General features: G+C 41.9%; 106 protein-coding genes, 2 tRNA genes and 1 other annotated feature (1 of these 109 cut by a window edge). Of the genes, 63 read left to right on the top strand and 45 right to left on the bottom strand.

Annotated elements, in window-relative coordinates; genetic code table 11:
• The 21 genes from AACQ38_RS05830 to AACQ38_RS05730 all read left to right on the top strand — a co-directional run.
• Positions 1-5,214: part of a non-ribosomal peptide synthetase coding region (locus AACQ38_RS05830; protein WP_165577654.1), annotated on the top strand (this coding region is incomplete at its 5' end). Its footprint begins 3,167 nt before the window's first position; the window shows 5,214 of its 8,381 annotated nt.
• Positions 5,215-5,591: 377 nt separating this feature from the next.
• On the top strand, positions 5,592-7,520 hold the full coding sequence (thrS, locus tag AACQ38_RS05825) for a threonine--tRNA ligase (RefSeq protein WP_011146891.1): 1,929 nt from the start codon (positions 5,592-5,594) through the stop codon (positions 7,518-7,520).
• A gap of 3 nt (positions 7,521-7,523) precedes the next feature.
• Positions 7,524-8,063, top strand: coding sequence for a translation initiation factor IF-3 (gene infC, locus AACQ38_RS05820; RefSeq protein ID WP_071824118.1), 540 nt, complete (start codon positions 7,524-7,526; stop codon positions 8,061-8,063).
• A 97-nt stretch (positions 8,064-8,160) separates the two neighbouring features.
• Positions 8,161-8,358 carry a 50S ribosomal protein L35 gene (gene rpmI / locus AACQ38_RS05815; protein ID WP_011146889.1) on the top strand — a complete coding sequence of 66 codons (198 nt, stop codon included), beginning with the start codon at positions 8,161-8,163 and terminating at the stop codon, positions 8,356-8,358.
• Between the two features lie 41 nt (positions 8,359-8,399).
• Positions 8,400-8,756, top strand: coding sequence for a 50S ribosomal protein L20 (rplT, locus tag AACQ38_RS05810; RefSeq protein WP_058588404.1), 357 nt, complete (start codon positions 8,400-8,402; stop codon positions 8,754-8,756).
• A 103-nt stretch (positions 8,757-8,859) separates the two neighbouring features.
• Positions 8,860-8,984, top strand: a sequence feature (Phe leader region).
• 83 nt (positions 8,985-9,067) lie between these two features.
• Complete coding sequence (gene pheS, locus AACQ38_RS05805) at positions 9,068-10,051, top strand: phenylalanine--tRNA ligase subunit alpha (RefSeq protein WP_058588405.1); 984 nt, start codon at positions 9,068-9,070, stop codon at positions 10,049-10,051.
• Positions 10,052-10,065: 14 nt separating this feature from the next.
• Entirely contained in the window at positions 10,066-12,453 is a 2,388-nt protein-coding gene (pheT, locus tag AACQ38_RS05800; RefSeq protein WP_165577653.1) for a phenylalanine--tRNA ligase subunit beta, read from the top strand.
• A gap of 4 nt (positions 12,454-12,457) precedes the next feature.
• Positions 12,458-12,754, top strand: a complete 297-nt coding sequence (gene ihfA / locus AACQ38_RS05795) for an integration host factor subunit alpha (protein WP_011146885.1) — start codon at positions 12,458-12,460, stop codon at positions 12,752-12,754.
• Between the two features lie 65 nt (positions 12,755-12,819).
• Positions 12,820-13,827, top strand: coding sequence for a vitamin B12 ABC transporter permease BtuC (gene btuC / locus AACQ38_RS05790; protein WP_058588407.1), 1,008 nt, complete (start codon positions 12,820-12,822; stop codon positions 13,825-13,827).
• Between the two features lie 34 nt (positions 13,828-13,861).
• Positions 13,862-14,608 (top strand): vitamin B12 ABC transporter ATP-binding protein BtuD, encoded by a 747-nt coding sequence (gene btuD, locus AACQ38_RS05785; protein ID WP_058588430.1) that lies wholly within the window; start codon positions 13,862-13,864, stop codon positions 14,606-14,608.
• A gap of 160 nt (positions 14,609-14,768) precedes the next feature.
• Positions 14,769-15,914: a UDP-4-amino-4-deoxy-L-arabinose aminotransferase gene (arnB, locus tag AACQ38_RS05780; protein ID WP_165577652.1), complete on the top strand. Its 1,146-nt coding sequence runs from the start codon at positions 14,769-14,771 to the stop codon at positions 15,912-15,914.
• Positions 15,915-16,892: an undecaprenyl-phosphate 4-deoxy-4-formamido-L-arabinose transferase gene (gene arnC / locus AACQ38_RS05775; protein ID WP_058588409.1), complete on the top strand. Its 978-nt coding sequence runs from the start codon at positions 15,915-15,917 to the stop codon at positions 16,890-16,892.
• Positions 16,893-18,875 (top strand): bifunctional UDP-4-amino-4-deoxy-L-arabinose formyltransferase/UDP-glucuronic acid oxidase ArnA, encoded by a 1,983-nt coding sequence (gene arnA, locus AACQ38_RS05770; protein ID WP_165577651.1) that lies wholly within the window; start codon positions 16,893-16,895, stop codon positions 18,873-18,875.
• Entirely contained in the window at positions 18,875-19,768 is an 894-nt protein-coding gene (arnD, locus tag AACQ38_RS05765) for a 4-deoxy-4-formamido-L-arabinose-phosphoundecaprenol deformylase (RefSeq protein WP_058588411.1), read from the top strand. The genes arnA and arnD overlap by 1 nt, the downstream gene beginning before the upstream one ends.
• 7 nt (positions 19,769-19,775) lie before the next feature.
• Complete coding sequence (gene arnT, locus AACQ38_RS05760) at positions 19,776-21,437, top strand: lipid IV(A) 4-amino-4-deoxy-L-arabinosyltransferase (RefSeq protein ID WP_058588412.1); 1,662 nt, start codon at positions 19,776-19,778, stop codon at positions 21,435-21,437.
• A complete protein-coding gene (gene arnE / locus AACQ38_RS05755) occupies positions 21,434-21,775 on the top strand; it encodes a 4-amino-4-deoxy-L-arabinose-phosphoundecaprenol flippase subunit ArnE (RefSeq protein WP_058588413.1) in 342 nt (113 codons plus the stop codon). Before arnT ends, arnE begins: the two co-directional genes overlap by 4 nt.
• Positions 21,772-22,152, top strand: coding sequence for a 4-amino-4-deoxy-L-arabinose-phosphoundecaprenol flippase subunit ArnF (gene arnF, locus AACQ38_RS05750; RefSeq protein ID WP_058588414.1), 381 nt, complete (start codon positions 21,772-21,774; stop codon positions 22,150-22,152). The genes arnE and arnF overlap by 4 nt, the downstream gene beginning before the upstream one ends.
• A gap of 105 nt (positions 22,153-22,257) precedes the next feature.
• The gene (locus AACQ38_RS05745; protein ID WP_165577650.1) at positions 22,258-22,743 is read left to right on the top strand and encodes a C40 family peptidase; all 486 of its coding nucleotides are present in this window, start codon (positions 22,258-22,260) and stop codon (positions 22,741-22,743) included.
• Between the two features lie 396 nt (positions 22,744-23,139).
• Positions 23,140-24,165, top strand: a complete 1,026-nt coding sequence (locus AACQ38_RS05740; RefSeq protein WP_165577649.1) for an IS630-like element ISPlu3 family transposase — start codon at positions 23,140-23,142, stop codon at positions 24,163-24,165.
• Between the two features lie 504 nt (positions 24,166-24,669).
• Complete coding sequence (locus tag AACQ38_RS05735; RefSeq protein ID WP_165577648.1) at positions 24,670-25,599, top strand: sialate O-acetylesterase; 930 nt, start codon at positions 24,670-24,672, stop codon at positions 25,597-25,599.
• Between the two features lie 179 nt (positions 25,600-25,778).
• Complete coding sequence (locus AACQ38_RS05730) at positions 25,779-26,072, top strand: type II toxin-antitoxin system TacA family antitoxin (RefSeq protein WP_058588417.1); 294 nt, start codon at positions 25,779-25,781, stop codon at positions 26,070-26,072.
• Between the two features lie 100 nt (positions 26,073-26,172).
• On the opposite strand, the gene AACQ38_RS05725 is transcribed toward AACQ38_RS05730, so the two are convergent.
• Positions 26,173-26,589, bottom strand: coding sequence for a flagellar protein FlhE (locus AACQ38_RS05725; protein ID WP_242685527.1), 417 nt, complete (start codon positions 26,587-26,589; stop codon positions 26,173-26,175).
• Between the two features lie 316 nt (positions 26,590-26,905).
• On the opposite strand from AACQ38_RS05725, the gene AACQ38_RS05720 reads away from it, so the two are divergent.
• Genes AACQ38_RS05720 through AACQ38_RS05705 form a run of 4 tightly spaced genes read left to right on the top strand, consistent with a single transcriptional unit; the run spans position 26,906 to position 31,597 of the window.
• Positions 26,906-27,649 (top strand): ABC transporter ATP-binding protein, encoded by a 744-nt coding sequence (locus tag AACQ38_RS05720; RefSeq protein WP_242685526.1) that lies wholly within the window; start codon positions 26,906-26,908, stop codon positions 27,647-27,649.
• On the top strand, positions 27,642-28,856 hold the full coding sequence (locus AACQ38_RS05715; protein WP_165577645.1) for an ABC transporter permease: 1,215 nt from the start codon (positions 27,642-27,644) through the stop codon (positions 28,854-28,856). The genes AACQ38_RS05720 and AACQ38_RS05715 overlap by 8 nt, the downstream gene beginning before the upstream one ends.
• Positions 28,849-30,327 (top strand): TolC family protein, encoded by a 1,479-nt coding sequence (locus tag AACQ38_RS05710; RefSeq protein WP_058588420.1) that lies wholly within the window; start codon positions 28,849-28,851, stop codon positions 30,325-30,327. The genes AACQ38_RS05715 and AACQ38_RS05710 overlap by 8 nt, the downstream gene beginning before the upstream one ends.
• Positions 30,311-31,597: an efflux RND transporter periplasmic adaptor subunit gene (locus AACQ38_RS05705; protein ID WP_082302851.1), complete on the top strand. Its 1,287-nt coding sequence runs from the start codon at positions 30,311-30,313 to the stop codon at positions 31,595-31,597. The genes AACQ38_RS05710 and AACQ38_RS05705 overlap by 17 nt, the downstream gene beginning before the upstream one ends.
• Before the next feature lie 84 nt (positions 31,598-31,681).
• Here the strand turns inward: AACQ38_RS05705 and AACQ38_RS05700 are convergent, their stop codons facing one another.
• The 3 genes from AACQ38_RS05700 to AACQ38_RS05690 all read right to left on the bottom strand — a co-directional run bounded on the left by AACQ38_RS05700 (position 31,682) and on the right by AACQ38_RS05690 (position 37,585).
• Positions 31,682-33,481, bottom strand: coding sequence for a formyltransferase family protein (locus AACQ38_RS05700; protein WP_165577644.1), 1,800 nt, complete (start codon positions 33,479-33,481; stop codon positions 31,682-31,684).
• Between the two features lie 109 nt (positions 33,482-33,590).
• Positions 33,591-34,790, bottom strand: coding sequence for an MFS transporter (locus tag AACQ38_RS05695; protein WP_165577643.1), 1,200 nt, complete (start codon positions 34,788-34,790; stop codon positions 33,591-33,593).
• A 44-nt stretch (positions 34,791-34,834) separates the two neighbouring features.
• On the bottom strand, positions 34,835-37,585 hold the full coding sequence (locus tag AACQ38_RS05690) for an amino acid adenylation domain-containing protein (protein WP_165577642.1): 2,751 nt from the start codon (positions 37,583-37,585) through the stop codon (positions 34,835-34,837).
• Between the two features lie 428 nt (positions 37,586-38,013).
• Between AACQ38_RS05690 and AACQ38_RS05685 the strand changes: the two genes are divergently transcribed.
• Positions 38,014-38,901: a LysR family transcriptional regulator gene (locus tag AACQ38_RS05685; protein ID WP_165577641.1), complete on the top strand. Its 888-nt coding sequence runs from the start codon at positions 38,014-38,016 to the stop codon at positions 38,899-38,901.
• 156 nt (positions 38,902-39,057) lie between these two features.
• Complete coding sequence (locus AACQ38_RS05680; protein WP_011146862.1) at positions 39,058-39,513, top strand: hypothetical protein; 456 nt, start codon at positions 39,058-39,060, stop codon at positions 39,511-39,513.
• Positions 39,514-39,524: 11 nt separating this feature from the next.
• On the opposite strand, the gene AACQ38_RS05675 is transcribed toward AACQ38_RS05680, so the two are convergent.
• Positions 39,525-39,683, bottom strand: coding sequence for a hypothetical protein (locus tag AACQ38_RS05675; protein WP_165577640.1), 159 nt, complete (start codon positions 39,681-39,683; stop codon positions 39,525-39,527).
• Positions 39,684-40,320: 637 nt separating this feature from the next.
• Between AACQ38_RS05675 and AACQ38_RS05670 the strand changes: the two genes are divergently transcribed.
• Positions 40,321-40,794 (top strand): hypothetical protein, encoded by a 474-nt coding sequence (locus AACQ38_RS05670; RefSeq protein WP_165577639.1) that lies wholly within the window; start codon positions 40,321-40,323, stop codon positions 40,792-40,794.
• A gap of 818 nt (positions 40,795-41,612) precedes the next feature.
• On the opposite strand, the gene AACQ38_RS05665 is transcribed toward AACQ38_RS05670, so the two are convergent.
• Positions 41,613-41,978: a helix-turn-helix domain-containing protein gene (locus AACQ38_RS05665; protein WP_011146860.1), complete on the bottom strand. Its 366-nt coding sequence runs from the start codon at positions 41,976-41,978 to the stop codon at positions 41,613-41,615.
• 263 nt (positions 41,979-42,241) lie between these two features.
• Here AACQ38_RS05665 and AACQ38_RS05660 point away from each other — a divergent pair, with 263 nt between their 5' ends.
• Positions 42,242-42,856, top strand: a complete 615-nt coding sequence (locus AACQ38_RS05660) for a hypothetical protein (RefSeq protein ID WP_011146859.1) — start codon at positions 42,242-42,244, stop codon at positions 42,854-42,856.
• A gap of 49 nt (positions 42,857-42,905) precedes the next feature.
• Here the strand turns inward: AACQ38_RS05660 and AACQ38_RS05655 are convergent, their stop codons facing one another.
• The 9 genes from AACQ38_RS05655 to AACQ38_RS05615 all read right to left on the bottom strand — a co-directional run bounded on the left by AACQ38_RS05655 (position 42,906) and on the right by AACQ38_RS05615 (position 51,370).
• Positions 42,906-43,700, bottom strand: coding sequence for a heme ABC transporter ATP-binding protein (locus AACQ38_RS05655; protein ID WP_011146858.1), 795 nt, complete (start codon positions 43,698-43,700; stop codon positions 42,906-42,908).
• Positions 43,700-44,701 carry a FecCD family ABC transporter permease gene (locus AACQ38_RS05650; protein ID WP_011146857.1) on the bottom strand — a complete coding sequence of 334 codons (1,002 nt, stop codon included), beginning with the start codon at positions 44,699-44,701 and terminating at the stop codon, positions 43,700-43,702. The genes AACQ38_RS05655 and AACQ38_RS05650 overlap by 1 nt, the downstream gene beginning before the upstream one ends.
• Positions 44,698-45,516: a heme/hemin ABC transporter substrate-binding protein gene (locus tag AACQ38_RS05645; RefSeq protein ID WP_165577638.1), complete on the bottom strand. Its 819-nt coding sequence runs from the start codon at positions 45,514-45,516 to the stop codon at positions 44,698-44,700. The genes AACQ38_RS05650 and AACQ38_RS05645 overlap by 4 nt, the downstream gene beginning before the upstream one ends.
• Positions 45,513-46,586, bottom strand: coding sequence for a hemin-degrading factor (locus tag AACQ38_RS05640; protein WP_011146855.1), 1,074 nt, complete (start codon positions 46,584-46,586; stop codon positions 45,513-45,515). The genes AACQ38_RS05645 and AACQ38_RS05640 overlap by 4 nt, the downstream gene beginning before the upstream one ends.
• 30 nt (positions 46,587-46,616) lie before the next feature.
• Positions 46,617-48,638 carry a TonB-dependent hemoglobin/transferrin/lactoferrin family receptor gene (locus AACQ38_RS05635; RefSeq protein WP_011146854.1) on the bottom strand — a complete coding sequence of 674 codons (2,022 nt, stop codon included), beginning with the start codon at positions 48,636-48,638 and terminating at the stop codon, positions 46,617-46,619.
• 89 nt (positions 48,639-48,727) lie between these two features.
• On the bottom strand, positions 48,728-48,925 hold the full coding sequence (gene hemP, locus AACQ38_RS05630) for a hemin uptake protein HemP (protein ID WP_011146853.1): 198 nt from the start codon (positions 48,923-48,925) through the stop codon (positions 48,728-48,730).
• 172 nt (positions 48,926-49,097) lie between these two features.
• On the bottom strand, positions 49,098-50,144 hold the full coding sequence (locus tag AACQ38_RS05625) for a 3-deoxy-7-phosphoheptulonate synthase (protein ID WP_011146852.1): 1,047 nt from the start codon (positions 50,142-50,144) through the stop codon (positions 49,098-49,100).
• A 141-nt stretch (positions 50,145-50,285) separates the two neighbouring features.
• Positions 50,286-51,167 (bottom strand): posphoenolpyruvate synthetase regulatory kinase/phosphorylase PpsR, encoded by an 882-nt coding sequence (gene ppsR / locus AACQ38_RS05620; protein ID WP_165577637.1) that lies wholly within the window; start codon positions 51,165-51,167, stop codon positions 50,286-50,288.
• 38 nt (positions 51,168-51,205) lie between these two features.
• Positions 51,206-51,370 (bottom strand): hypothetical protein, encoded by a 165-nt coding sequence (locus AACQ38_RS05615; protein ID WP_165577636.1) that lies wholly within the window; start codon positions 51,368-51,370, stop codon positions 51,206-51,208.
• Between the two features lie 134 nt (positions 51,371-51,504).
• On the opposite strand from AACQ38_RS05615, the gene ppsA reads away from it, so the two are divergent.
• Positions 51,505-53,883: a phosphoenolpyruvate synthase gene (gene ppsA / locus AACQ38_RS05610; RefSeq protein ID WP_165577635.1), complete on the top strand. Its 2,379-nt coding sequence runs from the start codon at positions 51,505-51,507 to the stop codon at positions 53,881-53,883.
• A 444-nt stretch (positions 53,884-54,327) separates the two neighbouring features.
• On the opposite strand, the gene ydiK is transcribed toward ppsA, so the two are convergent.
• Complete coding sequence (ydiK, locus tag AACQ38_RS05600; protein WP_165577634.1) at positions 54,328-55,437, bottom strand: AI-2E family transporter YdiK; 1,110 nt, start codon at positions 55,435-55,437, stop codon at positions 54,328-54,330.
• Positions 55,438-55,793: 356 nt separating this feature from the next.
• Between ydiK and ydiJ the strand changes: the two genes are divergently transcribed.
• The 4 genes from ydiJ to AACQ38_RS05580 all read left to right on the top strand — a co-directional run bounded on the left by ydiJ (position 55,794) and on the right by AACQ38_RS05580 (position 61,134).
• Entirely contained in the window at positions 55,794-58,853 is a 3,060-nt protein-coding gene (ydiJ, locus tag AACQ38_RS05595) for a D-2-hydroxyglutarate dehydrogenase YdiJ (protein WP_011146848.1), read from the top strand.
• Complete coding sequence (menI, locus tag AACQ38_RS05590; protein WP_011146847.1) at positions 58,850-59,266, top strand: 1,4-dihydroxy-2-naphthoyl-CoA hydrolase; 417 nt, start codon at positions 58,850-58,852, stop codon at positions 59,264-59,266. Before ydiJ ends, menI begins: the two co-directional genes overlap by 4 nt.
• 180 nt (positions 59,267-59,446) lie before the next feature.
• Positions 59,447-60,055 (top strand): hypothetical protein, encoded by a 609-nt coding sequence (locus tag AACQ38_RS05585; RefSeq protein WP_445260616.1) that lies wholly within the window; start codon positions 59,447-59,449, stop codon positions 60,053-60,055.
• Positions 60,052-61,134 (top strand): DUF262 domain-containing protein, encoded by a 1,083-nt coding sequence (locus AACQ38_RS05580; protein ID WP_165577632.1) that lies wholly within the window; start codon positions 60,052-60,054, stop codon positions 61,132-61,134. Before AACQ38_RS05585 ends, AACQ38_RS05580 begins: the two co-directional genes overlap by 4 nt.
• A gap of 378 nt (positions 61,135-61,512) precedes the next feature.
• Here the strand turns inward: AACQ38_RS05580 and AACQ38_RS05575 are convergent, their stop codons facing one another.
• The 4 genes from AACQ38_RS05575 to AACQ38_RS05560 form a co-directional block, all read right to left on the bottom strand.
• A complete protein-coding gene (locus AACQ38_RS05575) occupies positions 61,513-61,665 on the bottom strand; it encodes a hypothetical protein (protein ID WP_158538198.1) in 153 nt (50 codons plus the stop codon).
• Between the two features lie 124 nt (positions 61,666-61,789).
• Positions 61,790-61,948 (bottom strand): Hok/Gef family protein, encoded by a 159-nt coding sequence (locus AACQ38_RS05570; RefSeq protein ID WP_071824117.1) that lies wholly within the window; start codon positions 61,946-61,948, stop codon positions 61,790-61,792.
• Between the two features lie 546 nt (positions 61,949-62,494).
• Complete coding sequence (locus tag AACQ38_RS05565; RefSeq protein ID WP_071824117.1) at positions 62,495-62,653, bottom strand: Hok/Gef family protein; 159 nt, start codon at positions 62,651-62,653, stop codon at positions 62,495-62,497.
• Positions 62,654-63,181: 528 nt separating this feature from the next.
• A complete protein-coding gene (locus tag AACQ38_RS05560) occupies positions 63,182-63,340 on the bottom strand; it encodes a Hok/Gef family protein (protein WP_071824117.1) in 159 nt (52 codons plus the stop codon).
• A gap of 884 nt (positions 63,341-64,224) precedes the next feature.
• Between AACQ38_RS05560 and sufA the strand changes: the two genes are divergently transcribed.
• The 7 genes from sufA (at position 64,225) to AACQ38_RS05525 (ending at position 71,087) form a co-directional block, all read left to right on the top strand.
• On the top strand, positions 64,225-64,593 hold the full coding sequence (sufA, locus tag AACQ38_RS05555) for a Fe-S cluster assembly scaffold SufA (RefSeq protein WP_011146844.1): 369 nt from the start codon (positions 64,225-64,227) through the stop codon (positions 64,591-64,593).
• A gap of 12 nt (positions 64,594-64,605) precedes the next feature.
• Positions 64,606-66,102 (top strand): Fe-S cluster assembly protein SufB, encoded by a 1,497-nt coding sequence (sufB, locus tag AACQ38_RS05550; RefSeq protein ID WP_165577631.1) that lies wholly within the window; start codon positions 64,606-64,608, stop codon positions 66,100-66,102.
• 57 nt (positions 66,103-66,159) lie between these two features.
• Positions 66,160-66,906, top strand: a complete 747-nt coding sequence (gene sufC, locus AACQ38_RS05545) for a Fe-S cluster assembly ATPase SufC (protein ID WP_165577630.1) — start codon at positions 66,160-66,162, stop codon at positions 66,904-66,906.
• Positions 66,881-68,194, top strand: coding sequence for a Fe-S cluster assembly protein SufD (gene sufD, locus AACQ38_RS05540; protein WP_165577629.1), 1,314 nt, complete (start codon positions 66,881-66,883; stop codon positions 68,192-68,194). Before sufC ends, sufD begins: the two co-directional genes overlap by 26 nt.
• Entirely contained in the window at positions 68,191-69,429 is a 1,239-nt protein-coding gene (sufS, locus tag AACQ38_RS05535) for a cysteine desulfurase SufS (RefSeq protein ID WP_058588583.1), read from the top strand. The genes sufD and sufS overlap by 4 nt, the downstream gene beginning before the upstream one ends.
• Positions 69,430-69,466: 37 nt before the next feature.
• Entirely contained in the window at positions 69,467-69,883 is a 417-nt protein-coding gene (sufE, locus tag AACQ38_RS05530) for a cysteine desulfuration protein SufE (protein WP_011146839.1), read from the top strand.
• A 121-nt stretch (positions 69,884-70,004) separates the two neighbouring features.
• Complete coding sequence (locus AACQ38_RS05525; protein ID WP_011146838.1) at positions 70,005-71,087, top strand: L,D-transpeptidase family protein; 1,083 nt, start codon at positions 70,005-70,007, stop codon at positions 71,085-71,087.
• Positions 71,088-71,197: 110 nt separating this feature from the next.
• On the opposite strand, the gene AACQ38_RS05520 is transcribed toward AACQ38_RS05525, so the two are convergent.
• Positions 71,198-71,434: a major outer membrane lipoprotein gene (locus AACQ38_RS05520; protein WP_011146837.1), complete on the bottom strand. Its 237-nt coding sequence runs from the start codon at positions 71,432-71,434 to the stop codon at positions 71,198-71,200.
• A 441-nt stretch (positions 71,435-71,875) separates the two neighbouring features.
• Between AACQ38_RS05520 and AACQ38_RS05515 the strand changes: the two genes are divergently transcribed.
• On the top strand, positions 71,876-72,727 hold the full coding sequence (locus AACQ38_RS05515) for an enoyl-CoA hydratase-related protein (RefSeq protein ID WP_011146836.1): 852 nt from the start codon (positions 71,876-71,878) through the stop codon (positions 72,725-72,727).
• A 252-nt stretch (positions 72,728-72,979) separates the two neighbouring features.
• On the opposite strand, the gene pykF is transcribed toward AACQ38_RS05515, so the two are convergent.
• The 5 genes from pykF to AACQ38_RS05490 form a co-directional block, all read right to left on the bottom strand.
• On the bottom strand, positions 72,980-74,389 hold the full coding sequence (pykF, locus tag AACQ38_RS05510) for a pyruvate kinase PykF (RefSeq protein ID WP_165577628.1): 1,410 nt from the start codon (positions 74,387-74,389) through the stop codon (positions 72,980-72,982).
• Positions 74,390-74,395: 6 nt separating this feature from the next.
• Complete coding sequence (locus AACQ38_RS05505; RefSeq protein ID WP_165577627.1) at positions 74,396-74,617, bottom strand: hypothetical protein; 222 nt, start codon at positions 74,615-74,617, stop codon at positions 74,396-74,398.
• Between the two features lie 347 nt (positions 74,618-74,964).
• A tRNA-Val gene (locus tag AACQ38_RS05500) sits at positions 74,965-75,041 on the bottom strand.
• A 48-nt stretch (positions 75,042-75,089) separates the two neighbouring features.
• A tRNA-Val gene (locus AACQ38_RS05495) sits at positions 75,090-75,166 on the bottom strand.
• 171 nt (positions 75,167-75,337) lie between these two features.
• On the bottom strand, positions 75,338-76,711 hold the full coding sequence (locus AACQ38_RS05490; RefSeq protein ID WP_165577626.1) for an MATE family efflux transporter: 1,374 nt from the start codon (positions 76,709-76,711) through the stop codon (positions 75,338-75,340).
• A gap of 226 nt (positions 76,712-76,937) precedes the next feature.
• Here AACQ38_RS05490 and AACQ38_RS05485 point away from each other — a divergent pair, with 226 nt between their 5' ends.
• Positions 76,938-77,615: a riboflavin synthase gene (locus AACQ38_RS05485; RefSeq protein WP_011146832.1), complete on the top strand. Its 678-nt coding sequence runs from the start codon at positions 76,938-76,940 to the stop codon at positions 77,613-77,615.
• Between the two features lie 406 nt (positions 77,616-78,021).
• Entirely contained in the window at positions 78,022-78,999 is a 978-nt protein-coding gene (locus AACQ38_RS05480; protein ID WP_011146831.1) for a hypothetical protein, read from the top strand.
• A 97-nt stretch (positions 79,000-79,096) separates the two neighbouring features.
• Here AACQ38_RS05480 and cfa read toward each other — a convergent pair whose 3' ends face one another.
• Positions 79,097-80,248 (bottom strand): cyclopropane fatty acyl phospholipid synthase, encoded by a 1,152-nt coding sequence (cfa, locus tag AACQ38_RS05475; protein ID WP_165577625.1) that lies wholly within the window; start codon positions 80,246-80,248, stop codon positions 79,097-79,099.
• Between the two features lie 246 nt (positions 80,249-80,494).
• Between cfa and AACQ38_RS05470 the strand changes: the two genes are divergently transcribed.
• A complete protein-coding gene (locus tag AACQ38_RS05470; RefSeq protein ID WP_255562980.1) occupies positions 80,495-80,626 on the top strand; it encodes a hypothetical protein in 132 nt (43 codons plus the stop codon).
• Positions 80,627-80,669: 43 nt separating this feature from the next.
• Here the strand turns inward: AACQ38_RS05470 and punC are convergent, their stop codons facing one another.
• Positions 80,670-81,866: a purine nucleoside transporter PunC gene (gene punC / locus AACQ38_RS05465; RefSeq protein WP_165577658.1), complete on the bottom strand. Its 1,197-nt coding sequence runs from the start codon at positions 81,864-81,866 to the stop codon at positions 80,670-80,672.
• A 271-nt stretch (positions 81,867-82,137) separates the two neighbouring features.
• Here punC and punR point away from each other — a divergent pair, with 271 nt between their 5' ends.
• Positions 82,138-83,046 carry a DNA-binding transcriptional activator PunR gene (punR, locus tag AACQ38_RS05460; RefSeq protein WP_011146828.1) on the top strand — a complete coding sequence of 303 codons (909 nt, stop codon included), beginning with the start codon at positions 82,138-82,140 and terminating at the stop codon, positions 83,044-83,046.
• A 6-nt stretch (positions 83,047-83,052) separates the two neighbouring features.
• Here the strand turns inward: punR and purR are convergent, their stop codons facing one another.
• Complete coding sequence (gene purR / locus AACQ38_RS05455; RefSeq protein WP_011146827.1) at positions 83,053-84,078, bottom strand: HTH-type transcriptional repressor PurR; 1,026 nt, start codon at positions 84,076-84,078, stop codon at positions 83,053-83,055.
• Between the two features lie 582 nt (positions 84,079-84,660).
• On the opposite strand from purR, the gene AACQ38_RS05450 reads away from it, so the two are divergent.
• Positions 84,661-85,011 carry a Grx4 family monothiol glutaredoxin gene (locus AACQ38_RS05450; protein WP_011146826.1) on the top strand — a complete coding sequence of 117 codons (351 nt, stop codon included), beginning with the start codon at positions 84,661-84,663 and terminating at the stop codon, positions 85,009-85,011.
• A gap of 226 nt (positions 85,012-85,237) precedes the next feature.
• Here AACQ38_RS05450 and rnt read toward each other — a convergent pair whose 3' ends face one another.
• Positions 85,238-85,891, bottom strand: a complete 654-nt coding sequence (gene rnt / locus AACQ38_RS05445; protein WP_011146825.1) for a ribonuclease T — start codon at positions 85,889-85,891, stop codon at positions 85,238-85,240.
• Complete coding sequence (gene gloA, locus AACQ38_RS05440) at positions 85,891-86,304, bottom strand: lactoylglutathione lyase (RefSeq protein ID WP_165577624.1); 414 nt, start codon at positions 86,302-86,304, stop codon at positions 85,891-85,893. Before gloA ends, rnt begins: the two co-directional genes overlap by 1 nt.
• A 172-nt stretch (positions 86,305-86,476) precedes the next feature.
• Between gloA and AACQ38_RS05435 the strand changes: the two genes are divergently transcribed.
• Positions 86,477-86,716 carry a DUF1289 domain-containing protein gene (locus tag AACQ38_RS05435; RefSeq protein WP_041380104.1) on the top strand — a complete coding sequence of 80 codons (240 nt, stop codon included), beginning with the start codon at positions 86,477-86,479 and terminating at the stop codon, positions 86,714-86,716.
• Positions 86,717-87,276: 560 nt separating this feature from the next.
• Complete coding sequence (gene slyA / locus AACQ38_RS05430) at positions 87,277-87,708, top strand: transcriptional regulator SlyA (RefSeq protein WP_011146822.1); 432 nt, start codon at positions 87,277-87,279, stop codon at positions 87,706-87,708.
• 79 nt (positions 87,709-87,787) lie between these two features.
• Here slyA and AACQ38_RS05425 read toward each other — a convergent pair whose 3' ends face one another.
• Positions 87,788-88,258, bottom strand: a complete 471-nt coding sequence (locus AACQ38_RS05425; RefSeq protein WP_011146821.1) for an outer membrane lipoprotein — start codon at positions 88,256-88,258, stop codon at positions 87,788-87,790.
• A 347-nt stretch (positions 88,259-88,605) separates the two neighbouring features.
• Here AACQ38_RS05425 and anmK point away from each other — a divergent pair, with 347 nt between their 5' ends.
• From anmK to pdxY, 5 genes are all read left to right on the top strand, one after another.
• Positions 88,606-89,718: an anhydro-N-acetylmuramic acid kinase gene (anmK, locus tag AACQ38_RS05420; RefSeq protein ID WP_165577657.1), complete on the top strand. Its 1,113-nt coding sequence runs from the start codon at positions 88,606-88,608 to the stop codon at positions 89,716-89,718.
• A gap of 49 nt (positions 89,719-89,767) precedes the next feature.
• Entirely contained in the window at positions 89,768-90,421 is a 654-nt protein-coding gene (pdxH, locus tag AACQ38_RS05415; RefSeq protein ID WP_011146819.1) for a pyridoxamine 5'-phosphate oxidase, read from the top strand.
• 245 nt (positions 90,422-90,666) lie between these two features.
• On the top strand, positions 90,667-91,941 hold the full coding sequence (gene tyrS / locus AACQ38_RS05410; RefSeq protein ID WP_165577623.1) for a tyrosine--tRNA ligase: 1,275 nt from the start codon (positions 90,667-90,669) through the stop codon (positions 91,939-91,941).
• Between the two features lie 76 nt (positions 91,942-92,017).
• Positions 92,018-92,221 (top strand): hypothetical protein, encoded by a 204-nt coding sequence (locus AACQ38_RS05405; RefSeq protein WP_207631790.1) that lies wholly within the window; start codon positions 92,018-92,020, stop codon positions 92,219-92,221.
• A 33-nt stretch (positions 92,222-92,254) separates the two neighbouring features.
• Positions 92,255-93,118 carry a pyridoxal kinase PdxY gene (pdxY, locus tag AACQ38_RS05400; RefSeq protein WP_011146817.1) on the top strand — a complete coding sequence of 288 codons (864 nt, stop codon included), beginning with the start codon at positions 92,255-92,257 and terminating at the stop codon, positions 93,116-93,118.
• Between the two features lie 96 nt (positions 93,119-93,214).
• On the opposite strand, the gene gstA is transcribed toward pdxY, so the two are convergent.
• Positions 93,215-93,820, bottom strand: a complete 606-nt coding sequence (gstA, locus tag AACQ38_RS05395) for a glutathione transferase GstA (RefSeq protein WP_113025450.1) — start codon at positions 93,818-93,820, stop codon at positions 93,215-93,217.
• A gap of 279 nt (positions 93,821-94,099) precedes the next feature.
• Between gstA and AACQ38_RS05390 the strand changes: the two genes are divergently transcribed.
• Positions 94,100-94,273 (top strand): hypothetical protein, encoded by a 174-nt coding sequence (locus tag AACQ38_RS05390; RefSeq protein WP_162265273.1) that lies wholly within the window; start codon positions 94,100-94,102, stop codon positions 94,271-94,273.
• Between the two features lie 40 nt (positions 94,274-94,313).
• Here the strand turns inward: AACQ38_RS05390 and AACQ38_RS05385 are convergent, their stop codons facing one another.
• From AACQ38_RS05385 to pspF, 8 genes are all read right to left on the bottom strand, one after another.
• The gene (locus tag AACQ38_RS05385) at positions 94,314-95,072 is read right to left on the bottom strand and encodes a hypothetical protein (RefSeq protein ID WP_011146815.1); all 759 of its coding nucleotides are present in this window, start codon (positions 95,070-95,072) and stop codon (positions 94,314-94,316) included.
• A gap of 559 nt (positions 95,073-95,631) precedes the next feature.
• Complete coding sequence (fabI, locus tag AACQ38_RS05380; RefSeq protein ID WP_058588574.1) at positions 95,632-96,420, bottom strand: enoyl-ACP reductase FabI; 789 nt, start codon at positions 96,418-96,420, stop codon at positions 95,632-95,634.
• A 174-nt stretch (positions 96,421-96,594) separates the two neighbouring features.
• Positions 96,595-97,404, bottom strand: coding sequence for a putrescine export ABC transporter ATP-binding protein SapF (gene sapF, locus AACQ38_RS05375; RefSeq protein ID WP_058588573.1), 810 nt, complete (start codon positions 97,402-97,404; stop codon positions 96,595-96,597).
• Positions 97,405-98,397, bottom strand: a complete 993-nt coding sequence (gene sapD, locus AACQ38_RS05370; protein WP_011146812.1) for a putrescine export ABC transporter ATP-binding protein SapD — start codon at positions 98,395-98,397, stop codon at positions 97,405-97,407.
• Positions 98,397-99,287, bottom strand: coding sequence for a putrescine export ABC transporter permease SapC (gene sapC, locus AACQ38_RS05365; protein ID WP_011146811.1), 891 nt, complete (start codon positions 99,285-99,287; stop codon positions 98,397-98,399). Before sapC ends, sapD begins: the two co-directional genes overlap by 1 nt.
• Positions 99,274-100,239 carry a putrescine export ABC transporter permease SapB gene (gene sapB / locus AACQ38_RS05360; RefSeq protein ID WP_011146810.1) on the bottom strand — a complete coding sequence of 322 codons (966 nt, stop codon included), beginning with the start codon at positions 100,237-100,239 and terminating at the stop codon, positions 99,274-99,276. The genes sapC and sapB overlap by 14 nt, the downstream gene beginning before the upstream one ends.
• Positions 100,236-101,900 (bottom strand): ABC transporter substrate-binding protein SapA, encoded by a 1,665-nt coding sequence (gene sapA / locus AACQ38_RS05355; protein ID WP_165577621.1) that lies wholly within the window; start codon positions 101,898-101,900, stop codon positions 100,236-100,238. Before sapA ends, sapB begins: the two co-directional genes overlap by 4 nt.
• 257 nt (positions 101,901-102,157) lie before the next feature.
• On the bottom strand, positions 102,158-103,162 hold the full coding sequence (gene pspF, locus AACQ38_RS05350; protein ID WP_011146808.1) for a phage shock protein operon transcriptional activator: 1,005 nt from the start codon (positions 103,160-103,162) through the stop codon (positions 102,158-102,160).
• A gap of 181 nt (positions 103,163-103,343) precedes the next feature.
• Between pspF and pspA the strand changes: the two genes are divergently transcribed.
• The 6 genes from pspA (at position 103,344) to tyrR (ending at position 108,991) form a co-directional block, all read left to right on the top strand.
• The gene (gene pspA, locus AACQ38_RS05345; RefSeq protein WP_011146807.1) at positions 103,344-104,018 is read left to right on the top strand and encodes a phage shock protein PspA; all 675 of its coding nucleotides are present in this window, start codon (positions 103,344-103,346) and stop codon (positions 104,016-104,018) included.
• Positions 104,019-104,054: 36 nt separating this feature from the next.
• Positions 104,055-104,273, top strand: a complete 219-nt coding sequence (gene pspB / locus AACQ38_RS05340) for an envelope stress response membrane protein PspB (RefSeq protein ID WP_011146806.1) — start codon at positions 104,055-104,057, stop codon at positions 104,271-104,273.
• Positions 104,273-104,626 (top strand): envelope stress response membrane protein PspC, encoded by a 354-nt coding sequence (gene pspC / locus AACQ38_RS05335; protein WP_011146805.1) that lies wholly within the window; start codon positions 104,273-104,275, stop codon positions 104,624-104,626. Before pspB ends, pspC begins: the two co-directional genes overlap by 1 nt.
• 66 nt (positions 104,627-104,692) lie before the next feature.
• Positions 104,693-106,090 carry a YcjX family protein gene (locus AACQ38_RS05330; RefSeq protein ID WP_165577620.1) on the top strand — a complete coding sequence of 466 codons (1,398 nt, stop codon included), beginning with the start codon at positions 104,693-104,695 and terminating at the stop codon, positions 106,088-106,090.
• Positions 106,087-107,151, top strand: a complete 1,065-nt coding sequence (locus tag AACQ38_RS05325) for a YcjF family protein (protein ID WP_165577619.1) — start codon at positions 106,087-106,089, stop codon at positions 107,149-107,151. The genes AACQ38_RS05330 and AACQ38_RS05325 overlap by 4 nt, the downstream gene beginning before the upstream one ends.
• A gap of 256 nt (positions 107,152-107,407) precedes the next feature.
• Entirely contained in the window at positions 107,408-108,991 is a 1,584-nt protein-coding gene (tyrR, locus tag AACQ38_RS05320) for a transcriptional regulator TyrR (protein WP_011146802.1), read from the top strand.
• A 37-nt stretch (positions 108,992-109,028) separates the two neighbouring features.
• Here tyrR and tpx read toward each other — a convergent pair whose 3' ends face one another.
• The gene (gene tpx / locus AACQ38_RS05315; RefSeq protein ID WP_011146801.1) at positions 109,029-109,532 is read right to left on the bottom strand and encodes a thiol peroxidase; all 504 of its coding nucleotides are present in this window, start codon (positions 109,530-109,532) and stop codon (positions 109,029-109,031) included.
• 173 nt (positions 109,533-109,705) lie between these two features.
• On the opposite strand from tpx, the gene AACQ38_RS05310 reads away from it, so the two are divergent.
• Both AACQ38_RS05310 and zntB read left to right on the top strand, forming a co-directional pair.
• Complete coding sequence (locus tag AACQ38_RS05310) at positions 109,706-111,328, top strand: peptide ABC transporter substrate-binding protein (protein ID WP_165577618.1); 1,623 nt, start codon at positions 109,706-109,708, stop codon at positions 111,326-111,328.
• A gap of 16 nt (positions 111,329-111,344) precedes the next feature.
• Positions 111,345-112,328 (top strand): zinc transporter ZntB, encoded by a 984-nt coding sequence (gene zntB, locus AACQ38_RS05305; protein WP_109791611.1) that lies wholly within the window; start codon positions 111,345-111,347, stop codon positions 112,326-112,328.
• Between the two features lie 511 nt (positions 112,329-112,839).
• Here zntB and ttcA read toward each other — a convergent pair.
• The 3 genes from ttcA to AACQ38_RS05290 all read right to left on the bottom strand — a co-directional run.
• Positions 112,840-113,760: a tRNA 2-thiocytidine(32) synthetase TtcA gene (ttcA, locus tag AACQ38_RS05300; protein WP_011146797.1), complete on the bottom strand. Its 921-nt coding sequence runs from the start codon at positions 113,758-113,760 to the stop codon at positions 112,840-112,842.
• 603 nt (positions 113,761-114,363) lie between these two features.
• Positions 114,364-114,663, bottom strand: a complete 300-nt coding sequence (locus AACQ38_RS05295; RefSeq protein WP_242685525.1) for a hypothetical protein — start codon at positions 114,661-114,663, stop codon at positions 114,364-114,366.
• A gap of 314 nt (positions 114,664-114,977) precedes the next feature.
• On the bottom strand, positions 114,978-115,343 hold a 366-nt coding region (locus AACQ38_RS05290), incomplete at its 5' end, for a hypothetical protein (protein ID WP_165577656.1).

Below are 115,343 nucleotides of genomic sequence, written 5' to 3'. Positions count from 1 at the left end.
GGTGCGCTAGTGGTGATTGATCACGCCACATTGCTGACGCCGAAAGAGTTTGTTCAGGCATTACAGACTTATCGCATTACCGTACTGTGGCTGAGTGTTGGGCTGTTTAACCGACTGGCGACAGCGTTGTCCCCGGTGTTGCCACAAATCAAAACCCTGATTGTTGGCGGTGATATTCTTGATCCACATGTCATTGCCCAGGTTCTGCGTGATGGCCCGCCTCAACAATTATTGAATGGTTATGGACCGAGTGAGGGTACCACCTTCACTACCACCTACCGCATTACGGCATTATCACCGGAAGTGAGCCGGATCCCCATTGGTCGACCGATAGCTAATACGCAGGTTTATCTGTTGGATACCTATGGTCAATTGGTACCGCAGGGGGTAACCGGTGAGATTTATATCGGTGGGGATGGGGTTGCCTGTGGCTATCTCAATCGCCCCGAACTGACCGCGGAACGTTTTCTGCTAGATCCGTTTAGTGATAAGCCGGATGCCCGCTTGTACCGCACCGGGGATTTGGCCCGTTACCTGCCAGACGGTAATCTGGAATTCCTAGGCCGTAATGACCAGCAAGTGAAAATCCGTGGTTTCCGTATTGAGCCGGGGGAAATCGAAGTCCGGCTGATGGAACATCCGGCGGTGAGTGAAGCTGTTGTGTTGGCACAGGGTGACAGCCAGGACAAACGATTGGTAGCTTATGTAGCAGCAGAAGCGAATGAAGAGTTGGTTAACCATCTGCGTACTCATCTAAGCGCTATTTTGCCGGATTATATGGTACCGGCAGCGTTTGTACGCCTGGATTCCTTCCCCTTGACACCAAACGGCAAGCTGGACCGTCGGGCGTTACCGGCACCGGGGGAAGAAGCTTTTGCTCGGCAGGTTTATGCAGCGCCGCAAGGGGTGACAGAAACCACACTGGCTGCTATCTGGAGCGAGTTGTTAGGCGTTGAGCAGGTCAGTCGGCATGATAGCTTCTTTGCGTTGGGGGGGCATTCATTGTTGGCGGTGCGGATGATTGAGCGCCTGCGTAACGCGGGGCTAATACTAGCGGTACGTGATCTGTTCCAATCCCCGGTGTTATCCGCATTTGCGCAAACAGTAGGGCTGTCCCGGGCAGTGGTAGTACCGGCGAATGTCATCACCCCGGCGACCACGGTACTTACACCTGAGATGTTGCCGCTGATTGAGTTGGCCCAGCCTGAGATTGACCATATTGTGGAACAAGTGCCGGGAGGGATGGCCAATATTCAGGATATCTATGCCCTGTCTCCGTTGCAGGACGGTATTCTGTTCCACCATTTACTGGCGAACAAAGGCGATCCGTATCTGTTGGCTTATCCTATAGCCTTTGCTGATCGTTCATTGCTAGATCGTTATCTGGCGGCAGTGCAACAGGTGATTAATCGCCATGACATCCTGCGTACTGCCTTTGTTTGGCAAGGATTATCAGTTCCGGCTCAGGTAGTCTGGCGTCAAGCGTCGTTATCAGTGACTGAATTGACGTTGGATCCCGCAGATGGGCCAGTTTATGAACAATTGTCTCAACGTTTTGACCCGCGTCAGCATCGTCTTGATTTAGGACAGGCACCACTATTACGTTTTGTTATTGCACAAGAGACGGATGGTCGTTGGATCGTATTGCAATTGCAGCATCATTTGATTGGCGACCATACCGCAATGGATGTGATGAACCGTGAAGTTCAGGCGTACCTTGCCGGGCAGGGGGACAGCTTGCCTGTTCCGATTCCTTTCCGCAATCTGGTGGCTCAGGCTCGGCTGGGGATGAGTCAGGCCGAGCATACCCGCTTCTTCACCGATATGTTGGCAGAGGTGGATCAACCGACGTTACCATTCGGGTTGACGGAGGTACATCGGGATGGTTCACAGGTGGCCCAATCACACCGGATGTTGCCTGCCATGTTGAATGACCGTTTACGTCATCAGGCTCGGCGTCTGGGCGTTAGTTTGGCTGCGTTGTGTCATTTGGCTTGGGCACAGGTGCTGTCACGTACCAGCGGACAGGAGAAAGTGGTGTTTGGTACCGTGCTGTTTGGGCGGATGCAGGCAGGGGAAGGTGGTGACAGCGGCATGGGATTGTTTATTAATACATTGCCATTAAGGCTGGATATGGATGATACCCCGGTGCAGGAGAGTGTACAGGCTGCACATACTCGGCTGGCTGGATTATTGGAACATGAGCACGCTTCACTGGCATTGGCTCAACGTTGCAGCGGGGTACAAAATGGAATTCCACTCTTTAGTGCTTTGTTGAACTACCGGCATAATGCGCCCGTGATTGTCACGGATGAAGTTACCAATGGCATTGAATTTCAGGGTGAGCAAGAGCGCACTAATTACCCGTTTGTTTTGTCGGTGGAGGATTTTAGTAATGCACTTGGGCTGACGACGCAAATCGTTCAACCGATTGATCCGGAGCGGATATGTGATTATATGCAACAGGCACTGGAAAGCTTGGCAGATGCGCTTGAACAGAAGTCGGAGACACCGATACGGTTGCTGAATATCTTGCCGGAAGCTGAGAAGAAGCTGTTGCTGGAGAGCTGGAATGCAACCCAAGCGTTGTATCCTGACCAATGTTGCATGCACCGGCTGTTTGAACAACAGGCAGAAAAAACCCCTGATGCGATAGCGCTGATGTATGGAGAATACATTCTCAACTATGCGGAATTAAATGCTCGTGCTAACCGGCTGGCTCGCCGGTTAATCGGGCTTGGGATTAGGTCGGATGATCGCGTGGCTGTACTGTTAGAGCGTTCTGTTGAACTGGTGATAGCTCAGTTGGCTATCCTCAAGGCCGGGGCTGTTTATGTGCCACTCGATCTCCGTATACCGGACGAACGGCTGCATTGGCTGATAAGCGATTGTTCAGCCAAATTGTTGCTTACGGATATTCCAGTTGACCTGGATATTCCCCTGTATTGCTTTGCCGATGAGGTAGACGATATTGAGGAAGAAGGTTACCTCAATCTTGATTTACCTCGTTCCAGTACCGATCTGGCTTATATCATGTATACCTCTGGCTCGACTGGCACACCAAAAGGGGTAATGGTGCCGCATCGGGCCGTGGTCCGACTGGTGATTAATAATGGCTACGCTGAAATCGGGCCGGATGATCGGGTGGCTTTTGAGGCTAATCCGGCTTTCGATGCTAGTACCTTTGAAGTTTGGGCTCCATTGCTTAATGGTGGAACACTAGTGGTAATTGATCACACTACTGTATTGACGCCGCAGGAGTTTGTCCAAACATTACAGGCTTATCGAGTCACTGTTATGTGGTTGAGTGTCGGGTTGTTTAACCGATTAGCGGCAGAGTTGTCCACGGTTCTTCCGCAGCTCAAAATCCTGATTGTCGGCGGCGATGTGCTGGATCCGCATGCGATAGCGCAGGTTCTGCGTGATGGCCCGCCTCAACAGTTATTGAATGGTTACGGGCCAAGTGAGGGCACTACCTTTACCACCACCTACCGCATCACGGCATTATCACCGGGAATGACCCAGATCCCTATTGGTCGACCAATAGCTAATACGCGGGTTTATCTGCTGGATATCTATGGCCAGCCAGTGCCGCAGGGGGTAACCGGTGAGATTTATATCGGTGGGGATGGGGTTGCCTGTGGCTATCTCAATCGTCCTGAGTTAACGGCTGAACGCTTCCTTGTTGATCCATTTAGTGATTTACCTGATGCCCGCATGTACCGAACAGGAGATTTAGCCCGTTACCTGCCAGACGGTAATTTGGAGTTCTTGGGCCGTAACGATCAGCAAATTAAAATCCGAGGTTTCCGTATTGAGCCGGGTGAAATTGAGGCACGGTTGGTGGAATATCCAACTGTACAAGAGGCCATTGTGTTGGTGCTAGGTGATGGACAGGACAAACGTTTGGTCGCTTATGTGGTGGCACAGGAGGATGAAGGACTGGCTAATAGCTTGCATACTTACCTGAGTGCCATTTTACCGGATTACATGGTGCCGTCGGTTTTTGTGCGTGTGGATGATTTTCCGTTGACTCCCAACGGTAAATTGGATCGTCATGCGTTACCAGCTCCAGGCAATGAAGCGTTTGCCCGGCAGGTCTATGAAGCGCCACAAGGAGAAATGGAAACCGTATTGGTGGCTATTTGGTGTGAATTACTGGCGATTGAGCAGGTAAGCCGGTATGACAATTTCTTCGCCTTGGGTGGTCACTCACTGTTGGCTATGCGGATGATAAATCTTGCAGCTAATCATGGACTTATTTGTACATTGAATGATCTGTTTCAATTCCCTGTTCTGTCTGAACTGGCCGCGAAAATGACATCAGATAAGCTGTCTCAACCGAGAAATAGCGCAATATCGGTGCGATCTGATGGAACAGGTTTACCGTTATTCTTTGTGCCCAGTGGGATGGGTGATTATTCCTATGTGTTCGGGTTGTCTCAACAGCTTCATCTAGGCTACCCGATTTATGCACTGCCTTGGCCGTCCATCAGTGAAGAACCAATGTCGACAATGGAAGAGCAAGCGACAAGAATGATCAACTTTATGAAAGCGGTTCAACCGGAAGGTCCATATCGGATATGTGGTTATTCTTCCGGTGGCATATTGGCTTACGCGATTGCCCAACAACTTCTGTATTCCAGTGAGGTGGTTAATTTCCTCGGTCTGATAGATACGCCTGCTCCTCATTATTACAGGCAACGGATAACGCCACCAAAACTTCAATTTTTTATTGAATTGGCGAGGCAGGCAGAGGACGGATATATTGAAGAAATGGCGGCACTGTACCGGCGAATTGATGAGTTAAATTTGGTGCAGTTTATCGAAACGGCGCAGAAATTGGCATTATACCCGGCGAATCTGCGTGCCGATTTAATCGCAAAACGTTGGGAGCAGATAGCAAATTATGCACAAATAGTTAGAGACTATGAGCCGCAAGTATCAGCGATAACGCTGCATCAATTCTATGCAATGGAATCTTCTCCATCTGTTCCTGTTGTTATAGATACTAAAATTATGGATATTGAACCACAGCCTTTAAACATGGGTTCGTCGTTAGGTTGGGCGCAGGTATTACCCGATTCTTCGCTTCGGTTAATTCCGATTTCGGGTAACCATTTTAGTCTGTTGGAGAATAATGAGGATAAAGTTGCTTTAGTTCAGGCTTTAAATATGGCGTTGGCAGTGGGTTGGAACGAAGAGGTTCAGTAATGGCTTAAAGAGACTAAAACGATCCTGTATCCGTATAATAATCCGGCATATATAAATTATGCCGGGTTTTCTATATGTGTTTTGAAGAGAATTGTTATCTGTTTTTCCTCAACCCTATTATTTCATTAGATGGATTCGACTAATAAATGCAAATGATTTTACCCATACTAAACATCGCCGTGACCTGACTGGTTGTTGGTGGTATATTTTCGCGGTGTTTCGGTATTGAAGGTAGTCACTTTTTACATTGTGTACCAATTTTAGTACCAAACTTTAATGGATTGACGAGATAATAATTTAAATCGTTATTTTAGTTGAATATCAAACTCCTTCAAGTGACCTTTCGTGTGGGTCACCACTGTAGATAAGGATTTTAAATGCCTGTTGTTACTCTTCCTGACGGTAGCCAACGCCAGTTTGACCATGCCGTTTCTGTAATGGATGTTGCCTGTGATATTGGTCCTGGTTTAGCGAAAGCATGCATTGCTGGCCGCGTAAATGGTGAGCTAGTGGATGCTTGTGAATTAATCGATTCAGATGCAAATCTTGCCATCATCACGAGTAAAGATGATGCAGGGCTGGAAATTATCCGCCATTCATGCGCTCATCTGCTGGGCCATGCGATTAAACAATTATGGCCAGATACGAAAATGGCTATTGGTCCGATTATTGATAATGGTTTTTACTATGATGTTGATCTTGGCCGTGCCCTGACGCAGGAAGATATTGAACTGCTTGAAAAGCGCATGTTGGAACTTGCCAAAAAAGACTATGACGTCATCAAGAAAAAAGTGAACTGGCAAGAAGCTCGTGATACCTTCGTTGCTCGTGGTGAGGATTATAAAGTACAAATTTTGGATGAAAACATCAGTCGAGATGATCGTCCTGGTCTCTATAATCATGAAGAATATATTGACATGTGCCGTGGCCCACATGTGCCAAATATGCGTTTCTGCCATCATTTTAAATTGCAGAAAGTTGCAGGGGCATATTGGCGTGGGGATAGCAACAATAAAATGTTGCAACGAATATACGGTACCGCGTGGGCTGATAAGAAACAGCTCAATACTTATCTGCAACGTTTGGAAGAAGCGGCTAAACGTGACCATCGTAAGATTGGTAAACAATTAGATCTATACCACATGCAGGAAGAAGCTCCAGGTATGGCATTCTGGCATAATGATGGTTGGACTATTTTCCGTGAGCTGGAAACTTTTGTCCGGACCAAACTGAAAGAATACCAATATCAGGAAGTTAAAGGTCCGTTTATGATGGACCGTGTTATGTGGGAAAGAACGGGTCACTGGGAAAACTACGGTGAACATATGTTTACCACTTCTTCAGAGAACCGAGAATATTGCGTTAAACCGATGAACTGCCCGGGGCATATTCAGATTTTTAACCAAGGGTTAAAATCCTATCGTGATTTGCCGTTACGTATGGCTGAATTTGGTAGTTGTCACCGTAATGAACCATCAGGGGCATTACATGGCTTGATGCGGGTTCGGGGTTTTACTCAGGATGATGCTCATATCTTCTGTACAGAAGAGCAAATTCACCGGGAAGTCAGTAGTTGCATTAAGATGGTGTATGACGTTTACAGCACTTTTGGTTTTGAAAAAATCGTGGTTAAGCTGTCAACCCGCCCGGAAAAGCGCATTGGTACTGAGGAACAATGGAATCAAGCGGAAGAATCTCTGGCGGCAGCACTACAAGAAAATGGTGTTCAATTTGAATATCAGCCAGGTGAAGGTGCCTTCTACGGACCGAAAATTGAATTTACTTTGCATGATTGTTTGGATCGTGCGTGGCAATGTGGTACTGTGCAGCTCGACTTTTCACTACCAGGTCGTTTGAGTGCGTCCTACGTAGGTGAAAATAATGAACGTAAAGTTCCTGTAATGATTCACCGAGCGGTTCTGGGTTCACTGGAACGGTTTATCGGCATCCTAACTGAGGAGTATGCGGGTTTCTTCCCAACATGGATTGCCCCACAGCAGGTAGTGGTGATGAATATCACCGATAGCCAAGCTGATTATGTACAGGAATTAGTAAAAAAACTTCAAGATGCTGGCATTCGTGCAAAAGCAGACTTGAGAAACGAGAAGATTGGCTTTAAAATCCGTGAACACACTCTACGTCGTGTGCCCTACATGCTTGTCTGTGGTGAAAAAGAGGTCGAATCAGGGAAAGTTTCTGTTCGTACCCGCCGTGGTAAAGATTTGGGCAGCATTGATGTTAACGGGTTCATCGAAAAACTGCTGATAGAAATACGCAGTCGCAATCTTCATCAATTGGAGGAATAAGGTATTAAAGGCGGAAAAAGAATTCAACCAGCGCGTCCTAATCGTATTAATGAAGAGATTCGCGCTACTGAAGTTCGTTTAACAGGTTCAGATGGCGAACAGATTGGCATTGTCAGTCTGGGAAAAGCGCTTGAAAAAGCTAAGGAAGAGGGTGTTGATTTAGTTGAAATCAGCCCGAATGCTGAGCCGCCGGTTTGCCGTCTTATGGATTACGGCAAGTTCCTGTATGAGAAGAGTAAGTCAACCAAAGAACAGAAGAAAAAACAAAAGGTTACTAAGGTTAAGGAAGTTAAATTCCGTCCTGGTACAGAGGAAGGCGACTATCAGGTAAAAATAGGCAACCTGAAGCGTTTTCTGGAGAATAGCGATAAAGCCAAAGTTACCCTGCGTTTCCGTGGGCGTGAAATGGCGCACCAACAGATTGGTATCGAAATGCTTGACAAAGTTCGCAACGATCTGGATGGACTGGCGGTAGTCGAATCCTTCCCTTCGAAGATTGAAGGCCGTCAGATGGTAATGGTGCTCGCTCCTAAGAAGAAATAGTTAGGCAATCAAGTAATAAGCTCCTGTCGGTTCATCTGATTGGGGCTTGTTCGCCTGACTAATTCGTTATAATTTACAATGCAAAGTGGAAATTAAAATGCCAAAGATTAAGACAGTACGCGGCGCCGCTAAACGCTTTAAAAAAACCGCAAGTGGTGGTTTTAAGCGTAAGCGTGCTAACCTTCGTCACATTCTGACTAAGAAATCAACCAAGCGTAAACGTCATTTACGTCCAAAGGGCATGGTCTCCAAAGGTGATCTGGGCCTGGTTGTTGCTTGTTTGCCGTACGCATAAGCAATTTTTAGATTAGAACTCAAAGACGATAGGAGAAGTATATGGCTCGCGTAAAACGTGGTGTTGTCGCCCGTGCACGTCACAAGAAAATTTTAAAGCAAGCGAAAGGTTACTATGGTGCCCGTTCGCGTGTTTACCGTGTTGCCTTCCAGGCAGTAATCAAAGCAGGGCAGTACGCTTACCGTGACCGCCGTCAGCGTAAACGTCAGTTCCGTCAACTGTGGATTGCACGTATCAACGCTGCTGCACGTCAGAATGGTTTGTCTTACAGCCGTTTCATCAATGGTCTGAAAAAGGCTTCTATTGAAATCGACCGTAAGATCCTGGCTGACATCGCTGTGTTTGACAACGTGGCATTTGCTGCTTTAGTTGAAAAAGCGAAGAGCGCTCTGGCATAAGTTAGAGTAGTAAAAGAGGGGGCATGCTCCCTCTTTTACTTTGTTGTCAGATGTAGCTTACGAGAGTATCGTTGCCAAAAGAGAGTTTTATTCCGAGAGAATCAACATTATGTCTTTAGCTTTTTTTCGCATCTTTTCTTACTTTAGTGCCTGAATTCAGGGGGCTTTGCGCGTAAGAAACGAAACGAAAAGTAGCGCCTGAGCCTCCGTTGTGGAGGCTTTTTTGTTTTTATGACAAAAAGCAGAAAAGGCATATAAAGTCATTAACGATCATTACTAGCAGGCCGTTAGGCCGAAGGAAGAGGAAAACGATGCCACATCTCGCTGAACTGGTTGCAAAAGCAAGAGCAGCCGTAGAAGATGCCCAGGATGTTGCTGCGTTGGATTTGGTGCGTGTTGAATATTTAGGCAAAAAAGGCCATTTAACTCTCCAAATGTCATCGCTGCGTGATCTGCCGGCCGAAGAGCGCCCAGCAGCAGGGGCGGTTATTAATCAGGCGAAGCAAGAAGTCTTGGAAATTCTGAGTATCCGTAAAGAAAAACTGGAAACTGATCTTCTGAACTTCCGTTTAGCCGCGGAAAAGATAGATGTATCATTGCCTGGCCGCCGTATGGAAAATGGTGGGCTACATCCGGTTAACCGCACAATAGAGCGTATTGAAGCTTTCTTTGGTGAATTAGGATTTTCTGTAGAATCAGGCCCTGAGATTGAAGATGATTATCATAATTTCGATGCGCTGAATATTCCCGCCCATCATCCTGCACGTGCTGATCATGATACTTTCTGGTTTGATGCCAAACGTCTGTTGCGGACTCAGACTTCCGGTGTTCAAGTTCGAACTATGCACAATCAAAAACCACCCATTCGCGTCATTGCACCGGGTCGTGTATATCGTAATGACTACGACCAGACACACACACCTATGTTCCATCAGGTGGAAGGTTTGATTATTGATCGTGATATCAGTTTTACCAACCTGAAAGGAACGTTGCACGATTTCCTGACTAACTTTTTTGAAGAAGATTTACAAGTTCGTTTCCGACCTTCCTACTTTCCATTTACAGAACCTTCGGCGGAAGTTGATGTCATGGGTAAAAACGGCAAATGGCTGGAAGTGTTGGGTTGCGGTATGGTTCATCCTAATGTACTGCATAATGTTGGCCTTGATCCTGAAATTTATTCTGGTTTTGCTTTCGGCATGGGGGTGGAGCGCTTGACAATGTTACGTTACGGTGTAACTGATTTGCGTGCGTTCTTCGAAAATGATCTGCGTTTTCTCAAACAGTTTAAATAAGGCGGGAATATCTCATGAAATTCAGTGAACTCTGGTTACGCGAATGGGTAAATCCAGCCATCAGTAGTGAAGCATTATCTGATCAAATTACCATGATAGGTCTGGAAGTTGATGGCGTTGAAGTCGTTGCCGGTCAATTTCATGGTGTGGTGGTTGGTGAAGTTGTTCAATGTGCCCAGCATCCAAATGCGGATAAGCTACGGGTAACAAAAGTGAACGTAGGTGGTGAACGACTACTGGACATTGTTTGTGGTGCACCAAATTGCCGTTTGGGGCTGAAAGTTGCAGTAGCAACCGTGGGTGCTGTATTACCGGGTGATTTCAAAATCAAGGCGGCAAAACTGCGTGGCGAGCCTTCTGAAGGGATGCTATGTTCTTTTTCTGAACTGGGTATCTCTGAGGACCACGACGGCATTATTGAATTGCCAATGGATGCTCCTTTAGGTGTTGATCTGCGTGAATATCTGAAGCTGGATGATAAGGTTGTTGAAATCAGCATTACACCTAATCGTGCTGACTGCCTGAGTATTATAGGTGTTGCGCGTGATGTGGCTGTCGCTAATAAAATGCCATTATCTGATCCACAAATTGAAGCAGTAAAACCGACAACAGATGCTGTTTTCCCTATTCGTGTTGAAGCAACAGAAGCTTGCCCACGTTACCTGGGACGGGTAATTAAAAATATTAATGTGAAAGCGGCAACGCCACTGTGGATGCGTGAAAAATTACGTCGTGGTGGTATCCGTTCTATTGACCCGATCGTCGATGTGACTAACTATGTATTGCTTGAATTAGGCCAACCATTGCATGCGTTTGATTTGGAGCGCTTGAATGGCTCAATCACTGTGCGCATGGCGAAGCAGGATGAAAAATTGGTGCTGCTGGATGGTACAGAAGCCAATCTTTCTGCTGATACGCTAGTTATTTCTGATGAAAAACAAGCTGTTGCAATGGCGGGTATTTTTGGCGGTGAACATTCAGGTGTGAATGAAGAAACGCAAAATATTTTACTTGAGTGCGCATTTTTTGCTCCTTTAGCGATTGCTGGCCGTGCTCGTCGTTATGGTTTACATACCGATGCTTCTCACCGCTATGAACGTGGTGTTGATCCTCAGTTACAACACAAAGCAATAGAGAGAACAACTCAACTGTTGATTGATATTTGTGGTGGTGAAGTCGGCCCGATTATTGATGTTACTGATGAATCTCAATTACCTCAATCTGCGACAATCACATTGCGTCGTGAAAAACTGGAGCGTTTGATTGGTCACTATATACCTGATGAACAGGTTGGTGACATTCTGACCCGCTTAGGTTGCAAAGTCACTATTCAGGAAAATTGTTGGCAAGCGATTGCGCCAAGCTGGCGTTTTGATGTGGAGATTGAAGAAGATCTGGTGGAAGAGGTTGCCCGTATCTACGGTTACAACAATATTCCAGATGTACCAATGCGTGCAGATCTTATGATGAAAAAACATCATGAAGCGGATCTTTCCCTGCAACGTGTTAAAACTATACTGGTTGACAGAGGTTATCAAGAAGCGATTACTTATAGCTTTGTTGATCCCAAAATTCAGGCACTGTTACATCCACAGCAACAAACGTTGATGTTGCCTAATCCCATTTCGGCGGATATGTCAGCAATGCGTTTATCTCTACTGACGGGTTTGCTAACAACAGTGGTATATAACCAAAACCGTCAACAAAACCGTGTGCGCTTGTTTGAAACTGGCTTACGTTTTGTTCCTGATGAAAATGCCGATCAGGGTATTCGTCAGGAGCTGATGCTTGGGGGGGTTATTACAGGAAATCGCTTTGAAGAGCATTGGTCACTGGCAAAACAGTCCGTTGATTTCTTCGATATGAAAGGCGATTTGGAAGCTATTCTGGAGTTAACTGGAAAATTATCTAAGATTTCTTTTAGAGCAGATGTAAATCCGGCGTTGCACCCCGGTCAAAGCGCCGGGATTTATTTAGAAAATGAATACATCGGATATATTGGTGTGGTTCACCCAGAATTGGAAAGCAAACTTGACTTAAATGGCCGCACCGTGGTATTCGAAGTGCTCTGGAGCAAGCTGACAAGCCGCGTGGTTCCTGACGCGAAAGAGATTTCACGTTTCCCATCAAACCGTCGTGATATTGCGATCGTGGTGCCTGAAAATGTTGCTGTAGAAGATGTTTTGGCTGAATGCAAGAAAGTTGGCGTAAATCATATAGTTGGCATAAACTTGTTTGACGTGTATTGTGGTAAAGGTGTAGCAGAGGGTCATAAGAGCCTTGCTATAAGTTTTATCTTGCAGGATACCGCGCGTACACTGGAAGAAGAAGAGATTGCTGCGACAATTAATAAATGTGTTGCAGTGCTGAAACAGCGATTCCAAGCATCCTTGAGGGACTGAACTTATGGCGCTTACTAAAGCTGAAATGTCAGAAAATCTGTTTGAGAAACTGGGAATTAGCAAGCGTGATGCTAAAGATCTGGTTGAATTATTCTTTGAAGAAGTGCGTCGTTCTTTGGAGAATGGTGAGCAGGTAAAATTGTCTGGATTTGGCAACTTTGATTTACGGGATAAAAACCAACGTCCGGGACGTAACCCTAAGACTGGTGAGGACATTCCGATTACAGCTCGCCGAGTAGTGACATTCCGTCCTGGTCAGAAGTTAAAAAGCAGGGTTGAGAAAGCCACACCTAAAGAATAATCAAAAAGGCCGCATCAATAGCGGCCTTTTTCTTAAATGATCCGCCCTCATGAGCTTGATTTACCATGCAACCCACTCATTCCATCACTGAATTAGTGACCCGTCAGAAAAGGCATGATTATCGTTTTCTGGCAATTCTCACGTGTTTATTTTTACTCGTTTTTTTTCTCTCGCTTTGTGCTGGGGAAAATTGGATCTGGCCTAATAAATGGTTTTCTGAAACAGGTCAATTGTTTGTGTGGCAGTTACGTTTTCCTCGTGTATTAGCTGTCGTTGCTGTAGGTGCGAGCCTGACTGTGGCGGGTGCAGTAATGCAGGCACTGTTTGAAAATCCGTTGGCGGAACCTGGGCTATTGGGGGTCAGTAATGGTGCTGGCGTAGTGGTGGTGTTTTTGGTGTTGATGTTTCATGGCATTGCGCCGTTCTGGTTATTAAGTATTGGCGCTGTGCTCGGTGCGCTGACCATCACAATGATATTACTGACCTTTTCAAGAAATCGTTATCTGAATAATGCCCGTTTGTTGTTGGTGGGGGTTGCTTTTGGTGTTGTCTCTGGTGCGTTAATGACCTGGATGGTTTATTTTAGTACTAGCCTGGACTTGCGTCAGCTAATGTATTGGATGATGGGGAGTTTCAGTGGAATAGATTGGCGGCAGCAATGGTTGGTAGTCGCTCTGTTTCCTTTGATTATTTGGTTGAGCAGACAAGGAAAAGTACTTAATTTTCTTTCTCTGGGAGAAACACAGGCCCAACAGTTAGGTATCTCACTTTATTATTGGCGTAATTTATTTGTCTTTGCCGTTGGGTTGTTGGTAGGGCTAAGTGTTGCACTTGCTGGAACAATTAGCTTTATTGGTTTGGTTATTCCACATATTTTGCGTTTATGTGGCCTGACAGATTATAAAACTCTACTGCCTGCCTGTGTTCTATCCGGCGGTTATGGGTTATTGCTGGCTGATCTGCTATCTCGTCTTAGCTTGAATAATGCAGAAGTACCGATTGGCGTTGTGACTGCAACATTGGGTGCGCCAATCTTCATTTGGTTATTATTGAGAGCCAGAGACTGGGGTTAAAAAAGTGAATAATGCGCAAGCGACCAATCAGTTGATGGCTCTCAATCAGGTATCGGTACGAAACCGATTAATGCCGCTGACAGCGTTGGTACAACAAGGTGAACAGATACATCTCATTGGGCCGAATGGTTCAGGAAAAAGTACGCTATTGGCCTGTATGGCCGGTATTTTACCCTATAGTGGTGCTATTGATTTGCAACAAAAATGCCTTAGTCAATATAGTCACTGCCAATTAGCACGGTACAGAGCATGGCTTAGCCAGCAAATTTCTTCTGTGCCAATAATGCCGGTTTTTCAATATTTGCAACTGCATTTAGCTGCCCATCTTGTTAATTGTGACGATGTGTTGTCAGAACTCTGTTCCTTTTTTAAGTTGGGAAAGTTTCTAGAGACACCTATAAGCAATCTATCTGGTGGTGAATGGCAAAGGGTGCGATTAACCGGAGTTTTTTTACAAGTCTGGCCATCAATCAATTCGGAAGGCAAATTATTGCTCTTGGATGAGCCTACAAATAATCTTGATATCACTCAGGTAGCAGCACTTGATCTGTTGATAAAGAAATTCTGTGAACTCGGTGGAACCGTAGTCATGAGTGGTCATGATCTCAATCACAGCTATGATAAAGCTGATCGGATCTGGTTGCTTGCTAATGGATCACTGGTTGCGAATGGAAAGCCGGATGAGGTAATGAAAGAAAATACGCTCTCCAGAGTTTTTGCCGCTGATATCAAATGTGTGCCAGAAAAGACAGATAAATATTGGCGGGTTTTCTTACCATAATTACAGTCCAGGCTTATGTATGTGCCTGCCGTGAATCTGTACGTATCGTGGATCGATAGTAATTTCCACTTAATTTGCTAAATCATACCTGTGTTTACGATTCGTTCAAATATAGTCATCTAATATATCGTTATATTATGAATGAATTGGACTGTGTTTTATGGGTAGTTTTCTTCCATTTTCTCGTCCTGCGATGGGTGATGAAGAAATTCAGGCAGTAGAGAAGGTTCTTCGTTCGGGGTGGATTACAACAGGCCCGCAAAATCATCAATTGGAACAGGACTTTTGCCGTATGTTTGGCTGCAAATATGCGGTTGCTTTGGCCTCTGCAACGGCGGGTATGCATCTGACACTCATGGCACTGGGAATTGGTCCTGGTGACGAAGTGATTACACCGTCTCAAACTTGGGTTTCCACAATAAATATGATCTGTTTGCTTGGTGCTGAACCCATCATGATTGATGTTGATCGTCATACTTTAATGATCGACGCGCAGACAGTGAAAAAGGCGATTACATCCAGAACCAAAGCGATTATTCCTGTTCATTATGCTGGTGCTCCTTGTGACTTAGATGCATTGCGTGAGATTGCTCAGGAGGCGGGTATTCCATTGATTGAAGACGCAGCTCATGCATTAGGAACCCGTTATAAGAATGAATGGATTGGTGAGCATGGCACCGCGATTTTCTCTTTTCATGCCATAAAAAATGCCACTTGTGCGGAAGGTGGTTTAATTGCTACTGATAATAATGAACTTATTGAACGAATTCGTTGTCTAAAGTTTCATGGATTGGGTATTGATGCTTTTGACCGTCAGATTCAAGGCAGGAGAGCACAGGCAGAAGTTATAGAACCGGGTTACAAATATAATTTATCTGATATTCATGCTGCGATTGCTGTTGTGCAATTAAGTAAATTGGAATCAATGAATATTCGCCGTCGGCAAATTGTTGCCCGTTATTCAGCGGCATTAAAAGATTCGCCATTGCAGATGTTAAGTGTGCCTGATTATGAACATATTCATGCACATCACCTATTTATGGTGCGGGTTAATAAGGATGTTTGTGGCATTGATCGCGATACATTAATGGAACGTTTGAAAAACAAGAATATTGGCACAGGTTTGCATTTCAGAGCTGCACATACACAAAAATATTATCGGGATCGGTATCCGCAGTTGTCATTACCTGAATCAGAATGGAATTCAGTAACACTGTGTTCATTGCCACTCTTTCCTGATATGAGTGATGACGATGTAGATCGTGTCACTGATGCTTTACAAGAAATTATTCCGGAGCACAAATAAGTGTCATTTGAAAAAATTAAAAAAGTTTCTGTTGTTATTCCAATTTACAACGAAGAAGAAAGTTTGCCTCTTTTATTGGAAAGAACCTTAGCAGCCTGTAAACAATTGACTCAGGAATATGAGCTTATTCTGGTTGATGATGGTAGTAGTGATAAATCTGCGGAAATTCTGATTCAGGCTGCGGAACAATCTGAAAATCATATTATTGCTATTTTACTTAATCGTAATTATGGTCAGCATTCAGCGATTATGGCGGGGTTTAATCAGGTCAATGGTGATTTAGTTATTACGCTTGATGCTGATTTACAGAATCCACCAGAAGAGATCCCCCGTCTTGTTAAAACAGCTGAACAAGGTTATGACGTTGTGGGTACTCGCCGGGCTAATCGCCAGGATTCTCTATTTCGTAAAACAGCTTCAAAAATCATCAATGCTATGATTACTAAAGCAACAGGCCGTTCTATGGGCGATTATGGTTGTATGCTCCGAGCCTATCGTCGCCATATTGTTGAAGCCATGTTGCAGTGCCATGAGCGCAGCACCTTTATTCCTATCTTGGCAAACACTTTTGCCCGTAAAACCATTGAGATTGATGTCGCTCATGCAGAGCGTGAATTTGGTGATTCTAAATATAGCTTCATGAAGCTGATTAATCTGATGTATGACTTGCTAACCTGCCTGACAACAGCACCTTTGCGTTTGCTGAGTGTGGTAGGCAGTGTGATTGCCGTTTCTGGTTTTTTGCTGGCTGTATTATTGATGGTTTTACGTCTGATTTTCGGTGCCATATGGGCAGCAGAAGGGGTATTTACTCTGTTTGCTCTCCTTTTCATATTTATTGGCGCACAGTTCGTCGCGATGGGCTTATTAGGTGAATACATCGGCCGTATCTATAACGATGTTCGTGCACGCCCACGTTATTTTATTCAAAAAGTGGTCGGAGATAAAAAGACCAACGACAACCAGGAAGAGTACTAAATGAAAGCAATCGTATTTGCCTATCATGATATCGGCTGTGTCGGGATCAATGCTTTAACTAAAGCGGGTTTTGATATTCAGGCGGTATTTACCCATACAGATGATCCTAATGAAAACCATTTTTTCTCTTCTGTTGCCCGTTTAAGTGCAGATTTGGCGCTGCCGGTTTTTGCGCCAGAAAACGTTAACCATCCACTTTGGATTGAACGTATTCGGGAACTGAAACCTGATGTGATTTTCTCTTTTTATTACCGAAATATGTTGAGCGAAGATATTTTATCGCTGGCGAGCACAGGTGCATTTAATTTGCACGGTTCACTGTTGCCAAAATACCGTGGTCGTGCCCCGATTAACTGGGCGATTTTAAATGGTGAAGTGGAAACAGGAGTAACCCTGCATAAAATGGTGTTGAAACCTGATGCAGGGGATATTATTGCTCAGCATAAGGTTGTTATTGCAGAAACAGATACCGCGTTGACTTTGCATGGTAAAATTCGCGAAGCAGCGGAAAAACTGTTTGATCACGTATTACCGCAGATCAAAGCGGGAATTTATCCGGCCATACCTCAAGATGAAAGTCAGGCAACTTACTTTGGGCGTCGTACTGCTGCGGATGGCGAGATTGACTGGCACAAATCAGCCACTGAAATTAACAATCTTATCAGGGCAGTCACTGAGCCATATCCTGGGGCATTTACTTTCTTAGGTGAGCGTAAGATTACTATCTGGCGTGCTTCCCCGTTGAATGAGATGCATGACAAACCGCCGGGAACAGTATTATCGGTAGATCCGTTAATTATTGCCTGTGGAAAAGGCACGTTAGAAATTATCAATGGGCAAAGTGAATCGGGTTTGTATGTTCAGGGCCACCGTCTGGCAGTAGATATGAGCATTGTGACTGATATACGTGTTGGCCCAAAGGCAACCACTCAAATTAACCACCGGAAACGTGTATTAATTCTCGGTGTGAATGGCTTTATCGGTAATCATCTGACAGAACGTCTATTACGTGATGGCAACTATGATATTTATGGTATGGATATCGGTTCTTCCGCCATTGAGCGTTTTATTGGTAATCCGCGTTTTCACTTCATTGAAGGTGATGTCAATATCCATACTGAATGGATCGAATATCACATTAAAAAGTGTGATGTCGTTTTGCCATTGGTCGCCATTGCGACTCCAATTGAATATACCCGTAATCCGCTGCGAGTATTTGAATTGGATTTTGAAGAGAATTTAAAGATTGTCCGTTATTGCGTTAAATACAATAAACGAATTATATTCCCGTCCACATCAGAAGTTTATGGCATGTGTGATGATAAAGAATTTGATGAAGATGACTCTCGTCTAATTGTTGGCCCGATCAACAAACAACGTTGGATCTATTCTGTATCAAAACAATTGCTGGATCGTGTTATCTGGGCATATGGTGAGAAAGAGGGGCTTAAATTCACGCTATTTCGGCCATTTAACTGGATGGGGCCACGTTTGGATAATTTGAACTCGGCACGTATTGGCAGTTCCAGAGCGATCACACAATTAATATTGAACTTAGTTGAGGGTTCACCGATCAAACTGGTGGATGGTGGTGAGCAGAAACGCTGCTTTACCGATATTAATGATGGTATTGAGGCGCTGTTTCGTATTATTGAAAACCGAGATGAGTTATGTGACGGTCAAATTATCAATATTGGCAATCCAACTAATGAAGCCAGTATTCGCCAATTGGCGGAAATATTACTTGATAGCTTTGAAAACCATGAATTGAGAGATAATTTTCCTCCGTTTGCTGGATTTAAAAAGATTGAAAGTGGCAGTTACTACGGTAAAGGTTATCAGGATGTTGAACACCGTAAGCCAAGTATTAAAAATGCGGAGCGGTTACTCGATTGGAAACCAACCATTGATATGAAACAGACGATAAATGAAACACTGGATTTCTTCTTGCGTGGTGCAGTGGAAGAATTAGGGAAAAATTAATGAAACAAATTGGCTTGAGAGTTGATGTGGATACCTATCGAGGAACCGTTGAAGGAGTGCCGCAATTGCTCAAAATTTTGGCAAAACATCAGATTCAGGCCAGTTTTTTCTTTAGTGTTGGGCCGGATAATATGGGGCGTCATTTGTGGCGTCTTTTGCGGCCAAAATTCTTATGGAAAATGTTGAGGTCAAATGCAGCGTCTCTGTATGGTCTTGATATTTTACTGGCGGGAACTGCATGGCCGGGTAAGAAGATTGCTAAAGATTTGGGCTACTTGATGAAGCAAACTCTGAATGCAGGCCATGAAGTGGGTCTGCATGCTTGGGATCATCAGCGTTGGCAGGCGAAAGTGGGTCGTTGGTCTGAAGCTCAGTTAACAGAGCAGGTTAAACTGGGAGTGGATGCATTGGTACAGGCAATTGGCCAACGGGTCACGTGTTCTGCTGTTGCGGGTTGGCGGGCTGATGAACGCGTACTCGCGGTAAAGCAACAGTTTGGTTTTGATTACAACAGCGATTGTCGGGGAACTCATCCATTCAGGCCCATCCTGCCTGATGGTACTCTTGGTACCGTGCAAATTCCGGTGACGTTGCCAACTTATGACGAAGTGATAGGAACTCAGGTTAAAGATGAAGATTTTAACCAGTTTATCCTTGCTAAGATAAAAAACAGCCAGGGAGTTCCGGTATATACCATCCATACGGAAGTTGAAGGGATGTCCAAGTCCACAGAATTTGCAACATTGTTGGAAATGGTTCATCAGGAAAACATACAATTTTGTGCATTGAGTCATCTGCTGCCTGAAAATATACAGCGACTTCCTGTCGGGAGAATTGTTCGTTCTGAATTTCCCGGCAGGGAAGGGTGGTTAGGATGCCAACAAGAGGCTTAACTTATATATGTTAAATAACCGGGCGTGTAAGGTGGGGGCTTTTTTGATGGCTCTTTTTTTTGTCCTTACTTATTTATTACCCCTGAATGGCCGCCTATTATGGCAGCCTGATGAAACCCGTTATGCAGAAATCAGCCGTGAAATGCTGCAACGGGGAGATTGGATTGTTCCGTATTTACTGGATATTCGTTATTTTGAAAAGCCTGTAGCGGGTTATTGGATTAATAATATTAGCCAATGGATTTTTGGTGATAATAATTTTGCTGTTCGTTTTGGATCGGTTTTCTGTATTTTTATCAGCGCAATTTTATTATATCGACTTGCTATGATGATGTGGCATAACCGGCATATTGCTTTTGCCACTAGCCTTATCTACATCTCAATGTTTCTGGTATTTGCCATTGGCACTTATAGCGTACTCGATCCGATGTTTTCTTTGTGGGTAACGGCGGCCATGATGTGTAGCTTCTGGGGGTTAAAAACAGACTGTACCAGACGGCGAATAATGGCATATTTGGTGCTTGGTTTGTGCTGTGGTATGGGTTTTATGACTAAAGGGTTTCTGGCATTGGCTGTTCCAGTCATGGCGATGTTACCCATTGTCATTTATCAGAAGCGGGTCCTGCAAATAGTCTACTTTGGCCCACTTGCCATTATTTCGGCGATAGCAATCAGTTTACCGTGGGTGATTGCAATTGCCTTACGTGAGCCTGATTACTGGCACTATTTCTTCTGGATTGAACATATTAAGCGTTTTTCTTCCGATGATGCACAGCATATTGCACCGTTCTGGTATTATATACCCATTCTTATTCTTGGTGTGATCCCTTGGTTGGGATTATTACCTGGGGCGGTGATGAAAAGTTGGAAAGAAAGAAAATCCAATCCTGAAATGTTTTTTCTACTTTGTTGGTTTGTCGTGCCATTATTGTTTTTCAGTATTGCGAAGGGAAAATTGCCAACTTATATCCTGCCCTGTATGGCGCCATTGGCAATGATGATGGCTAAATTTGGTGTCGATTGCGTCAAAAATGGCAAGATGAAGTTACTTAAGATCAATGGAATGGTTAATGTATTTCTTGGTCTGCTGGCGGTAATGGTTCTGTTTGCTATGGAAGCAGTGACAAAACACGCTTTATATCAGCCATCAGAATGGTTTAAATGGGTTTTAGCGATTGTTGCTTTTGGTATTTGGGGAATTATCGGTTATCTGTGTTTTGCGTTGAATGGGAAATATTGGTTATGGACAGCATTTTGCTCCATTGTTGTCAGTTTAGTGATAGGTAATGCTTTGCCTGAAAATACCGTTAATTCCAAATTACCGCAGAACTTTATTAAGTTACACCATCAGGAGCTTGCAGACAGTCGGTACATTCTATCGGAAAGCGTTGGTCTTGCAACCACTGTGGCTTGGGAGATGAAGCGTAGTGATATTTATATGCTTGAGAATTGGGGTGAATTGGAATATGGGTTGAATTATCCAGATAGCCAATATCGATATATCAGCTATAAAGATTTTCCGCAGTGGTTAGAGAAAGCGCGTAAAGAAGGGCGGGTGTCAGTACTTTTTCATTTATATAAAAATGAAAAATTGCCTGATTTACCAAAAGCAGATCAAATTAGTCGCAATTATCGCTTTGCTATTTTGGTTTATGAGAAGCGACCATGATAAGTTTCGCTTTATTGTTACTGATTAGCTTGCTGACATGTGCTGGTCAGTTATGTCAGAAACAGGCTGTGATGAGTTGGCACAGTGATGTTTATCCGCGGGAAGCTGCGCTGAAATGGTTAATAGGCGCTGTGATTCTATTGGCTGTTGGCATGTTATTTTGGCTTCGTTTATTGCAGATATTGCCGTTAGGAATTGCTTATCCCATGTTGAGTATAAATTTTATTATGGTCACTTTGGCGGGGAAATTTTTCTATCAGGAAAAAGCGGGCAGAAAACATTGGAGTGGGGTTGTGTTTATCATGTTAGGAATTTTGCTGATGAGCTTGAATGAATGAAAGGTTATATTTGGGGATTGGTTAGCGTATTACTGGTGACAATAGCCCAGTTATTACTGAAATGGGGTGTTGTCAATTTGCCAGCATTGAACTTTGGTTTGCATTGGTTTGATATTGAGTGGCTGTGGCGTTATCGCCATTCTCTGGTGGTGGTAATGGCGGGTCTGGCTGGATATCTATTATCTATGCTGTGTTGGTTATTTACGCTAAAATATTTACCATTAAATAAAGCCTATCCGTTAATAAGCTTAAGTTATGTTTTTGTCTATTTAATGGCGGCTTTATTGCCTTGGTTTAATGAAACCATCACATTATTGAAAACTGCGGGTGTGATTTTTATTTTGTATGGTGTCTGGTTGATTAGCCGTCCAGAATGAAAAAGAGAATAACTATTTAACTATTTTATTTAAAATACAGACTTGTTTTTTTATTGAGTGCCGGATAGAGTTAGCATGTTTTGCTGATTTTATGAGGAGGGGTTAATGATAATAAGAATAAAAGAGTTACTCTTATTGTGCAGTCTGTTACTTATTGGCTGTTCCAGTCATGTCCCTAGGACTCCGGCTCCGGCGTTAAAGACGGCGCTTTCTGATCCAATCATGGTGATTGCTCAGCTTAGGGAGCAGCTTAATCAATGGCGTGGTACACCATATCATTATGGTGGAATGGATCGTCAGGGGGTAGATTGTTCTGGTTTTGTTTACCGTACTTTCAGTGACCGGTTTGATATTCAATTACCTCGTACGACCGGTGGGCAAATAAAATTAGGGGCCCGTATTGATAAAAGCGATTTAATGCCGGGTGATTTGGTCTTTTTCAGAACAGGTAGTGGCGAACAAGGGTTACATGTTGGTATTTATGATGCCAATAACCAGTTTATTCATGCGTCAACCCATAAAGGTGTTACTCGTTCATCTATGAATAATGTTTACTGGAAAAAAGCTTTTTGGCAAGCCCGGAGAATTTAAATCCGCTTTTATTCGAGAATTGTAAAAATTCTTATTATTAAGATGGCAGTTTTATTTAAATCTCAGTAATTAATGTCAGTAATTTTAATTTTATTAATTGCATTTTAACTATCTAAAAATAATTATTTTATGACAGTAAATTAATTATCCATATTGCATTTAACATGGTAAGGTAATATCTGATTTTGATTTAAGTTATATTATTTAAAAAAGTTTAAAAATAGATAACCAGTTCCTTAATATATAAGGAGCTGGTTGGGATGTTTATTGTTTCGTTATTTATTTATTTATTTATTTATTTATTGCATGAATTACTGGATTAATATTTTTATAGTTTATACCCGTAATCATTGAAGATGCTTGATTTTATCCGAAATGGAGATCATTATCCTCGCTATGAAAATATTTATTACATCAGAACAAAAAATCAAACTTGAACGCCTTCACGACACCACTCGCGATGGTCAGGTACGAGACAGAATAAAAGCTATCCTTCTGGCTTCTGAAGGGTGGAGTTCTGTAATGATAGCCCAGGCATTGCGACTCCATCAGACCACCGTTGACCGCCATATCAGTGATTACCTTAATCAAGGTAAACTTAAATCTGACAATGGAGGGTCTGATAGTTTGCTTTCCCGAGAACAAACTGATTTTTTAATCAATCACTTATCTCAACATCTTTTCCATCACACCCATGAAATCGTGGCCTATGTTGCTCAGCTCTGGAAGATTACCTTTAGCATTCCCGGCATGAATAAATGGCTACACCGTCAGGGTTTTTCTTATAAAAAACCTTGTGGCGTCCCTCATAAATTCGACGCAGAAAAACAGCGACAATTTATTGAATATTATGAGAATCTTAAAGTCACAGCGAAAGACGAACCCATCCTTTTTCTTGACGCTGTTCACCCGACTCAAGGCACCAAACTCGGTTATGGTTGGATGCGAAAAGGCGAGAAAAAAACAGTCAAAACAACAGGAAGCCGGACTCGCCTGAATATATTGGGCGCGCTCAACCTGAATGCCATTGGTCGTACGGTGTTCCAGGAATATCAAACCATCAATGACTACAATATTTGCTGTTTTTTCAATGAAATAAGAAAGTCTTATCCTGACTATCATCAAAAAATTCATCTTATTGTGGATGGAGCGGGTTACAACAAAGCTCATCTTGTTAAGGAGTGGGCTTATGTTAGCAATATTGAGTTACATTACCTTCCTCCCTATAGCCCAAATTTAAACCCAATAGAGCGATTATGGAAGGTCATGAATGAACAGGTTCGAAATAACCGTTATTTCGCGGATAAACATGAATTTCGAGACAACGTCTTCAAATTTTTCACCACAACGCTACCGGATATAGCGGACTCGCTGATGTCTAGAATTAACGACCATTTTCAGGTGCTAAAAACTGCATCTTGAAGTTTCTTGGGTATATAACTATATTTTTAAATGTAGCAATATATTATTTACATATTTGCAATGAAAAAATTTTCATTTTATGACGGAAAACTTAAATATTATTTATTAATCTGGCTTGTTTTTATGAGTTGTATTTTTATTTGCTCGATTAGATTAATAGGTGTATTTTTCATGAGGCGTAGGTCAGTTGTTATATTTCAGCATTTTTTTTGCCAAAGGGGAATACATTGTGAAGTATAAATAATTAACCTATGAAGAACGATATTAGATTTATATTTTTAAGAAAACAAGTAAGAACATAATAATCTGATATCAATAATAGCTAATCAGAGTGGTATTTGTCTTACTTAGAGTGAAAAATATTAAATTAATATTTAAAATAGTTCTATATTCTCGCACCATAAATATGATTGATTAACTAAATAATTTTTATCTTCTAAAGTTAATTATATTTTCCCGAAGAGAATAGACATAATAACTTAAATCATATCAAGAGGAAAACTGATGACAAATAAACAAGATTATTCTCCAGAAATAAAATATTCTCCGTGGGAACCTAATGATGCTCCATTATTTATCATACTTGGACAATCAAATAGTTATGGTCATGGAACGCAATTACCACAAGATGAAGAAATTACACAAGGTTTAAAAAATATATTCACATTATCTCTATCAGAAGTTTACAGCGTTGACTTTCCCGCAATCAACTGGACGGGGCTGACTAGCTTTGGTGATGCCAATATTGGCGCTCCTGTCGGTTTATCTCGTGGCAATCAGGATCACTCAGTCAATGCCGCCAACCGTTTTGCCAAACTCTGGCAAGACCATATTAACCGGGGTAATGCACTTAATTTACCTGATCTTTATGTCATTTTAATGGGGTGGGGCGGTCAGGGCATGTATCTGGATAATCCGCCGGATAACCGCTGGGCTCCTGAACGAGATCCTTGCGATGTGGAATCGCTCTATCCGCGTGCGATCAGAACCTTGCGCATGGCAGTTGAATCACTGCGTAAACTAGGAAAAAATCCTTGCATTTTGGCTGTTCATTGGAACCAGTGGGAAGCAGAGACCGAGAGTTTATTGGCGGCACAGGCATCAGAGCGGAATTTTACCCGCATCATTACGGGTATCAGTGATGCTTTGGGTTCTCGCAGTATACCGTGGAGATTGTATTATCCACTTTCGGTTGCGTTTGATCCCATCAACACCCGTTATGTGCTTGAGGCACTCAATAATGTTATCGCTGATGATCCGCAATACCGAACGCTGATTGATGCACGGAATTCTCCGAACTATACCGGAAAGGCGACTGAGTTTGGCGTTTTTCTGCCTGATAGTCTGCATTATGATGGCAAAACCCAGACATGGTTTGCTCAGCAGGAATGGGAATTGATTTTATCTGGTTATAAAGGGGTTGAACTACCATAGGGTTAATCATCCAAGAGATACCAAGATGGCGGCTAAGGTCGTCATCTATTATCAGGCAAAAATAATACATTCTTGGATGTTCATGTATGCCTTTTCGGCATACATATTGATAAATGTTTATTTTGTTTGTATGCCATAATGACACCATGTTTATATAGACTAAAAATGCAGATAAAATCATGGCTATTAATACAGAACGTAAAGAGATCCATTTAGTTGCAAGAACTTCCACAGAGATTCAAGCGATCATACAAAGGGCGGCTGATTACTCAGGTGCAACACTTTCACAGTTTCTTATTGAATCAGCAATGGAGCGTGCGCGTAACGTGATTGAACGAACTGAAACCTTACACTTTTCGATGGAGGGGGCTGATGCTTTGTTGGCAGCTTTGGAAAATCCGCCAAAAGCAAACTCTAAACTACTTAAAGCCGCGAAGCACTATAAGGATACGGTGAATGTCCGTAATCATTGAAGAGATCATCTAGCAACTTTCTTAGATCCGACAATATTCAAAGCAAATCAGAATTGCCGCCTATAATATTAGCGGCAATCTTTGGAGAGTTATTGAAATGTTATTGCCAACTGACAGTAATTTCTCCGGTTTGACCTGCTATTGGCATAACATTACCGTTTCCAACCTTTAAGGCGAAAAGGAACTGCTGTGCTGGGCTTCTATTATCAAATGCGGCTGTCGACATTCTTCGCGTGCGTGATATATCTATGCAACTGCTGGTATCTCCCTGACAAAGATAAACCGATAAATTCTGAGGCCATCCAACAACATTCCAAGTCCAAGATACATTGTTAATCTTTCCTGTTGCAGGGGGAGAACCGACAATAGGAACATTAACAGTTTCTAAGAAATTTTTGGAATACAGTGTGGGCAAAACAACTGAAGAGTGATAGCTGCCACTTGCCGCTGGTACTGCCTGTGAGAATATAGTTAACAATAAAGCGCTACCAATACCAAATATTTTTTTTAATTTCATAGCCATTACCCCAATATCTGATAATTTTCTATTGCGAGAACTTAGGTATACATTTTGATCTCGCGCCCTGTATCTTCTGAATTTTTATAAAAGTATGTACGCAATGCCAAAGTAGGCAGGAGTAATTTGGGTGGATTAACCCCAAAAAGCAATGGGTGATTTGAAATTATGTTAAGTAAATCTAATATATTTTTGCTGTTCGATGTTTTTGCCTGTTACTTAGACCGTAATCTTTTACAAGAAGATCTTCCCATGATATAAAATCGGCTAAACAACCAAATGGAGTCAGTGATACGTTTAATGGATGTCAAAAACGATGAATAAATCAGCCATGACAGTCATAACTTCCCCATGCCAAGAAGCCCTGATTTGCATGGAAAATATTTGTCGATCTTATCGTATGGGGGAAAAATATTACCCAGTACTTGATAAAATATCATTCACTATCATGCGTGGGCAAAGTTGTGCAATTGTCGGCGCTTCTGGTTCGGGTAAAAGTACTCTACTCAATATTCTTGGTTTACTGGATCAACCCTCCTCTGGATATTTTCAGTTTAGTGGCGTTAATATAACAAATGTTACTCCTAATGAACGGGCGAGAATAAGAAATCAGGAAATTGGTTTCGTATTTCAGAGTTTTAATTTACTTCCCAGAATGCAGGCATTAGATAATGTGGCGCTACCATTGTTATATCGTGGATATTCTCGTTCTCTCGCTCGGCAAGAAGCGAAATACCAACTTGAATTGGTTGGTTTGGCTGGTCGTATTTACCATCGTCCGGCTGATCTCTCCGGGGGACAGCGGCAACGTGTTGCTATTGCCAGAGCTTTGGTCGGTAAGCCTTCCCTGATTCTGGCGGATGAACCGACAGGCAATCTCGATAGCGCTACAGCGCGTGATATTATGGCACTTCTTCTGTCATTGAACCGTGAGCAAGGCGTGACGCTCGTCATGGTTACACATGATGAAGAAATAGCCAAAAATATGCAGCGCTGTCTCTATGTTAATGATGGGCGGCTTTCCGAAACCGATCTGTGGTTGGATAGCCTCGATGCTTAATGTGAATTCTGGTCGCTACGGTTTTTCCTTCGCGCAGGCCCTGCGTGAATCACTGGGTAGTCTGCGTCTGCTAGGAAGGCGCTCTTTGCTTGCTTTACTTGGTATTGCCGTGGGATGTGCTTCTGTCATTGCACTTTTAAACATCGGTCATAATGCTGTTAATGAAGCGATCAGCACTTTTAAAAGTATGGGAAGCAATATCTTGGTTGCTCATTTTAGTTTTATTCCAGGTGCCGATGTCAAACCCGCGCCATCTACGCTGGATACTCAGGCGCTGACGCGTACAATACCGACTATCACACATGCTGCGCCCATCACATTATACTCAACCCGCATACGCTTCCAAGGGAAAGGGATCGATACGAATATTACCGGTACATCCTCTGATCTGGCGGCGGTGTTGGATTTACAAATCGAGCAGGGGCGTTTTCTATCGGACTATGATCGCCAAACGACCTATGCCGTGCTCGGAGCGAATATTGCCAAACAATTAAAAGTCGCTAATCAACCTATTCGGATAGGTAGTCAATTGCAGATTGGGGAATATCTGTTTGAAGTTATAGGCATTCTCGCTGTTCAGGGACCGAACCCTTTACTCCCCGGTTCTATTGATGATTCCGTCATACTGCCTATCGAAGCAATGCGGCGGTTGCGGCCTGCACCAGAAATTGGCAGCGTTATTGCCAGAGCACGTGACACAACAACGCTAAACAGTGATGCGGTGTTGTTACGTGACTACCTTGTTTCATTATCAAAAGGTCGTCAGGTTGAAGTTGAGATCCCGAAACAATTGCTTGATGGATTGACGCGTCAGGCAAAGACATTTTCTTATTTGCTCGCGGGCTTAGGGGGAATTTCCTTGCTGGTGGGAGGTGTTGGCGTGATGAATGTCATGCTGATGAATGTTTCGGAACGCAGGCGTGAAATTGGTGTTCGTATGGCTTTGGGAGCTCGGCCTATGGATATTGGTATACTGTTTATGTTGGAGGCTGCCATTCTGGCAATTGCCGGTGCAATGGTTGGTTCATTATTGGGGATTACGGCGGGATACCTATTTGTAAAATTTTCGGGCTGGGTATTTACGTTATCCCTATTCTCTTTGCCTCTGGGTATCGCCAGTTCATTAGTGATTGGTCTGTTTTTCGGTATCAATCCGGCATTAGCGGCTGCCAGATTACAACCTGTAGAGGCACTTCGTGATGATTAGCCAAATTTTTCAACGTGTTATTGGCATCATCATTGCCTTGATAATAGCTGTATTTGTCAAACAAGCGTTAGCGGAGCAGTTGAATCCATCACAGGCAACCATGCCTGCAACGAATACAATTTCACTTAATCAGCAAACTATTGGTCTGACACTCAGTGATGCAATCTATTTAGGGTTACGAAACAATCGTTCGATTCGCAGTGCTTATCTGGATCGAATTGCACAGAAATTCGATTTACGCGTTGCTGAAGATCGCTTTACGCCAAAGTTACTGATTAATAGCCGTTATATTGCCGCTCGTAATCAAAGTGATCGCTATCGCCAGAGTGAGATTACACCCACCTCTACGCTGTTTGGAGAATATGGTACTCGATTCAGTCTGTCTTGGACGAATCGGACGACATGGGCAGACAATGCAGGTCGTAGCCGTAATGATGGTGTTTCATTCTCAGTTATTCAGCCTTTGTTGCGTGGTGCCGGCAAAGATGTGGCGACAGCACCTGTGCGTCTTGCTCAATTGATGGAGCAGACAAATCGTTTGAACCTAAAAGCGACGGTATCCCAGACTATCACGCAAGTTATTATGGCTTATCGTGGATTGTTGCGTGCTCAAGAACAATTACAAATCGCACGTGATGCTCTTGAGCGTTCGCGTCAACTGCTGGAGGTTAACAAGGCTATGATTTCCGCAGGTAGAATGGCAGCTTTTGAGATTGTCCAGACGGAGGCTGATGTTGCAATGCAGGAGCTGGCTGCGGAGGAAGCGGCTAATCAATTGGATACCAGTCGTTTAGAATTGCTGCGATTACTCGCCTTAGACTTACAAACTCAGATAAAGGCTACTGACAGATTGGAAGCTAAGCGTGTAGATATTAACCTGCTGCAAGCGCAACATTTAGCACAAGAGCAACAGCCATCGTACCTCACTCAATTGATTACGGCGGAGCAGGCGGCAATTAACCTGACAGTTGCCCGTAACGAACGTTTATGGGATGTCTCTTTAGTGGGGGGGGCCAGTCAGGTCCGTGATCGAACAGGGTCAAGCCGTTCTCGTAATTGGGAAAATTACGCTGGTGTTCAGGTAGAGATACCCATTGGCGATTTGAGTCAGCGTCAGGCGGAAGTGCGGGCGCGGGTTGATGTTCAGAACCAAGACATTCGCCTTGCTGAGGCAAAACAGTCACTAGAACGTAATGTGGGTAATGCGGTACGCGATATTGGTACGCGTTGGCGTCAATATGAGATTGCACAGCGTGCCAGGGATCTATCTCTGCGCAAGCTGGAGATTGAACGTGAAAAATTGACAGTGGGCCGCTCCAGTAACTTTCAAGTTTTGAGTTTTGAAACCGATTTGCGTAATGCAGAGAATGTTCGTCTCAATGCGTTGATCACTTACTTAAATGCACAAGCGGATTTGGACGAAACATTGGGTACTACGTTAGGGAGTTGGGATATTGCACTTAACGACTAAGATCAGGGGACTTGCCCGTTTCAGATATAAGACTCGTTGGCTCGTGACACTTGCTGTTGCATTAGTCATTGGGGCTACCATTGCTTATGTTTTCCTTTCTTCTTCAACTGATACATCATCATCGCAACGGTGGCTGCATGTTGAACCTCAACGGCTCGAAAATCGTCTTGGGTTGGTTGGTCGTATTCAGGCTGCAACCAGTTTGACGATTGCCGCGCCATTTGATGGTGTTATTGCTGAAGTGATGGTAACTGAAGGCCAGCGCGTTAAGCGTGGGCAATCCCTGTTGAGCCTTGATACGACACAGTTAGACATTCAGTTGCGGCAGGCGCTTGCGGAACTGTTGAAAGCCCAAAAAACCGTACAAGATTTGGTGGGATGGGAGAACAGTCAGGATGTTGCTAGGGTACGTAGAGCTTTAACGAATGCTCAGTTAAGTTTGAGTGATACCGAACGTAAGCTAACCGATACCCGGGTTTTGTTCGAGCGTGGCATTGTTCCCCGTATGGAGGTTGATACCCTGGAGCAGCAGGTCAGAGTTCAACAGCTCGATCTTGCCGCCGCTAAGGCGGAACTGAGTGTTGCTCTCGACAAAGGTACAGGGGAGAATCGCCAGATTGCTGATATGGAATTAGCGAATGCTCAATCGCGTTATCAGGCGCTTCAGGCCCAGCAAGCCCAACGTGAATTGATTTCTCCTTTTGATGGCATTGTTATTCGCCCACAGGTATCGGAATCAGATAAGGCGTTATTTATTCAAAAGGGGACACGTGTCACTCAGGGAACACCTCTGTTAGGGGTAATCAATTTGGAGCAAATTCAGGCGGTAGCGCGTATTGAAGAGGCTGACCTTTATCAGGTGTATGAAGGAATGCCGGTTGAGATCACCGGCGATGGTTTTGCTGGGCTATCTCTACGGGGGCAGATTAAGACAATTGGTGTACAAGGGAGTTCAAAGGAGATGCAGGGAGCGGGTGTAACCTATGATCTATTAGTGGCGATTGATCCTCTTACTCCTGAACAGCGGCAGCGTATCCGGCTGAGTATGAGTGCGAAACTGGCTATTGTCACCTATCGCAATGAGCGTGGATTGGCCTTGCCAGCCGAGGCATTACATACTGGTCCTGATGGACGAACTTTCGTCACTTATCGCCGCGAATTAAACGCACAAACCCAGCAGATTGTCGTGACACCGGGGCATGCCGTTCTTCAAGGTGTGGAGGTGATGGGGTTGGAGGCTGGTTATGTTGAAGTTCCTGTGCAGAAATAACTGACTCAACCTCATTGATCTTTTGCGGCACCCTCGCATTGGCCGAGGGTTTACGGCCGTTTTTTCTAATTTTGGGGCAATATCTCACCGTGAAAATTCGTATATTGGAAGTTCATTTGCAACAATATTTAAATTTTTCGAGTCTGCAATGACATTTGAAAATAGCGCCAGATCAGATGCCACATGTTCAATATTATTTACTGCAACTAATTTGCTGTTATATATGAAGCGGAAATTTCCTTTATTTTTATCAATCTGTAATGTCATTATTTCTCCGACAATGGCATGTTCCTGTATGGCATTTTTGTTCGTTATATCTTCACTGTAATCAGCGATGACAGAAATACCAATCGGCCACGGACGGTTGTTATGTAATGGATTGATTGCGCGTAATACTGGCTGTCTGGAGACCATATCGCAGGGATAAACTCTATTTTTTTCAAGTAATTGCTGTTCAGACGATATTGAATTTAAAATCTCTGTAAGACGTTGCTGTAAATCGATATGGATCTCCATTGGGATGATCATGGCGAAAAAGGAGGGCCATTTTGAAGAATGAACAGCATCTTCTGCTTGCGCCCATCCGACTTGAAATTGAGTATCATTTGATGTGTGAGCCAAATAGATAAACCAAGCGCATATAATATGTTGAACGAGCTCAGTTGAAATAAGAGAGCTATGATTGAGTACTCTTTTCCATTCAGACATATGCCAATCCGGTATTTTATCTATCGTTGCCCGCAACCTAAAAGGCAGCATTGGTGTTGAAAAACGCGCTAGTCTTTTTTGCCAAAATAGCTCTTGTTCGGTAAGTTGTTCATGTATATCTGTTAACGTCTTAATATCTGATCTTGCAATTGTGGGGAGTTGATCACCAATTTCAAGTTTGCATTGATTGGCTAAGATGAGTGCATTTATTGGGTTGCCACGGCTATTAACAAACGAAATACGTATATCTTCACTACTTGTAGTCATTAGCCAATGGTCCTCGCTAATACCTAACAATGTACCTGGTTTGTGATCGGAACGTGTATACATCACCTGTAGTGTACCTATCGCTACCAGGCGATCTCTCAGCAGAACTTTAGGTAATGTTAATGGGTTAGGATAGTAAACTCCGAAAGTTAAAGATCTGACCAAAGATGACAATTCCTGAGCTTTTTTATTCCACAATAGACAACCAGCAGCGTCTGGTCGGCGACGTCTTGAGAAAAAACTGCGGTTATCAGGATCTTGCTGTCGGCGGGGTATGTCACCATTCTCTAGGTTGTTTAATAGTTCGGTAAATCCTTCGATAGCAGCTTGGTAACATTTAAGATTTAGTGAAAGTGCAGTGTCGGTATTTTTAATATCAACATGACGCTGTACAACAATATCGCCACTGTCGACCATAGATCCAATTAAATGCCAGGTAATAGCATATTGAGACTCACCAGCAAGGATAGCCCAAGAAGTGGCATGAGTGCCGGCATAGTGTGGTAGAGGTGCGTCGTGGTAGTTGAAAGCACCTTGAGAGAATTGATTGATTAATAGAGCAGGGAGAATAACTGGATTGACTATGGAAAAAAGCCAGCATATTGATTGAGTTTTGGAGAGCGTCAAGAGATCTTCTCGTGCTTCAACACAGTGTATATTTTGAGAAGTTGCCCATTCGGAAAACAGAGATTCCGTGGGAAAAATGGCCACAATTATGTATCCGGCCGCTTGAAGTTGTTGAGTACAACGTATCGCAAGTGTTGTACCACCGATGACGACACAAGATCGAGCTTCTCCAGTGGGGGGGTTTACAATTTTGCACTTTTTAACTTTTAGTGTGTTATTGGTTAGTGTGTTATCGGTGCTATTTTTTTTCTCTTGTGTTGAAGATGTGAATTCGCCGGGCATGTTATCCCCTTTATCATTATTGAGTGGAGGGATTTGTTTGAGAGTAAGTAAAGTTCATAGGCTTATTTGCCTTGAACTGCATTTAAACACAGACAAACCCCGATATTGTTCACTTACCTTTGATTCCTTTATGAGGGAAGCCATAGTTGCCTGAATTCCAGACGATCAATAAAGCTAGTACTAATAGAACAAGTAAGGTCCACGGAAACGAGCTGGCACCAAGTGTTTCAAGTAATATCCCGCCAATAATGCCCCCGGCTGCAATGGCTAAATTCCATAAGGTAACAAGAATCGACTGAGCAACGTCTGCACCTTCTCCGGCAGATTCGGCCAAGGCGGTTTGAAGTAGGGCGGCAGCACCGCCGAAGGTTATCCCCCATAAGATCACGGCAAGAAAAACAAAGACAGGAAGAGTACTGATAACACCAAGTATAAGAGAGGCGAATGTAAATAGGGCAAGACTTATCAGTACCAACGAACGTAACATTTTGTCAATTAACAGCCCTGTTATCCATATTCCAAGCAACGACGCTACACCAAAGGCTAACAACACAAGATCAATCCTGGTAGCAAGCCCTGCCTGTGTCACAAACGGCAATACATAGGTATAAAGAATACTGTGAGCCAGTACCCAACAAACAAGAACGCTTAATACCGGTCGTACTCCTGGAATAATGATAACTTTTTTGATTGGTATACGTTTTTCGGCAGCCCGTCCTGGGTAGTCAGGGACTTTCAACATGACCCATGCGATAACGACCAATGTTAGAATAGACATCAAACCAAACGTTGTTCGCCAGCCAACAATTCCACCAATGAATGTTCCTAATGGCACGCCAAGAGAGAGTGCCAGTGGTGCCCCGACACCGGCTACAGCCAATGCACGTCCTTTTAAATGATCGGGTACCATCCGTCGGGCATAGCCGACCAACATTCCCCAGATTAAGCCGCCTGCCATGCCTGAAAGAAGTCTGGCCACAAGTGCCACTATATAGTTAGACGTTAACGCGGTGAGCGTATTAAAGACTAACAAGCCAGTAAGTGCCATCAAGAGTAATCGGCGACGGTGCCAACCTTGTGTTGCTGTCGTCAGTGGAATCGCTGCGACAAGTGAGCCAATTGCGTAGAGTGTAACGAATTGACCCGCTAATGCTTCAGAAACGGCCAAGCTGTTACTTATTTGGGATAGAATGCCCGCCGGGAATGTCTCTGTGAGAAGTGCAAGGAATCCCGTCATTGCTAACGCGAGTAGAGCAACGAGAGGAAAATTGGTACTGCTCGCATGAGTGGCAGTTTTTTCTTTAATCATGGAACCCCCTTAAATAATTTTCATTGTGTTGTTTGCAGAAGCAATCAACTCAAGAATCGAGCTAATTCGTTAACACCTAATTCCTTAAGTACCTCGAAATGATCAACGTTAAGGTTGATGTTTTCTGGGGGATGTTTTAGATATGGTGTTGCTTCTTCGATAAAAGAAACGGCATCATCACGTGCATTAAACACTGTAATTGGTGCCTTAATGATTCGTTCTTGCAGTTCTGTTGCTGAATATTTCTGTCCATAGGTTTGAATAACTATCCTGGCAATTCGAACAATTAACGTAGGGTCCAGATTTGGGTAGTGCTTATGAACAAAAGAGACAAAGCTTTGCTCATCGATAACGTTAGCCAGGCATTCATTCAAAGCTGAACTGTGAGAAGTACCCGCAAATACAGAGAATAATAGTGATATCAACTCACTGTTCTGGTAAGTAGACCTGTTTTCTGTTCCCGTGGAATTAACGTGATATTTTATCTTCGAGAGCCCTGGCGCGATTAGAACAACCTTTTCGACACGTTCTCCGGCTCGTTCTAATTGGTAAGCCGCTTCGAAAGCCAATACAGAGCCAAAAGAGTATCCCCATAGCGTGTATGGGCCAGTAGGTTGTAATTTTTTGATTTCTGTTATGTCTTGAATCACCATTTCGGCTAGGGTGGAGTATGGAATCTCTCCTTCATTAATTCCGTAAGCTTGGATGCCATAAAATGATCGATCAGTGCAGATCTGTGTAGCCAGCAGGTGTAAATTCATTGGGTATCCCCCCAATCCTGGCCAGCAAAAGATAGGTAATCCAGCATCTTTTTCCTGTAAACAGGCCAATCGTGAAGATAATCTGGTTACTTCACCTTCAATGATTTTTGCCAATTGTTTAACCGTTGCGGCTTCAAATAGAGTATGGAGAGGTAGCGATAACGCAAATTCTTCATTTAAACGTTGTATCAGATGGACGGCTATCAGAGAATTGCCACCTAAAGCAAAGAAGTCATCTTCGGTAGATATGCTTTCTCGCGTTAGTACTTCTTCCCATATCTTTACGATCCGTGTTTCTGTCGAGGTGCTTGGGAGTACCTGTGGACTGTGTGATACTGTGCTGACCAGTACTTGCAATGTGTCGAAATCGATTTTTCCACTGGAAGTTAGCGGCATGGTATCCAGGAACAAAAATCTGTCAGGTAACATATAGTCCGGTAATGTTTTGCTGAGTTCACCCCGCAGAATTGAAGTGATGTCATACTTTGCTTGCTGGCGTATTGTTTCATCTGCTAATTCAATACAGGCGGTTAATTGTGTCGAACGGTGTTGAGGGTCTTTTTCTGCCAAAATTGCGGCGTGTTTCACTTGATCGATAACCTCTATTGCATTTTTTATTTCTTCTAATTCGACCCGCATCCCTCTCACCTTAATTTGATTATCTTTCCGGCCAGCAAAGTGGGCATTACCATCTTTATCCCAATAGGCTAGATCTCCGGTTCTATAAAGCCGGATTTTTTGCGTATTTGGTGGTATCGCAATTTCAAGAAAGTGCTCTTCTGTGAGATCCTGACGATTCAGATATCCTCTTGCGACTTGAGTACCTGCAATATAAATCTCTCCAATTTCATATTCTGAGGCGGGCTGATAGTGGTGATCGAGAATAAAAAATTCCGTATTGGATACTGGCTTACCAATAGGGACTGAATTAATCTCGTCAGATATTGGGGAGTGATTAACAAAGAAGGCTGAAGCATTAATTGTACATTCCGCCGGGCCATACATATTAATCAGTAGACAGTTTGGCAGTGTATGGAGACATTGAGTGGCGAGTTTTCTTGATAGGCTCTCTGCTCCGATGAATATTTGCCGAAGGGCGTGGCATTCCCGGAATTTGTGATTATCGATCAATGCTTGTAATAGCGTGGGAACACACTGTAACGTGGTCACATTGTGGCGAATAATCAGGTCAATGAGTTGGGGAATATTCCTGTGTGTTCCAGATGAGCTAATAACAACCCGACTACCACAACTGACTGATAATATTTCCCATTGAGCGGCATCAAAGCTGATAGGCGTTTTCTGAATAATGGTTTTTTCAATGTTTAAATCGCATTTTTCATTTAACCAGCACATTTGGTTAACGATACTGTGGTGCTCAATCATTACACCTTTCGGTTTCCCTGTACTTCCAGAGGTATAAATGACATAAGCCAAGCTATCCGGGCTAAGGTAGTCATGGAGGATGTTGCAGGTAATGGCACTGGATTCTAATGATTTATCTACGTCTTCAAGAGTCACGATATGGATATTTTCTGCAACCAACCTGACCAATTTTTCCTTTAATTTTTCTTGGGTAAATATAATTTTCAGATTGCTATCGTGGATCATGTAACGAAGTCGTTCCTCTGGATAATCATGAGACAATGGCAGATACGCACCACCGGCAAAAAGAGTTCCCCAAGCTCCGATCATCTGCTCAATCGACGGTTCAACAAATATGCCGACGCAATCACCCGCTAAACATCCCAAGTTTTGCAGATAGCAGGCCAGATGCACACTGCCAATTGCCATTTCCAAATAACTGAGTTGCTCTTCACCGTGGATGACTGCTGTAGCCCAAGGAGTTGACCGGACGTGTGAAAAGAGTAATCCCGGTAGGCACTCTTTTCGTTGAAAACTCGCTGGTAACTTAATGTTATTTAACGTGGTCCAATTTTCAGTTTCCGGTTGAGTACTGGAGATATCGTATTTTCGATACTGTCCTGTTTGTAATATATTGCGCCATTTGATTATTGGGAGAGTTGATTGCATCTTATTTTTATACCTTTATTTAAGGAGAGAAGCCAAAAGGGGAGCGTATCGGCTTCTTCTTTAACTAGCTGATATTTCTGTGGAATAAAATTAAAATATTCCAACTTAGAAAAATCATTTCCTGGTCTTATAAATCCTTCCTTTAGGAAGGGGCTATTCAATAAATTGCGGTAATTCAATATTATTAACTATCATGTTTGCTCTTTTTCCACTCTGACGTTTATTTATTAAATACCTGGGATAAATTATCTCTATCGACTTGATGATTCTTGTATTTAGCAAACCTGAGTTATCTGTTTTTTTTATTAATAAATATGTAGATATAAGATAATTTCTCCTAACGCCTATACTACTTGCTACCATAGACTAGTGAACAGTAGGATGATGTTCAAAACACTTATGACCAATCTGTCAGCAATGGGGGAAATATGGATAGTTTGGGATCATTGAACGTGTTCGTTCGGGCTGCGGATGCCCGTAGCTTCACAGTTGCAGGTCAACAACTTGGCATCTCTTCGTCGGCGGTTAGTAAGGCTATTGTTCGGTTAGAAGAGCGTCTGGGAATACGCCTTTTCCATCGATCTACGCGAACCATCACATTAACGCTTGAAGGGACATTATTCTTTGAGCGGTGCAAGCGAATCCTTGATGAGGTTGAGGCTGCTGAAACTGAACTATCCCAGATGCAGAAAATGCCAAGTGGAAAGCTAAAAATTAGCCTACCGTCAGTTGGTATGCTGTTTATGCCGAAATTTGCTGCTTTTACTCGCCTTTATCCAGAGATTAAACTTGATATAAGTTGTTCCGATCGAATAGTGGATGTTATTGAAGAGGGATTTGATGCTGTACTCCGAACCGGTGATCCACGTGATTCTAGATTAATGTCTAGGATGCTTGGTTCTTACCGTCAGGTTATTGTCGGCTCTCCTGCCTATTTTGCGGCCGCAGGTTTTCCAGAAGAGCCCGAAGATCTTGTTAGCCATCCGTGCTTATTATATCGCTTTCCAACAAATGGGAAATTAAACGTATGGCCTTTGAATCGTGATGGTAAGAAAATTGAGCTTAACTTACCGTGTAATATGGTAACGGATAGTTTAGAACCGCAAGTCTGTTTTGCCGAGCATGGTCTTGGGATAGCTTGTGTGCCGAATATCGCTGTTTACCGACAGTTGAAAGAAGGTTCTTTGGTCACTATTTTGGACAAATATAACGAAAGTTCCACAATTTTTCGTATACTTTGGCCATCAAGCCGTCATTTATCCCCTAAGGTCAGGGTATTTGTAGATTTTATGGCGGAGAACCTCTTACCTTCTTAAATAAATTCTGCAAAGTGGTCTATATTATAGAGACATAAAGTGGAAATTTACTTTATGAGGTTGAGCATATATTGTACGTAAAAATAAATTATAGAAAAAAAAGTTGTATTAAAACGCAGTAAGCCATCCTAAATAACATAAAGGAGAGTATCTAACATGTTAGTACGTAAATCGTTGTTGGCCCTGTTTGCAACTACTTCCCTAACTGCCGCGGGTATCGCTTATGCAGGTCCGCCTGTAACGGTTACATTTAAGCATCTTGGTGCGTCTGGTAGCGCAGATGCTGTTTATACCATCATTACTAATAATGAATCCGGTACCTATGCCAATGCAACACCTAAACCTAGTGCAAGTGTAGCGCCAGGAGGAGTCAATAGTTATCAGGTTCAAAGCCCGCTTTCACCTGACGTAAATTATGCAATGGTGCGATATAAAATAGGGGGTAAAACCTGCGAATTTATGACCACTTTTGTGAACGGATATGTTAATGGCGTTAAAATTCCGAAATGGAATAAAGGAGCAACGCCGAGTGGTGGTGCTGTTTGTAATGCAACCATCACCTATACTAATTATTTTACCTACGCATGGTCAGTTGAATTTACGATGAAGTAGTGAACACTGAGTCAGATTATTCTATACCCGTTATCTTTCAAGTTGCCTCTTTGTTGGCTGCACTCACTCACCCCGGTCACATCGTTACCTATGCTCCCGGGGATTCGCTCCCTTGTCGTCGCGGTGTATCTTGAAATCCATAGGGTATATAAGAGATAGATCTGGCTCATCTTGTTTTTTATCATTTTTTTCTGATGTAGTGATTGTAATTCAACTGGCTATTGTGATTTTTAATGGCCGATCGGATTTCAATGCGAAATAGAATTCCCTCGTTATCTATTGTATCGGCTATATAATCGCAGATATCACGTTGCTTTTAAGTAAACATCTCATGACTAATTCTGTCTAGTGAATTGATATTCAATTAAATACTATATGCATTGCATATGAATTTTAGATTATCTGTCCGTTATATTTTTTGTCTTGAATTTTCTGTTGATTATATAATTACTAACCACTACTATTAGGCTGGTTTTTTATTTATTGTATGTTTGGTGTAAATAACACAATATATGCAACATGTTAGCACTAGGTTAAAAATAAAAAAACATACGGTAATTTAATTTATTATTATAAATTAATGCTGAATGTTTATTTTTTTTAGTTTTGATTTTCTTTGGTCTTTTATTGACGCACTATTGGTTCTACACTATTTTTAAAGTTGGAAAGTGTTTTAATTTTTTATAAGTTTATGGATTATGATAGTTGAATATGGATGTTCAGTAAATTAGTTGAGTTTTTCGGTATAATGTGAATTTCTATGTTTATAATTTGGTGTGAATTTAACCTTGTAAGGAATAATATATTATGATTGATCAAAACAATTCTAATAATATAGTTACCCCTAATGTAACGATTTCTGATGTAACTGTGTCCTCCATTCAAATTGCTCCAGAGATAGCCAGAAACAATGTTCATGTAATCATTGTTGATGACAAAGGTGCTCCACGGGATTTTCTTTTAGATAACTCTGATGGTGGTTATCAAGGGAGTGGTAGTTTAATAGCTTTGATTCTTGCACATCTTAATTCAAAAAAAGTCACTATTAGAACTACCGGATATGAATATAATAAACATGGATATATCAACGGCGTATTAATTAAGGAGGATAAGGGAGGTGGTGGAACAGGTGGCGGAACAGGTGGCGGAACAGGTGGTGGAACAGGTGGTGGAACAGGCGGTGGAACAGGAGGCGGTGCAGGAGGTAGTACAGGAGGTGGAACAGGAGGTGGAACAGGAGGCGGTGCAAAAGGTAGTGCAGGAGGTGGAAGCGGGGGATGATAAGGACGGTAGAAATTAGGAATGAGAATTCTTATAGAAAATATTATTCGCTATTATTTATGTTAAAGGTATTAAAAGTTTATCCCATTATGTTATTTTATTTGCTATTTTAAATTTTGGTAGTGTTCAAGATTTTTGTAAAATAACGTCTATTAGGTAAGTAGTGAATTGTAATTAATTATAAATGAAAACCCTGATATTTAATTTTCAGGGTTTTTACTTTTTAATGACTGAATATACACTAAATTTTAGGAGCAGTGTTTTAATATTTCTGATCGGATTTTTTAGTGTTTTTTATTTACTTGTTGACAGTGAAAATGATCCTGATGATTGAATAAAGAATACTATATATTATAGTTATGATTTATATGAGAATATTTTTGTTTTTTAATTATATTAATCAGTTTGTTTATCGTGCGTTAATGTAATTTAATGGGTTTTATTGTCATTTAATAAAGTTATTATCCGAAATCACTTATTCTGGTATATGTGGTAATTGTTCTAGAAGACTTATGGGGATTTGTTCTTTATTTTTAGTAAATAAAACGAGGCTAGCCAATAGTTATCTGGAAAATTCTTATTTGGTTTTTTGATCTATACCCTATGGATTTCAAGATGTATCGCGACGGCAAGGGAGTGAATCCGCGGGAGCATAGCAAACTATGTGACCGGGGTGAGCGAGTGCAGCCAACAAAGAGGCAACTTGAAAGATAACAGGTATATTAGGATGTTAGCGAATTAAAATAGTATAAGAGTTAAATGGTCAATAAAATATTGACCATTAGGGAATACCATCAATAAGGTTATTAGGAACTCGGTTATTGCTTATGCCCTAAGAAGTACTTTAATTCAGGTAGATTACCATTTTCTCTAAATCTAGCAGGCGTGGTATCAAAGTGTTTTTTGAAGATCCGGGTAAATGTTGCCTGAGAACTGAAACCATACTGTAAGGCGATATCAAGGATTGGTAGGTTTTCTTCACACAGAGATCTTGCTGCTTCGTGTAAACGCCGCTTACGAACATATTCACCCAAGGTATAGCCTTTCACTTCTTTAAACACTCTTTGTAGATGCCACTTTGAATAACCGCTTCTGTCAGCAATGGTCGCTATTTTTATACCTTCGTTACGTTGAAGCTGAGTTTCGAGCCATCTGACAATATCATTTACTACACTTTCTGACATTTTCACCTCCCACTGATGGTGGGCTAGTTGCTAAAATATTAGATTTCGTTAGTTATTTTCATAAAGATAATAACGGTAGTTATTAATGAGTGTATTTTAAAATAAATCCGGGATATCTATAGGCAAAAAATGCTATTTATAATTGATAATTATTATCATTTATGCAAATTTCCTTTGTTTTAATAATAAGTAGCATCAAATGATCTTCACTAATTTACTTAAAACAGTATCATCGTTCGTCGTTTAATTTAATGGAGGTTGTAATGCAATCGGACTTGGCTTTTTTAACTAAAAAGTTGGCATTTTTTGTACTTTATGCTCTGATTTTAGCCACGGTTATAGGTTTACTCTTTATTGATGTTATCTATTTGCAGAATGCAGTGAAGGAGAACTCATTAACTGAAATTGCTCAGGAGAGTATACTGTTTGTTATTTCTGCTGTATTTCTGCTGGAAGCAAAAAAGAATAGTCAATTACGTCCTGCATTAGTCTTGATATCAGGTTTTTTTGCTTGTTTATTGATAAGAGAGCTGGATGCTATATTTGATGAAATATTTCATGGTGCTTGGGCGTGGATTGCTATTCCGTTAGCACTAATTTGTATTTTTTATTCTGCTTATAAAGGCAGGGATACGTTGGCTGGGCTTGTTCATTTTACGCGCCATCAAAGTTACAGCATGATGGTTGCAGGTATTTTATGTGTACTCGTTTTTTCCCGTTTGTTTGGTATGGGAGAATTATGGAAAGGTTTGATGCTCGAACATTTTGATCGAACAGCAAAAAATATGGTTGAGGAAGGGTGTGAACTTCTGGGTTATTGCTTGTGCCTGATTTCAACTTTTTGGTATTTGCCTGATGCAATAAAACTTCGTAAGTAAAGAGTAAGACAGGCAAGCGATTGAAATAATTTGCCTGTCAAATTTACTGTTACTGCCTCAAATAAATCTGAGGCTGTTGAGTCTCAGGATGGCGGGTAATGCCAAGATCTGCTTGATACCATTTTCTCAGAGTATGATCATTCAGTACTTCTTCTGGTGTACCCGCAGCGACTAACTTCCCTTTATGTAATAGAAAGATTTTATCTGCATAGAGAGCAGCAAGATTTAAATCATGTAGAACGCAACACATAGCCATAGGTTGCTCCCGTGTCAGTCGGTAAAGCAGACGCAAAGTGTGTTGCTGATGATAGAGATCCAAGGCTGATGTGGGTTCGTCAAGAAACAAACAGCATTCTATTGGTGTTGGATGCCAAAGTTGGGCAAGGACACGAGCGAGTTGTACTCTTTGCTGCTCACCACCGGAGAGTTGCCGGTAGTCGCGGTGACGTAACGCTTGGCAATCCGTTTGTTCAATAACGGTATCAATTGCTGTTTGTTTATGATGAATACCATGAGGAGAGCGCCCCATAGCGACCACTTCTTCCACACTGAAAGGGAAGGAGAGTGAGCTATGTTGACGCATGACGGCACGAGTGCGGGCTAATTGTTCAGCAGGCCATTGCTCAATAGGTGTGCCGTGTAAATCACATTGCCCATGCTCAGGTTTTATATATCCCGTTAATAGCCGCAATAATGTGGATTTCCCCGCGCCATTTGGCCCAATAATGGCGACAATCTCACCTTTATTTACCGAGAGCGAAACATTATCAATAATTTTCTGGTTGCCAATTGAATAGCTTAAATTCTGCGCTTGCAGAGAAATATTATTTTTTATGGCATTCATTATGTGCGGCTCCCTGGTTGTTTGAGTATCAACCATAGAAAATATGGACCGCCGATTAAACCAGTAATTAGGCCAACGGGTATTTCTGCTGGTGAGACTAATGTTCTTGCCAGTGTATCTGCGGTAAGCAGGAGAGAAGCTCCGCCTAAAGCCGCGCCGGGAAGTAGCCAATTATGATCACCACCAAATCGCATTCTGATCAAATGTGGGACAACTAGCCCAATAAATCCAATAACACCGCTTAATGCAACAGCGCTGCCAATCAGCAGGGCGCTGAGTAGTAATAACTGGAATTTAGTACGTTGGACATTTATACCAAGATAGTGGGCTTCTTCATCTCCTAATTGCAGCAGATTCAGTTTACGGGCTTGGCTGAACGTTAGGATAATAGTGGGAATAATTAAAGAAGCTGTAATTGCCAACGTCGGCCACTCTATCTGGCTGAGTGAACCCATCATCCATAAGGAGAATTGTCGTAACTGTTGATCGTCACTGATATAGCTCAGGAGACCAATAGCAGACATACAAAGGGCATTGATAGCAATCCCGGCGAGTAATAAGCGGGCCAGATTTCCGTAGTTATATTTATTGAGTGAAAAAATCAGTAATGAAATTAACAGGCTGCCAATAAAAGCGGCGATAATATGTCCGTACACAGTAATGACAGATGGCAGGCTAACGGGCAGAACAATTGCCATTGCCACCATCAATGCAGCTCCACTGCTAATACCGAGTAGGCCAGGATCAGCGAGTGGATTGCGAAATAACCCTTGCATTACAGCCCCGGAAGTCGCTAAAGCACAGCCAACCAGTATGGCTAATAGCACCCTTGGTAATCTGATATTCAGCCAGATTTGCCACTGGGGTTCACTAATGGAAGATTCCCATAATGTCTTGAAAGATAATGATAATGCGCCAAGATTAGCAGAACCAATAGCCAACCCGGACAGTAACAAACAAAGAAACGCCAAGCCCAAACCCGGAGACTTCATACGGCTCATTGAGTCTTCTCCGCCGCCTGTCTGAGTTGTTTCATCACTGAGGGGGTTTCGAGGCCAAAACCGAGTAGCCCCATATCATCTACAATTAAAACCCGTTGTTTTTGGCCGGCAGGGGTGTGTTTCAATCCGGGTAATTGCCAGATTTTATCCAAACCGCCCATTGATTTAATACCATCCTCCGTCACCAATAACAGATCGGGTGCGCTGGCAATAACACCTTCCTGGGAAAGTGGGCGGTAATTGTTGAAACCTTGCATGGCATTAGTGGCACCAACAGCGCGAATCACTTTGTCCGCTGCGGTTTTTTGGCCGGCAGCCATTGGCATGATACCGCCGTGACTCATCACAAACAGAATACGGGTCGGCAAGGTGGTTGTTGGTATTTCTGCCAGTGCTTTTTGATATTGTTGAATCAGTTGTGCACCACGTTCAGCCTGATTGACCGCCTTAGCGACGGTCTTAATTTTTTCAGGGACGGCTTCTAACGCTGCTTTTCCGGTTATCTGAATCACTTCTACACCAGAATCCTGGAGCTGCTTAAGTGCCAGTGAAGGCTTTGCCAATTCACTGGTTAGCACCAGTGTCGGATTCATAGAGAGAATACCTTCAGGGTTAAGCATTCTCATATAGCCGACATCGGGTAAGGTAAGCAATTCGGTTGGTTTCTGGCTGGTGCTGTCTCTGGCGACAACTTTATCACCTTCACCAAGTGCAAAAACAATTTCAGATACATCGCCACCGATAGTGACGATCCGTTCGGTGGAGAAAGCACTGAACGATACCGCAAGGGCAAATGTTAGAAGCCATTGTTTCATGCTACACGCTCTTCCTGTATTGATTGCAGTTTTGGCAGAGCAGCCACTTGCTCACGCCACTGAGTTTGTTCAGGAGTGCCTTCTGTACGCTGACCAAACAGTTGCGCAATTTGATCGCCATTAGCATCAAATAGCTCAAGGCTGGTGACAAAACCATCCTCTGTTGGTTTACGGGTTACCCAGCTTTCAGCAATAGCACTCTCTATTAAATGTAGTGTGAAATTGCGGTTAAAGATATTAATCCATTTCTGATCTGAGTTTTCTTCCTGATGGGGCATCAGGCGTTCCAGCTTTCCGGTGAAAATTTGTACGCAACCATGATTGCTGACGAAGATCATGATTTCATTCTGATCGTTATAAGCGGTGTTGATAAGTTCATTCAGTGCAGAATTTTCCACCTTGTAAGCCAGATCATCATGTACCGCGTTGAAAACCTGTTGACGGCTCAGATTATGGTTTTTAAGTAACGTGAAGAATTGATGAACGTTAGTCATTGCTCGCCATTCTTCATCAAGCTGTGCTTTCAGTTCATTTGTTAGAGTTGAATAGGTGATTTCTTCTATAGGTTTGATGACCAGTGCGGGGTTGTCTTCTGTCTGATATTTTTCGATCAGTGCTTCCCAGGCTGTCATATCAGTATTACCTGTTGCATAAACTTTATGCAATGCGTCACCCTGATGATCAAAAAATTGAATGCTGTGGCGCATACCATTTTTTGCGGGTTCAACCAGATAAAATACACTACTCCAGTGTCCAAAGAATATCCGCAAGTCGAGTTCACGAGGGTTCAAGACCAGCCCTGCGTGGCTGCTGAAATGGGTATTTACATACCGGCCAATATGTTCATGAACAGCAAAATCATTGCGGGTGATCGCTTTAATTTCACCAACAACAGCTAACTCTTCCAGTAAAGTTGGGGCGTCAACATTGAGGCGTTTGGCATCGATACCAACGCGGCTATGTAATAATTCGCCTTCACTGACATTCAGATAGGCTGCCAGATCACGGGCATATTTGGCTTTGTTATCAGATTTGGCTTGTAGATAACGTTCATAAAGTGAAGAATTCACAATTTAACTCCTTGAAATACATTTATTTAATTACCACTGGTAACTGACGAACAGTTTGGCATTGCGGCCATCCTGCGGTGTTCCCTGTGGTGAGTAGTATTCTTTATCAAAAGCATTACCTAAAACTGCCGTAGTAGTCACACCTTTGAGCATTCCTTCACCTTGATAGCTGACATAGAAATCATTAACGCCATAACCTGCCTGTTGTTTAGGATCTCTACCTCTAGCATCTTTACCTTTGAAGTCAGTATGATTGGTGAATTGACCTACCCAGCCGACAGAGAAACCGGTTTGTGCAATAGGGATTTCCAGTATGCTAGTGATAGTATCTGGGCTGAGGTTATCAAGAGATCCACCGCTTTTTTCATCTTTACCTTCTGTGCGGTTGTAAGCCAGTTCCCAAGAGAACAGATTGGATTCATAGTTTATGGAAGCATCCCATCCCCAGATCTTGGCGCTGGATATATTAACAGATGTTGTGTTCCTTCCTCGGTTGACTATATCTGACTTAATATAATCTTTGGCTTTAGTATCAAAGTAACTCGCTTTAAATTTCAGCTCGTCGTTATCTGCTAGTAGATCATTGAAACGTAATCCAAAACCAGACTCCCACGTTTCGTTGCTTTCTGGGCGGAGATTTGGATTAGGGGTCCAGAAGTTTCCAGGATAGTGCATAGAATCGTTATACATTTCTCCCATTGTCGGTGCACGGAAAGCTTGAGCGTAAGAGGTAAACAGCATCGACCAGTCAGTTGGTGTGATACTGATAGCCCCTTTGGAAGACCATTTATCGGCGCTGACAGCCTCATCTTTAGAATTGTTTCCTTTATAGTTGTCATAGCGCGTACCCGCGACAATAGAGACTGGCAGGTCGCGCAGCGTTATCTCATCTTGTAACCAGCCGGAATAAAAGCGGATATCCGCGTCAGGAAAGCTATCTGTATTACCATCTGGGGTCTGTTTCTGTTTGTAAGTTTCACCACCGTAAGTAAATTGATGTGCCAGCGGGCTGTCTGTCCACAGGCGGGAGCGGTTTTCCAATTTTACGCCATAGGTTTTCTGTTTACGGCCTTCGAAACCCTTCGCCTTAGTACGAGCATTAATAGTGATATCGGAATAATAGAGGTCAGTTTTGGCATTTAACCAATCATATTCTGCTGGATTTAATTGGTAGCTGAGTTGGGCATCACGTTGAGTTGTCGTGCGGTCAGTCCAAGTGCTAGGATTTTTATTTTTTCCGGTGAGTGTTTGTGGATTTTTAGGTTGATTAGCCTCATTACGGTAATAGCGTAATTGACTGCTCAGGGACTGGTTGTCATCAATTTTCCAACTGCCTTTTGCCATTAAGTTACTGATAAATTCATCATTATCGCCAACCACACCACCACCGTGACGGATGTTACCTGAATCACGGGTACTGAAGGCAAATACACCATCCAAGGATTCCGATTTTGCAAAAGTTGCACCACCAAAACCCATACTATGGTCACCTGTTGCACCGCGAGCAAAAACGCGGAATCCGTGATCTTGACCCGCTTGCAAAAGGTCTGCGGCATCGACAGTTTGATAAGCGATCACACCGCCTAAGGCACCACTGCCGTAGAGTAGGGCAGAAGGGCCGCGTACAACTTCGACTTGTTTAATGAGTGCTGGGTCCAGGAACGTACCATTGATATGGCCGGTATCGGTACCTTGGCGAATACCGTCAATCAACGTCAAAACACCTTTTGGACCGTAACCACGCAGACTAACATCTTGCCCATTAGCACGGTTTATACCGGCTATATTAATGCCGGGTATTTTTTTGATGAGATCGTTAGCATTACCGGCTGTCTGACTTTGTGGTGACTGACTATTTATCACCGTTACCATCATGGGAGCTTCGAAACTGTCCCTTTCATTGCCTGTGGCATAAACCGTTATCACCTCGCGGGATGATTTATCACTGTTAGCATCGGGCGATTTTGTTGCTGCATAAACAGCCGGAATGTTACTGATAATTGCCAAGCTTAATGCTGATAATTTGAGTGTTGATCTTGCAGATTGAGACATCAGGCGAATCTCCATAATAATATTTTATGAGTTATGGATATAGCTGGCTGCCCCGATACGTGATCTGGGTGGCTGGCTGAGTTATTATTTTATTTAGTTAGTATCAGCTTACCGGCTTTAGTTTGGCGCAATTGGTAGAATTCTCCTTGGTGAAGAATTCTGGTAATTCCTAGCTCACCTAATAGTTGTTTACTGTCAATGTAGTCAATTTCTACAATTTCAGCAGGATAAGTGTTGCATTGTTTTTTAAGTGCAATGCAAGAATGTTGGTGACATATTTTAGTCATAAAACCACTTTGCGAATACTAACTATTATCATAGTGAGAATTATTATCGTTATATAAAGAGGTGACTTCAAGCAATATTTTTGGTGGTCAGGAGCAACACATTAATAAAATTTAATTAATGTGTTGTCAGTTAGCCTCTTATGAATGAAAAAGGCTAACTCGGAATAAGGATTCAGAAACGGTAACTTACTGCTTCGGCGAGAATGTCAATAAGCTGTTCTGTATCTTGCCAGTTTAGACAAGGATCGGTGATCGATTGACCGTAATTTAGCGGTTGTCCCTGAATGACTTGCTGGGTGCCTTCAACCAGAAAACTTTCAACCATTACACCGACAATAGCGGTAGAACCCTCTTGAATCTGGTGACCCACCTCTTTTGCTATAGTCAGTTGGCGTTTATGAATTTTTTGACAATTACCATGACTGAAATCGATAACTAAATGTTCTGGTAAATTAAATTCACGTAGTTGAGTACAAGCTGTAGCAATATCTTTGGCACTGTAATTAGGCTGTTTGCCTCCACGCATAATAATGTGGCCGTATGGGTTGCCTTCGGTTTGATAGATGGTCATCTGACCGCGCTTATCCGGCGAGAGGAATGTGTGACAGACCCCGGCTGCGCGGATTGCATCTATGGCGATACGGATGTTGCCATCCGTTCCATTTTTAAAGCCAACTGGACAGGAGAGGGCAGATGCCATTTCTCGGTGAATCTGGCTTTCTGTTGTTCTGGCTCCGATCGCGCCCCAACTGATCAGATCGGCAATATATTGGCCGGTCACCATATCCAGAAATTCGGTTGCTGTGGGTAAACCCAACTCATTGACATCAACCAATAATTTCCGGGCCAAAGTAATACCCCGATTTACCTGGCAAGAACCGTCGAGATAGGGGTCTGAAATTAAACCTTTCCAGCCCACCACTGTGCGTGGTTTCTCAAAATAGGTGCGCATAATAATTTCCAGTCTGTGCTGGTATTTTTCACGTAATCTGTTCAGTCGCTGAGCATAATCTAAAGCAGCATCAATATCATGAATAGAACAAGGACCGATGATTACCATAAGCCGTGGATCATTCCCGCTGAGAATATCGGCAATACGTTTCCGTGACGCTGTCACATTATTGACGATTTTTTCGGATACAGGAAATTGAATTGCAAGAGTTTGAGGTGTGACTAAACTATCGACACGGTGAGTCCTTAAACCATCTGTTTTGTACATATATTTTCTCAAAGTTCGTTTCACATTAGCAGGCATATCTATAGATAATGGAAATTACAATAAACGAAAACGGCTAAGTTAAACAAATGATATAATTAGTCATATGATAAATTTTTTTCCATTATTCCTATTGATATATTTTTAAAACATTCGGCGGTTTAGCTTCATCATGTCGATTATTTTGGTTGAGATTTCTTCAACAGAATAATTGGTGGTGTTAAGATAATTAATCTTATTCTTACGGAATAAAGCTTCAACTTCGGAAATTTCTATTCTACATTGCCTCAATGATGCATAACGGCTATTTTCTCGACGTTCTTCCCTAATAGCTGCCAGCCGTTCAGGGCTTATAGTTAAACCGAATAACTTATGTTGAAATTGTTTTAATGTCGCAGGTAATTGTAAATTGTCCATATCATCCGCAGTAAAAGGATAATTTGCAGCCTGAATACCAAATTGCATGGCTAAATAGAGGCTGGTGGGTGTTTTCCCACAGCGGGATACGCCCAATAAGATAACCTGTGCCTGGTCAAGGTTACGTAAAGAGATACCATCATCATGTGCCAGGGCATAATCAATAGCTGCTATACGCGCATCGTACTGGCTGAGATTCTTTTCAGTCAGACCGTGAGTGCGATTAAGTTCGGGTTTTGGCTCTAACCCGGTTTCTTGCTGTAATGGGGCGACCAGTGTTTGTACAATGTCCTGACAAAATCCTTCGCTACTGGTAATAATATTTTTCACTCCAGAAGAGATAATAGAATAGAAAACTAAAGGTCTTATCCGCGTATCCTGATATATCTGATTTATTTGTTGCTTTATTTCTTCTGCGCGGGTTTCACTGGCAACGAAAGGAAGAGTATAAGAAGTTATTTTGATGGGAAATTGTGATAAGACAGCATGGCCCAATACTTCTGCGGTAATTGCCGTACCATCTGAAATAAAAAAGACAGTGCGTTCAATGCCTTCAACACTATTACGACCATTACGTTCTGCTGATGTTTCTAATCTGAATTTTGCCATGATATTTACAGTGACCTTTTATCTTTCCAATCGTTTAGTTAAATGAAACCGAGAGTCGATTTTCTGCAAAGTATACCTAAGAAAAAAATAATGTGTTGGGTTGATCGATTCACCTTTCTATGTGTGCGAAAACATTGTGTTAGTCTATACCCGTCATCTTTCAAGTTGCCTCTTTGTTGGCTGCACTCACTCACCCCGGTCACATAGTTATCTATGCTCCCGGGGATTCGCTCCCTTGCCGTCGCGATGCATCTTGAAATCCATAAGGTATATTTGTGACTGCTCTATGCAGTGCTAATTTCCCGATTTGTACCCAAATGCTAAAAGGATTGTTTTAATGCCCAATAATGACCTCACCCCGCGTAATGTGCTTTGGTATAACCAATTAGGTATGCATGATATTGACCGGGTTGGTGGTAAAAACGCCTCCTTGGGAGAAATGATCACTCACCTGTCAGAGTTGGGGGTTTCTGTCCCGAATGGTTTCGCCACGACAGCACAGGCATTTAATGATTTCTTGGAACAAAGTGGTGTCAATCAGCGTATTTATGACTTGCTGGATGAAACGGATGTTGATGATGTCAATCAACTGGCTAAAGCAGGTGCACAAATTCGCCAATGGGTGATTGATACGCCATTTACGTCACAACTGGAAAAAGATATTCAGGATGCTTATCAACAGTTGTCTGAAGGAGAGCCTGAAGCCTCTTTTGCTGTACGTTCTTCGGCAACGGCTGAAGATATGCCTGATGCCTCTTTTGCCGGGCAGCAGGAAACTTTTCTAAACGTGCAAGGCATTGATGCTGTGATGGTTGCCATCAAGCATGTGTTTGCTTCATTGTTTAATGATCGCGCTATTTCCTATCGTGTCCATCAGGGATATGACCATCGAGGAGTTGCACTATCAGCGGGTGTACAACGTATGGTGCGTTCTGATCTCGCTTCTTCCGGTGTGATGTTCACTATTGATACTGAATCAGGGTTTGATCAGGTTGTTTTTATTACCTCTGCTTACGGATTGGGCGAGATGGTTGTTCAGGGCGCGGTGAATCCGGATGAGTTCTATGTTCATAAATCAACTCTGAATAAGGGTAAACCAGCAATCGTGCGACGCAATCTGGGTTCTAAAAAACTGCATATGATCTATGCTGACAATAAAGAACATGGCAAGCAGGTACGTATCGAAGATGTACCAGCATCACAACGCAATCGTTTCTCTTTAGCTGATGAAGAAGTTGAGGCATTGGCGCGTCAGGCGTTATTAATTGAAAAACATTATGGCCGACCAATGGATATTGAATGGGCTAAAGATGGTCATAATGGCAAGTTATACATTGTTCAGGCGCGTCCTGAGACTGTCCGCTCAAACCAGCAGGTTATGGAGCGTTACCAACTGAATGAACAAGGTCAGGTATTGGTGGAAGGACGTGCCATAGGCCATCGTATTGGTGCAGGTCGAGTAAAAGTTATTCACAACTTGAATGAAATGGATCGCATCCAACCGGGTGATGTTTTGGTCACTGATATGACTGATCCGGATTGGGAGCCTATTATGAAAAAAGCGGCTGCGATTGTAACTAATCGCGGTGGCCGGACCTGTCACGCAGCGATTATTGCCCGTGAATTGGGCATTCCCGCGGTTGTTGGATGCGGTGATGCAACGGAACGTTTGCAAGAGAATCAGTCGGTGACAGTTTCCTGTGCGGAAGGTGATACGGGTTTTGTTTATCAGAATCAACTGAATTTTACTGTACAAAGTTCCCAAGTCGATCAGTTACCGGAACTTGATGTAAAAATTATGCTCAACGTCGGTAATCCAGATCGTGCATTTGATTTTGCCCGTTTGCCGAATGATGGCGTAGGTCTTGCTCGTTTGGAGTTTATTATTAATCGGATGATTGGTGTACATCCCCGTGCATTACTGGAGTTTGATCAGCAAACTCCTGAGTTGCAGCAAGAGATAAAATCGCTGATGGCTGGTTATGACAACCCGGTTGAGTTCTATGTTGGGCGTTTGACGGAGGGGATTGCCACTCTGGCGGCTGCATTCTGGCCGAAACGGGTGATTGTCCGTTTGTCTGATTTTAAATCCAATGAATATGCCAATCTGGTGGGGGGTGACATTTATGAACCTGATGAAGAGAACCCTATGCTAGGTTTCCGTGGTGCAGGGCGTTATGTTTCTGACAGTTTCCGTCGCTGTTTTGCATTAGAGTGCGAAGCCGTTAAACGTGTACGTAATGATATGGGGTTGACCAACGTTGAAATTATGATCCCGTTCGTTCGTACGGTAGCGCAGGCTGAAGCAGTGATTGCCGAACTGGCATCCCAAGGGTTGAAGCGCGGTGAAAACGGATTGAAAGTCATTATGATGTGCGAGATTCCGTCCAACGCAATTCTGGCAGAACAGTTCCTTGAACATTTTGATGGTTTCTCTATTGGTTCTAATGATATGACTCAACTGACGCTCGGTTTGGATCGGGATTCTGGGGTGGTATCTGAACTATTTGATGAACGTAATGATGCGGTCAAAGCTCTGCTCTCATTGGCTATCCAAGCGGCTAAGCGTCAAAACAAGTATGTAGGAATTTGTGGTCAGGGGCCTTCAGACCATCAGGATTTTGCTCATTGGTTGATGGAAGAAGGGATTGATAGCCTGTCATTAAATCCAGATACCGTTGTAAAAACTTGGTTAGGATTAGCGAAAGTGAGTTAATTGAGAATAATACTCGATTGAAACTAAAGGCTCGTCAAAATAATGGCGGGCTTTTTAACAACTTGAGTCGTTAATTATAGTTCTACGGGAAAGTATAAAAATAGCGAAAAAAAAAGCCTATCATGGGCGTGATAGGCAAGGACTACACACAGCAATATAGGCGTTTCTAACAAGTAGAACCATCAAAAGGAGAAATAAACGTCTCGTTCATAGCCCACTTATATTAATTTAGTTAAATAGTTTATTCATTAAGAATTGTCCTAATTTCAGTATTATTTACGGCTAAAATGAGCCAAATTTAACGATTTTTTAACAATTTATTCACAATAATGATATTTAATAAATCAGCACCTCAGAAAAGTGAGAAGTTTTATTAAAATTATGCTTTAGCGAAAGAGCTAACACTCTTTCGCTATATAAGTCAGAATTCATTATCATAAAAATTTATTCTGAAAATTTCTGTTCCAGATATTTTTCAGTTTCGGCTAAATCATTTTCAGGTTCTGGGACTTCATTCATCCATGCGATTAATAAACGGTAAGCAACGGCTAATACAACGGGGCCGATAAATAAGCCAATCATGCCAAATGAGAGTATTCCACCAATAACGCCTATTAATATCAGCGCCATAGGTAAATCTGCGCCCAGACGGATTAAAAATGGGCGAAGAAATCCATCCATTGTCGTTACGATACAGCTCCAGACCAGTAGCACGGTTCCCCAGGTTGTATCACCTGTCCAATAAAGCCAGGCAACAGCGGGAACTAAAATCAGTAATGGGCCGAGTTGAGCGACGCAACAGACAAACATGAGTACTGTCAACAACGTAGCATAAGGAATGCCCGAAACAGCCAAGCCAAGACCACCGATAATGGCTTGGACCAATGCGGTAACCACCACGCCGAGCGCGACGGCACGGATGGATTGTGCTGCCAACAGGATGGCGGCATCTCCGCGTTTATTTGCCAGGCGAATGGCAAAATGGCGAATACTCATCGTCACCTGTTCGCCTTTTAGATATAAGAGCACGCTGAATAGCACCATCAAACAGAGATGGAATACAAAACGCCCGGCATTTGCCGCTTGAGTAAAGAACCAGGTTGCTGCTTCTCCAACATAAGGCTGGACTTTAGCTATCAGAACATTGCCACCGTCAGTAATAAGTGAGTTCCAAGCGCTGTAAAGTTTATCGCCAACCAGAGGGATACTATTCAGCCAGGTCATTGTCGGTATTTGAAAATGAGAGGGGGATTTAGTCCACTGGATTAATGGCGCGCTGTTTTCCAATAAGCTACTAACCAGTAATGCGATAGGGATCACGAATAATAGAATTAGCAGTAGCGTCATGATGGAGACCGCAATCCAGCGTTTACCCCACAAACTGTCCTGTAGTTTTTCTAATAATGGCCAGGTGGCGATAACAACCATGCTGGCCCAGACAAAACCGAAGATAAAGGGTTTTATCACCCAAAAGCTGGTAACAATTAACAGTGACAGGAAAATTAAAGTAAATAATAGTTTTGGCAGGTCATAATACGGTTGAGATTTGTCCATAAGTTAATTTCTCTCAGGGAGTTAGTGGCGCTAAGGTGCTAAAGATAATGAATAAATAGGATGTTATCTATACCTGTTATCTTTCAAGTTGCCTCTTTGTTGGCTGCACTCGCTCACCCCGGTCACATCGTTTGCTATGCTCCCGGGGATTCACTCCCTTGCCGTCGCGATGCATCTTGAAATCCATAGGGTATATAGGTTACTCAAAATAGGTGAATATTATGATAAGGTAAACGCTTGCCTTATCAGACAAATCAGTTAACGGTAGTAAATGGTTACGGCTGATTAAGGCATTGATTCAAAGATAGTATAAATGGAGCAATGTGGACACTCATTTTAAAAGGGTCAAAACGATAATGATCCCACGCATATCACAAGCACCGCACGTCAGTGAGGTGGCGCAGAAGTTCTTGGATACATTGAAGGAACAAGGATTTACCGGAGATGTTGCCAGTAGTTATGCCGATCGTCTGACAATGGCGACAGATAACAGTATCTATCAACTCTTACCACAGGCTATCGTTTTCCCTCGATCCAGTGCAGATGTGGTTTTACTGGCTCGTGTCGCAGGTGAAAAAGAGTATCAGAATTTGACATTTACGCCACGCGGTGGCGGTACAGGCACAAACGGCCAGGCGCTTAATGACGGCATTGTGGTGGATATGTCCCGTTATATGAATCGCATTCTTGAGATTAACCCGGCGCAAGGTTGGGTCAGAGTTGAGGCGGGGGTGATTAAAGACCAACTGAATCAATATTTGCGTCCATATGGTTATTTCTTTTCACCGGAGCTTTCAACCAGTAACCGTGCAACATTGGGCGGCATGATTAATACTGACGCATCCGGTCAGGGTTCATTAGTTTATGGTAAAACTTCTGATCATGTTCTTAGCCTACGGGCAGTTCTATTAGGGGGGGAATTACTTGACACCCGCGCTATGGATATAGTCCAGGCGGAATCGATTGCGCAAGAGGATTCGGTTACCGGTCGCATTTATAACACGGTGCTTAGCCGCTGCCGTGAACAACGTGAACTTATCGTTGAAAAATTCCCCAAACTTAATCGCTTTTTGACCGGTTATGATTTGCGCCATGTGTTCAGTGATGACATGCGGAAATTTGATTTAGGTCGTATCTTAACTGGTTCAGAAGGAACGCTAGCTTTTATTACCGAAGCGGTTTTGGATATTACCCCGTTGCCAAAAGTCAGGCGATTGGTGAATGTGAAATATGATTCATTTGATTCTGCACTGCGTAATGCTCCTTTTATGGTGGAGGCAAAGGCATTATCGGTTGAGACCGTGGATTCCAAAGTGCTGAATTTGGCGCGTGAGGATATCGTCTGGCACTCAGTTAAGGAATTGATAACGGATATTCCTAACAAAGATATGCAGGGGTTGAATATTGTTGAATTCAGTGGCGATGATCAGCCTTTGATAGACCGGCAAGTAGAAACACTTTGCCAGCGCCTTGATGAACTGATGGATGGCAATCAAGCTGGGATTATTGGTTATCAAATTTGCCGAGAGTTAGCTGATATTGAGCGTATTTATGCAATGCGCAAGAAAGCAGTTGGCTTGTTGGGTAACAGTAAAGGTGCGGCGAAACCCATTCCTTTTGTAGAAGATACGTGTGTACCGCCACAGTATCTCGCTGATTATATTGTGGAATTCCGGCAGCTATTGGATAGCCATCATCTTAATTACGGTATGTTTGGTCATGTGGATGCGGGGGTGCTGCATGTTCGGCCGGCGCTGGATATGTGTGATCCTCAGCAAGAGATACTGATGAAACAGATTTCTGATGAAATTGTCAGTCTCACCGCACGTTATGGTGGTTTGTTGTGGGGAGAGCATGGTAAAGGATTTCGAGCTGAATACAGCCCGGCATTTTTCGGTAGCATCTTGTATGAAGAATTACGCCGAATTAAGGCTGCCTTTGACCCAGATAACCGTTTGAATCCGGGCAAAATTTGTCCGCCGATGGGGGTTGATGCCCCTATGATGAAAGTCGATGCTGTTAAGCGAGGAACGTATGATCGGACAATTCCGATAAATGTCAGGAATACATTCCGTGGTGCTATGGAGTGTAATGGGAATGGGCTCTGTTTTAATTTCGATGTAAAAAGCCCGATGTGTCCATCAATGAAAGTGAGTCAGCAACGTATCCATTCACCGAAAGGACGCGCGACACTGGTGCGTGAATGGCTGCGTCTTTTAACTGAACAGGGGGTAGATCCGACGTTACTGAAACAGGGATTAGAACAAAAACGACCAAGTTTGCGTGGGTTGATTGAGAAGACTCACAATAGTTGGCAGGCATGGCGTGGGGAGTATGACTTTTCTCACGAAGTGAAAGAGGCAATGTCGGGTTGTCTGGCATGCAAAGCTTGCTCAACGCAGTGCCCGATTAAAATTGATGTTCCGTCATTTCGTGCACGTTTTCTTGAGTTATATCATGGCCGCTATTTTCGCCCTTTACGTGATCATATTGTGGCGAGTGCGGAAAGCAGTACACCATTAATGGCTAAGGTCCCTCGGGTCTTCAATTTCTTCCTGAAACAACCGTGGATACAAGAATTGAGTCGCCGGACTATCGGCATGGTGGATTTACCCTTGTTATCCAGCCCGACGCTGCCCCAACAACTGGCGGGTCATTATGCACTTTCGACCACACTGGAACAGCTTGAAAAAATGGAACAGGCTCATCGTGACGAACATGTGTTGATTGTTCAGGACCCGTTCACGAGCTATTACGATGCTAAAGTTGTGGCTGATTTTGCCTATTTGGTAGAAAAATTGGGATATAAACCCGTATTGCTGCCATTTTCTCCAAACGGTAAAGCACAACATATCAAAGGCTTCTTATCCCGTTTTACTAAAACGGCCAAAAAGACGTCAGACTTTCTGAACCGGGTTGCTGAGTTGGGTATTCCAATGGTGGGTGTTGATCCAGCGCTGGTGCTGTGCTACCGGGACGAATATAAAGAAATTTTGGGAGAACAGCGTGGAAAGTTTGAGGTTCAGCTTGTTCATGAATGGCTGATTAATACCTTACCGGAGAAAAGTGACCATGAAGAAAAATCCGGTGATAAATGGTATCTATTTGGACATTGTACCGAAGTGACTATGCTACCGGGCAGTAGTCAACAATGGGGAAAAATTTTCCATCGGTTGGGTAGCAAGCTGGATAATATCAGTGTAGGCTGCTGTGGCATGGCCGGAACCTATGGTCATGAAAACAAAAACATAGAACACTCTATTGGTATCTATAAGTTATCCTGGCAACCTGCCTTGCAGAAATTACCATTGGAGCGTTGTTTAAGCTCCGGTTATTCCTGCCGCAGTCAGGTTAAGCGGATAGAAGGGCAAGTACTTAAGCATCCGTTGCAAGCTTTATTGGAGATAATCCCATGATTTGGAAACGTGATATTGGACTGGATAGCCTGAATCAAGTAAATAGCCAATGTATGATGGGCCATCTGGGCATAAAAATCACGCATATCGGTGATGACTATATCGAAGGCACAATGCCGGTTGATTATCGCACACGTCAACCATTTGGTTTATTGCATGGCGGGGCATCTGTTGTGCTGGCAGAATCACTCGGTTCTTTAGCTGGGTATCTCTGTTCCGAAGGTGAGAAAAAAGTTGTTGGGCTGGAAATCAATGCTAACCATATTCGGTCGGTTCGTAGTGGTGAAGTGAAAGGCGTATGTAAACCTCTTCATATTGGCCGCAATCACCAGGTGTGGCGAATTGATATTTTTGATGAGCGGCAACATTTGTGCTGTACCTCTCGGTTAACCACATCAGTTTTGCCTGGATAAAATGAAGGTAGGTTATTTAATAGAAAAATAACCTACTTATTAAGTGAAATGGTTATTTATTTACGTATTAAATTTAATTGTGATAATCCTCCAAGAAATAGATTTTTTATAGATATTATTGATGTTTTTATAATATTATTATTTGTACAAATTGTGTTTTCATATATCTTATAAAATTAAATGTTAACTGAAACAGAAATGGCAGATTATATGAGAGGGATTGATGTTGGTATAGATAATAATATTCCACATCATGAAATAGTGAGGAAAATATATTTATGCTATCCAACACATGTTTTTCATAGTAATGAAGAGCTACAATATGAAATATTTAATCAGATTAGCTCTAAATTTTGCATACCATTTTCGTCAATACATGTTGTTGGATCTGCAAAAATTGGTCAAAGCATATATAAATCTTCTATGTTCTCTCCAGGAGATTCTGATTTAGATATTGCGATTATTAGTAATGAGTTATTTATTAGGTACTCGGAAATTGTTTTTTATAAAACAAAAGGATTTCAAGATATAAGAGACTTTCCTCAAGATAGAGAGAATAATAGAAGTAAATTTGCACAATATAAAAATTGTATTTCTAAAGGAATATTTAGGCCGGATTTAATGCCGTATTGCCCTGAAAAAGAAGATTGGTTCTCATTTTTTAACAAGTTGTCTCAAAATTATAGATGTTTATTTAAATCTATAAATGCTGGCATATATCAATCACAATGCTTTTTTGAAATTAAACAATCTGATATAATTGAAAAATATAGAGAGGGGGTAATATGATAGATTATAGAGTTCGCTCAGTTTCTTTACTAAATTTAGTGAATGATATTCGTAGTAAAAAATTAATACCTGACGCATATTTTCAAAGAAATTTGGTTTGGCGAGAAACACATAAAGTAGATTTTATTGATACAATATTGTCTGGTTATCCTTTTCCTCAGATATTTATATCGAAAGGGAAAATTGATGTAGATAGAATGATAACAGTTTCTTGTATTGTTGATGGACAGCAAAGAACAAATGCGATAATGGAATTTATTGATGATAAATTTCCTGTGAGAAATAAATACTTTAATGAATTAGATGGTGATGAAAAAGCTAATTTTCTAAAGTATGAAATAGCAGTCATTGAGCTTGATCTTGAAAATGACGATCCTAAGGTTAATGATATATTTCAGAGAATTAATAGAACATCAAATTCTTTGACAAATATAGAAAAATTAGCATCTCAATATTCTACATCAGATTATATGCTTGTTGCGAAATTATTGACTGATCAGATCGATATATCTTGGATGGAAGATGAAGAAGCTATGTTCAAAGAAGATCCAAATATTCCTGTAGGATTTTATTCTTGGGCAAAAACTAAGGAAGTTAATAATTTTAGGAAACTAATTTTGGAGAAAGGCATTTATACATCAAGCGATTTTATTAGAAAAGTACATTTAATTCATATATTGAATATTATGTCAACGTATTTATATTCATTTTTTCATAGGAATGAAAAAACATATGATTATTTGAATAGTTATTCTTATGTGTTTGAAGAAAAAGACGAGCTTATTGATAATTTTGAAAAAACAGCTTATATTATATTAAAAATGAAATTTACTAGTAAATCCTATTGGTTGAATAAAGCTAATTTTTTTACTTTATTCTTGTCTATTGTAAGTAATGTTAGAAATAAAAATATTATAAATATATCCTTACTTAAGGAAAAACTGAATTATTTTTCAGATCATCTTCCTGATGATTATAAATTGGCGGCTAGTGAGGCTGTTAATGATAAAAAAGAAAGACAGTTAAGGGCTGTATATATAGATAAAATAGTTTCTGAATGTGTTAGCTGTCAGCTTTGAACTATTTTTTTTAAAGCGGCAAGGCTTCCTAATTATTATTTGGCTGATTGTTATTTTAATCCGGAGGATAAATTATTCTCCGGTATATTTTAAACCCTATCTTAAATCATGCCTCTTTATGAACTTTTTGTGCTTTTATTTTACGCTAATAAGTAAAATATAGCACAATTGATCAAACTAATAATTTATAGATAAAAGTTACCTTTTGCGGTAATTGAATTGAGTTATGATAACCTTTAAGAAGTATATTTATGGAGCTTGTGGGTGTTTTTATAATATTATGGGTTGTTTGATTGTATATGTCTGATGAATAGAAATGGTGAATTATCTTAAAAGAATTAATACTGTAATAGGGAAAGATCTAATTGAAAATTCTTACTAAAATCTATAAATGCTGATATACCCGTTATCCTTCAAGTTGCCTCTTTGTTGGCTGCGCTCACTCACCCCGGTCACATCGTTATCGATGCTCCAGGGGATTCGCTCCTTTGCCGTCGCGATGCATCTTGAAATCCATTGGGTATATATCAATTAATGCTAAAGTTTCAGTGACTGTAATTATGTTTAATTCCGATTAAATATGAAGGGTGCCTGAGAACCAAGTCATAACAACATCTAAAAGGGCGGGAGTAAAAACCTCCCGCCTAAGGTTGCCTTACCTGTCGCTGGATTCGTAAGCCATGATTGCCGCAACCTCTGTATTACCTCGTTTGATATGGAGTTTACAGATTGAACCCCTTGTTATCCACGTGAATATGAGTAATGTCACACAAATAATGATCAAACTAAATATTGCGATTTTTTGCGGCTTCATAGCCTTCTCTCCTTGCTTTTTGTCAGGTAAGAGGCTAGCCTTATGTTGCTGATACATAGGAGTAGCCTCATTTCGATTTATAGTCGGATGGGGCTTTTCTCTTTCTGCTTGAAACATAATTCTTGCTTAGAACATAATGCTCAAGACAGAAAGTCTCAAGCACCCGGAGGCAGTATACTTTTATTCATATAAGATGCAAGATCTTGAAAATATTTATTATAGTCACGTAATACCTTCTAATTAAATTAACCAGCCAGTATAGCTATTAATAAAGAAAGGAAGGAATGTTGATGATAGAATATATAGATAAAATGGTTTCTTAATGCGTTTGATTAATTGAGTTGATTAAATAGAAAATATATAATAACAACCTCTATTTTACATCTCCGGTTAACGATGTTGCACTTATTATGTGAATCCAAGAATGCCAGAGTTTCAGTAGCTTTAATTTATGCTTAATTCCGCTTAAATATGAAGGGTGCCTGAGAACCAAGTCATAACAACATCTAAAAGGGCGGGAGTAAAAACCTCCCGCCTAAGGTTGCCTTACCTGTCGCTGGATTCGTAAGCCATGATTGCCGCAACCTCTGTATTACCTCGTTTGATATGGAGTTTACAGATTGAACCCCTTGTTATCCACGTGAATATGAGTAATGTCACACAAATAATGATCAAACTAAATATTGCGATTTTTTGCGGCTTCATAGCCTTCTCTCCTTGCTTTTTGTCAGGTAAGAGGCTAGCCTTATGTTGCTGATACATAGGAGTAGCCTCATTTCGATTTATAGTCGGATGGGGCTTTTCTCTTTCTGCTTGAAACATAATTCTTAAGACAGAAAGTCTCAAGCACCCGGAGGCAGTATACTTTTATTCATATAAGATGCAAGATCTTGAAAATATTTATTATAGTCACGTAATACCTTCTAATTAAATTAACCAGCCAGTATAGCTATTAATAAAGAAAGGAAGGAATGTTGATGATAGAATATATAGATAAAATGGTTTCTTAATGCGTTTGATTAATTGAGTTGATTAAATAGAAAATATATAATAACAACCTCTATTTTACATCTCCGGTTAACGATGTTGCACTTATTATGTGAATCCAAGAATGCCAGAGTTTCAGTAGCTTTAATTTATGCTTAATTCCGCTTAAATATGAAGGGTGCCTGAGAACCAAGTCATAACAACATCTAAAAGGGCGGGAGTAAAAACCTCCCGCCTAAGGTTGCCTTACCTGTCGCTGGATTCGTAAGCCATGATTGCCGCAACCTCTGTATTACCTCGTTTGATATGGAGTTTACAGATTGAACCCCTTGTTATCCACGTGAATATGAGTAATGTCACACAAATAATGATCAAACTAAATATTGCGATTTTTTGCGGCTTCATAGCCTTCTCTCCTTGCTTTTTATCAGGTAAGAGGCTAGCCTTACGTTGCTAGGCATAGGGGTAGCCTCATTTCGATTTATAGTCGGATGGGGCTTTTCTCTTTCTGCCTGAAACATAATGCTTAAGACAGAAAGTCTCAAGCACCCGGAGGCAGTATACTTTTATTCATATAAGATGCAAGATCTTGAAAATATTTATTATTGTCATGTAATACCTTCGAATTAAATTAACCAGCTAATAAAGCTATTAATAAAGAAAGGAAGGCGTGTTGAAAATGGAATATACCCGTCATCTTTCAAACTGCCTCTTTGTTGGCTGCACTCACTCACCCCGGTTACATCGTTATCTATGCTCCCGGGGATTCGTTCCCTTGTCGTCGCGATGCAACTTGAAATCCATAGGGTATATATAGATAAAATTGTTTTTTAATGCGTTTGATTAATTTACTCAATTAAATAGAAATGCTATTTCTATATATTATGATCATAATGACAATCTCTATTTTGCATCTTCGGCTAACTATGTCAATTTTATCTGGTTGGCTGCTATTTTCATACTGGGAAAGGAACTATTTTCCCGTATATCTGAAAGTTCACATCAAATAGTGTTTCTGATGAACTTTTTGTGCTTTTATTTTACGCTAATAAGTAAAATATAGCACAATTGATCAAACTAATAATTTATAGATAAAACAATAAATTAAAGATATACCTTCATGTGAAATGAACATAAATCATCGTATTTGTATAAAATTTGGGCTGATCAAGGTATATCCTCTTAAAACAAATGGTTGAAGTGATAAAGGTTATCATTACCATTATACAGGAGGAGAGCACTCCGATAACGGCGGCAAGAATAGCTATAGAATAAATGTGAGGTCAACTATGACAAACAGTGTTGAAACCTTTTCTCTGAATGAAACCGCATGGCAAGGAATCACCATCACCGCGAGAGCCGCAGCGCAGATCTTAAAGTTGATGCAGCAAAACCCACAAAGCAAAGGGTTATATCTGGGGGTTAAGCAATCGGGATGTGCCGGCTTTGGCTATGTGTTTGAGATGGTTAACGATCCCGCACCTGATGATCTGAGGTATGAAAATGAAGGCGCGTGTCTATATGTTCCTCTGAAGGCAATGCCATTTATTGATGGGACTGAAGTGGATTTTGTTCGTGAAGGCTTAAATCAGATATTTAAATTCAATAATCCAAAAGCACAACATGCCTGTGGGTGTGGTGAAAGCTTTGGTATATAAGTGTACCAATATATGTCTCAGAGCAATGTAGAAATCAGTGATGATGTGCAGACTTGGCTCAGCGATCATCGCTATAAAGAAGGCTTCTTTACTCAGGTAGTGACGGATGAGCTAGCCAAAGGTTTGAGTGAAGATGTTGTGCGGGCTATTTCCGCAAAACGCAATGAGCCCGAATGGATGCTTGAATTTCGGTTGGAGGCTTATCGCCATTGGTTAGGAATGGAAGAACCCCATTGGTTGAAAGCGAATTATCCTAATCTTGATTACCAGGACTACAGTTACTATTCAGCACCTTCATGCGGTGCTTGTAGTGATAGTTGCAATTCACAATCTGGTGCTGTTCAAGGGACAGGGTCGGAGCAAGCTAATAGCTATTTAACCGCGGAAATTGAAGAAACATTTGATAAGTTGGGTGTTCCTGTACGGGAAGGTGAAGCTGTTGCGGTAGATGCTATTTTTGACTCCGTCTCTGTTTCAACGACCTATCGGGATAAGTTAGCGAAAGAAGGGATTATTTTCTGCTCATTTAGTGAAGCGATACAGGAATATCCCGGATTGGTCCGTAAATACCTCGGCAGTGTGGTTGCAAGCCACGATAATTTTTTTGCCGCGTTGAATGCCGCAGTGGCTTCTGATGGTACTTTTGTTTATGTGCCAAAAGGCGTCCGATGTCCAATGGAACTGTCCACCTATTTTCGTATCAACGCGGCGAAAACGGGCCAATTTGAGCGTACTATCCTGATTGCTGATGAAGGCAGTTATGTCAGCTATATAGAAGGGTGTTCTGCACCGGTGCGTGATAGCTATCAGCTTCATGCTGCTGTTGTCGAAGTGATTATCCATAAAGATGCCGAAGTGAAATATTCCACTGTCCAGAACTGGTTTTCCGGTGGTGACAGTGCTGGGGGAATTCTCAACTTTGTCACTAAAAGGGCATTATGTGAAGGCGAAAATGCCAAAATGTCTTGGACTCAATCGGAAACAGGTTCCGCAATTACTTGGAAATATCCCAGTGTGATCTTGAAAGGGGATAATTCGATTGGCGAATTTTTCTCCGTGGCTTTGACTAACGGTACTCAGCAGGCAGATACCGGTACCAAAATGATCCACATTGGCCGTAATACCAAATCGACCATCATTTCAAAAGGCATTTCTGCTGGCCGTAGTCAGAACAGTTATCGTGGGTTGGTTAAAATATTGCCGGGAGCAGAAAACGCCCGTAACTATACCCAATGTGACTCCATGTTGATTGGTACAGAATGTGGTGCACATACATTCCCTTATGTGGAAGTACAGAACAATACGGCGCAACTGGAGCATGAAGCGACAACCTCCCGCATTGGTGAGGATCAATTGTTCTATTGTTTGCAACGTGGCATCAGTGAAGATGATGCGATTTCTATGATTGTTAATGGGTTCTGTAAGGATGTGTTCTCTGAACTTCCCCTTGAATTTGCCGTTGAGGCACAAAAATTGCTGGCGATCAGCCTTGAACACAGTGTCGGATGAGTTTTCCCTGTTTCCCTTTTTTATGACAGAACGTTAAGTCGTTCGAAGGCATGTAATATGTTAAGTATTAAAAACTTACGAGTCAGTGTTGAAGGTAATGAAATCCTAAAAGGATTAAATCTTGACGTTAAACCGGGTGAAATTCATGCCATTATGGGGCCGAACGGTTCCGGTAAAAGTACATTATCAGCAACGTTAGCTGGCCGTGAAGAGTATGAAATCGATGATGGTGAAATCACTTTTAAAGGAAAAAATTTACTTGGATTTGAGCCAGAGGAGCGAGCTGGTGAGGGGATTTTCCTGGCGTTTCAATATCCGGTGGAAATTCCGGGTGTCAGTAATCAATTTTTCCTGCAAACCGCAGTGAACGCTGTCCGCCAATATCGCCATCAGGAGCCGCTGGATCGCTTTGATTTTGCCGATTTTATCGAAGAAAAAATTGAATTGTTAGATATGCCACCGGATTTGCTGACACGTTCAGTTAATGTTGGTTTTTCCGGTGGTGAGAAAAAACGTAACGATATTCTACAAATGGCCGCGCTGGAGCCGACACTTTGTATTCTGGATGAAACAGATTCAGGGCTGGATATTGATGCATTGAAAATTGTGGCTAATGGTGTGAATTCTCTACGTGCTCCAAATCGTTCATTCATTATTGTGACCCATTACCAACGTATTTTGGATTATGTGAAACCTGATTTTGTGCATGTGCTTTATCAGGGAAGAATAATTAAATCCGGTGATTTCAGTCTGGCGAAAAAGTTGGAGGAGCAAGGTTATGGCTGGCTTATTGACCAACAGTGAACGAACTGAAAAGGTGCGGCAAGTTGCAGAACGTAACCAGCAAGCATTAGCACGTTTTGCTGATTTGTACCACTGCCGTCATGGTGAGGATTCATTTCATGCCAGTTTGCATTGGCAGACAGCCATTAAAACCGGTTTTCCTCAATTCAGACATGAAGATTGGCGTTATACGCCGCTGGATAAATTGTTAAATCAGCAATACAGCAGCAAAACTTGGGAATTGACAGTAGCACAATGTGAACAGCTAGCGATTTCAATGGATTGTTGGCGTGTCGTGATGGTGAATGGTTGTTTTTCACCGTTACTGAGTTCCTGTGAATTTGGGCCATATCAGCTCAGTTTACTGGATAACAAAAGTGGGCTTCCGGCACCGATACAGGGTGAGATTTTTCTGCATTTGACAGAGAGTTTGGCCCAACAGCCTTTGGTTATTACGTTAAAGGCTGGGCAAGTGGCAGAAAAGCCCCTTTACTTGCTGAATATAACCAGTAGTCACTGTAGTGAAGCGTTGAATAGCAGTCATTACCGCTACCACATTGCTGTAGGCACGAATGCGAGCGCCAGCGTGATTGAACATTTCGTCAGTATTGATGGGCAACAACCTCATATGACAGGAGGCCGATTAACCGCGGAAGTGGGGGATAATGCTCATTTCACCCATATAAAACTGGGGGTTGAGAACAGCGCAAGCTATCACTTTGCCCATAACGATATTGTGATTGGTCGTGATGCTCAAGTAAAAAGTACCAGCTTTTTATTAGGCTCAGGGCTTGGCCGACACAATACCAGCGTTAAGTTGAATGGCGAAGGGGCCAATTTGTCGTTGAACAGCTTACTGTTGCCGCAAGGAAAAGAGGTTGCCGATACGCGTACTTATTTGGAACATAATAAGGGACATTGTGAAAGCCGTCAGTTGCATAAAACCATTGTGATGGATCAGAGCAAAGCGGTATTTAACGGCATGATTAAAGTGGCTCCTCACGCATTGAAAACCGACGGACAAATGACCAATAACAATTTGTTGTTAGGCAAACAAGCAGAAGTGGATACCAAACCCCAACTGGAAATTTACGCTGATGATGTGAAATGCAGTCATGGTGCGACTGTTGGTCGGATAGATGAAGAGCAACTGTTTTATCTGCAATCACGCGGTATCAGCCGACGCGATGCAGAGCATATGATGGTATTTGCTTTTGCTGCGGAGCTGACTGAATCTATTGAAGATGAATCCCTGAAGGCTATTGTTATGAAACACATTAAGCACCGTTTAGCGAGAGTGGAAAGATGACTTTTTCTGTAAAAAAGGTGCGGCAAGATTTCCCGGTATTAACTCAACAGGTTAATGGGCATCCACTGGTTTATCTTGATAGTGCTGCTAGTGCTCAGAAGCCGGTTTCGGTTATTGAACGAGAAAGTGAATTTTGTTTGCACCAGTATGCGGCAGTTCACCGGGGAATTCATACCCTGAGCTCTGCGGCTACTCGAATGGTTGAAAATGTGCGCTACCAGATAGCGCAATTTATTCATGCTCAAAGTCATGAAGAAATTGTCTTCGTCAAAGGTACGACGGAAGGGATTAACCTGATTGCTAACAGTTATGGCCGCAAGTTTATCAATAATGGCGATAATATTGTTATTACTGAAATGGAACATCACGCCAATATCGTTCCGTGGTATATGCTGGCAGAACAGATTGGGTTTGAAATTAGAGTATGGCCATTGAATGAGAATGGCGAATTGGATCAAGCAATTTTAGCTTCTTTGATTGATTCACGGACTAAATTGCTTTCTTTTACTCATCTCTCTAATGTGCTTGGCACCGTGAATCCTGTACGTCAAATCATAAAACAGGCAAGAAAACTGGCTGATGAGCAGGAAGGGCGGTTACATATTCTGGTCGATGGCGCTCAGGCCATTATGCATAAGCAAGTTGATGTGCAGGATCTGGATTGCGATTTCTATGTTTTTTCCAGTCACAAATTATATGGCCCAACAGGCATTGGTGTGCTTTATGGGCGCAAATCCCTGCTGGATGCTATGCCACCTTGGGAAGGGGGTGGCGCGATGATAAAACAGGTCAGCCTGCAAAAGGGGATAACCTATGCGGAACCACCGTGGCGATTTGAGGCGGGAACCCCAAATATTACGGGAATTATTGGGCTTGGTGCTGCTGTCGATTATGTCACTTCACTTGGGCTGGATGAAATTCAGCAGCATGAACAGGCACTGATGGATTATGCAATGGCACGGCTGAAAGAGGTCAAAACCCTGAAATTGTATGGTCCTGAGCAACGTCAGGGGGTTATTGCTTTCAACCTTGGCCGACATCATGCTTATGATGTGGGAAGTTTCCTCGACCAATATGGGATAGCGATCCGTACCGGGCATCATTGTGCCCTTCCTGTGATGGAACATTATCACGTTTCCAGTATGTGTAGGGCCTCATTGGCGATTTATACTACGCAAGAAGATATTGATGCACTTGTTGTTGCATTGCAGCGAATAGAACAGTTACTGGGTTGAGTAAGGTATAGCTCGAAAGAGTGATAAGGAAAAAGTCATGGCAAGTTTGCCCGACACAAATAAGTTGTTACGTAATTTTTCCCGTTGCCGGAATTGGGAAGAAAGATATCTCTATATGATTGAACTGGGGGCGAAGTTGCCTCCTCTTACTGACGAACAACGCCAACCTGAGAACTTAATCGCAGGTTGCCAGAGCCAGGTGTGGATATTACTGAGAATGAATCACCAAAACAAAGTGGAATTTATTGGTGATAGTGATGCTGCGATTGTTAAAGGATTGGTTGCGATTGTCTTTATTCTGTTTCAAGGTAAAACAACCCAGGAGATTCTGGATTTGGATGTGACTGAATATTTTGGAAAATTGTCTTTGGAGCAACATCTGACACCCTCACGCACGCAGGGGCTGCACGCGATGATACATGCCATCCGAAATAGGACAAGTAAAATGGTTTAGTTGCCAGTCTTACGCGTTTCTTCAGCTACTGATAATATGTACGGCCAACAAAGAGGCAACTTGAAAGATGACGGGTATAAATTTATTCAATAACATTCAGAAGTCATTCCAGGAAGCAAGCATGAAACGAGTTTTAACGTTTATTGGCGTGTTATTGTTCAGTGGGCTAACTAACACAGTCAGTGCCACAGAATATACTTTGCCTGCGGCCAATAGTCGTTTAATTGGCGAAAATACGACATTGGTTGTACCCGATGATGGACGTTCTTTAGAGGCCATTGCTGCTGAATATAAAATTGGTTTACTGGCAATGCTGGAAGCTAATCCAGGTACCGACCCTTATTTGCCTGCTCAGGGTTCTGAACTGATTATTCCATCACAAATGTTGTTGCCTGATACACCGAGGCAGGGAATTGTGATTAACCTTGCAGAACTTAGACTCTACTATTTTCCTAAAGGAAAAAACAACGTCATCGTGTATCCCATTGGTATTGGGCAACTCGGTCGTAATACGCCAGTGATGACAACATCTGTGAGTCAGCTAATTAAAGATCCAACTTGGACGCCGACTAAGAATATCCGTAAACATTATGCTGAACAGGGGGTTATTTTACCTGCGGTTGTTCCTGCTGGTCCGGAAAACCCAATGGGCGCATTTGCGTTGCGCTTAGCAGCCGGGCGTGGAGAATACTTGATCCACGGCACGAATGCTGATTTTGGTATCGGTATGCGGGTGAGTTCCGGTTGTATCCGTTTACGTCCTGATGATATTGAAACGTTATTCAACGCCGTTCCTCGTGGAACACGAGTACAGATTATCAATGAAGCGGTTAAGTATTCTGTAGAACCAAGTGGTAAGCGTTATATTGAAGTACATCAGCCATTGTCTAAAAAAGAGGATGATAATCCACAGACATTACCTATTGTCCGCTCAGCCGATTTGAACAAGTTCATTGATAATAACAAGACAGATAAGAATATTGTTGAACAAGCGATGGTACGTCGTTCTGGTATGCCAGTGCTGGTAAGTAAAGGTATAGAGCCTGAAACACAACAGGACTTACCAGAAGAGAATCCAGAAGAGAATATCGTGCCGATGGAAGATGATGTTAAAGGTGCAGAACAGGCAGTGAATAACGATGTATCTGAATCGTTTAAATTACCGCCGTTATATCAGCCTGGGCCAATCTATCGGGAAAATTAATATTTTATTGCGGACAAGGAAGTCTGCGAATATTTACCTGACAGAATCTGATGATAAAAAAATGGCACACAGATGGACTGTGTGCCATTTTTGTACATAATTACAAAAAATTATTTTTTGTAGGAACGAACTTGATTATCCAGACGCTGATTCGCACGAGCTGCATCGTCTTTAGCGGCTTGAACGTCAGTATGTACTGCGTTCACGTCATTGCTCAGTTGATCAACTTTTGCATTCAGAGTCTGAATATCAGAAGTCAGTTGGTCAACCTTAGCAGTGCTTGAACAACCAGCCAACAGAGTAGAAGCCAGAACTACTGCACCCAGTACAATTTTAGTACGATTCATTATAATACCCTCTAGATTTAAGTTAATCTCCAAGTAGCCATGTAAGTATTACACAAAGTTTTTTAGAAAGAGAATAAATTTTTATCATGAAAACCAATTATTTCAATTTTTCTCTTTAGTGAGCGGATAATTTTCATCTAAATGTAAAAAAACAAAACCGTTGAGTAACATTTTAATCAAAAAAAGCCTATTCCATGAGGGAATGATATTCTTCGAAATAATTTTAGTTAAAAATTCTTATAAATAAGAAATACAACATCCAGGTCATCTTACCTCTATTGAACTATCGGAGTATCTCTTTTATGAAGCTATTTTTTTATACATAAATTTAGGGTTTCTCTTAAAACAAATTTGTTAAGTAAATCTTATTGTAGATGAATAACTTGACAATGTTCAGGTTGAATCCTAGGCTCAAATTCAAACTGGTAAGAGGAGTTTGTTATGTTAAGTGATCAATCTAACGAATATTTTAACATCAGCATTGACAACGGAGTCGCTCATTTACAACTCAGTCGTCCCGAAAAGGCAAATAGTTTGGCGCTTGGGTTTTGGAAACGGTTTCCTGAAACAGTAGAACAACTCAGTCGTTCAGGTGAAGTACGGGCAATGGTGATATCTGCACAGGGAAACACATTTTGTGGTGGGCTTGACTTGCAAATCTTTGCCTCTAGTAAAGAGGCTAATACGGCTAATCCTAATGAGCGGGAAGCGATGCAGTTCAGCTTATTGCAAATGCAAGAGGCGATAAGCGTATTGGAACATGCCCGATTCCCCATTATTGCCGCAGTACAAGGCGCTTGTCTTGGTGCAGGTTTTGATTTAATTGCTGCGTGCGATTTTTGTTTTGCTGCTGAAAATGCGAAGTTTCGTATAGAAGAAACCAATATTGGTATGATGGCTGACTTAGGTATTCTTCAACGTTTGCAACATTTGATCCCAAGTGGTATAGCTCGCTATCTCGCGCTGACTGGGGATACGTTGAGTGCGGTTCAGGCTCATGATTTGGGGCTGGTGGTAAAAGTGTTCCCTTCTACGGAAACACTAATCGAAGGTGCTCTCGCGACTGCCCGGCGTATTGCTGATCGGCCACCAATTGCTATTAACGGGGTTAAACGAGCCATGCTTTACAGCCGTGATCATGGTGTTTACGAATCATTGCAACAAATAGCACTTTTGCAAGCTTCGATTTTTAGCCGTCAAGATATCCTGTGCTCGATTCAAGCGAAAGCGACCGGAACAAAAAGTGAGTTCCAAAATTTAAGTGAAGTCGGTAAAGCTTTCGATGAGCCATGATTAAGACAAAGATATTGATGATATGTAAAGTGGATTCTCCACAAATAATGTAGTGCTGGAAAATGCCATCATTGTTGAGAGTTAAGCCATTTTCTGACCGCGAGAAAACAGAGAATGGCATTATTATTAATCTTAACGGGTATAATATGACGATTGGGAAAGTAATTTGGTATTGGCGGAGAAAACCAGATATTCAATATCCTGAAACACCGCCATATTTACGGTGTTTCAGAAATAAAGCGACTTATTAAATTAAAGGACGTGAACAGACGACGTGTTGGTTGTGCCGCTTGGAACCAGGGCACCAGATACCATAACCACGATTTCACCTTTCTTCGCTAGGCCACTTGCTAGCGCCGCTTCTTTACCAATGCGGTAGAAATCGTCGGTAGAGGCGATTTCTTTAACAATTTGGGTAAAAACACCCTTAACAAGCAGTAATTGGCGGGCAGTCACTTCATTAGTCGTTAATGCCAGAATGGGCGCGTCAGGGAAATACTTACGAATGGATTTGGCAGATTTACCGCCATAGGTTGCGACCACAATCAGAGGGGCTTCCAGTTTTTCTGCTGTTTCAACGGCACCACGACACACCGCTTCGGTCACGCGCAGGTTACGGCAATGGACGGCTTCGATACGGCTTGGCATAACGCGGTCTGTACGTTCACAAATCGTTGCCATGATAGTCACTGCTTCTATTGGATATTTGCCTTTTGCACTTTCGCCAGAAAGCATAACTGCATCAGTACCATCCAAAATAGCGTTAGCGACGTCACCGGCTTCCGCACGGGTAGGGCGCGGGTTTTTAATCATAGAATCGAGCATTTGAGTTGCAGTGATAACAACTTTGCGAGCGATATTACATTTTTGAATCATCATCTTCTGGGCGAAGATCACTTCTTCAACCGGAATTTCAACGCCAAGATCACCACGAGCAACCATGATCCCGTCAGAAGCTTCCAGAATTTCATCAAAATTGTTCAGACCTTCCTGATTTTCAATCTTAGAGATGATTTGAATGTTTTCACCGCCGTGCGCTTTCAGATGTTCACGGATTTCCAGAACATCGGAGCGCTTGCGGATAAAAGAAGCGGCGACGAAATCAACACCTTGTTGGCAACCAAAGATCAAATCTTGCTTATCTTTTTCAGCCAGGGCAGGCAGGCTGATGGAAATACCCGGCAGATTAACACCTTTATTTTCCCCCAAATCACCGTTATTCAAAACTTGGCAAATAACCTCTGACTTAGTGACTTCTTTAACTGTCATGCCGATCAAGCCGTCATCAACTAGCACGGTATTACCGGGAGCCAGATCCGCGGGGAAACCGCGGTAAGTGACAGCAACACGGTCTTTATTACCGATAACGGAAGTGTCAGTGGTAAAAGTGAAGGTCTGACCTGCGGTTAGAGAGACATCGTTACCGCCTTCCAGCTTCATAGTTCGAATTTCAGGGCCTTTAGTATCCAGCAAAATAGCGGCTTGTTTACCTGTCTTAGTCATAACTGAACGGATATTTTGAATACGCTGGCCGTGCTCTTCATAGTCTCCGTGTGAAAAGTTGAGGCGCATAACATTCATGCCGGCATTCAACAGTTCGGCCAGTTTTTCTTCGGATTCTGTTTTTGGTCCGATAGTACAAACAATTTTGGTTTTTTTCATGACAATCTATCTACAGGTTTTAATTGGATAAAATAGTGAGTCGCCAACTTTATGGTTTGCGCAGATACCATGTGGTGTTGAACGTTGCGCAACATCATTAAGGACAAGTGGCGTGGAAGACATGCGGTGCTTTTCGTGTGAGGTTAGGCACATGTAATTATGCGAGCTTATATACCCGTTATCTTTCAAGTTGCCTCTTTGTTGGCTGTACTCACTCACCTCGGTCACATAGTTACCTATGTGACCGGGGATTCGCGATGCATCTTGAAATCCATAGGGTATACATACGATTAATCTGTAACTTTTCAGTGTTCGGCAAATCAATAAGCTGAAACCATTCAACCCTAAATTTCGCCGTATTATAGAGACTTATTTCTGTGAAATGAATCGAAAAATGATTATATGAATTAATTATAACGGTAAACTGGAAAAATGACGCAGATCTTAACAGAGGAGAGTTATTGCTCATTGCGCAAACTGTTTGTAAACAAACAACAGTCTATTTTGACGTGGGAAATAAATTAAGCACAACCAAGAGAAAAGATAATAAAAACAGGAAGATTTATTTGTAGACTTGGTGCGTCCGAGTGGACTCGAACCACCGACCCCCACCATGTCAAGGTGGTGCTCTAACCAACTGAGCTACGGACGCACTATAACCCGGTGTAATCAATACAAACCGGTGTAATCACTATGCAATTGGTGCGTCCGAGTGGACTCGAACCACCGACCCCCACCATGTCAAGGTGGTGCTCTAACCAACTGAGCTACGGACGCAATCTAAATTGCATTGGTGACAACGGGGACGAATATTAACGGCGAGTTAGCCTTCTGGCAAGGGGAATAACACAAATTATTGTTCAACTGTTCGTATTTGCATCTGTTACAGTGAGTTTGTCGTTTATTCCACCAGTTAAGTATTCATCCCCGGCTTTAGAGTAAAGTAAATTAGTGGGTTGAATGTTGTAAAATTACCTCATCTGGTTGTTTTTGTGTCCATGAAATACGAGCAAATATCATCACTGCTGATGCAGTCAGGCCAATAATAAAGCCGATCCAGAACCCTTGTGGCCCCATCGCGGGTACAATATAGTCGGTTAATCCCAAGATATAACCGCTTGGTAGCCCCAGAATCCAGAAAGCGATAAAAGTGATATAAAAGATAGAATGCGTATCTTTATATCCACGTAAAACGCCAGCCCCTACCACTTGTATGGCATCAGATAATTGGTAAAGCGCGGCAAATAGCATCAGATGTGATGCCATGGTGATAACTTCAGGATTGTCGTTATACATCAAGGCGATCGGCTCTCGCAGAATAATAGAAAAGGTTGCGGTTAAACAAGCAAATACCAAACCAACCATAATTCCGGTATAGGCTGATATCCGGGCATTCTCGATAGATTTTTTCCCTAAATTATAGCCAACACGAATAGTGGTTGCTGCGGCCAAAGATATTGGGAACATAAACATTAATGAACTAAAATTTTGGGCAATTTGGTGCCCTGCAACAGCAGTAACGCCTAAAGGAGAGATCAATAATGCCACTATGGCAAATAACGTAATTTCGAAAAATACCGCCATCGCAATAGGCAAGCCGAGGGCTGAAATGCGTTTCAAAATATGCCATTCTGGTGCGGCAAAGCGATGTTTAGGGCGGATATCCCTTTGTGATGATGCACGTTTCACATACCAACGCATTAGCAGGAACATGACCCAGTAAACGCTGGCGGTAGCAACACCACAGCCGACACCACCTAAAGCGGGCGCGCCAAATTTACCATAAATGAATATGTAGTTAATCGGAATATTAATCAATAATCCTAAAAAACTAATCACCATGCCTGGTTTGGTTTTCGATAAACCTTCACATTGATTACGCAGTACCTGATAAAACAGATAGCCCGGCGCACCCCACATTATTGCGTGGATAAATCCAACGGCTTTTTCTGCCAAAATTGGATCTATATTGTGTTGCCTGTCAATCAGGAACTTGCTGTTGTATAGAATAGCAATAATGATAATGGAGAGAAAAATCGCTAGCCAGAACCCTTGCTGAGTTTGGCTAGCAATGAGATTCCTGCGACCAGAACCGTTCATTTGCGCAATAATGGGGGTTAAAGCTAATAGTAAGCCGTAACCAAATAAGATAACTGGCAGCCAGATCGAGGTGCCAACAGCAACCGCGGACATATCTGTTGCACTGACGCTACCCGCCATAACGGTGTCCACAACCCCCATTGCAGTTTGTGAAAATTGAGCAATAATGACGGGAATCCCCAGAGCGAGCAAACTACGCGCTTCTTTTAAATACTTCTGCACGCATTACACCTTTTTTATTGAAAGTAGAAAATATTAAGAAAGATATCTGTATATAAGAAACGATTTTTGAAAAATCAACCGCTTACTAACCGGAGTATTGTATCTATTTAATACCATATTACAACAATAATGCTGAGTTTATATTCAAATGATCAGGTGGTATTTATCAATGACAACTTGATATAAACTAATTAATAATTATACACAATCATTAAGAGGTTCTTCTATGTTCACGGGCATTGTTCAGGGAAAAGCACCCTTGGTTGCTATTGATGAAAAAAGTAATTTTCGGACTCATGTTGTTAAATTCCCGGCTGAATTATTGCCAGGTATTGAAACAGGGGCGTCAGTTGCCAATAACGGTTGTTGTCTGACGGTAACCAAAATAGAAGGCGATGAGATTAGTTTCGACTTGATGAAAGAGACTCTACGTCTGACTAATCTTGGTGATTTACAGCTAGGGGATTATGTGAACCTGGAGCGGGCGGCTAAATTTGGGGATGAAATTGGTGGACATTTGATGTCCGGTCATATCATCACGGTTGCTGAGATAGCTAAAATTTTCACTTCAGAAAATAATCATCAAATATGGTTCCGTATCCATGATAAGCAATTAATGAAATATATCTTACATAAAGGATTTATCGGCATCGACGGAATCAGCCTGACAATTGGCGATGTTGTTAATAATCGTTTTTGCGTTCACCTTATTCCTGAAACACTGGAACGTACGACATTAGGTAAAAAACGTCTTGGTCAGAGGGTTAATATCGAGATTGATTCACAAACTCAAGCGATTGTTGATACTGTGGAGCGTGTTCTTGCTCAGAAAGAGCGGGAACGGGTTGCCTCTCAGCAACCGGAGACATTGATGGAAGAATGCGCAATAAATGAGGAGCGATAGGGGGACCCCGATTTTCGCTTTCGAACAGAATTAACCGTGTGCTAAAAGGGAGCATTGAACCCATCGATGCTCCTTTTTGTGATTTATATTGCAGTGTTTTGCATGTAATGTTAACTAATATAGTTAATGTTGTTATTATTGTGTTAATGCGTTTTCTCGTAAAGCGCAGGTTAATCCCCGTGATGATATTTTTAGAGGTTACTTTTTTATGGAAAACCCGATTGAGTTAGATGAATGGCTTGAAGAACCTACACATGATGATGCTGTTGAAATGATGAATGCACAAGCTGTCGTACCTTTTGGTACCGCACTTTGGCCTTAACGGTTTTTTATAATTAAGGTTCTTTATTATACTATATAAGTAAGGGGAGTCACCCCTTACTTAAAAATAAACAGGATTGTCCTCATGGATAAAAGTCTTGAAAATATGTATTGTTGTTTATCACATCATCCCGCAATTTCGGATAAAGTAAGAAATGGTGAATGTATAAAAATATTTATCGGATCTGATACTGAGCATAGCGATATTGCGCAGAAGATGTATATGTATAAGAAGAATTTCGATGTAAAGTCTGATTTTGCTTTTTTAGAAAAAACATCACCGGACGATATAAAACAAAAAATATCTGATTGTGATTTGTTTATTTTTCTTTACGCATCATCAACATTAAAGAATGCATCTCCACAAGGGCCAGAATATCTAACCAAAATAAGAAGCTTTATTACTGAATCATGGAAGAAATCTGTATTGTTTAAAGATTATGGCCCACATTTCATTGAAGCATTTAGCGAGCCACCAGCATCAATAACAGAAAGGAACAAAAAACTTATTGAATTATCAAATCGATCACAGAAGATTCAATATACAGATAATAAAGGGAACTCAATTGTAGGTTATTTAGAAAAAGACCATAAGTGGACTTCCATTGATGGCAGTGGAAATCTTGATGTTATTCCTGGGGAAATAGCAAGCCATATAAAGCGCCTTAACGGTAGTGTCAGCTTTAGTGGCACTTTTTTGAGTACGGCACCCTTTGCCATAAAGTATGGGGTTGTCAATGATATGATGACTATAAATATAAAAGAGGGTGAAATTATTGGGTTTGATTGTGAACATGATGAATTTAGTCGGGATTTTAATTTATACCTAAACCATAATCACGGAAACCGAATTGTTGAAGAGTTTGGTATTGGGACTAACAGGGGTGTGAAAGCGCTTTATGGCAGAAATGCTGGTTTTGAAGAACGACATCCTGGTTTACATCTTGGTTTGGGTGGTGGTGTAAAAGGGAGTCATCATTTAGATTTGATATTTTCTGGTGGAAAAATAGCATTTGATCAAACGGTCTTCTTTGATAATGGTTATGTGAATGATTTCCGTTAGTGGAAAACAGAGCGATCTTTTTAAAATTAGAGTTAAACATGGATATGTTTGTTGTATTGACTAAAAGCTACAGTGGAAACCTGTAGCTTTTGGTTAACTATCGGGCTACCCGTAACCCACCTTCAATACCTTTTAGACTGAATATGATTTGCCATAATTGGATATCGCGAGCACGAAACGCACCTGCACAGGCATTCAGATAATAGCTAAACATGCGTTTAAATGTTGGACTATAGTTATCTTGTATTTCAGGCCAACTGGCAATAAATCTTTCATACCAGGCCATCAATGTGCGGTCATAATCTGCGCTAAAGTTATGCCAATCTTCCATAACAAAACGGCTTTTACTGGTGTGGGCTATTTGCTCAATAGAAGGCAGGCAGCCATTAGGAAAAATATATTTGCTGATCCACGGGTCAGCACTGGTTTTAGTTTTGTTGGAACCAGCGGTATGTAGCAGGAATAAGCCATCAGGTTTCAGGTTTCGTTGAACAACGTCGAAGTAAGTCGCATAATTTTTAGGTCCAACGTGTTCAAACATACCGACAGAAACAATTTTGTCGAACTGTTCATGTAAATCCCGATAATCTTTCAGAATGATTTTTACATCCAGATTTGTACATTGTTTCTGTGCATATTTCTGTTGTTCGGCTGAAATAGTGATACCTGTGACGGAAACACCATAATTTTTAGCCGCATAAGCTGATAGCCCACCCCAACCACAGCCAATATCCAACAGAGTCATACCTGGAGAAAGCGCCAATTTCTCACAGATGAGTTTCAACTTATCAAGCTGAGCCTGTTCCAGTGTTTTAGCTTGTTTCCAGTATCCGCAGGAATATTGCATATAAGGGTCAAGCATATGGGTAAAAAGATCATTGCCTAAATCATAATGTTGATGACCGACAATCCATGATCGTTTTGGCGTTTGCAGATTACGTAAGCGGGTTATTGCGATTCTCACTATATCTTTGAGATTATTGGGCATTTTATTTTCTAATCCGGCGCGTAAAACGCGATAAAAGAAAATATCCAACCGTTCACAATCCCACCAGCCATCCATATAACTTTCACCTAATCCCATCGAACCTTGTTGTAAAACTCTTTTATAGAAATTAGCGTTTTTTATCTGGATATCATAAGGGTTGTGACCATTAATTTGAACACCTGCTTCTTCTAGCATCTCATTGGTCATTCTCTGCCAGGAGTTAATGGCTGTTTTCGGGTTTTTAATACAAGATGAACTCATATACTCTCCAACGTTAGGGTGATGGAATACTGAGGAGCTCGTTTTAGCTAGCAAAGCAGGATGCTAAGACGCAAAATGCAAAAAATAACAAAGAATCAAAGTAAAAAACCTTAAAGATGACTAATCCATGAGTTTAATGGGGGCAGTCATTGCTCCTGAAAACCTCAAATTCCAGGTTATACCTTATAGATTTCAAGATGCATCGCGACGGCAAGGGAGCGAATCCCCGGGAGCATAGCAAACTATGTGACCGGGGTGAGTGAGTGCAGCCAACAAAGAGGCAACTTGAAAGATGACGGGTATATTTATAATAGGGAATGTATTGAGTATAAAAGCGTAAAATTGTTTTATCAATTAATAAATAAAGGCTGCGATTAATTGATAATTAGCAGCCTTTATTGAGATAATAATCTGATTAATATCAGGAATTTTGTTCAACTGTTTGAATGCAGCGATCAGCGTTTTTTTTCCACTGTATAAAATATCCTAATGCCATTGGAACAACGGTAGAAACCATAACAGTGGTTGTGGATATAAGTGGATTGTTGATAAATGCTGATACAATCAGACTGGCAATAAAACAGAGTCCTAATTGAAGCGTGTTTTGTAATGCAGTGGCTTTTCCACTGTCTTGTGGATAAGCGGATAAAGCGTTTGCTACTGCAATTGGGTATAACGCGCCATTCATTGCAGCCATAAAGCAAAAAGGTACCAGAATAGTGAATAGCGTTGGCTCGTCAAATTTTGCAATTAAATAGAGCACAATCATACTGATAGCATAGCCAATTAACAGATAAGGGAAAATAGTATCACTTTTTATTTTGGCTAAAATACTGCGGCATCCATAACCTCCAACGATAAAGGCTAGCGTTTGAGGAATATAACTCAGACCAATGTCGTCCGGGGTATATCCCATCTCACCGAGAATTGAAGGTGAGCCTGTTAACCAGGCAAAAAAGCCGGCGCTGCATGATGCAAATATCAGAACATTGCCACTAAATAGCGGTGATTTTAATAGCGTAAGGAAAGAGACATTATTTGTTTGCACTTGAGTTTCACGGTTGTTGCGATTTTCTTGCAAGAACAGAGTAAAAAACAACAGTAATAATGTAATTGCCAGTAAGACTAGGAAAATTATGCGCCAGCCGCCATGTTGTAACAGCCAGGCTCCCATCAAAGGTGCCAAGGCAGGGGAGAGCGCAACCAGAGGCATGATCGTTGCAAAAACACGTTTGGTACGATTAGCTTCATAACGATCAATAACTAATGCTTGCCATGAGACGGCGGCTGAACAAACACCTACGGCTTGGATAAAACGCAAAACTAAAAGTTGGGTGGCGTCTGTTACCCACATCATACCCAGACAGCCAATAGAAAACAGGGATAGCCCGGTGATGATAATCGGCTTTCTGCCAAAGCGATCTGAAAGAGGTCCCCACAAAAGTTGAGCGAAGGCGAAACCTGCAAGAAAGATGCTTAGGCTGGCACTGATTGCTTCTGCCGATGTCGCTAATTCTTGTTGCATAGTGCCGAATGCTGGCAGATACATATCAATGGCCAGATAACCTAGCATACTCAAGCCTGCAAGGTAGAACATGAACTGACTTGAGTTTTTCATTTGATTACTCTCTTTGAATATCATGATTGAAATAATTTGCAGTGATATACCCGTTTCTTTCAAGTTGTCTCTTTGTTGGCTGCACTCGCTCACCCCGGTCACATAGTTTGCTATGCTCCCGGGGATTTGCTCCCTTGCCGTCGTGATGCACCTTGAAATCCATAGGGTATAGGTAGATAACAATATTGACACATATTCTATATGTCGTGATTTTTACTTGTGAAATGGTAATATTTGCATAGTGCTGTGAAAAAAATTGAAAGGTAAAATTATGTGGTCAGAATATTCACTTGAAGTTGTGGATGCGGTTGCCAGAACAGGCAGTTTTAGTGCGGCTGCATTGGAGCTTCATCGTGTCCCTTCTGCGATCAGTTATACCGTAAGACAACTGGAAGAGTGGCTTGCTGTTTCGTTGTTTGAGCGTCGTCATCGGGATGTAGAATTAACTGAGGCAGGCGCTATGTTTATCAAGGAGGCTCGCTCTGTTATCAAAAAAATGATTGATACTCGTCATCAGTGTCAACAAATTGCAAACGGCTGGAGAGGGCAATTTAGTATTGCTATTGATCTCGTTGTCAAACCAGAGCGTAGTCGCCAGCTTATTCTTGATTTCTACCACCATTTTCCTGATATAGAACTTTTTATTCATCAGGAAGTGTTTAATGGTGTGTGGGACGCGCTGGTGAATAGTCGAGTTGATGTTGCAATTGGTGCAACCCGGGTAGCTCCAGTCGGGGAAAGGTATAGTTTCCGAGATATGGGGTTTATGCCTTGGCTATGTGTGGTTAGCGCTGACCATGCGCTGACTCAGTTGCCGGGTCTGTTATCTGATGACCAAATGCGGCCTTATCCCAGTTTGTGCCTTGAAGATACATCCCGTAATTTACCGAAGCGTGACACCTGGAATCTGGATAATCAGCGCCGGTTGGTGGTTCCTGATTGGGAATCCGGTTTGTCTTGTCTAAACGAGGGATTATGTGTGGGAATGGTGCCTAAACATAGGGCAATGCCGCTTATTCGGCAGAATAAACTCGCCGTGCTGGAATTGGAACAGCCTTTACCAGACAGTCCATGTTGTTTGGCATGGGTTCAAAACAGCCATTCTCCAGCATTAAGTTGGCTGCTTGACTATCTTGGCGATAGTGAAACTCTTAATGCTGAATGGCTTCAAGATGAATAAAACGGATTAACGACGATAGTCGACAAATGGACCATCCACGACAGAACGTCGCTCAACCAAGCGTGGATGTACTTCAATAGTTTGTGCATCTTCACGTTTATTGATTATTCTGTCCAGTAACATGGAAAACGCCATCTGCCCCAGTCGTTCTTTTGGCTGATGAATGGTGGTCAATGCCGGAGAGAAATAACGAGCGTTGCGTATATTGTCATAACCGATGACAGAAATATCCTGTGGGACGCGCAGTCCTAATTCATCAGCAGCACAAATCGCCCCCATAGCCATAACATCTCCGCCGCAGAAAACCGCAGTCGGGCGCTGTTTTTGATTCAAGATTTGATGCATGGCTTTATAGCCCGATTCTGGTTCAAAATCCCCCTGAATAACCCACTCTTCTTTGATCGGAATGTTGGCTTCTTTTAACGCCTTTAAGAATCCTTGATGACGGCCACCGCCGGTATTTCGTGCCAGAGGGCCGGGGATCGCACCAATATCACGATGACCACGTTCGATAAGATAACGACCAGCCAGATAACCGCCGTGGAATGCATTATCAATAATCGTATCGGTGAAATCACTTCTGGCCTGTCCCCAATCCATGACGACCATTGGAATATTGCGATAATCTTCCAACATTCCCAATAGCTGTTCCGGGTATTCTGAACACATAATTAGTAGTCCATCCACACGTTTTTGGGCCAGCATGGCGAGATAGGCTTTCTGTTTATCAATGTTATTGTGTGAGTTACATAAAATCAGCGTATAGCCTTTGCTATAACAACTGTTTTCAACAGACTCAATGATTTCAGCAAAATAGGGGGCTTCACTGGACGTTGCCAGTAATCCGATCGATTTTGTGTGGTTAACTTTCAGACTGCGAGCAACGGCACTGGGTGAATAATTCAGTGCCTTAATAGCAGCCCAAACAGCAGCTTTAGTATCTTCAGCGACGAAGCGGGTTTTATTAATAACATGGGATACAGTAGTGGTTGAGACGCCAGCGTGCTTAGCCACATCTTTGATCGTTGCCATGAGGTGAAAGACTCCTGACCTTTTGGTCTAAATTTAAAACGCTTTGTTAATCGCTTGCTAACCCTTTACATCAAGGGGCTAGCAATAAGTTAGCGATAAATTCTGGATTTTGTCTGATCTGGCTCAAAAGTGAAAGCAATAATCAGTGTTATAAAATGGGTGGTAATCGCTATTTATGCTTTTCCTTATGTAAGGGCAATTAACCATCTCAATAGATTGGTTTTTGTCACTATAAACTTTTTATTCTGAGGAGGCTCTATGAATACCGATTTGAAGCTTGGTTTATTTACTGCTGTCAGCACGTTGGTGATGATTGCCATTTTTGCCGCTCTTTGCTTAATCTTTGCCTGATGTTTTGAACGGGCTAGATGATTTAAAAATTGGGCAGATAGTTTCTTTATCTGCTCTTTGTCTTTCTGCCACCGCTTTTAACAACCTCTACGATAAATAACCGTGAAAATGATGTCATCTGTGTCAGGATACGAAGAGATCAGGATACATATTAGTGAGAGAAAATGGTATTCTCCGCAATATCGTGACGATGTTGGTTATCAACGGGCTGTTGGTTTAAAGGAAATAAAAATGACGACTACTATTGAGAAGATTGAGCGCCAAATTAAAGAAAACCCGATTTTATTGTATATGAAAGGTTCTCCTAAATTGCCAAATTGTGGCTTTTCTGCGCAGGCGGTTCAGGCTTTATCTGCGTGTGGTGAACGTTTTGCTTACGTAGATATTTTGCAAAATCCAGATATTCGTGCAGAGTTGCCAAAATATGCTAATTGGCCAACTTTTCCTCAGCTTTGGGTGGAAGGTGAGTTGATAGGTGGATGCGATATTATCATTGAAATGTATCAGCGTGGTGAGCTACAAACATTAATCAAAGAAACTGCTGATAAATGTCGTTCTCAGGGCGAAAACGCGACAGAGTAATTTTTTAATTACTTACAGATTATACCCAATGGATTTCAAGATGCATCGCGACGGCAAGAGAGTGAATCCCCGGGAGCATAGCAAACTATGTGACCGGGGTGAGCGAGCGCAGCCAACAAAGAGGCAACTTGAAGGATAACGGGTATATTATGCTATCCCCCCATATGTTGATATATGGGGGGATTATTGTTTAGATTTGATTATATTAATCTAGCCGTTCAGCTATTTATCCAGTTTTTTCTGCTGTTGTTGTTAATGGCCAGCCACCAAGTTGTTTCCAACGGTTGACCATTTCACAGAATAATTCAGCGGTACGATCAGTATCATATAACGCGCTGTGAGCCTGATTATTATCGAATGGGATACCGGCTGTGATGCAGGCTTTTGCTAAGATTGTTTGTCCTAATACCAGACCACCTAAAGCAGCGGTGTCAAAAGTTGCAAACGGATGAAACGGATTTCGTTTTAGTCCGGTGCGTTCTGTGGCAGCCATAACAAAGCTGTGATCGAAGTTAGCATTGTGAGCAACGATAATTGCCCGATTACAATGATTATTTTTTATCCCTTTACGAACCATTTTAAAAATAGCGTGCAGAGCTTCATATTCGCTCACCGCTCCACGTAGCGGATTTAATGGATCAATGCCGGTGAATTCCAGGGCTGCTGGTTCAAGGTTGGCTCCTTCAAATGGCTCAATATGGAAGTGAAGTGATTCGCCAGGCGTAAGCCAACCTTCACCATCCATTTCCAGTGTAACGGCGGCAATTTCAAGTAATGCATCTGTTTTGGCATTAAAACCGCCAGTTTCAACATCAATAACAACAGGGTAATAACCTCTAAAACGTCCACTAAGGACGTTTGGCGCTTTTTTGTCAGACATCAGATTGAGTTACCCAGAGCGTTGCTGGCATTTTTGTTTTCAATAAGTTCAATTTTGTAGCTATCTGGATCTTCAACGAAAGCAATAATGGTTGTTCCGCCTTTTACAGGACCCGCTTCACGGGTAATGCTACCACCTGCTTTGTGAATAGATTCGCAAGTGGCTGCGACATCATCAACACCTAATGCGATGTGACCAAAGGCATTCCCCATTTCATAATGGTCAACTCCCCAATTATAGGTCAACTCGATTACTGCTCCTTCGCTTTCATCAGCGTAGCCAACGAAGGCGAGTGAGTATTTATATTCGGTGTTTTCACTGGTGCGCAACAGGCGCATGCCTAACACTTCAGTGTAAAAATTAATGGAGCGTTGTAGATCACCAACACGGATCATGGTATGGAGTAAACGCATAATTACCTCTAATTTAATGGTTTTACCAATATTTTTGTGCGGCAGATCGCACAAAAACCACTAACTATAACGTGTCTTACGGTTACAGTTCAATTTGTCCATAATTATAATTTATTCTTATCTAGGTTTATAATTAAATATAGTATGTGGATTGTATAGGAAACGGGATGTGATGGCTGAGCAACTCGAATTTTTTGCTATTCCTAGCCCTTGTCGAGGAATTTGTCAGGCGAATGAGCGGGGCTTTTGTCTGGGGTGTTATCGCAGCCGGGAAGAAAGATTTAATTGGATGAAAATGTCAGATGGGCAAAAGCGTGAAGTATTGCGACTGTGCCGGCAAAGATATTTACGTGTATTGAGAGCAGAAAATCAGACAGATGAAGAACCACCTGAACAGCCATCACTGTTTTAATTATCGATTTTTGAGGTTATTGGAATTAACAATCCAATGATTTACTTATATAGGGTTATATTTTTGGCAAAATTATAAATGTTCTACTATAATTTTAAGTATTTTGTTTGTTATTTTTTTATTTTTTGATTAACGGAAAGGCTAAGTGAGCTTATTTGAATTTCTTTATAACCTTATGTTTTAAATGGAATTTTAAGCTTGATTGTGTGATAAATGTAAAATAAAAACAACATTAATGTAAAAATAGATAGCTTAGCATTTAGATGACAGCTATTCTTATAGTACTTTGAATAAAGTATTGAATGATATTTATTGGTTTCTGCTTGCTTGTATTCATAGTTCTGATAGTTTTTATGGTAAAAATATTGTATGTTAATTGTTTTGTTCTGAGTTTAAATTAAGTTTAGTTGTTCTTGGTTATAGTTACCTGAATTAGTTAGTTACTAAGAATTTACTGTGATTATACAGAAGTTATATATACTTTTTTAAGGCTAGTTTTAGCCTGATTTAGAAAAATTTGGCTGTTATGTTTAGTAGGCTAGTTATTTAAGGAGGGACAATTGGAATCTACATTGGGATCAGATCTGGCACGGTTAGTTCGTATTTGGCGTGCTTTAATTGACTACCGTTTAAAGCCGTTAGAATTAACTCAGACTCATTGGGTAACGTTATACAATATTAGCCGGTTACCTCAGGAGCAATCTCAGATACAGTTGGCGAAAGCTATCGGTATCGAGCAACCATCTTTAGTCAGGACATTAGATCAGCTTGAGGAAAAAAAACTTATCACCCGGCATACTTGTGCCAATGATCGTCGTGCAAAGAGAATCAAGCTAACTGAAGATTCTGCATCGGTTATTAGGGAGTTAGATGGTGTTATTGAATCCACAAGAAATGAGATTCTGGGAGGTATTTCACGCGAGGAACTTGCTTTTCTTTCCACTTTAGTTCAGAAGTTAGAGCAAAATATTATCCAATTACAAAGTAGATAGTAATTACGATATCCATGAAATGCTAACCGGATGAAAGAAGACCGCGACTTACTAGAATGAAGTCACGGTTTTCTTAATCTTATTGTCGAGGTGAAACAGTAATATTACTACCTTGGCCTGCGATTCTTACACGTTGGCCTTTATGAAAGGCTGTTTTGCCTTGTTTTTGAACAACAATGATGCTTTCACCACTGTCACGGCGAATTTCGAGTTCTACACCTTTAGTTGTGTTAAGAGCTCCCTGAACATTTTGGCCCGCGACACCACCGGCAATTGCACCAGCGGCAGTGGCTAATGTGTTGCCACTGCCACCACCAATAGTATTACCAACAAGTCCTCCTAGAACTGCACCACCAATCGCGCCTAATACATTCTCATTGCTGCCCGCCTGAATATTGATAGGACGAACAGAAACAACTGTGCCGTAAGAGACGGTTTGGACCTGCTTAGCTTGTCCAGCAGTGTAGGTATCACCAGAAAGAGAATCGGTGTTGACACAGCCTGATAATGAAGCAACGGCAACCGCGCTAACTAAAAAGTGCTTAAACATAGTAACTCCTAATTTCGATGCCTGACTGCGGAAATCTGATAGCTCACTGGGCAATCAGGCTAACAACCGGCATTGGCAATAAGTAATAAAAAGTTTATTCAAATAGAATATCAGTACATTAGCAATCTAGTGCTAAACGTATATTAAACGTCAATAGAGATTTTTAAAAGAAATAGCTATTAATGAAAAATTCAGCATTTTTTGTGAAGTTGTTTCCAAAAATCAGGTTTTATTCCTTCGTTTGTCTATTAGTCATATACAGCCAAAACTACTGCGCTTTATAGTTATTGGCATGGTTTCTGATTTTATCGAGACAGATTCTAAGCAGGAAGGCAAATTAAATGGTTATGAAGTCAGGTCGTTATATTGGTGTAATGTCGGGTACAAGTCTGGATGGCGTTGATGTGGTGCTTGCCGCAATCAATGATAAAGTTGTTGCTCAGCAAGCTAGTTATTCGCATCCATTCCCATACGAATTAAAACAGAAAATTCTCGCAGTCTGTCAAGGGCAGCAAACGACATTATCGGCAATCGGTCGGTTGGATTATGAACTTGGTTCTTTATTCGCTGAAGCTGTACAAGGCTTACTGATTAAAACAGGGTTAACCGCGAGTGACATTACTGCTGTGGGATGTCATGGGCAAACCGTTTGGCATGAGCCAGATAGTCATATGCCTTTCACGATGCAACTTGGCGACAATAACCGTATTGCCGCTTTGACTGGGATAACTGTGGTTGGTGATTTTCGTCGGAGGGATATGGCATATGGTGGGCAGGGCGCGCCATTAGTTCCAGCTTTTCATTTCGCCGTATTAGGCCATCTGACAGAACGAAGGATAATTCTCAATATCGGTGGTATTGCCAATATAACGACGCTATTACCTGGATCACCTGTCAAAGGGTATGACACAGGTCCGGGTAATATGCTGATGGATAGTTGGGTATGGCGTCATCAGAAAAAACCTTATGATAAAGATGCGCAATGGGCGCGAGAAGGTGTTGTTAATAACAAATTGCTTGGGCAAATGCTTTCTGATCACTATTTTTCACGACCAGCTCCTAAAAGCACAGGCCGCGAGTATTTCAATATGAGTTGGTTGGAGGCGCAATTAGTTAATTTTCCTGACATACCACCTGTCGATGTTCAGGCAACGCTGGCCGAGCTGACAGCAGCGTCTGTATCACAGCAAATTATGTTGAGTGGTGGATGTGAACGTCTGCTGGTTTGTGGTGGTGGCGCACATAACCCGCAGATAATGAGCCGACTTTCTGCCTTATTACCGGGGACGGAGGTTTGCCCGACAGATAAATATGGCCTAAGCGGTGATGATATGGAAGCACTGGCATTTGCTTGGTTAGCATTCCGTACAATGTCAGGTGCGCCAGGGAATTTACCCTCTGTTACTGGTGCGAGTACTGAAACTATTTTAGGGGCGATTTATCCTGTTATTAATCAATAACAATGATAAGCTATCGGGTATTTAGTGAGTCATAAACAGAGCTACGTTAATGTCAGAACATAACGAATTTGATGTTGCAGAATTACGCCGTGAATATATTCGTGGTGGGTTAAGACGTAAGGATTTGACTGAAGAACCCATCGAGCTTTTTGAGCGTTGGCTTAATCAAGCATGTAACGCTAAGTTGAGTGATCCAACGGCAATGTCTATAGCGACGGTCGATGAGAATGGTCAACCGTATCAACGTATTGTGTTATTGAAGCATTTTGATTCAAATAGTCTGATTTTTTATACAAATTTAGGCAGCCGGAAAGCAAAACATTTGGCGCACAATAACAAAATCAGCCTCCATTTCCCTTGGTATCCTCTGGAAAGGCAAGTCTCTTTTCTTGGTAAAGCGGAACGTCTTTCTCCTGTTGAAGTGGTGAAATATTTCCATAGTCGTCCTAGGGATAGCCAGATTGCTGCATGGGCATCACAACAATCTTCCCGTATTTCCGCACGTGGTGTTTTAGAAGGGAAGTTCCTTGAATTGAAACAGAAATTCTTGAATGGTGAAGTGCCTTTACCTAGCTTCTGGGGAGGATTCAAAGTGACCTTTGATTCTGTTGAGTTTTGGCAAGGTGGTGCAAACCGGCTCCATGATCGTTTTATTTATCAACGGCAAGGCGATAGCTGGCATGTTGACAGGCTTGCACCATAAATCGTGGGTTATCATTTTTAATACTAGCACTTATAGTATTGGCGTTTTATCCTATGCCGCACTCTTTTATAAGTAGCGACCCATACCCTATGGATTTCAAGATGCATCGCGACGGCAAGGGAGCGAATCCCCGGGAGCATAGATAACGATGTGACCGGGGTGAGTGAGTGTAGCCAACAAAGAGGCAACTTGAAAGATGACGGGTATATACAACAGACAAAATACACAAATTGATGGAGTCATTAATGTCTAGCAATAACCTGATAAAACAACTGCAAGAGCGGGGCCTCATTGCCCAGGTGACGGATGAGAATGCGTTAGCGGAGAGACTGGCGCAGGGCCCTGTCTCCCTCTATTGTGGTTTCGATCCGACCGCTGACAGCTTGCATTTGGGGCATCTGGTTCCCTTGCTGTGTTTAAAACGATTCCAGCTAGCCGGGCATAAACCCGTGGCGTTAGTTGGTGGAGCTACGGGGCTGATTGGTGATCCAAGTTTTAAAGCCACTGAACGTAAATTGAATACTGAAGCTACCGTTAAAGAGTGGGTGGAGAAAATTCGTAGACAGGTTTCACCTTTCCTCGATTTTGATTGTGGCGAAAATAGCGCTAAAACAGCCAATAATTATGATTGGTTTGGCAACATGGATGTTCTGGCTTTCCTGCGTGATATCGGCAAACATTTCTCAGTTAATCAAATGATTAATAAAGAGGCGGTTAAACAGCGTTTGAACCGTGATGATGTGGGTATCTCTTTCACTGAATTTTCTTACAATCTCCTGCAATCCTATGACTTTGCTCGCCTGAATGAAGTCCATGGTGTTGAGTTACAGATTGGTGGTTCTGACCAGTGGGGGAATATTACTTCTGGTATTGATTTAACTCGTCGTATCACCCAGAAACAAGTATTTGGCATGACCGTTCCACTGATCACGAAATCTGATGGCACTAAATTTGGTAAGACAGAAGGTGGCGCTGTTTGGTTAGATCCGAAGAAAACCAGTCCATACAAATTCTATCAATTCTGGATTAACACTGCGGATGCTGATGTTTATCGCTTCCTGAAATTCTTTACTTTTATGAATCTTGAAGATATTGATGCTTTGGAAGAAGAGGATAAAAATAGCGGTAAAGCTCCTCGTGCTCAGTACGTGTTGGCAGAACAAGTCACCGGTATGGTGCATGGTGAAGAGGGGTTAGCAGCCGCTAAACGGATTACAGAAAGTTTATTCTCTGGCGCTGCTGCTGATTTGACCGAAGCGGATTTTGCTCAATTGGCACAGGATGGTATGCCGGTAATTGAGTTGGAAAAAGGTGCAGATTTGCAACAAGCTTTGGTTAATGCCGGGTTGGTACCTTCTCGTGGTCAGGCGCGTACGATGATCAGTTCCAACGCTGTTGCAATTAATGGTGAAAAACAATCTGAACCTGAATATCTGTTTATTGACAGTAACCGTCTGTTTGATCGTTACACCCTGCTGCGTCGTGGTAAAAAACACGATTGTTTGATCTGCTGGAAATAACCAAGGTTGCATATATACCCTATAGATTTCAAGATGCATCGCGACAGCAAGGGCGTGGATCTAATAAAGAGGCAACTTGAAGGATAACGGGTATGATGGGGCAACAATAATGTTGCCCATTTTCTTACATACCCTATTGATTTCAAGATGCATCGCGGCGGCAAGGGAGCGAATCCCCGGGAGCATAGAAAACTATGTGACCGGGGTGAGTGAGTGCAGTCAACAAAGAGGCAACTTGAAAGATGACGGGTATATTCTTACTGTGACTTTAATCTTATAAATAGAAACCAAAATAAAAATATAGGCCGTCATTGTGAAAAATATTCTTTCAATTCAATCTCATGTTGTTTTTGGTCACGCTGGTAACAGCGCTGCGGAATTCCCTATGCGTCGGATGGGGGTAAACGTATGGCCGTTGAACACAGTACAGTTTTCAAATCACACCCAATATGCTCAATGGAAAGGGTGTGTTATGCCGGCTAACCATCTTACTGAAATCGTTCAGGGCATTGAAGAAATTGAACAGCTCAAATCTTGTCATGCAGTACTGAGTGGATATATCGGTTCAGCGGAGCAAGGGGGCCATATTATCGACATAGTAAAACGGGTAAAAGCGGTGAATCCCGATGCTTGGTATTTCTGTGATCCCGTTATGGGGCACCCAGAAAAAGGTTGTATTGTTGTGCCTGGGGTAGCTGAATTTTTGTGTAAAGATGCACTTCCTGTAAGTGATATCATTGCGCCAAATTTGCTGGAGCTTGAAACACTCAGTATGCAGAAAGTGACTAATGTAGAACAGGCTGTTATGGCTGCTCGGACACTATGTGATAAAGGGCCGGATATTGTACTGGTTAAACACCTTAGTCGCGCGGGTTATCGGACTGATCGTTTTGAAATGCTATTAGTGACTAAAGAACATAGCTGGCATGTGAGTCGGCCTTTGGTGGACTTTGGCGAACGGCAGCCAGTGGGTGTTGGTGATTTAACCAGCGGCTTGTTATTGGTTAATCTATTAAAAGGTGAGTCTTTACAAACCGCCCTCGAACATGTCGCTGCTGCGGTTTATGAAGTGATGGTAACAACCAAAGAGATGGGCGAATACGAATTACAGATTGTGGCTGCTCAGGACAGAATGGTGGCACCTAATCATAAATTTTGGGCAATACAGTTAGATTAATACCCAATGGATTTCAAGATGCATCTTGAAAGATGACGGGTAAAGATATTTAACCGTTCCACTGATATTGTGTGGAACGGTTCTTTTATCTGTAAATCAAATTAACCCTTCCGCTTTCAGTGCATCACGAACATTTGGACGTTCTGCAATCCTCTCTTGATAAGCTTTAAGATGAACCCGATCAGATAGATCCAATTGCACTAAAGGTGCCCAATTACTGAGAGTGAATAAGTAAGCGTCAGCAACAGTAAAATGCTCCCCGGCAATGTATGGCTGTTTTGCTAATACTTCATCTATGTACTTGAATTTTCTCAGTAGATTATTAATCGCAACAGGACGATAATTTTCTGGTGTTCCTGGAAAAAACAGAGGTGAAAATCCTTTATGAATTTCACTGGAAATATGGCTAAGCCATTCAAGTTGACGATATCGTTCCATCGTTCCGGCTGGTGCAATTAATTTTTTGTCCGGTTTCTGGTCGGCAATATATTGGACAATAACAGAGCCTTCGGTGAGGATCTCATTGTTATCTAACAGAAGAGTGGGTATCTGGCCTTTTGGATTGATTGCGAAAAAATCGTCGCCGTTCTCCGTTTTTTTGGTTTTCAGATCAACTTTAATCACGCTGAAATCAAGCCCTGCTTCACGGAGTATGATGTGAGGTGAGAGAGAACAAGCTCCAGGTTGGTAATAAAGTTTCATGTATGGCTCCTTAAAAATTTTCGATATAATAGAACAAAGGAACTCAGTAAGGCATTGCTATAGCCTTGATATATACTACCACGATAGATGGAAATAAATGAATGATTAAATAGATATAAGGTGGTGTGATTGTATCGTGAATAACTCTTTTCTATACTCTATTATAGAAGTGATTTATTAGTTTTTTTATCGTTATTTTCAAGTAGATTGGTTGCATTAATCTAGAAATTTAAGGAGAGTTTTGGATGGAATTACTTATCCAAAACTTCCCCGTATTTTGTGTTATATACCCTATGGATTTCAAGATGCATTGCGGCGGCAAGGGAACGAATCCCCGGGAGCATAGATAACTATGTGACCGGGGTGAGTGAGTGCAGCCAACAAAGAAGCAACTTGAAAGATGACGGGTATATAGCATATTTTACAACTGATTATATTATATGGAATAAATAATGGCGATTATTGATAGTTGCAAAAATTCATCTTATATTGATTATAAGATAATTAATATATTATTTTTGTTAAATGATTTGTAATCATAGGAAAATAAATTGAATTTATTTGTAAAATCACTAAAATAGACCATGCATTGCCTATAGTTTCTCGTGAAAATATCTTTTTTATTTTCTTCATTAAAGTTTTCGACTAACTCATTGTAAATATTATTAATTGCTTTTATTTGTCCATTAAGTTTATTGACTGAATTGTTTATATTTCTAAGACTAAATGAAATATCTGGTATGTTTAAAGTGATTTCTTCCATCAATAAAGAGAGTTTATATATTTGTTTTTTATCTTCGCCATCTGGAATATTTTTTAATAATTGTTGTATTTTTATATGTGTTTTTTCTGCGAAGTTTTTCTTACTTTCAAAATCAATTTGAGATATTTCAAAGGGTTGTGGCAATTTTGAGATGAAACCGTCTAGCTTACTAAAATCTGATTGAATTTCTTTCAATGCATGATTGACTCTGGCAATATAACCATGACCTAAATATCCACTGCTAAGTGAACCTAAATAAGTTGTTGCTTTGTGTATATTTTTAATAATTCTATCAATATCTTGTTCATCGGAATTATATGCATATTCATAATCTTCCAATGTGGATGGCCAGCGATATAATGATCCACTAAATTCATTCCAAGAAGCTGCAATTTCTTGGGATAGATCATAATTTTTCAGGCATTCTGGTAATTTTATATTGGTAATTGATTTAAACATATTGGATATAATTAAAAAATCATTTTTCATTTTATGCACCTTGCTAAAATAATAAATATGATTAAATTGTATGAAATCATGAAATATAATATTAAAACTAAAAGGTTAAAATGATAATAAAAATAAAATATTGTACTAAAAATATTGAACTGATAATCGATTTTATGAAATTAAGTTGTTGATTATATTAAAGGACATATTACTGATTAGTGCAAGGAAACAAGCTGATATTTTTTATTTCGGTAAAACAATTATAAGGTAATATCATTTAACTCTTTAATTACAAAGGGTTTAATAATTCGTTCTAATCGTTTTTTTATATTTTGATTTAAAATTAATTTTTACCTATTAGTGATGATTTAATGAAGTGATTAATCTATACCTTATAGATTTCAAGATGGATCGCGACGGTAAGGGAGCGAATCCGCGGGAGCATAGCAAACTATGTGACCAGGGTGAGTGAATGCAGCCAACAAAGAGGCAACTTGAAAGATGACGGGTATATTATTTTATTGATAATAGAAGGCCCGAAAAACTAGCTTTTCGGGCCTTGGCCTTATGAATTAAAAGTTACTGATTATTAATCAGATTATTTCAATTCTAGTTCATTCATTGCGGCAATGCTGAAACCACCGTCAACATGCAGGATTTCACCGGTAATACCGCCGGACAGATCCGAGCACAAGAATGCCGCAGCGTTACCAACATCTTCAGTTGTTACAGTGCGGCGAATTGGGTTAACGGATTCACAGTGAGCCAGCATCTTACGGAAATCTTTGATACCAGACGCAGCCAAAGTACGGATAGGCCCGGCAGAGATACCGTTAACACGAATACCTTCAGCGCCCATGGCGTTAGCCATATAACGAACGTTAGCTTCCAAAGATGCTTTTGCCAGACCCATTACATTATAGTTAGGGATTGAGCGCTCTGCTCCCAAGTAGGTGAGAGTCAGTAAAGCAGAATTTGGGTTCAGCATTTCACGGCAAGTTTTTGCCATAGCAACAAAGCTGTAAGAGCTGATGTCGTGTGCGATTCTAAAACCTTCGCGGGTAACGGAACTGACATAGTTACCATCCAGTTGGTCAGCAGGTGCAAAACCAATGGAGTGAACAAAACCATCGAATTTTGGCCAAATTTTGCTCAGCTCGGTGAACAGGACTTCAATGCTTTGGTCTTCAGCTACATCGCAAGGCAGAACGATAGTAGAATCTAGGGAAGCTGCAAATTCTTCAACACGAGGTTTCAACTTGTCATTTTGATAAGTGAAAGCCAGCTCAGCTCCCTGGTCATGCATTGCTTTTGCAACACCATAGGCGATGGAGAGTTTACTGGCGACGCCAGTGATCAGAATGCGCTTGCCGGTCATAAAACCCATAACAGTATCCTTGTGTGATAACGCCGGTAATGATATTCATGGATTAAGATTGCTCACAGAGATAATATCAATATGACGTTTTATTGTTAATAAACCCAGTAATTCTATCATGCTAGAGAGAAATATGCTGTATTTTGCGTTCTGCTCCGAGCAGTGATTATCGTTTTCTATATGCTAAGGAATATCCTGCCGCCAGGCATCAGCGGTGAGTGCTTCACCAAAATGGCTAGCGATCAGACGGCGGGTCATATCATGCAGAGGAGAAGCCAACACTTCTGCTGTATTTCCCCGCTCAACAACTTCCCCTTGATGCATGACCAGCACCTGATCGCTGATATGTTTCATCATGCCAAGATGCTGGGTGACATAGAGGTAAGAAATACCTTGTTTTTCCTGTAATTCCAACATCAGATTAATGATTTGAGATCGCATAGACATATCGAGTGATGCTAATGCCTCATCAGCAATAATAATCTGAGGTTGTAATATCAATGCGCGCGCCAGTGCTACCCGTTGTTTCTGGCCTGAGGCTAACATATGTGGATAATAATTGGCATGGTCCGGTAACAGGCCAACTTGCCGCAATGTTTGGTTGATCCGTTTTTCCCGCTCCATTGTATTAAGCGCTGTATTAAGCAGAAGGGGAATATCGAGAATTTGCCCAATACGCTGACGAGGATTTAGCGACGTACTTGGGTCCTGAAATATCATGCGAATGCGTTGGCTGCGATAACTGTAATCACCGTAAGTGAGTTTATGGCCTTCGATCATGATTTCACCGGCAGTTGGCTCGATGACGCCTGAAAGCATTTTTGCCAGTGTTGATTTTCCAGAACCGTTTTCACCAATAATTGCCAGTGTCTGTTTAGTTTTTAAAGTAAAGCTAACGGGTTTTACCGCATTGAGATGTTGACGATGAAAAAAACCTGTTCGATAGCGAAAAGTTTTAGCCAAATTCCTAACTTCTAGCAGAGTATTAACCAATTACTGTTCCTCCAGATTTAGTGGAAAGTGGCAGGCAAAAGCGTGGTTTTTAATCACCCGCAACCGTGGTGTTTCAATACACGTTTTTTGCGCATAAGGGCAACGCGGACCTAAACGGCAGCCAATGGGTAAATGCTCAAGGGATGGAATAGCGCCTGATAAGGTGTTTAACCTGCTTTTATGGGGCAAAGAGCTACCAAAATCAGGGATAGCGCGGCTTAATGCTTGTGTGTAAGGGTGGTGTGGTGTTACCAGTAATTCATCGGGAACGGCGCTTTCGACCGTTTGACCACAGTACAGAACATTAATGCGATCCACCAATTTGCTCATGATTTGCAAGTCATGACTTATCAGTAAAATGGTGGTGTTATTGTTCTGATTCAATCGTGCTAACAGACGGAAAATCTGAGCTTGTGTGGTCGGTTCCATCGCATTGGTTGGTTCATCTGCAATCAGCAGGCGTGGTTGGTTCGCCAATGCGATAGCAATCATGACCTTTTGGCACTCTCCCTCCGTTAACTCGCAAGGGAAGCTACTCATGATGTCATTATGATCTTTAATTCCCACACGGTGGAGTAATTCAATAGCCCGGCGTTTTCGCCATTTGAAACGTTGCCACCAACGGCCTTTGTAAGTCCAGCAGGGGATAGCTTGAATGAGTTGCCGACCAATATTTTCAGAAGGATCAAGACAGGATTGTGGCTCCTGAAAAATCATTGAGATATTGTGGCCGATCACTTTTCGGCGCTGACGTGGAGTCAGACGGAGCAGGTCAATATCATCGAAGCGAAAACGGTCAGCCGTCACTTTGAGATTATCTTTAGTGACTCCGCTTATTGCTTTGGCAATCAAGCTCTTACCTGAGCCGGATTCACCAACCAGACCGCGTATTTCGCCTTCTATCAGTGACATACTGACGCGATCAACCGCTTTAACCGGCCCTTTGGCAGTCATAAATTCAATAGTGAGATTGCGAATGTCGAGTAATGGCATTATTCCACCCCGGAATTAATTGCTCGGTGTAATCCATCACCTAATAAATTGACTAACAAGACACAGAACATAATTGCCGCGCCGGGCAACATAACGGTCCAGGGCGCAACATAGATTAGCTCCAGTGAATCGCCCAACATGGCCCCCCATTCGGGTGAGGGAAGTTGGGCACCAAGATCGAGAAAACCCAGTGAAGCGATATCAAGTATGGCGATAGAAATGGCGCGTGTTAGCTCGTTGACCAAGGCGGCGGTAATGTTGGGTAATACGGCGTACCATAGAATGTGGTAATTAGAAGCGCCATCCAGGCGAGCGGCAATAACATATTCTTTATCTAGCTCATCGTGAACAGCGCTGTAAACTGTGCGAACGATACGTGGTAATAGCGCCAACCAAATAGCGATTATTGCATGCTGCAAACTGGCACCCACAAAGGCGACGACAATAATTGCCAACAAGAGTGATGGGATAGAGAGTAATGTATCGAGAATATGATTGAGCACCGCGGATTTCAGTCCTCGTGTCATGCCTGCCAGACAGCCGATAATCAGACCACATAAAGCGGCTGCCAAAGTGACTAACAGCGCTGAACCGAATGTAGAGGCGGTACCTATTAGTAATCGGCTGAGAATGTCGCGTCCAAGATCGTCGGTACCTAGAAAAAATGCGATATTACCGTGATATGACCATGAAGGTGGCAGCAACTGATGACCAAGAAATTGTTGATCGAGCTTATAGGGGGCCAGATAGCCACCAAACAGACTTAGGGCGATCAGAATCAGCACCCCATAAAACCCCATCATTGCCAACATGTCAGAATAGAAAAAGCGCCAGATGACCTTTATCGGTGACGGCATTTTCTTTTCACGATAAAAATTATCTAAGGGCATACCATTCCTTATGCTTCAGAGGGTTAGTCATTGCGCCAATAATATCAGACAGAACATTGACAGAAATCACCAGTGTGCCAATCACCATAACACTGGCAGAAATGGCGGAATAATCTTGCTGGCGAATGGCACTGACTAACCAATGACCAAGCCCCGGCCAGTTAAATACCAGTTCTGTCATCATTGCCAGTGTCAGCATGGTGGAAAATTGTAATCCTAGTTTCGGAATGATAGGGGGCAATGCATTGTGTAACACATGACGACGGATAATTGTCAGCCTTGATAAACCGCGGGTTGCGGCGGCTTTGATATAGTTTTCACCAAAAACTTCTTCTGTACTGTTTCTCATCAACCGAATAACTTCGGTTGTCGGTGCAACGGCGAGTGTAATAACGGGCAGCAGCAAGTGTTGTATGGCACTAATGATCATCTCATTACGATAGGGTGATTTTGATAACCAGGCATCAATTAATGAGAAACCTGTTACAGGTTCAATCTGATATAGCAGATTAAAGCGCCCGGAGACAGGTAGCCAGCCGAGATAAAGAGAGAAAAATAGCGTGAGTAATAATGCTAGCCAAAAAATCGGGATGGAAAATCCGACCAAAGCAATGGAGATGATAACAGTATCCGCGGGTTTGTTACGCCATACTCCCGCAATAATCCCGAGGGGGATGCCGACGAGTAAGGCGGTAGAGAAAGCCAGAATACAGAGCTCCATGGTGGCAGGGAACACTTCCCGTAGTTGTTCGCTGATAAGTTCACCATTAATGCTGGATACGCCAAAATCCCATAGTAATAAGCTGTTGAAATAGAAGATATAAGCATCAAATAGGGATGCCCCGCTGAGTGGCGCATTGGGGGTAAAGTAACTTAGGCTAAAGCTTATCAGTGACAAGAAAAACAGGGTAATAATCAGCAATAGCAGACGGCGGAGAGTGTAAATAATCATTTGCTACCCTTCTGATTGATTTGGTTAGTCTCTTTTTCCCGATAAACGCCAGCGAAAGAGGTATTACCAAATGGACTGAGTACTAGCCCTTTAATATCATGACGGTAGGCCTGTAAATGCAGAGAATAGGCTAATGGTAATATAGGTAATTGCTGCTCAAGGACTTGTTGAGCCGCATGATAATATTTAATTCGGGATAATAATTGCTGGTTAATCAAAGCTTCCCGCAAAATTTTATCAAATGTTGGCTCACACCAATGGCTGAAATTTGTTTGTGAAGCGATAGCCGCACAACTTAATAGTGGACGGAAAAAACTGTCTGGGTCATTACTGTCAGTTGACCAGCCTGATAATGTCATATCGTGAGATTTATCCATCAGTTTGGTTTCCTGAAAGCGGCCCTCAACAGGTTTGATGCTCATGGTAATACCAACTTGGGCTAAATCGGCCTGAATCAGTTCTGCCATTTTGAGTGGACTTGGATTATATGATTGAGAGGCGGAAGGTACCCATAAACTCAATTGCAAGCCATTCAATCCGAGATCATTAAGTATTTTACGGGATTTTTCTGGGTTATATTCCGTAATTTCAGTTTGATTATCATAAGCCCATGATGCTCTAGGTAAAATTGATGAGGCGGTTTCCGCCGTACCATAATAGATGGATTGCATCAGCCGTTGGTTATTAATAGCGTAAGCAATAGCTTGCCGAACCTGTAGCTTATCAAGCGGTGGCTTGCTGGTATTGAAAGCCAGATAAGCGATATTCATTCCTGGGCGTAAAGTTAGACGCAGGCGAGGATCATCTCGTAAAACAGTAAGCTGACTGGCAGCGGGATACGCTAATACATCACATTCACCGGTTAAAAGTTTAGACATCCTGCCGGTGCCGCCGGCACCGACGTCAATAACTATCTGGCGCATTTGTGGTTTGCCTTTCCAGTATTTATCATGACGAACCAGACGGATAAATTGTCTGGTCCGATGATCTTCCAACATAAATGGGCCTGTGCCGACAGGTTTCCAGTCAATTTGTTCATGGCGATTCATTTGATGCAATTGTTGCCCATATTCTTGTGAAAGTATTGGGGCATAGTGGGTTGCCAAATGCCAAAGAAAAGAAGCATCTGGTTCGTTCAAACGAAATTCCACCGTATATTCATTAAGTTTACGGATACTTTGAATAGAATCGGCCAGTTGGAGGCTGTCAAAATAGGGGTAATGCCCGCCATTGACGTTGTGATAATAGTGTTGCTTATCAAACAGACGCTTAAAGCTGAAAATGACGTCATCAGCATTCATGTTACGGGTCGGAGTAAACCAGTCTGTTGATTGAAATGAGACATTATGGCGCAAATAAAAACGGTAGGTAGCACCGTTATCCAGTATTTCCCAATGGGAGGCTAATTCAGGGAGTAAGCGATAAGTATAAGGGTCAACATCTAGCAGACGCTCATAGAGTTGTGCTGCCAGTGTATCGACAGTTAAACCGCTGCTAGCCAGTTGGGGATTAAAGGTGTTCAGGTTGCCATTAACACAATAAATGAACCCTTGTTGCTGAATGTCAGTCGGAACGTGGGGATTTTTTTCAGGCGTAGCTATTGTTTCTGCAATAGCCGGTGCTGAAAGGGATAATATGATCCAATAAATCAAACTGCGCATATAGGGCATCTGTTATTAATTAGAATTGACACATTGTATCTCAATTCGCGCTTGAGCCCAAAAAAACGCTGCGGGAATGATAATGAGAAAAATTCTCAATAAAGTGCTTTACAAAACGTATTGATAACCATTATCATCTGTATCGCTCTTCCGGGAAACAGCTTTTGTTATCTCAGGAAAAGCACGACATTGCTCACATTGCTTCCAGTGTTTTTTAGCCAGCTCGGGTGCTGGCTTTTTTTTATCTGTAATTCGGATTACTTCTCGCCGACGTTGATATCATGTTTCTTCATTAAGCCTCGTAATTGATAATAGGTCAGTCGTAGTTTCTCTGCTGCTTTTCTTTGGTTAAATCTGCTCTCTTTTAATGATAACGCTATTAATTGTCGTTCGCTGTCATGTTGCCACTGTTTCAAATTAACAGGCAATGAAGGCAGAAGTTGTGGAGATAAATCATGACTATCATCAACATTGGCAATAAAATGTGGTGTGGAGGCGAATGGATTAATAATAATATTATCAAGTTGAGCAGAATTTTCGCCGTGACGATAAACCGATCGTTCCACAACATTTTTCAGTTCACGAATATTACCGGGCCACGTGTAATTCTGTAACTGTTGCCTTGCCTGGTCAGTGAAACCGGGAAATAGGGGTAAATCAAGTTCACGGCACATCTGAATAGCAAAATGTTGCGCTAACAACATGATATCCTGCTGCCGTTGCCGCAATGGTGGGATATTAACCACATCGAAAGCCAGCCTATCGAGCAAATCAGCGCGGAATTGCCCCTTAGCTGCCATTGCGGGCAGATTATCATTGGTTGCGCATATCAGCCGAGCATCGACTTGTAATGATTGGCTGCCGCCAACGCGTTCAAGATGCCCATATTCAATGACACGCAATAGCTTTTCCTGAACTTGCATTGGTGCGGTTGCCAATTCATCAAGAAATAGCGTTCCTCCATCAGCACGTTCAAATCTTCCTTGATGCCTCTTTTGTGCCCCGGTAAATGCGCCAGCTTCATGACCAAATAACTCTGAATCCAATAAATTTTCATTCAGCGCCGCGCAGTTTAGGGAGATAAATGGGCCTTGCCAGCGGGGAGATAAATAATGTAAACGGCGGGCAATCAGCTCCTTGCCGGTTCCGCGTTCCCCAATCACGATAACGGGTTTGCTTAATTTTGCCAGCGCGGATACCTGCTCCAGAATTTCAAGAAAGCTGTTTGCTTCACCCAATAGGTTTTCTGTGGCGTCATTCATGGTTATTTTCACCGACAATTGGTTATTTTAGCCACTTTATTATGTTGTGATAAAAAGTTAAATAAAAAAATTTATTTATATTTCATGAAAATAGAGTAAATAAAAAGTTGGCACGACTCTTGATAGGATAGAAGTGACATGAATAGTATTAACCAACCTTAACCAAAGAGGATAATTTGCTATGAGTATTTTTTCTCGTTTTGCTGATATCGTGAATGCCAATATCTCTTCATTACTGGATAAAGCGGAAGATCCGCAGAAAATGATTCGTCTAATGATTCAGGAGATGGAAGACACTTTAGTTGAAATTCGCTCAACTTCCGCCCGTGCTCTGGCAGAGAAAAAGCAGTTATCTCGCCGCATTACCGCAGGTGAACAACAAATGCACGATTGGCAGGAAAAAGCGGAACTGGCGTTGAATAAAGAGAGAGAGGATTTGGCGCGGGCAGCGCTGCTTGAAAAGCAGAAAGTGGCTACTTTAGTGGATACATTGAAACATGAATTGACCATACTGGAAGAGACACTTGAGCGAATGAAAGGGGAGATTGTTGAGCTTGAAAACAAACTTAGCGAAACCCGAGCAAGACAGCAGGCGTTGGCTTTGCGTCATCAGGCGGCCGCCTCTTCCCGACAGGTTCGTCATCAGCTAGACAGCGGTAAAATTGATCAGGCAATGGCTCGCTTCGAACAATTTGAGCGCCGTATCGATCATATGGAAGCGGAAGCAGAAGCCGTGGGCATGGGAAAACAAAAATCGTTGGATCAACAGTTTGCTGAATTAAAAGCAGACGATGAAATCAGTGCGCAGTTAGCGGCAATGAAGGCTAAAATAAATGCTAATAAAGAACAACATTAAATGTTGGTGCACTCAACTCACCATTAAGGAAAAGTGATGGGCTCTATATTTCTTGGCATTCCGCTGACTATTTTTGTACTTTTTGTGTTACCCATCTGGTTGTGGTTGCATTATAACAGCCGGAATTCCAATCAAAGCCAGTTAGATCAGAATGAAATTCAGCGTCTGGCAGAGCGTGTTCAACATATGCAGGCACGAATCAAAACATTGGAAGATATTCTGGATGCGGAACATCCTGATTGGAGGCAATCATAATGTCGAATGGTAACCGCCGGAAACTGTATCGAATACCCGAAAAGGGTAAAATTAAAGGTGTTTGTGCTGGGTTGGCCTATTATTTTGATGTACCAGTACGTTTAATTCGAGCCATCGCGGTATTGTCGCTCTTCTTTGGCCTGTTTGGTTTTGTGGTTGTTGCTTATATTGTACTGGTTTTCGTCCTTGATCCGGCACCCTCGGAATATACCGAAGAGGCCCATTTTTCAGCACAAAACTTGCTGAATGAAATCGACTATCAATTGAAATCGGGAGAGATTCGTCTGCGCCAAATGGAGCGTTATATCACCTCAGAAACGTTCAGCGTTCGCAGCCGTTTCAGGCAGCTTTGATAGCAAAAATTACCTATGGCTTGGCTGATACAAAAAAATTGTTGTAATACTTCTCGCAGGAGAGACATGAAACGGCTACAAAATGAATTAACTGCGCTGGTTAATCGCGGGATGGATCGCCATTTACAGTTAGCTGTAACAGGATTAAGTCGTAGTGGTAAAACAGCGTTTATCACATCTTTGGTTAATCAGTTACTTAACCTCCATAGCGGTGCTCGATTGCCGCTATTTTCTGCTGTGCGTGACGGTCGCTTGTTGGGTGTAAAACGGGTTCCTCAACGTGATTTGGGCGTTCCTCGTTTTACTTATGATGAAGGGTTGACCGCACTTTACAGCACACCACCTGCCTGGCCGACCCCGACGCGGGGCGTCAGTGAAATCCGTCTGGCACTTCGTTACCGTTCTGGCGATTCTCTGCTGCGCCATTTTAAAGACACTGCCACGTTATATCTGGAAATTGTGGATTATCCCGGCGAATGGCTGTTGGATCTACCGATGTTGGCGCAAAGCTATTTGGCATGGTCACATCAGATGAATAGCTTATTGCAGGGACAAAGAGCTGAATGGGCAAAACCTTGGTTGGAACTTTGTAAACAGTGCGATCCACTGGCACCCGCAGATGAGAATCTGTTGGCTACTATTGCTCAGTCCTATACGGAATATTTGGTTAAATGCAAAGAGCAAGGCTTACATTTTATTCAGCCGGGGAGATTTGTTCTGCCCGGCGATATGATGGGCGCTCCGGCTTTACAATTTTTCCCGTGGCCGGATATCAACCATATCACTGAGTCACGATTTGCTCAGGCAGATAGACACACGAATATCGGTATGCTGCGTCAGCGCTTTGAATATTACTGCCAGTCGGTGGTGAAAGGGTTTTATAAAGCGCATTTTCTACGTTTTGATCGGCAGATTGTGTTGATAGATTGTTTACAGCCATTAAACAGTGGGCCACAAGCATTTAATGATATGCGTTTGGCGCTGGCACAATTAATGCAAAGTTTTCATTATGGTAAACGAACGCTCTTCCGCCGCCTGTTTTCCCCTTGTATTGATAAATTAATGTTCGCTGCCAGTAAGGCCGATCACGTTACCGCAGATCAGCATGCTAATTTGGTTTCTTTACTCCAGCAATTGGTTCAGGAAGCCAGACAAAATGCGGTTTTTGAAGGTATCAGCATGGATTGTGTTGGCCTGGCATCGGTACGGGCGACAGAAAGTGGCATGATTGAACATAATGGTGAAAGTATTCCGGCGTTGAAAGGATATCGGCTTACAGATGGTAAGCCGCTGACATTTTTTCCCGGAGAGGTGCCACGGCGTTTACCTGAGGATAACTTCTGGCAAAAACAGGGTTTCTCTTTCGAGGAGTTTAGCCCTTGTCCGGTAAATGTTGATACACCATTGCCTCATATCCGGTTGGATACCGTGCTGGAATTTTTAGTGGGAGATAAAGTGAAATGACGGAGCCTTTGAAGCCAAGAATTGACTTTGCAGAATCCTTATCGGGGCCACAAGAGCCGGTCTTAAAGCCTGCCCAGATCTTTAATGAAAAAGAGACAGCGAATTTTTGTCCTGCTTCACCAGAACTTGAGGCTGAAGAACGCGAAGGTCAGGTAGAAGGGATAGTTAATGCAGCACTGAAACCTAAGCGTAGTGGCTGGCGTAAAATGGTATATGGTTCTCTGATGTTATTGGGGCTGAGTACGGTTGCTCAGTTTGTGCAGTGGATTTATCAATCATGGCAGCAACAGGATTGGAGCGCATTAGGTGTAGCGGCCGCCGGGAGCATGATTGTCTTTGCGGGAATAGGTTCTCTTGTCAGTGAGTGGCATCGTCTTTATCGGCTAAGAGTGCGGTCTGAGGAACGTGATACTGCGAGAGCGTTATTGCAACATCATGGCGTGGGTAAAGGGCGGGAATTTTGCGAGAAGTTGGCAAGTCAAGCGGGTATCGAACAGCATAACCCGGCGTTACAGCGCTGGCGGGCTGCTTTACATGATACACATAACGATCGTGAAGTGGTGGTGTTGTACAGTAAATGGGTTCAACCTGTTTTGGATTCTCAAGTCAGGGCTGAAATCAGCCGCTGTGCTGCGGAATCAGCATTAATGATAGCAGTTAGCCCGCTGGCCATTGTCGATATGGCATTTATTGCCTGGCGTAATATCCGGCTAATTAATCGTATTGCAGCTCTATATGGTATTGAACTGGGATATTTCAGTCGTATTCGGCTCTTCCGCCTTGTTTTGCTGAATATTGTTTTTTCTGGTGCTTCAGAAGTGGTGCGGGAAGTGGGTATGGATTGGTTATCGCAGGATATCGCTGCGCGCCTTTCTGTTAGAGCCGCTCAAGGGATCGGTGTCGGTTTACTGACTGCCCGGTTGGGTATCAAAGCGATGGAATTATGTAGGCCATTACCTTGGATAGAAGGTGATAAACCTAAATTAGGAGATTTCCGTCGTCAGCTAATCACTCAACTTAAGAATATCCTGCCAAATAAGTCTAAGAATATAGTTAATTAAATGATATATGCTTTAATTCTATATGAACGCACAAAATATCCAGATAACGACAATCTTTTACGTTATTTTATTAATTTGTTTTATAATCAATCTTACAATTTGTTTATTTTAGTGAAAGTTTCAAATGCTATGTTATTTGCGACATTAAAAAACCGGAGTCCGGTCAATTTTTACTGACAGAATGCTTCATATGAATAATTGTAGAGAGTAGTATTTTAAAAAATTATATGTATTAATGTAAATAAGGTCAAAACAGATGCGCTTAGAAGTTGTTTGCCATGATCGAATTGGGCTGACCCGTGAACTGCTCGATCTACTGGTATTAGAGAATATTGATTTAAAAGGGATAGAAATATCTCAAATCGGCCGGATTTACCTTAATTTTTCACCAGTTGATTTCAATGTATTTCGTAAATTGATGGCAGAAATTCGCCGGATTAATGGTGTTATTGATGTTCGTACCGTCTCTTTTATGCCTTCAGAAAGAGAACACAAAGCGATGTGTGCACTGTTGGAATCCTTGCCTGAGCCTGTTTTTTCAGTTGATCTGAAAGGAAATATTGAGCTTGCTAACTCTGCGGTGTTTAAGCTATTTGGTGTTAGTGAAGAACAAACTTATCAAAAACCTATCGGGCAGTTTATCAGTGGTTATAATTTTTCGCGCTGGTTTGAAAATAAAAATATCCAGCAACGTGTGGAAAGGATAACGCTCAAAGGTCTGGACTACCTGATGGATATTACGCCTATTCAACTGATGGATGAAAAGCAGAAAATGCAATGTGTTGGCACAGTGATTATGCTCAAATCTGCTGCTCGAATAGGGAATCAACTGAAAAAACTGACTGTCAATGATGGTAGTGAGTTTAAGGCGATTATCGCTGTTAGCCCAAAAATGGCTCAGATTATTGAGCAGGCGCGTAAAATGGCGATGCTGGATGCGCCACTGTTGCTGATTGGCGAGACAGGAACGGGCAAAGATATTCTGGCAAAAGCCTGTCATTTGCACAGCTTACGCGGAAAACAGCCCTTTTTGGGGTTGAACTGCGCATCGATGCCGGATGATGTAGTAGAAAGTGAACTGTTTGGCTATGCTGCTGGCGCTTATCCTAATGCGATTGAAGGAAAGAAAGGTTTCTTCGAGCAGGCTAATGGTGGCACGGTTTTACTGGATGAAATTGGTGAAATGTCGCCACAGATGCAAATTAAGCTGCTACGTTTTCTTAATGACGGTACTTTCCGCCGAGTAGGGGAAGAAAATGAAGTCAAAGTGAATGTCAGAGTTATCTGTGCGACACAAAAAAATCTGGTTGAATTGGTGCAACGAGGGGAATTTCGCGAAGATCTCTATTATCGCCTTAATGTGTTGGCGATTACGCTCCCGTCGTTGCGTGATCGTAAAACAGATATTATGCCGCTGGTGGAGTATTTTATTGAGCGTTTTTCTGAAGAACAGGGAGTACCGAAACCGAAATTGTCCCCTGAACTTTCCCACTTTCTGACGAGTTACAGTTGGCCCGGTAACGTAAGGCAGTTACAAAATGCCATCTATCGGGCGCTGACTCAGCTTGAAAATATGGAGTTGACGCCGCGGGATATACAACTGCCAGAGTTTGAAACAGAGGTTTCTTTTAGTGAAGATGTGTTCAATGGTTCTCTGGATGAAATCAGTAAACGTTTTGAACGTTCGGTGTTAACGCGTCTTTATCGGCACTATCCCAGCACGCGTAAACTGGCTAAACGTCTTGGGGTATCGCATACTGCGATTGCCAATAAATTGAGAGAATACGGTCTGAGTAGCAGGAAGCATGCTACCGAATATGAGCCGGATGGTGACGAATAAAATAATGCCCACCGGAAGTGGGCATAAATCATGGGATTTATTTCAGTGCGGCCAGTGCGCTATCGTAATCTGGCTCATTAGTGATTTCATCAACCAGTTGGCTATAAATCACATTATCGCTTTCATCAAGCACAATGACTGCACGGGCTGTGAGACCACTCAGAGGACTACCGCTGATGGCAACGCCATAATCTTCACTGAAAGTACCGCCACGCAGGGTAGACAGCGTGACGACATTTGATAACCCTTCCGCACCACAGAAACGGGACTGAGCAAAAGGCAGGTCGGCAGAAATGCACAGTACGACGGTATTTTCCAAATCACTCGCTACCTGATTAAATTTGCGTACTGATGCCGCACAAACACCGGTATCGATACTTGGGAAAATATTCAGCACTTTACGCTTTCCGGCATAGTGGCTAAGAGAGACATCGGAGAGATCTTTGGCTGTCAGAGTAAAATCTTGCGCTTTTTCCCCTGATTTTGGGAACTGGCCGCTTACGGAGATATCATTGCCTTGAAATTTTACTGTTTGTGTCATAGTTTTCTTCCTCTGATAAATGAACCACGATTGCCCAGTGTAGAAGAATATTCGGCTCTTGCCCATCAAAAATAGTGCTTGTGAGAGTAAAATTGTCTGATTGTGTCATTCTGACAATGGCTTATAATTTAGTAATGGGATATCTATTTTATAACAGGGCAGATTATTACCTTATGCGCTATTTCAATTTGATTTCTTGTGCACTACTTATCAATAGTTCTCTTATCACCGTTTCTGCTTTTGCTGCGGAAGTTCCTTCTGGCACTCAGCTTAATGACAAACAGGAACTGGTTCGTCACCTAAAAGACGAACCGGCATCCTTAGACCCGATTAATGCCGTGGGTTTGACCGAGGCGCAAGTTCAGCGTGATCTGTTTGAAGGGCTGGTGAATCAGGATGCGTATAGCAATGCGATTCCCGGTGTAGCAATAGCGTGGAAAACAGCAGACAACAAAACTTGGTTTTTTACCCTGCGTTCTGATGCCCGTTGGTCAAACGGCGAACCCGTTACCGCGACAGATTTTGTATATAGTTGGCAGCGGTTGGTCACTCCGGCTAATACGTCATCTTTTGCTTGGTTTGCCGCACTAGCGGGTATTGAAAATGCTCAGGAAATTATTGACGGTAAACTGCTACCAGCAAAACTGGGTGTTGAAGCCATTGACAAGCACACATTAAAGGTGACGTTAAACCGGCCTGTGCCTTATTTTCCCAACCTGACGGCGAATTTCAGTCTCTATCCGGTCAATAAGAAAATAGTTGAAAAATATGGGAAAGAGTGGATAAAGGTTGGTCATTTGGTGGGGAATGGGGCTTTCGAATTACATGATAGAATTGTTAATGAGAAAATCGTTCTGACATCAAACCCTTATTACTGGGATCATAAAAAAACCGTCCTGACCAAAGTCACATTCGTACCCATTAATCAAGAATCGCACGCGACTAAACGCTATCTGGCGGATGATTTGGATATCACCGAGTCCTTCCCGAAAAATATGTATAAAAAATTGCAGCATGAATTATCTGGGCAAGTCTATACGCCGGATCAGTTGGGGACCTATTATTACGCTTTTAACACCCAACGTGCACCAACGAATGATGCCAGAGTGCGTAAAGCGCTTTCTATGACCATTGACCGTAAAATTATTGCGGAAAAAGTCTTGGCGACAGGGGAGAAACCTGCCTGGCATTTTACGCCGGATGTGACCGCGGGTTTCCATCCTGTGATCAGTGACATGGAACAACATACGCAAGCAGAATTGGACCAACAGGCTAAAGTTTTGTTACACGCGGCGGGTTACGGTCCGAACAATCCACTGAAACTTTCTCTACTCTATAATAATTCCGAAAATCACCAAAAAATTGCGATTGCGATTGCTTCTATGTGGAAGAAAAAGTTGGGTGTACAAGTGAATTTGGTGAATCAGGAATGGAAAACGTATATTGATAGCCGTAACACAGGCAATTTTGATGTTATTCGTGCATCTTGGGTGGGTGATTATAACGAGCCCTCGACATTTCTAAGCCTGCTAACTTCAACGCATAGTGGCAATATTGCTAAATTCCATCAGGCAAATTACGACAAACTACTACAATCTGCTAGTTTGCGAACAGATGATGGCTTAAGAAACGATGACTATAACAAAGCGGAGCAAATGATTGCTGAACAGGCACCTATTGCACCGATTTATCAGTACACTAACGGCAGGTTAATAAAACCTTGGTTAAAAGGATACCCGATCACCAATCCGGAAGACGTGGCATATAGTCATACTATGTACATAATTAAACACTAAGGGTAAGGAGCTGGATGTGGAAACCATTTATGGCTCATCATTGAAAGAGGCTGATGCAGTCTATGCTTGTCAGTTTGATGGTCAAGGCGGCATGACACCAATTGACATGAATGGAGTAGCCACACCAGTTCAACCTTTTTGGCAACATTTGGATTACCGTAACCCCAAGAGCTACCGCTGGCTAATGGACACTGATTTGTTACCAGAAACGGTTAAAGCGGGGTTGGCTGGAGAGAGTCTTAGGCCGAAAATAATGCGTACCGGCGATGGTACGATGATTACATTTCGAACAATTAATAACAGTGAGAGTGAACGCCCTGATCAATTAGTGGTATTTCGTATTTATATTAATTCTCAGATCATCATTTCCAGTCGCCATCGTAAAGTTCATTCGCTTGAACAGGTACTGAGTGATTTACAAAATGGTATAGGTGCGAAAACGACCGGGCATTGGTTGGTTGAAATGGTTGATGCAATAACCGATGAAGTGGGTAATTTTATTGAAGATCTTCATGACAATCTGATTGAGCTTGAGAATATGATTCTTGAGCAACGGATACCTGGGCGGGGTGGGTTAGCTTTGTTGCGTAAACAATTGATTATTCTGCGTCGTTATATGGCACCTCAGAGAGATGTATTTGCCCGGCTTGCGAGTGAAAAATTACTTTGGATGAGTGATGAAGATCGTTACCGAATGCAGGAAATATCTGATCGCTTGGGAAGAGAATTGGATGATTTGGATGGTTGTATTGCTCGCACGGCAATTATTTCAGATGAAATTACATCGATGATGGCGGATGCGATGAATCGGCGTACTTATACTATGTCATTACTTGCTATGATTTTTTTACCGACAACATTCCTGACCGGATTATTTGGTGTCAACCTTGGTGGTATTCCTGGCAATGAATATTATTTAGGTTTTGCTATCTTTTGCTTATTGTTATTCGGGTTGGTTTTATTTGTTGCGTGGTGGTTAAAGAAAAGTAAATGGTTGTGAGGATTAAAGAGTTATTTGGAGAGATAAAACATAACTGCGATAAAGTGTTACCAAAATTGATTCTTAATTTGAGATATATCAATATTCACCAGACATCATTGAGGCATGATAGCTCTCGCAGGTGAAAACAACGTTAAGCGATGAACGTTGTTCTCCGTAATTGTAGTTTTTCTCACATAAGTCTTTATACAGAATAATTGCCCATTCTTGTGCCGATATTATTTTATAATATCGGCTTTTTTTATTTTTCATTTGTTGTTTTAGGAAAATAAAAAAATCGAGGCGAAAGTGAAAGAGAAGCAGAAATTAACGCTCTGAAGTATATCCAGAGCGGTGTGATTAAGAGCCTACTCCAATAGTCCTATTGGGATATACCCGTTATCCTTCAAGTTGCCTCTTTGTTGGCTGCGCTCGCTCACCCCGGTCACATCGTTTGCCATGCTCCCGGGGATTCTCTCCCTTGCCGTCGCGATCCATCTTGAAATCCATAGGGTATAGGTAGTAAGAATAACTATTTGACTTCAATAATATCCAACCGTTCTGATTGATAATTGGGTTGATCTTCTATATCAACAACGGGTTGCATGGGTAATTCCTCGCGGTCAAAGGCGAGATCACCACCATCAATCACCTCGCTGCCGTGAGTGATACTCTTAAAATCAAACAGATTAAAATCGCTGAGATGTGACGGAACAACATTTTGCACTGCACGAAACATGGTTTCAATTCTGCCCGGATAACGCTTATCCCATTCCCGTAACATATCCTTGATAACCTGGCGTTGCAGATTGGGTTGCGAACCACAGAGATTACAAGGAATGATCGGGAATGCTTTGGCGGTTGCATAGCGCTCAATATCTTTCTCGCGACAATAAGCGAGAGGGCGAATGACAATATGTTTACCATCATCACTCATCAACTTTGGTGGCATACCTTTTAGTTTGCCGCCATAAAACATGTTGAGAAATAGGGTTTGCAAAATATCATCACGGTGATGGCCTAATGCAATTTTCGTTGCGCCCAACTCAGTGGCTGTACGATATAAAATGCCACGGCGCAGACGGGAACAGAGTGAACAGGTTGTTTTACCTTCGGGTATTTTTTCTTTCACTATGCCATAAGTGTTTTCTTCGACAATTTTATATTCGACACCCAGTTCACCCAGATAAGCGGGAAGGATATGCTCAGGAAAGCCGGGTTGTTTCTGATCCAGATTAACTGCAACAAGTGAAAAATTAACCGGAGCACTTTTTTGCAGATTTTGCAGGATAGATAGCAGGGTATAGCTGTCTTTACCACCAGAAAGGCAGACCATAATACGATCGCCTTCCTCAATCATATTGAAATCAGCGATTGCTTGACCGACATCACGGCGTAAACGCTTCTGTAATTTGTTCAGATTATATTGTTGTTTTTGATCCACCACGGACACTCGTAGATAATGTTTAAATGGGATTTAGGGGAAGGAGTATACCATTTTTATGGCCTGACACCTTAAAAGAGTTTGTGATAGATTCCGCTTATTTTTACCTGTTAATGCTGATCAATTAATAGTTTTTTCTGTATGGAAAATGAGGATCGCTCATACTCTAAATTCTGTTGATAACCGATATCAGAATGGAGATGAAAATCAAATTACGGTGTTGCAATTCAATCATGGTCTGGCTGTTATTCAGAATGTCAATTATCAGCCGGTAAACTTTATTAAACTATTAGATAAATCTTCCCTATTGCTAATGATAGCGGGTTGTTAGCCGTGAAAAACTGGAACTGATATTTGATGTTTATTAAAACTCTTAAATATACCCGTTATCTTTCAAGTTGCCTCTTTGTTGGCTGCACTCACTCACCCCGGTCACATCGTTATCTATGCTCCCGGGGATTCGCTCCCTTGCCGCCGCGATGCATCTTGAAATCCATAGGGTATAGGTTTAGCACAATGAATAATGTTTTTGAATTAAGGTTATTATTGTTGATATGAGAGAAAATGCTACACCTATATAAGTGGTAATGATATATATTTTTATCCAATGAGTTAAGCTGGAGGGTAGATTTTGAATAAAATCATAAGATTCTTGGTGCATATATTTGCTATCAGGATGATTTTTTTTCCAGTTAACAGCCTGTAGAAGAACATAATGACTTGAAACTGATCACGCATCCTTCCGAAGCGTTGTATTGTTATGCCTGTTGGTAAATAAAATCCTTCTTCTATATATAATTCAATAATTTTATCCATCTTTTTTTGATTTATTTTATAAATGGCTATTGATATAACCAAAAATAAAAGAGATAAGAAAAGACATATTGTCATTATCAAATCTAATATGCTCATAGTTAATTTCCTATAAAAAAATCTACAGTAAATTCCGCAGTTTTCTCAAATCCATAGTTACCTATAGCCTTCCTGGCTACGTGTTCTTCTAAAAAATTCTTAATTAAAAAACGGCAAGATATATTTATCATATGTAAGAAATACTATTCCAATAGCGAAAGATAATAAACTGATTAAGAGATAATAACAATAAGAGGAATTACTCTGTGCATATTCATCTCCAAAAAAATACTCAATAGCAGATTTACCCATTACATTTTCCATTTTTATTCTTAATTTGATCTCCAAATTTTAGTGCGTATTTTGAGTTGAATTCAGTTAAAAATATAAGAGTATTTATGACATAAAGCCGTTACTGTTGATATAAAAAAAGATATAAAACTTATATTAATGGTGATGAAATATATCTTTATCCAATGAGTTAAACTGGAAGGTAGGTTTTGAATAAAGTTATAAGATTCTTGATACATATATTTGCTATCCTTTTCATTGATTCTCATTCTTCTTCCAGTGAGTAGCATATAAAAAAATATCGCAACCTGATACTGACCATAAACACCCAAAAAACGGCCCAGCTTTACGCCTGCTGATAAATAAAGTCCTTTTCCTATATATGATTCAATAATTTTATCCATTTTACTTTGGTTTATTTTGTAAATAGTTATTGATATAATGAAAAA

This window comes from Photorhabdus sp. RW14-46 (assembly GCF_963887965.1).
GTDB classification, from domain to species: Bacteria; Pseudomonadota; Gammaproteobacteria; order Enterobacterales; family Enterobacteriaceae; genus Photorhabdus; species Photorhabdus laumondii.
This window is presented reverse-complemented; position numbering and strand designations above follow the sequence as displayed.

Coding starts and splice junctions, on each gene's coding strand:
- thrS (WP_011146891.1), top strand. CDS start 5,592: ATGCCTGTTGTTACTCTTCCTGACGGTAGCCAACGCCAGTTTGACCAT.
- rpmI (WP_011146889.1), top strand. CDS start 8,161: ATGCCAAAGATTAAGACAGTACGCGGCGCCGCTAAACGCTTTAAAAAA.
- rplT (WP_058588404.1), top strand. CDS start 8,400: ATGGCTCGCGTAAAACGTGGTGTTGTCGCCCGTGCACGTCACAAGAAA.
- pheS (WP_058588405.1), top strand. CDS start 9,068: ATGCCACATCTCGCTGAACTGGTTGCAAAAGCAAGAGCAGCCGTAGAA.
- pheT (WP_165577653.1), top strand. CDS start 10,066: ATGAAATTCAGTGAACTCTGGTTACGCGAATGGGTAAATCCAGCCATC.
- ihfA (WP_011146885.1), top strand. CDS start 12,458: ATGGCGCTTACTAAAGCTGAAATGTCAGAAAATCTGTTTGAGAAACTG.
- btuC (WP_058588407.1), top strand. CDS start 12,820: ATGCAACCCACTCATTCCATCACTGAATTAGTGACCCGTCAGAAAAGG.
- btuD (WP_058588430.1), top strand. CDS start 13,862: ATGGCTCTCAATCAGGTATCGGTACGAAACCGATTAATGCCGCTGACA.
- arnB (WP_165577652.1), top strand. CDS start 14,769: ATGGGTAGTTTTCTTCCATTTTCTCGTCCTGCGATGGGTGATGAAGAA.
- arnA (WP_165577651.1), top strand. CDS start 16,893: ATGAAAGCAATCGTATTTGCCTATCATGATATCGGCTGTGTCGGGATC.
- arnD (WP_058588411.1), top strand. CDS start 18,875: ATGAAACAAATTGGCTTGAGAGTTGATGTGGATACCTATCGAGGAACC.
- arnT (WP_058588412.1), top strand. CDS start 19,776: ATGTTAAATAACCGGGCGTGTAAGGTGGGGGCTTTTTTGATGGCTCTT.
- arnE (WP_058588413.1), top strand. CDS start 21,434: ATGATAAGTTTCGCTTTATTGTTACTGATTAGCTTGCTGACATGTGCT.
- arnF (WP_058588414.1), top strand. CDS start 21,772: ATGAAAGGTTATATTTGGGGATTGGTTAGCGTATTACTGGTGACAATA.
- AACQ38_RS05745 (WP_165577650.1), top strand. CDS start 22,258: ATGATAATAAGAATAAAAGAGTTACTCTTATTGTGCAGTCTGTTACTT.
- AACQ38_RS05740 (WP_165577649.1), top strand. CDS start 23,140: ATGAAAATATTTATTACATCAGAACAAAAAATCAAACTTGAACGCCTT.
- AACQ38_RS05735 (WP_165577648.1), top strand. CDS start 24,670: ATGACAAATAAACAAGATTATTCTCCAGAAATAAAATATTCTCCGTGG.
- AACQ38_RS05730 (WP_058588417.1), top strand. CDS start 25,779: ATGGCTATTAATACAGAACGTAAAGAGATCCATTTAGTTGCAAGAACT.
- AACQ38_RS05725 (WP_242685527.1), bottom strand. CDS start 26,589: ATGAAATTAAAAAAAATATTTGGTATTGGTAGCGCTTTATTGTTAACT.
- AACQ38_RS05720 (WP_242685526.1), top strand. CDS start 26,906: ATGAATAAATCAGCCATGACAGTCATAACTTCCCCATGCCAAGAAGCC.
- AACQ38_RS05715 (WP_165577645.1), top strand. CDS start 27,642: ATGCTTAATGTGAATTCTGGTCGCTACGGTTTTTCCTTCGCGCAGGCC.
- AACQ38_RS05710 (WP_058588420.1), top strand. CDS start 28,849: ATGATTAGCCAAATTTTTCAACGTGTTATTGGCATCATCATTGCCTTG.
- AACQ38_RS05700 (WP_165577644.1), bottom strand. CDS start 33,481: ATGCCCGGCGAATTCACATCTTCAACACAAGAGAAAAAAAATAGCACC.
- AACQ38_RS05695 (WP_165577643.1), bottom strand. CDS start 34,790: ATGATTAAAGAAAAAACTGCCACTCATGCGAGCAGTACCAATTTTCCT.
- AACQ38_RS05690 (WP_165577642.1), bottom strand. CDS start 37,585: ATGCAATCAACTCTCCCAATAATCAAATGGCGCAATATATTACAAACA.
- AACQ38_RS05685 (WP_165577641.1), top strand. CDS start 38,014: ATGGATAGTTTGGGATCATTGAACGTGTTCGTTCGGGCTGCGGATGCC.
- AACQ38_RS05680 (WP_011146862.1), top strand. CDS start 39,058: ATGTTAGTACGTAAATCGTTGTTGGCCCTGTTTGCAACTACTTCCCTA.
- AACQ38_RS05675 (WP_165577640.1), bottom strand. CDS start 39,683: ATGAGCCAGATCTATCTCTTATATACCCTATGGATTTCAAGATACACC.
- AACQ38_RS05670 (WP_165577639.1), top strand. CDS start 40,321: ATGATTGATCAAAACAATTCTAATAATATAGTTACCCCTAATGTAACG.
- AACQ38_RS05665 (WP_011146860.1), bottom strand. CDS start 41,978: ATGTCAGAAAGTGTAGTAAATGATATTGTCAGATGGCTCGAAACTCAG.
- AACQ38_RS05660 (WP_011146859.1), top strand. CDS start 42,242: ATGCAATCGGACTTGGCTTTTTTAACTAAAAAGTTGGCATTTTTTGTA.
- AACQ38_RS05655 (WP_011146858.1), bottom strand. CDS start 43,700: ATGAATGCCATAAAAAATAATATTTCTCTGCAAGCGCAGAATTTAAGC.
- AACQ38_RS05650 (WP_011146857.1), bottom strand. CDS start 44,701: ATGAGCCGTATGAAGTCTCCGGGTTTGGGCTTGGCGTTTCTTTGTTTG.
- AACQ38_RS05645 (WP_165577638.1), bottom strand. CDS start 45,516: ATGAAACAATGGCTTCTAACATTTGCCCTTGCGGTATCGTTCAGTGCT.
- AACQ38_RS05635 (WP_011146854.1), bottom strand. CDS start 48,638: ATGTCTCAATCTGCAAGATCAACACTCAAATTATCAGCATTAAGCTTG.
- hemP (WP_011146853.1), bottom strand. CDS start 48,925: ATGACTAAAATATGTCACCAACATTCTTGCATTGCACTTAAAAAACAA.
- AACQ38_RS05625 (WP_011146852.1), bottom strand. CDS start 50,144: ATGTACAAAACAGATGGTTTAAGGACTCACCGTGTCGATAGTTTAGTC.
- ppsR (WP_165577637.1), bottom strand. CDS start 51,167: ATGGCAAAATTCAGATTAGAAACATCAGCAGAACGTAATGGTCGTAAT.
- ppsA (WP_165577635.1), top strand. CDS start 51,505: ATGCCCAATAATGACCTCACCCCGCGTAATGTGCTTTGGTATAACCAA.
- ydiK (WP_165577634.1), bottom strand. CDS start 55,437: ATGGACAAATCTCAACCGTATTATGACCTGCCAAAACTATTATTTACT.
- ydiJ (WP_011146848.1), top strand. CDS start 55,794: ATGATCCCACGCATATCACAAGCACCGCACGTCAGTGAGGTGGCGCAG.
- menI (WP_011146847.1), top strand. CDS start 58,850: ATGATTTGGAAACGTGATATTGGACTGGATAGCCTGAATCAAGTAAAT.
- AACQ38_RS05585 (WP_445260616.1), top strand. CDS start 59,447: ATGTTAACTGAAACAGAAATGGCAGATTATATGAGAGGGATTGATGTT.
- AACQ38_RS05580 (WP_165577632.1), top strand. CDS start 60,052: ATGATAGATTATAGAGTTCGCTCAGTTTCTTTACTAAATTTAGTGAAT.
- AACQ38_RS05570 (WP_071824117.1), bottom strand. CDS start 61,948: ATGAAGCCGCAAAAAATCGCAATATTTAGTTTGATCATTATTTGTGTG.
- AACQ38_RS05565 (WP_071824117.1), bottom strand. CDS start 62,653: ATGAAGCCGCAAAAAATCGCAATATTTAGTTTGATCATTATTTGTGTG.
- AACQ38_RS05560 (WP_071824117.1), bottom strand. CDS start 63,340: ATGAAGCCGCAAAAAATCGCAATATTTAGTTTGATCATTATTTGTGTG.
- sufA (WP_011146844.1), top strand. CDS start 64,225: ATGACAAACAGTGTTGAAACCTTTTCTCTGAATGAAACCGCATGGCAA.
- sufB (WP_165577631.1), top strand. CDS start 64,606: ATGTCTCAGAGCAATGTAGAAATCAGTGATGATGTGCAGACTTGGCTC.
- sufC (WP_165577630.1), top strand. CDS start 66,160: ATGTTAAGTATTAAAAACTTACGAGTCAGTGTTGAAGGTAATGAAATC.
- sufD (WP_165577629.1), top strand. CDS start 66,881: ATGGCTGGCTTATTGACCAACAGTGAACGAACTGAAAAGGTGCGGCAA.
- sufS (WP_058588583.1), top strand. CDS start 68,191: ATGACTTTTTCTGTAAAAAAGGTGCGGCAAGATTTCCCGGTATTAACT.
- sufE (WP_011146839.1), top strand. CDS start 69,467: ATGGCAAGTTTGCCCGACACAAATAAGTTGTTACGTAATTTTTCCCGT.
- AACQ38_RS05525 (WP_011146838.1), top strand. CDS start 70,005: ATGAAACGAGTTTTAACGTTTATTGGCGTGTTATTGTTCAGTGGGCTA.
- AACQ38_RS05520 (WP_011146837.1), bottom strand. CDS start 71,434: ATGAATCGTACTAAAATTGTACTGGGTGCAGTAGTTCTGGCTTCTACT.
- AACQ38_RS05515 (WP_011146836.1), top strand. CDS start 71,876: ATGTTAAGTGATCAATCTAACGAATATTTTAACATCAGCATTGACAAC.
- pykF (WP_165577628.1), bottom strand. CDS start 74,389: ATGAAAAAAACCAAAATTGTTTGTACTATCGGACCAAAAACAGAATCC.
- AACQ38_RS05485 (WP_011146832.1), top strand. CDS start 76,938: ATGTTCACGGGCATTGTTCAGGGAAAAGCACCCTTGGTTGCTATTGAT.
- AACQ38_RS05480 (WP_011146831.1), top strand. CDS start 78,022: ATGGATAAAAGTCTTGAAAATATGTATTGTTGTTTATCACATCATCCC.
- cfa (WP_165577625.1), bottom strand. CDS start 80,248: ATGAGTTCATCTTGTATTAAAAACCCGAAAACAGCCATTAACTCCTGG.
- punC (WP_165577658.1), bottom strand. CDS start 81,866: ATGAAAAACTCAAGTCAGTTCATGTTCTACCTTGCAGGCTTGAGTATG.
- punR (WP_011146828.1), top strand. CDS start 82,138: ATGTGGTCAGAATATTCACTTGAAGTTGTGGATGCGGTTGCCAGAACA.
- purR (WP_011146827.1), bottom strand. CDS start 84,078: ATGGCAACGATCAAAGATGTGGCTAAGCACGCTGGCGTCTCAACCACT.
- AACQ38_RS05450 (WP_011146826.1), top strand. CDS start 84,661: ATGACGACTACTATTGAGAAGATTGAGCGCCAAATTAAAGAAAACCCG.
- rnt (WP_011146825.1), bottom strand. CDS start 85,891: ATGTCTGACAAAAAAGCGCCAAACGTCCTTAGTGGACGTTTTAGAGGT.
- gloA (WP_165577624.1), bottom strand. CDS start 86,304: ATGCGTTTACTCCATACCATGATCCGTGTTGGTGATCTACAACGCTCC.
- AACQ38_RS05435 (WP_041380104.1), top strand. CDS start 86,477: ATGGCTGAGCAACTCGAATTTTTTGCTATTCCTAGCCCTTGTCGAGGA.
- AACQ38_RS05425 (WP_011146821.1), bottom strand. CDS start 88,258: ATGTTTAAGCACTTTTTAGTTAGCGCGGTTGCCGTTGCTTCATTATCA.
- anmK (WP_165577657.1), top strand. CDS start 88,606: ATGAAGTCAGGTCGTTATATTGGTGTAATGTCGGGTACAAGTCTGGAT.
- pdxH (WP_011146819.1), top strand. CDS start 89,768: ATGTCAGAACATAACGAATTTGATGTTGCAGAATTACGCCGTGAATAT.
- tyrS (WP_165577623.1), top strand. CDS start 90,667: ATGTCTAGCAATAACCTGATAAAACAACTGCAAGAGCGGGGCCTCATT.
- gstA (WP_113025450.1), bottom strand. CDS start 93,820: ATGAAACTTTATTACCAACCTGGAGCTTGTTCTCTCTCACCTCACATC.
- AACQ38_RS05385 (WP_011146815.1), bottom strand. CDS start 95,072: ATGAAAAATGATTTTTTAATTATATCCAATATGTTTAAATCAATTACC.
- fabI (WP_058588574.1), bottom strand. CDS start 96,420: ATGGGTTTTATGACCGGCAAGCGCATTCTGATCACTGGCGTCGCCAGT.
- sapD (WP_011146812.1), bottom strand. CDS start 98,397: ATGCCATTACTCGACATTCGCAATCTCACTATTGAATTTATGACTGCC.
- sapC (WP_011146811.1), bottom strand. CDS start 99,287: ATGCCCTTAGATAATTTTTATCGTGAAAAGAAAATGCCGTCACCGATA.
- sapB (WP_011146810.1), bottom strand. CDS start 100,239: ATGATTATTTACACTCTCCGCCGTCTGCTATTGCTGATTATTACCCTG.
- sapA (WP_165577621.1), bottom strand. CDS start 101,900: ATGCGCAGTTTGATTTATTGGATCATATTATCCCTTTCAGCACCGGCT.
- pspF (WP_011146808.1), bottom strand. CDS start 103,162: ATGAATGACGCCACAGAAAACCTATTGGGTGAAGCAAACAGCTTTCTT.
- pspA (WP_011146807.1), top strand. CDS start 103,344: ATGAGTATTTTTTCTCGTTTTGCTGATATCGTGAATGCCAATATCTCT.
- pspB (WP_011146806.1), top strand. CDS start 104,055: ATGGGCTCTATATTTCTTGGCATTCCGCTGACTATTTTTGTACTTTTT.
- pspC (WP_011146805.1), top strand. CDS start 104,273: ATGTCGAATGGTAACCGCCGGAAACTGTATCGAATACCCGAAAAGGGT.
- AACQ38_RS05330 (WP_165577620.1), top strand. CDS start 104,693: ATGAAACGGCTACAAAATGAATTAACTGCGCTGGTTAATCGCGGGATG.
- AACQ38_RS05325 (WP_165577619.1), top strand. CDS start 106,087: ATGACGGAGCCTTTGAAGCCAAGAATTGACTTTGCAGAATCCTTATCG.
- tyrR (WP_011146802.1), top strand. CDS start 107,408: ATGCGCTTAGAAGTTGTTTGCCATGATCGAATTGGGCTGACCCGTGAA.
- tpx (WP_011146801.1), bottom strand. CDS start 109,532: ATGACACAAACAGTAAAATTTCAAGGCAATGATATCTCCGTAAGCGGC.
- AACQ38_RS05310 (WP_165577618.1), top strand. CDS start 109,706: ATGCGCTATTTCAATTTGATTTCTTGTGCACTACTTATCAATAGTTCT.
- AACQ38_RS05295 (WP_242685525.1), bottom strand. CDS start 114,663: ATGAGCATATTAGATTTGATAATGACAATATGTCTTTTCTTATCTCTT.